Consider the following 115343-nt stretch of genomic DNA (forward strand, 5'->3'; position numbering starts at 1 on the left):
AATCCGCACTTACTGACTTCATAAATGCGGTGAGCTCGCGGTGATTGGCCTCGCCTAACAATGGCATAGGCCCACCACCGTGGGGGACAAACAGTACAGGCATGATTTTATCGCTCATAAACACCTCTTCAAGATTGGTATTCACAGGATAATTAATATCACAGAAGAAATGGTTCGTATTTGACGATGGATTAAAACGAAAAAACGAATCAATCCGTCAGGGTCATGGCTGACTTGTTGTGTTCGCGCAGGGATTCGTAGATAGCAGCAGTGACGATGATTGCGCCGCCGACAAAAGTGGAAACATCAGGAATGCTGTGTAAAAAAATCACCCCGTAGATAACACCATAAACCGGTTGCATACAGGCAACCAAGCCGACTGTTTTAGCTTTGAGGTAACGGAGCGCGTAACCAAACAATGTATGCGAGAAAGCGGTGAAAAATAAACCGAGAATTAAAATTAATCCCCAATCCATGCTGCTGGGAACGTGCTTTGAGGAAAAAATAACTGGCGTCATTAGCACTGCAACAATGAGCACTTGATAACTCATAGAGCGGGCAGAAGATTGGCCACTAAACCAGTAACTCAATAGCAAATTACGCAAAGCGAAGGTAAATGCAGAAACAATCCCCCAGAGAACCCCTTGGGTCATGCTGTTGGCAAAATCAAATTCGGGCACGAGAAAATAAATACCGACCAGCACAAACATGCCGCTGGCAACATCGCCCCAATCTATTTTGGTGCCCCTGAGTAGCGGCTCCATAAATACTGTCATTACCGGGTACGCGTAAAGCGACAGCATGCCTACGGCGATATTCGATACTTGCATGGAATGAAAAAAAGTAATCCAGTGCACACACAGCAACACGCCAAGCACTAACATACGGCGATAATCACGCGCAGATTCAAGAGCCACATGACCTTCGCGCCACCATACCCAGGCGAATAAAACGCCTGCCGCAATCCAGGTGCGGTAGCCGGTAATATCCCACGCGGGTAAGTTGATAATCTGCGAAAACAGCCCCGTAGCCGCCATTAAAAATGCGCCTACGTGGAGAGTTATTAACGCCGACTTAGTGGATGACATGAATTAAACCGAATCAATTTTTTACTACATCCGTGCGTGTTGTTCGCGCGGTTTTCCGTTTATTAATACATTTTTATTAAGCACGAGGGCGACCGCCGCTGCGATGCCCACCACTGCGACTACCACCTGAACCACGACTGCCACCGCTGCGGTTTGTACGCGCACCAGCACGGGGGCGATCCTCACGCGAGCTTCTGGGTGCCGGCGGCAAATCAGGCGGAGTTAGCAACAAATATTCTGGTGGTTGCTCACATTTAATTTCTTTGCCCAACAACTTCTCGATGGGCTCAAGACGGAATGCATCGTCTTCACACGCAAAACTAATTGAAGTACCGCTCTTGCCTGCACGACCCGTACGACCAATGCGATGCACATAATCTTCTGGTTCTTCGGGCAAGGTGAAATTCACAACGTGACTAATATCGCTAATATGAATGCCGCGCCCCGCTACATCGGTAGCGACCAACACTTTCATATCACCATTTTTAAACGCGTCTAAAGTTGATACGCGTTTGTTTTGCGTGATTTCGCCAGACAACAAACCTGCGTTAACGCCATGACGAACAAGTTTCTCTTGCAAATCACGACACTCGTCGCGGCGATTCGCAAACACAATCATGCTTTCGGCATGTTCTTGTTGAATCAAGTTGTAGAGCAAGGTGTATTTTTCTTCTGTCGAAACCAAATACACATGTTGTTCAACTGTAGAGTTGGCAACATTTTCCGGTTGGATATCGATAGTGACTGGCTTGTAGGTCCACTGCTCTACCAAATTGCGGACATCATCGGTAAAAGTTGCAGAGAAAAATAACGTTTGGCGATCTTCACGCTTGGGTGCTTGACGAACAATTTGACGCACTTGCGGGATAAAACCCATGTCCAACATGCGGTCTGCTTCGTCGATAACTAGCACTTCTAGCTGATCGAGATACACATCTTTGTTGCCACAAAAATCTAATAGACGGCCCGGTGTCGCCACCAAAATATCTACCAGATCTTCATGCAGATGACGCTGCTGTTTAACGTAATCCATACCGCCAACCAGCGTGTGGATTTTTAAATCAGTGTACTTGCACAGTAATTTTGCATCTTCAGCAATCTGGATCACCAATTCACGAGTGGGCGCAATAATGAGCGCACGCGCCTCACCTGCGTAACGTTTTTCAGCGATAGGATTTTTAAGCAAGTCATCGATAATTGCCGTTAAAAAAGCGGCTGTTTTACCCGTACCGGTTTGAGCCTTACCGACAACATCCTTACCCTGTAAGGCATGAGGTAATGACTGAGCTTGAATAGGTGAGCAGTAAGAAAATCCTAAGTCAGCAACGGCGTGCATAATTTCCGGTGCTAAATCCAAATCCTGAAAGCGGGTTTTACCTGCAACTTCTTCAACAACAAAAGACGCGGGGTCCCAAGGTTCGTGTTTGACTGGAGCGGCTTTGCGAGCTGGGCGTTGGTTAGTTTGGGCAGGACGATCAGACTTGTTACGGGGCTTCTTATCACGGCTTGGATTATCGCGGCCTTGGTTGTCACGACTTTGATGATCACGAGAAGAATTGTGTTCACGAGGCGCGTTGGTTTTCTCAGATGACGAGTGCGATGAATGTCGTGAAGGCCGGTTGGATTCAGGCTTTTTTGCGCCCGCTCCTGAGTGTGTATTGCCGGTAGAAGATTGTGCTGCCGGGGCTTCATTTGCACCCATTAGCTTTTTAAAAAATTTGCCGATCAAGGTTATTTACCTAGCTGTATGAAAATCTAAAGAACTCTTCCGAGTATACATGATTAGTATGATAAATTGTCCGCTAAATGACGCCAATCGACGCAAAAAGCGGCAAACCCCGGCATTAAGCAGGAAATTTTCAATAAAGCCAAGCTTGCGAAGGAATAAGTGCATTAGTTACTCTCGCCCTATTCCAACCTCTACCCAACTACACAGGAACCAAGATGAGAATCCATAGCCTGCAACACGTCCCTTTTGAAGATATCGGCAGCCTGATTCAGGACGTAAAAGCCAGCGGCCACTCGCTGACCACGACCCATTGGTATAAAGGCGACTCAGCTCCTGAGTTGGAGAGTTTCGATTTGCTGGTAGTTATGGGTGGCCCCATGGGTGTTTACGATGACGACATCTATCCCTGGCTTGCGCCGGAAAAAGAATTTATTGCCAAGGCAATTGCAGCGGGCAAAAAAGTGATGGGCATTTGCCTGGGTGCGCAATTAATTGCCTGCGTATTGGGGGCACAAGTAACTCGTAACGTATATCGCGAAATTGGCTGGTTCCCCTTAGAAATTTGTGCTGACGCTAGCAGCCACCCAGTGGCAAAAATATTAGCGGAATGCAAATACGTTTTTCATTGGCACGGCGATACTTTCGCAATACCGCCGCAAGCACAACTTTTGGCCTCCAGCAAAGCCTGCGCGAACCAGGCCTACGTGATTGACAATCAGGTTTATGGATTTCAATTTCATTTGGAAACGACTGAGCAATCAGCCGCGGCGCTTATTAAAAATTGCGCAGAAGATTTGGACAAATCTACTTACGTGCAGAGTGCTGAAGAAATTATGAAAGACAAAGAAAACTTCATCGCCATTAATAAAGCTATGAGTGCGGTATTTAATCAGCTGCTGAAATAAAACGATTTAACAACTCGGGCGATGGCATAGCACAAACAGTACTTCGCCCCATCAATTTATAACGATTACGCGCAACCCAAAGATAAAGATTATCACGCAAAAAACGTGGCAATATTTTTGCTACATAAATCCAGCTTAAGTACCACGATAAATAAGAAGCTATGTGCAAAACCGCATCGCTTTTTTCATAGACCTTGTCGCCATCCAACAACAACATACTTTCATGGGTATCTAACGGCAAGCCTAACCAAGCTAGAATTTTTTGTCCCGCAGGTGATTGCACACTGCAAAATTTTAACTTTTGGTGCGGATCATTGCGAATCAAAAATAGCATATTGCGATTACATAAATTGCAAACACCGTCAAATAGAACTAACCTCTCAATTCCATCCAAAATTTTCGGCTTATCATGCATTTACACTTGAACTCCAAACATGCTCCCAACCAATCCTGTTAAACCCATAGCTAACGCCCCCCAAATGCACACACGCAAAGCGCCTTTATATAAGTTAGCTCCACCCACTTTCGCTGCTAGACCACCTAGAATCGCAAGCGCAACAAGCGAACTCAGTGCAACGCCAGGGATTATAAATTTTTCACTCACCAGCAGCACAACCAATAAAGGAATTAACGCACCTACTGCAAAAGTAGCGGCTGATGTTAGTGCGGCTTGCAAAGGTTTAGCTTGTAAAAATTCCACAATACCCAGTTCGTCGCGAGCATGGGCAGCAAGTGCATCATGGGCAGTGAGTTGTACAGCAACTTGATGCGCCAGCTCTCGCTCCAATCCACGCGCTCTATAGATTTCTGTTAACTCGCGTAATTCTGCTTCAGGATGCGCAGCAAGTTCATCTGTTTCACGGGCGATATCTGCAGTTTCCGTATCAGCTTGCGAGCAAACAGAAACATATTCACCTGCAGCCATGGAAAGAGAACCGGCAACTAAACCCGCAACGCCGGTTAAAAGAACTGCATTCACTGATGTTTGCGCTGCCGCAATTCCCATCATTAAGCTGGCGGTGGAAATAATGCCATCATTCGCACCAAGAACAGCGGCGCGCAGCCAACCAAGATGTTGGATCTTATGGTTTTCCCCATGTCGCTTTACCATTTGAAAATTCCGAGAAATAAATACATTGAGAAATATAAAAAATAGCAACCGGAAACAACAATGCTCGCCGGAGCGAGCATTGTTGTATTTTTATTTGGTCTTAGGTGGTAGCGGTTTTACATCTCCGCAGTCGCTAGATAACCATTTTCCAGATTGCGTACCTTCAATGGTTTGAACTTTTTTGTTAACTTCTGTAGTTACTTTTGTAGTGCCGGTGTAAGCCTTGTTGCTCTGAAAAACAATTTGTCCTTCTCCGTTCACCGGGTGTTCACCTTTGCAAGCAAAGGTTGATTTAAATACATTTGCAGAAACCTGCGTGACTTTCTGTTCGCAGTTTTCAGCCTGCGGCAATTCACCACTGTCAATCTGAGCTTGAGTTACACAAACCTTTATGATGGTGCCGTCTTTTGAGATGTGTAAATTTTGCGAGGTCATATCAATTCCTTTATCAGAAATTTTTATGCCTTGCTTAGCCATCATATCTTCCATCATTTTGCGCTGTTCCGGCGACATATTAGCCATTTGCTTTTTCATTTCATCCATGGCCTGGCTAACTTGTTCTTGTTGAACGCCGGTTATGGCGCCAATGCTACCCTCATTCAATTTGAAGGTGTGTTCCCATAAGCCCGGTTTCATATCAACTTGCACTGCATATGCATTAAGACTTAAGCCTGCGGCCACAATGAATCCTGCCAATGTAACTAGTTTCATAATCATCTCCCGTTGGTTTGCCCGATAGTTCTGTCCTGCAATACTTATCACGCTATTCTCAAACCATTATACAAGCGATAGCAAGCAGTTTTTAACATGCATAAAAAAGCCGCTATTAAAGCGGCTTTTTAAGTGGATTGTTGTTTTACTTAAGTAATTTGAGCAAGGTAGGCTCCATGGCTTTAGCCCAAATCTCATATCCCTTTTCATTAGGATGTAATAAATCAGGCATTATTTCCTTAGGCAAATTACCCTTGTCGTCCAGGAAGGATTTATTAATATCGAGGAAATAGATTTTCTTGTTATCTGCAAACGTGGAAATAATGGCGTTCACACGATTATTAATTTGACGCAGCTCACCTTCAGGTTTTTCATCACGCGGGAAAATTGCCAACAATAATATTTTGGTATTTGGTAAGCGCTTCTGCAACTCTTCTATGTCGCGCTTAATACCCGCAGCAGTCAATTCAGGCTTCTCCTGACGATGACCGGTATTGTTAGTACCAAACATCAACACAGCAACTTTCGGGTTTAAGCCATCCACTTCGCCATGCAGCAAACGCCACAATACGTTTTCGGTACGATCTCCGCCAAAGCCTAAAGCAACTGCATTATATTTTTCGTAATTATGATTAAAAACGTTAAAGCCATCTTTTTCCCAACCCTGAGTAATGGAGTCACCGATAAAAATAACCTGCGCATTTTTACGTACTTTAATTTCTTCGAGCTTTTGCAAGTGACGCGGCAACCACCAACTAATAGACCACCATTCATTTAACATGGAGGGAGTAACGGCTACTGTTTTATAATCGGGACACGTAACATTTGTGTTACCGGTTTTCTGGATATTTACATTCGCGATAGCAAGCTTACCCTCTCCACCTGTTTCAAGCGCAAAAGGTAAACGGACGCCAGAAAAATTATCACCGTCCTGCGCGAAACATTTCAGCGGAACACTTAAATGTTGCCAGCCTTTTCCAGCCAATTCCCGACCATCCAAAACATAGGGGATCTTCCGCTCGCAACTACTACCAACGCATTTAGCTTTAAAAGCCAAACCACCTTTGGCTAGCTCAATCACATTAAGATGAAAATTAACAACACCAGCTTGCATGTAATCAGCAAGATCAAGCGGTGCGTTGGCTTCAAAATTTAGCGCAGCTCGCCAGGAATCTTTCCATGCAAATGTCAATGCGTCGGCACTTGCAGACTTATCGGTTTTCGTAACGCTCACATCTGAGTTAGGTGCGGATGAACCTGCAATTTTGCTCACTTTTGCTGAGCTGCCTTCAAGCACTTGCTGGGCCACCGGGCTTTCAATAACTACACGAATATTGGGATTTGTTTGCCCAGAATATAAATTCAAACCTTGCGTCGTTGCCGCTTGATTAACATTTGATGATTTTTTCTCTACCGTTTTTTGCCCGGTATGATTACAAGACACCAAAACCAAACTTAAACAGCTGATAATCGCCGAACGCATCGCATAAGATCGCTTTTGCATACTTGTCTCCAATTATTTTTATGAATGATTTAAAGGTGGTTGAAAGTAAAATTCCCGCAGAGCGGGAATTTTGAATCATTTTATTAAACTCTAATTAGGTTTTTGCCACGCTTAGGCTTTTACCACAGTTTGTTTTTGGGTACCCATACCTTCAATACCCAACTCCATCACATCGCCCACTTCCAAATAAAGCGGTGGCTTCTGGCCAAGGCCAACTCCGGGCGGTGTACCGGTACTGATAACATCTCCCGGTTGCAAACTCATAAACTGGCTGAGGTAATGTACCAAAAATGCGGGGCCAAATACCATGTGTTTAGTAGAACCATTTTGGAAAGTTTTACCGTTAACTTTTAACCACAAATTCAAATTTAATGGATCGGGTACTTCATCTTTAGTCACCACATAAGGACCTATGGGACCAAAACTGTCGCAGCCCTTACCCTTATCCCACTGGCCGCCGCGCTCAAGCTGAAAATTACGCTCAGATACATCATTGATAACACAGTAACCGGCAATGTGATCCATTGCATCGTCTAATTCAACATAACTACAATGTTTGCCTATAATTATGCCCAGCTCAACTTCCCAATCCAACTTGGTAGAATTGCGTGGCTTAATTACATTGTCATTAGGACCGGTGATTGCACTGGTGGCCTTCATAAAAACAACAGGTTCATCCGGCACTGCCAAACCTGATTCAGCAGCGTGATCAGCATAATTGAGTCCGATACAAATAAATTTTCCCACGTTATTTACACAAGGACCAAAACGTACAGGATCAGCAACCAGGGGCAATGAACTACTATCAATGGCCGCAATTTTTTTTAAGCTTTCATCGGAAAGTGTTGCACCGTGTATGTCGCTGATGACATTTGATAAATCGCGAACATTTCCGTCTTTATCTAAAATTCCAGGACGCTCTTGGCCGGGCAAACCGTATCTCAGTAATTTCATCTTAACTCTCACAATTGCTTTGTATTTAGGATACGCAGGTTAGCAACGAGAAACAAAGCCCAACCTGCACACAAATTTATTAATTAGTCCAACCGCCATCGATCACATTAATCGTGCCCGTGGTAAATGCAGATTCATCGCTCGCCAAATAAAGCGCGAGCTGCGCCATTTCCATCGCGCTACCCAAACGCCCCATAGGTTGGCGCGCAACAAAATTTTTGTAGGCCGTTTCATAATCGCCGGTTGAATGAAGACGCTGCTCCAGTGACGGTGTGTGTACCGTGCCAGGACAAATGGCATTGCAGCGAATACCTTGTGCAACGAAATCAGCAGCCACCGCTTTGGTTAAACCAATAACCGCGGCTTTAGTCGCGCCGTAGGCACACCGATTTTGCACTCCTTTAATCGAGCCCGCCACTGAGGACATATTAATAATAGAGCCCCTGCCACGTGCAATCATATCCGGGAGAAAAGCGCGAATCGTGCGATACATGGAAGTAACATTTAAATCCATGGAAAAATTCCAGTCTTTCTCATCACCATCCAAAATGGTTCCGCTGTGCACATAACCTACGCAGTTAAATAAAATGTCTATTGGGCCAATTTCTTTCGCAAGTGCGATCACTTCTTCTGAATTTAAAACATCCAGCTTGCGAACTTCGCAGCCCGCAATATCTTTTAATGCATCAAGATTAATATCAGTTGCGATTACACGCGCTCCTTGAGCGGCGAATAATTCTGCGCTTGCGCGGCCGATGCCTTGGGCGGCGGCGGTGATGAGTGCGGTCTTGCCTTGTAGACGGTTCATGGTTTTGTCTTCTACTATTTGTTTTAAAGTAATTAGCAAATAATTTAAAAAACTATGCTATCTGCCTAACCGGCAAACAACTTGGTCCAATCGGTTCAAAAGATTTGTAAGTCAAAATAAATTCTTGATGGCCCAATTCCTCTGAAACGCTGCGCTTACCTGACGCAACATCAATTACATTTTGTAAAATTTCTGCACCGACTTCATCGAGCGTAGCTTCGCCTTCCAAAATACGGCCAGCATTTACGTCCATATCTTCGCTTAAACGACGATAGGTTTCTGGATTGGCGCATACTTTGATGACGGGAGAAATAGCGGAACCTACTACTGAGCCGCGGCCAGTAGTAAATAAAATGACATGGGAACCGCATGCAATTAGTTCGATAATTTCGGCATTATCAGAAATATTCGGGAAACCAAAACGCGGTTCACCATCGGGCACAACATCCAACAAATATAAACCGCCGGTGGGTGGAATATCGCCGGGTTTTATTAAACCACTAATTGGCGACGAACCTGATTTTGAGTAGGCACCCATGGACTTTTCTTCCATGGTAGTTAAGCCGCCGTCTGCATTCCCAGGGGCAAAACTGCCGAAACCCATAACGCGATAATAGTGTTCGGCTTTAGCAACACAGGCTTCAATTTGTTCGCCGAGTTCCGGTGTAATGGCACGATCTGCCATAATAGTTTCGCAACCAATTAGCTCACCCGTCTCTTCAAAAATACAGGTAGCATTGGCCTCTACCAAGGCATCAAAACAACGACCCACAGCAGGGTTTGCGCTAATACCGCTGGTACCGTCTGAACCGCCACAAATAGTCCCTACAATTAATTCACTTAATGCCATAGGTACGCGTGGTGTTTTATCTGCTTCAACTTTTATGCGTGCAACTGCTGCGAGCCCCGCTTCAATCGTTGCCTTGGTTCCGCCCGCTTCCTGGATGACTAATAATTCTGCCGGGCGACCACTGGCTCGAATTTCTTTTAATAATTTATCGCGATTCATACTTTCACAACCGAGCGAAATTAATAATGCACCGCCGACATTGGGATGAGTGGAAACCGCACGCATCATTTCATAAGCATATTGGTTAGGGTAACAACCGGGAAAGCCAATTAAATGCACGTCCATATCATTTGCGAGGGTTACAATTTTGCGCGATACGTGATGCGCACACTCAACCAAATAAGCTACGACAAGGACATTGCGAATTCCTTTACGTCCATCCTGACGAGCGTACCCTTGAAAACTTACCGCGGTGTTCATTAAGACTCACTCCTGTCTTTATTTTGACGAGTACGTGTATGGCTTGGAATATAATCACTTTGCATATTGTGCATGTGCACGTGCTCGCCCTGCGCGGCCGCTTGTGTCATTGAACCAATAGGTGCACCGTAACGATAAACTTTTTCCCCCACATTTAATGGCTGGCGCGCAAGTTTATGCCCTACCTCTATAGTTTGATTTATATGCACAGATTCACCATCAATATGAACAACATCCCCCGCACTAATTTGTGTTACACACACCAAAATATTATCGTCAGGATGCAACAAAATGACGGGTGTGATTTTTTTTGAATTTGTCATCAATCTACTCGTTTAAAAAGGTGTTGGGGCATCAGGGTGAAGTAAATTGCGCTCACGTAAACGCTGCCAAAATTCTTGCGGAATGGAATAATTCATCCAAATAATTGCTTGCTCAACTTGCGCAGGTGATGCCAATCCAGCGATAACAGAACATACTTGCGGGTGCGCGCCAGGAAACTGCAGTGCAGCAGCAGGAAGTGGAACAGAAAATTCTGCGCAGATAATTTCTAATTGCTTGACGCGCTCAATAATGTGCAGCGGCGCTGGTTCGTAATTGTAATAAAAAGGCCCAGCTCCACTTACACCCGAAGCGAGTATTCCAGAATTAAAAGGCCCGCCTGAAATGATTGAGACTCCGCGTTTTTTGCACAGCGGAAAAAAAGAGTCGCATGGACTTTGTTCTAATAGCGAATAGCGCCCCGCCAATAAAAACCCATCAAAATCGCCGTGCGCTAATGCCTGCTCACACACTTCCCATTCGTTGGTTCCAAGACCAATTGCTTTCACAACGCCTGCCGCACGCAGTTCATTCATGGCGCGATAACCGCCCTCAAAAAATTCGCGGAAATGTTGTGCGTGCTGCTCGCCATGAGTGAGCGAACCTAAATCGTGGGCAAATAAAATATCGATGTAATTTGTTTTTAGCCGCTGCAAGCTGGACTCAAACGAACGCATAACCGCATCGTAGGAATAATCAAAAACAGGTTCCAACGCAGGCGTATCCACAAAGCCATGCCGAATGGAATCGCTAGATGTTGTAGGCACCAGCAGGCGCCCAACTTTTGAAGAAATAATTAATTGCTCCCGCTTGGCCGCTAGCTGGCTACCAAGACGAGACTCACTCAAACCAAAACCATAGTGGGGTGCCGTATCAAAATAATTAATACCGGCATTAAGTGCAGCGTCCAAGGTTGAGTCAGCTTCTGCATCCGTCATTGCCCGGTACAGATTTCCCAAGGTAGCAGCACCAAAGCCCAAGGTCGGCATAGGCAAAGAGGTGTTTCCAAAACGTTTGGAACTTTCGGAAGGACCCATGGGATCTAACATATTCAACTCTCACGCCTTGTTTTTATAATTAAAAAAAGCTTTGCCCATAAAATAAATTTTAACCCATTATAGTCAAAGTTAACATATCCCCCTATGGGAATTGATGTAAAAAACAGTCAATAAAAAAGGCGCCTTAGCGCCCTTCGTTACTCAGTGCATCCGCAATTTTGCGGGCCGATATTTTGAGCTTTTCGATCACCTGCTCGTGGGTAACAGCTTGCGCTTTAATCGTTATGAAAGGCACATTGAGTACCGCTGTAGCGCCATTCAAACCCAGGATGGGCACACAAAGATCTGTTACACCCTCCACGAAATCACTCGCCGATTGAACGAAACCACGCTCCACCGCAACTTTGGACCGCTGCAAAAAATGCTGGATAAGCTCTGAGTCTGCTGAGGCGCGCAATTGTGGCAACCAGCGAGCCTGGGTTTCCTCGGGCGCATAGCCATAGAGCATTAACCCGGAGTTGGTATCCACCAAGCGACGGCGATAACCCACACGCACAGAGAAACCCAAATCCATTGGGCTTTCAATACGCCCCACCACCACAATTTGATCTCCAGACGGCACCACCAAGTGACAGGATTGCCCCAACTCACGTGCCAAATCTTTCATAACAGGCAAAGCAGTTTCCAGCAAAGAGCGCGCTGAACCCTGGGCGATACCCAAAGTGAATAATTTATTCGTTAAGGTGTAACCATCACGGCCATCTGGTGATGATTCTATGTAGCCACGAAATTCCAGCGCCAACACCATGCGGAATAATTCGCTAACAGAACGACCCAAAGTCACGGCCATTTGTGACGTGGTCATGGGCGCGCCATTACGCGCTAGAAGTTCAAGAATATCCAAGCCTTTTTCAAGCGCTGGAGCACGGTATTTGCGATCGTTTTCATCTGCCGATGTGTCTATAGTAATATTATTATTCATAGTAAATTTTTAAATATAAATAGTTAACCTATATATGAAAGAAAATTCAAAGTATCAGATGCGTACTTTTTGAACAAGTAAAAATGCCCCGACCCCAAGTTAAAAACGGTAAAAATTTTTTGCTGTTGTTCCAAATATTTCATCCAGTTCGGTTGCTGATGCGACAGGTAAAATTTGTTTTGCCAAAGTGAGCCACTCATCATAATTTCCGTGGTTGGGTGCGAGATTTAACACCGGCCAATCGCTTCCCCACATCAAACGCTCTGCGCCAAACAAGTGATAGAGGTGAACAATATAGGGGCGCAAATGATCAACTCCCTGTTCCATGGATGCTTCCGTAAGCAAACCCGATAATTTGCAATAGACTTGCGGCAACTCCGCCAATGCTGCAATTGCTTTTGCCCATGATTCAAAACCCTTAGCTGCAATAGCAGGTTTAGCCGCATGATCTATCACAATCGCGAGTTTCGGATGACGCCGCGCAAAAATTCTCAAATATTGTAAATGACGCACATGCACCAACGCATCCAAACTTAAATTGCACTGCTGCATTTCTGCAATCGCAATTTCAATATCCGGGCTCAAAATCCAGCTATCTTCCGGCAAACTTTGCAACATAGGGCGCAGACCGCGCATTTTAGGATGCTGCGCCAAATTACGAATTCGCGGCACCGCTGTGATTGATTTCAAATCCACCCAACCGACAACAGCTTTAACTAAATCCGATTCATTAGCGAGGCGCAGCAAAAAATCTGTGTCAGCATCACTCTCTTGCGATTGCACAAGCACACTGCCCGTAATCCCCGCAGCCTTGGTTAATGGCTCTAAATCGACTGGATTAAAATCGCGGTAAATTGCCGTTAAATCTGCAGTGGGCCAGCGACAATCGTTTTCGCCAATTCGCCAAAAATGTTGATGCGCATCTATCACAACAAATCCCTGTGTTTAACCCTTTATTTCGCGCTGATAACATGAGCGCGCAAAAACTGCGATTACCGCAAAGGAAGCCAGGGGAATCACCACTGCAGTATGTATGCTGGAGATATCAGAAACAAAACCCATCACCGCCGCAAGAATGGCGCCGCCAATAATTGACATTACCAATAATGACGAGCCAGCTTTAGCCTGCTCGCCTAAATTTTTAATCGTTAAGGCAAAAATAGTAGGAAACATCAGCGACATAAAAAAGCTGGTAGCAACAAGCGCAAGCATACCTACAAGATTAGGGCTTACAACTGCAAGGGCACAGAGCACAACATTCGCAATCGCGTAGATAAACATTAATAAACTCGGCTTGATGCGCGCCATAAGTGCAGTGGCAAAGAAGCGTCCAATCATAAAAATGACTAAAGATGCGAGTAAATAATTGGCCAATATTTTTTCGCCTGTACCCGGCAGCGCTTGCTGACCGTAGCGAATCATATAACTCCACAAACACACTTGCGCGCCAACATAAAAAAACTGCGCAGTTACACCAAACATAAATTGGCCACTAGCCAGCAGATTTTTATAATCGTTCCAACTCACCGATTCGCCAGCTGAAGATTGTGTGGCAACTTTAGGAAACCTTACTAACAAAACCACAAATGCCCACAGAAACACCAGTGCACCTATCGCCAAATAGGGCCCTTGCACCGCATGGGATTCCGCTTGATAAAACTGCTCCAATGCCGCCGGAGCCATAGCGGCCAAATCTGCCGCACTCGGTTCATGGCCAGACAAAATAAATTCACGGCCAATAATAATTCCTGCAATACAACCAAAAGGATTAAAAGATTGCGCGAAGTTTAAACGACGCTCTGCAGTAGCAGGATCACCCATAGCGACAATTAAGGGATTGGCAGACGTTTCCAAAAAAGCCAAACCACTGGCGATTACAAAAAGCGCACCCAAAAATAAATTGTATTCGCGCTGCGCCGCCGCCGGGTAAAACAGAAACGCACCAAAAGCGTAAAGCAACAAGCCAGTGACTACCGCTGCTTTGTAACTGTAACGGCGCATAAAGAGAGAAGCGGGAATAGAGAATACAAAATAGCCGGTATAAAAAGCAGATTGCACTAAACCTGATTTCAAATCGCTTAAGGAAAAAATTTTTTTAAATTGAGCGATTAAAATATCGTTGAGGTTATTAGCCATTCCCCATAAAAAGAACAGGCTAATAATGAGGATCAACGGCAGTAAAACGGATGTAGCTTTCTCGTTATTATTCATAAGTTTTTACCCGCGAGCGGAAGCTCAAACACTTGTTATTGTCAGTTATAGCAGCGGACGCATGGCGTTGAGTATACAATACCGCCAATTTATATGTAAAAGATAAATTACATATAAAATCATGCTAACATAAGGTCATTTATACCATAACACAAATAATCCTTTAGATAACAAGCCTATGATCCTTGCAAATATCGATGACTATCGGGAACTTGCCCGCCGCCGCCTGCCCCATTTTCTATTTGAATACATAGATGGCGGCGCTTTTAGCGAAACCACCTTGCGCAGTAACGCCAATGACCTGCAAAAAATCCTCTTACGCCAGCGCGTCTTGCGCGACGTCTCCGAGGTATCCACAGCAACGACGCTCTTTGGCCAGAAGCTGGCAATGCCTATTGGCTTGGCACCCGTGGGCATTGCCGGTTTGAATGCCCGACGTGGTGAGGTACAGGCTGCGCAAGCCGCTGAAGCAGCAGGCGTGCCTTTCTGTCTTTCTACGGTTTCGGCTTGCTCGATTGACGAGGTTCGTGCGGGCGTAAATAACCCCGTCTGGTTTCAGCTGTACATGATTCGCGACCGCGGCTTTTTGCGTGAAATGCTTGCTCGCGCAAAAGCGGCCGGAACCAATACCTTATTGTTCACTGTGGATATGCCTGTGCCCGCTACGCGTTATCGCGATATGCGCTCCGGCCTTTCCTACGGCACCATGTTTCAACGCAAATTAACGCGATCACTACAAGTTTTACGCCGCCCTCAATGGGCATGGGATGTGGGTATATGTGGACGCCCGCATAGCCTCGGTAACATTGCGCCTGTATTGGGCGAGAACGCTGGTATAGATGAATTCTGGGCGTGGCTCGGTAAAAATTTTGACCCCACAGTAACCTGGGCAGATATAGACCGTATCCGCACCGAATGGGATGGCCATTTTATTATCAAAGGTATTTTGGACCCCGACGATGCAAAGCAAGCTGCCAACATAGGTGCAAACGGAATTATTGTTTCCAATCATGGTGGTCGTCAGCTGGATGGCGCCAGTTCGTCTATTCGCGCGCTTCCAAAAATCGCCGATGCAGTTGGTGATGATGTAACCCTGTTAATGGATAGCGGTATTCGCAGCGGTTTGGATGTGGTACGAGCATTGGCACTCGGCGCCAAAGCCGTAATGATTGGGCGACCCTGGGTTTACGCATTAGCTGCAAGACAAAAAACGGGCGCGAGTGAAATATTGCAACTATTTGCCAACGAAATGCGCGTTGCCATGGCTTTGTCAGGCTGCACAAAGATCTCCGATATTAATCGGGATATGATTGAATCTATAGATTAAATTTGAGCAATAAAAAAAGGGAACATAGTTCCCTTTTTTAAATTTTAATTGAACATCACTAAAGACTTTTTGGATCTATCCACAAGTCTGCGCGATCAATAGGTGTTTCCTTGGAATTGAATGGATTGTCCAACGGAATCACCAAACGATTTTTCAAATCACCTTTAGCAATGGCTTCCTGTACGCTAGGTGCGGTTAAAAAAACTTTTTCGAAAGAGCCATCCGCAATCGCGCGGTTTAAACCCAACTCCAAATCACGTGCCAGTGCCTTATTTTTTTTGCTTACAAATAAGTAGAAATCCATTTTGTAAACCAGCATTAAACGTTTTTCTACTGTCAGGTTTAACGCGGGGCGCTTTTCAACTTCACTAAATGGCTCGAATACAGCGCGAGGAAAAGCATCGAACCGACCACCATCTAACATATGAAACAAGTTTTGGTATTTTGTGGTTTTGACAACTTTCAAACCATTAGCTTCCAAAACTTTGGTATCAATCCAGGCAGTGCCCTGCCCCAACGGAATTTGGCGCAAATCATTGATGTCTTTTACCTTATCAAATTTAGCCTGGTCACCTTTGCGAATAATCAGGAACCTGTGGCCTAACAAACCTTTAAACATAGGGATTCTTACAGGCTCAACCGATTCTTCCAATTCCTTACTCGTTCCCGCCCACATAATATCCAGCTGCCCATTAAGCGTATCTTCCACAAGACGAGTCTGGGTCATATCCTCGGCAACTGGCTGAAATTCTACTTTGCGGCCCAAGTGTTCAAACGCCAATTTAATCATACTGGCCATATAAGGCCCGTTGGGGTCGGCATCTGACAAATTGATTTTATAAGTTTCTGCGGAAGCAGAAGAAAGGCTCACCATCATCAAGGCGACGATAGATAATAAGGTTGAAAACAATTTACCCATTTTTACGCTCATTACGAACAACCCCAAAGTTACATGCTTAAAGTATAGCCAGATTAAATCCATCTCGAGTTTAGTTTTGCTAAGAATCGGGTTACATATCTGAACAAAAAAAAACCCTCTGCGGCTGGCGACAGAGGGTCCTTATAGTCACGATGAACTTAATTACGTTGAATCTTATAGAAGCTTAGTACACTTTTTCCAAGCGCGTAATTATTTTACTTTATAGGTTGCCATTCGCACTTTTAACACATGTGGACGCTTCGCAAAGTTCAACCCCCAATCTGTCTGGTCGCCATTCCAAACTCGCTCCATCACCCATTTACCCTTTTCAAAATGACCTTCTTCAATACGGTCAATCATGTATTTTGAATCTTTAATTTCGGTAGAAGGCTTAAATTCAACACGAGCTTTAAATGCAGTAACCAAATATTCATTCTCACTCAATTGCGCGATTAAGGCGCCGCCGCTGGCTACATCATTTCCTACGGGTGGCGATGTAAAAAACATCGGGCGACCATAGGTCACTTCTGCATTCCACCTACCTAAATCTAAAGTCTGCGTTACAGCTTCTGCAATTTTTTTACTAGCGGCTTCTTTTTCCTCTTTGGTTGCATCAGGCTTCGCCGCCAATTTTTTAAGCGCATCAGTAGTAACAGGCTCTGACGCTCCCCATACATTATTTTCAAAACTTAATTTAGCCCACTCGCGAGCCATAGGTGCAAGTACGCGATAGTGTTGCGCAAAGTTTTCGATGGTTTCTTCATCATATTTATCTGCACCAAGGGGATAATTCACGTAATCAGTGTCGTCCATACCAAAAGGAGCAAAACCCACGGCGCCTTTACCAAGAGCATCAAAAAAGTAGCGCGCATAAGGTTGGCTGTTTCCAATTTCGGGAACAAAAAGTGGATTGTCGTTACGTGAATATTGTTCCAACCATTTCAACACTGTTTTGTGATCTGGATTATAAATATCCGGAGCTACTGCATCCAAACTTGGTGCTGCTGCTTTCCAAATGTGAATTACATTATCAGTTGCACCACCTTTCTCCCAAAAGGTTGGGTTGAAAGGATCGCGCAAAGCAACATTGGTATACATGGGTAAGGGTTTGATTGCTTTACCTGCAGAAGCTAATTCCTCGCAAAATTTGGCAATGTAATAGGCATGGAAAAATTCATCCGCATCTTTACCAAAAACTTCTGGCCAAGTGCCTGCCTTAACGCCAATTTTTTTAACGAGTTCTGCAGGAATTGGAGCGTTAAATACAGCATTTGCCATAGTGGAATAATCGCGGTCTGCACCCCAGGTGCCAGCTTCGTTTTGTACCTGTACCATGATGACTGTATTTTTTTCATCTACTTTTTTCAAATGCGTCATCAATTGTAGAAACGCCTTTTTATCAGCCGCAAGCGTATTTTTTCCCAAGGGCGATAACGAATTCAAGGTGTCGCCGGTTTTGGTAACTACGCGTGGAAAACGTTCGTTATTTAATTTAACCCATGCCGGAGTGTAGTGCGGTGCATTATTTTTCCAGCTACCGAACCACAATAAAACCAAACGTGCATTATGTTCACGCGCTTGCTGCAACAATGTATCAACATAAGAAAAATCAAACTTGCCCTCAGTCGGTTCAATTTGTTCCCAGGCAACAGGAATTTCCAAGGTGTTGGCGTGCATTTTTTCAAAACTTGGCCAAACATATTTTAAGGTGTCTGGATAATTGCTGGAGTTATTTGCCTGCATAGCCAACATTAAAAAAGGTTCGCCATCTACCATGAGCGCATGGCGACCATTTTTAGAGACAAATTCCGGAGTTGATGCTGCTTGCGCACCCATTGAATTCAGCATAAAACCGAATACCGCCACAGCAGAAATAAGGGTTCGACGGAGACTTAACAACTTAAACATAGAGACCTCGGTTGGATGTTTTTATTGTTGATGATTACGAATAGACAAGAATTCTATATTAGCAAATTCATCGCTTATGCCCAGCACAACAATCTTAAATAAATGTCAAAAATAAACCCTGTAGCGCTTTTCACGATACAGGGTTTATCGATGCATCAAAATAGCAAACTAAATTAGAACTTAGCTCTCAAACTAATTGAGTAACGAGCATCTTGCGCATAGGAATATGCAACATGATCGCCTGCTTTATTTTGATCCATAATACCGATGGTTTTTGCTTTCAACAGGTTACTGGCTTCCAGGGTAACTGTGTAGTTATCCATGAAGGTGTAGCCAATAGATGCATCCAATTGACCGTAATCATCGTTGTAAATCGGGATAGCGGCTTTACCAGATCCGTCAGGGAAATCAGGATTGAATCCGTTGCTGCCCCAGGCGATCAAGTATTTGCTACGCCATGAATAAGCCAAGCGCGCAGAGATGCCATCCTTTTCATACATTCCCACAACGTTGAATGCATTTTTAGACAACTGATCGATTGGCATTTGGCCATATCGAGTTTTATCGGTGTCTATAGGACCCGCACCAGTTCCAGTACCAGGTTCAGGCAGTGGAATATTAGCTTTGCTATCGATATAGGTGTAGTTTACATCTACGCCAAGGCCATCAAATGGAGCAGGCAAAGTGTCGAAAAATTTGCTTACGCCAAATTCAGCACCGTTGATATCACCTGAACCTACATTAGCTAACCAAGTGCCCTCTCCTACATATCCATTGACATTAAAGTTTGAGCTACCTCTTCTAAAGAAGTTATCCACTTTTTTGTTAAACAGTGCTAAGTGCGCCATGCCGCCTTTATCATCAAAATACCACTCAGCCGAAAGATCGAATTGATTTGCAGTCATTGGCTCCAAATATGGATTAGTATCATGAGTTAAAGTATAGACGTAATCACTAACGTTATTTGAAGAAGTCAAACCTTCTCTTAGATTAGCACCTAATGTAATTCGAGCTTGCATGTCTGAGAAACTTGGAGCCCAAATCGCTTTAGACGCGGCAAAACGAATGAACACATCATCTGTTGCTTTCATTCTCAAGTTAAAACTTGGTAACACGTGTGTATAATCATTCTTAGCATCAAAAGGAGCTGCGCTATCTGGAAGAACAACAGTCCCATTTGCTGTTTTAGTTAACTTCGTTATTAAATATCCATGAGCAACGTTATCAGTTTGGACAACACGCACACCGAAGTTACCGTCAACAGGCATAGACAAATCGTCGAAGCCGTAGTTAACCATCACGTAACCTGATGCTGTTTTTTCTTCCTGGGTATTTCTATAAGCCTCGTTTTTCAACGCGTTCTTATCATTACCGCAATACCAATCGTTACAGCCTGCGTTTACACCTTCAGTAGTTGCCCAGAAGTTTTTCACCGCATTTTCGGAATAAATGTAACCCGCTGCAGGAACTTGCACATCACCGCGTTGGAAATTATTGAACGAATACAGAGCCAGGTATTTATTGGCTTGATCCGCAGTAACTTTGGTAATTTGGTTTCTGTTACCACCGCCCGCAGTCCATGAATCATAACGGGTTTTCCAATCGTAACCAGTGTTGATATTGTCAGCGGTTTTCTCTGAATAACGCGCACCGGCTTTAACAGATTTAATGATGGAATCATCAAAACTATATTCAGCATCAAAGCGACCGGTTTTTGCATCTGCCTCGTTACGCTCGAAGTGAGTCATAGCCTGACCAAGCGTGTAGTTCGCGTAATTGGTCATGTACTTCGGATCAATATAAATAGATGCGTCTTCCGTACCTACACCTTCCAAGCGAGCAGTTGGCGGGAACAAAATAACGCCGAGCGTGTAGTCATCTTTGGTGGCTTCTGCTTTTACGTATTGCAAATCAGCAGAGAATTTCCAGTGATCATCTGGAGACCATTTAATGCCGGTAGAATAATCAGTGGTGGTGGAAGTTCCTGGTGTCCAACGTGTACTGGTACCAAAGTTCAAACCCCAATCCGCAGGATTAGCAACGGTAACATCACCCGAAATCATTTCGCCGTTTGCGCCGTATTGCCAATTTTTGGGGCTGGCAGGAACTATAGCGTTATCGCCGTTTGCGCTATTTAAAAAGAACGCGTTTTCATCGTATTCTGATTTAAGTTTGCTTTGGAAACCCGTCAAATAAATTTCGGTTTGATCGTTAGGTGCCCATTGGAACGCAGCATACTTACCATCGCGTTGACTGAAATAATCGTTGCGACGCCAATCCACACCTTTGGAAACCCACTCAGCTTTTCCGTCAATAGTTCTTGGCAAGAATGGACGTGAGTAAACCTGATCTGAGCGGCTAGCTAATTTAGATGTTGATAAATCGATTAAGAAACCGAATTCGCCTGCATCAGTAGACCAGCGATTGCTGTACAAGCCAGAGTATTCGCCGTTGGTTTCTTTAATTTGATCACCGTAGTTACCTTTGATGGTGAAACTTGCCAACTGGCCTGCCGAATCAAACGGCATACGAGTGCGCAAATTCACAGTACCGCCCAAGCCGCCTTCAATCATATCGGCAGATGGACTTTTGTAAGTATCTACGGCGTACATCAATTCCGCAGGAACATCTTCAAAGCTCAAGCCACGGCCACTTGCTGCAGAGAAAACATCGCGGCCATTTAATTCGGCGCGAACTTGCGTTAAACCACGAATCGCCACACCACTACCTTCAGCGGCAGGGTGTTCTGCATCGTTGTTGGTGTAGCGACCAACGGAAACGCCCGGTACACGTTGCAAGGCTTCGGTCACGCTGCGATCCGGTAATTTACCAATATCTTCTGCAACAATTGAGTCCACTATAACGTTAGACTTTTTCTTAACTTCTTGTGCACTTTGCACACTGGCACGCTGGCCAGTGATTACAATCTCTTCGGTTCCTTCAGCGGCTTCTGCGGCAAATGCCTGCATGGAGCCCATAGCACCGAACACCAGCGACATGCTTGACGCAAGCTTGATGTATACCGGCAACCTCTTTTTCAAAAATGTTTGTTGGTTTTTATTTATCATTGTCTTTCTCCAGTTAAAATAATTTGAAACTACCCCTAGATATTCACGTCACTTATTGTTGTGACTGCCTTGCAACTCCCACACTCCTTCTTAACCATCGCGCGATATTTAAAAAGCCACTACTCGCTTTTGGTTAAGATGTAAGTTTTTCCTGCTTCTGCTGCAAAAGTTCCTGAATCACCTTTCACGTCTATAGCAATTTTTTTGCCGCTGTTTTTTTCAATCAGCGCAAATGATTTTTCCAACAAGGAATTTTTCAGCGTGACCTGACCACTTAATCCTGAAGTTAATTGCGCCTCCTGCAGCAAACCCTTTTCCCAGCGCATGTCGATCACCCAATTACCACGAGCACGCAAACCTTTTACAGCACCAGTGGCCCATACTTTTGGTAGCGCAGGAAGTAATTGAATTTGATTGTTTTGACTTTGTAACAACATCTCGGCAACACCAGCAGTTGCGCCGAAATTGCCATCAATTTGGAATGGTGGATGGTTGTCCCACAAATTTGGCAAAGTGCTAATGGTGAGCTGCTCAGATAATACTTTGTGCGCGCGATCTCCATCGAGCAAACGCGCCCATAAATTAACTTTCCAGGCTTGCGACCAGCCGGTTCCGCCGTCACCGCGCGCATTTAATGTTGTGCGCGCCGCTTGTAATAATTCGGGCGTTTTTGAAGCATCAATTTGATGCCCGGGATGCAAAGCAAACAAATGTGAAACATGGCGATGCTGATTTTTTGGATCATCAATATCCTGCTTCCATTCCTGCAACTGCCCCCACTTGCCAACACGTAAACCAGAATCCAGATTTGCAAGAACGTCTGCCGTTTGTTGTGCGAATTTTTTATCCCCCAAAATCGCTGCGGCTTCGGATGTGTTGCGCAACACATCAAACACAATTTGTTGCGACATAGCAGCAGCAACTACGAAAGGCCCATGCTCTGGTGAAAAACTGGGCGACACTACCCATTTACCGTCGCGTGGATCTTTTACTAAAGTATCCAACCAAAATTGTGCTGCACCTTTCATTAAGGGATAGGCACGCTCGCGCAGAAATTTTTTATCGCCAGTGAATAAATAGTGCTCGTAATAATGTTGCGCCATCCAGGCTCCCGCTTCGGGTTGCCAAAAAGCAGTTGGCCATTCAATAACGCCAGCGAAACCCCAAACGTTGGTGTTGAGGAAAAGTGTCCAGCCATTTGCGCCCAGGATTTGTTTGGCAGCAATTTGGCCAGGAGCAACCAGTGAATCAACAAAATCAAAAAGTGGTGGTAATGTTTCTTGCAAGTTAGTGGTTTCAGCCAACCAGTAATTCATCTGCAAATTAATATTTACGTGATAATCATCGTTCCATGGCGGAGTGTTGGTCCGATTCCAAACACCTTGCAGGTTGGCAGGCAGAGAACCCTGGCGTGAAGACGAAATAATAAGATAGCGACCAAACTGAAAATAAGTTGCTTCCAACGTGCGATCTAAATTCGCGTTACCTTTGCGATAACCTGCTAACAACTCTGGTGTCGTTAATTGATTTTCAGTTTGACCAACATCCAGGGAGACGCGATTAAATAGCTTTTGATAATCGGTTTGATGATTTTTCAGAAGTTGCTCAAAAGATTTTTTTCCAGCTTTATCTAACTTGCTGGCAACCGCAGCGTGCGGATCTTTGCCGCGATAAACAGGATATTGCTGTGCGTAATTGGTACCGGCACTTAAAATGATTAGCGCTGAATCTGCAGCAGTAACTTCAACTACCTTGTCTTTATTAAGGACGTGGTTGTCTGCAATGACTTGTACAGCTGCTTCATACAGCAAACCATTATCATTCAATGCACCTTGCGCACTGATACGGCCATCTTTAACTTGAGTTTTCAGGCTACGGTTATCAGGGATCGTTAACGCAGCTGTAAAATTAATTTTTTTAGGTTGATCCGCACTGAGACGAACCGCAATCACACCATCGGGAAAGCTCGCAAAATATTCACGCAGATAATGAACGCCGTCCTGTGTATAGGTCACGCGAATCAAGCCATTATCTAAATCTAATTCACGACGATAATCTTTAACTGCTGAGGCTTGCGGAAAACCTAGCGTGAGTTCTCCAAAATTTTGATAGTCGCCATAACCTGTTGTTTTATGACCAAGTTCCTTCGCGACTGCCTCTGGGTCCATTTCACCCTTTTCAGCCAAGGCTTTACGCACCGCAGCTAATTTTGAAATTTGCGATTCCGCAGCAATACCAAAGTCGTAACCCTGCTTTGAGCCGGGGCCGCCAGTCCACAGTGTCTTTTCGTTAAATTGCAGATGCTCGACATCGACGCCACCCATTACCACCGCACCTAATGCGCCATTACCAATCGGTAGGCCTTCGCGCTCCCAGTCGGTAGCAGGTTTATCAAAGGTAATTTTCAAAGCAGGCGCAGAGATTTCGGCAGCAAAGGCTAGCGATTGGGCACTCAAAAGCACGAGCAGTAGACTCGGCCGGTGCAAGTAGAAACGATGAAATGCCGCTAATAATCTATCCCACATAGATGTACCTGTAATTTTTATGAAGTGTGGAATTAAAGAATTTGTCGTATATATGGTATTTATGACTATTTGCAGTATATTAAGATAACTTTTTTATAGATGCAATATTTATTACTTATAATAACTTCAAATAAACTTATTTTTGCAGATGAAATTTTAAGCAGAATTTAAGGTGTAAAACGAAGGGAGTAAGGTCACCTACTTACAGGTGACCTTCTTTCAATGGCGGAAGCAAAGCGCCTGTTACGCCATGGACTTGAGGAACTCATGATGAAGCGGTGCGTATCCCACTCCACCCGCAATAGCGGATTTCATTTTTTCCAGCATCCTGGCCAGGGAATCCCGCTCTGTACCGGACAGCGAAATGCTTGTTTGGTTGGGAATGATTTTGAAACCGTTGTACATACTCAGCCAGCTGGCATCCTGGAAGGTTTCCTGGTCATAAGTGATCAGGGTGCCGTCAGCCCGGAAACGTTTGATTTTTTCCGCTAGCATCTCGGGTATATCCATGGATTGAACATCCAACCAGAATTGCGTATCGCCTCTTTTATTAGCTTTGTAATGCAAAATCAGGAAATCCCGTAAGCGTGCATACTCCAGCAAATTGAGGCGGTTGGCCTCATCACGCAGCTCAGGGCTAAAATCCGCGTCGGGGAAGTGATTTAGCAATTTATCAATTCCCGTCTGAATCAAAGAAATACTCGTTGACTCGAGCGGCTCTAAAAATCCGCTCGCCAGCCCCAATGCGACACAGTTTTTGTTCCAGAATTGTTTTCGTACACCTGTAGTGAACTTGATAACACGGGGTTCGGTCAGGGCCCGGCCGCTTGCATGTTTTCGCAGAGTGTCGATGGCTTCTTGATCAGAAATATACTTATCGCAGTAAACGTAGCCATTGCCAGCGCGATGCTGCAAAGGAATTTTCCATTGCCAGCCAGCTTCCCGTGCGGTTGAGCATGTATAAGGAACCGGTGCCTCAGCATTCTCCGTTTGCATGGCGACAGCGCTGTTACAGGGAAGCCAATGGCTCCAATCCTCATAGCCCGTACGCAGCGCTCCCTCTATCAATAACGCCTTGAATCCAGAGCAATCGATAAAGAGCTCACCCGCTACAACCTGGCCACTTGCCAGCACTACGTCTTTGACGAAGCCCGAATGTTCGTCCAGCGTCACCGATGAAATCATGCCTTCAATGCGTTGCACGCCGCGAGCTTCGGCATACTCACGCAAAAATTTTGCGTATAAAAATGCATCAAAATGATAGGCGTAGTTGTATCTTGTGAGTGGTGATGCCGGCTCGGCATCAGGCAGGGAAAACCTGTTCTCAAGAGCCATTTGGGTAGAGAGGCAAAAGCTTTCCAAGGCACCTTCATAGCCGTTTTTGTGCAGCTGAAGCCAATGTTGATAAAAAGATTGCCCATTGATAGGCATACCGTAATCAGCAAACGGATGAAAAAAAGATGACCCCTTGGTATACCAATCTTTAAACTCTATGCCGAGCTTAAACGTCGCCTGGGTCGCGTTGATAAAGTCTCGCTCGCCAATTCCCAACTGGCGGTTGAAATACTTGATGCCGGGAACAGTCGCCTCGCCAACACCCACTGTACCAATCACATCAGATTCAACTAATTGAACGCTGACTGGCTTGTCTTTGAGATATTGGGACAAGGCTGAGGCAGCCATCCAGCCCGCCGTTCCGCCGCCCACAATGACAATCTTCTCAATTGGCTTCGCCATAAGAACCCTTGTTTATATTTAAAATTTATTTTACACACAAACACTACCTATGGGTCAAATTTAATCTTATCTATATGCTAATTTTGAGTCGTATGATGCTCTTTAAACGCATACAAAGTCGAAACAGCTGCATGTAAAGTTACCTAAACTAAACACATCCGGTTCTGGCATAAGTGTTGCTCTGCTCATTTACATCACCCTTAAGTCCTCAAGCCCAGCGGAATTTGGCGGTTACGACCTCATTTAGGACATAAAATGAAGAGCACTAGCACCACTATGAGACACCCGAACAAATCAATTGCACCAGCAACTACCGATAAGTCCCTGACAAAAGGCTTCACGGAGCTCTTTCACCAGCGATTGGATGCATTAAATTTGATCAAACAGCTCAACCATATGGTTAAAGCGGTACAACGCCACCGTGGTATGAGCATGGGCTTGCTGGGTGGAAACGCCCTCTTCCGTGAAGAATTTACCAAGCTGCAACGCCAGATTGCGGAGCGTCTTGAGCTATTCAGCGCCTTTACTGCCCGTAGCCACCAGCTTTTGCCGCAGCGGGATCAGGAAAACCTGCACAGCGCCTGGCTTACCATTAGCCACGATTGGCAGGAAGATTCGGTGATTGATAATTATGAACTGCACTGTCATTTGATCGAACAATTACTCGCTCTGCTTGCGTCTTTGGCCAAGCAAATGGAGCAACCTATTGCAGCGATTCTGGCGAGCAATAATGAGCCCACGCAAATTTATGCAACCTCCGCTGTTTATCCCAACCGATTTAAACAACTGGAGGTCTTGCACTTTTCTACTCGTTTAATGCCTTCTGTTGCCGAGCAAATTGGTCGCATTCGTGCGCTTGCAACTTACACCGCAGCACTGGGTTATTGCGATTCAGATTACGCCAGCAAATTGCGTTACGTTATCCAATGCACTCGCGTGAACAACGAAAAGCTTCGCCATCAATCCAAACGAATGGAAAGTATTTTAGAAAAAGATAGCCCACTATTGAGCCAATTAAAAAGCTATGAAATCAAGCTGACATTCTTATTGAATATGATTGAGCAGGATGTATTAAGGGAAGGAAAAATCGCGGCTGACAGTAATCGTTTATTTGAACTTGCGACCGATATTATTGATATGTATTTAAACAGTGTCGATGAAGGGACTGCGCTGATAGAACGCTGGCATAACGATGAAATTGAAAATTGGTTAATGGCGATAAATTAATTTGCAATCCAGTAGACGTGAACCCATGTGGAAGCAAGCTTAACGCTGTAAGCAGCTCAGCATTAAAATTGTCCCCAAGACTGAATTAGCTTATGAATTTCTTCCGCTGCGTGGGGTGTAGAATCAATAATACTAAAACCCGTCCAGTGCTTACCGTTTTGATCAGCGGCGCGGGTCCACAAACAATCCACGCCTATACGTAATACTTGCTTACCGTTTTCGTGCGGTATATGCATATCCAATTCATACAAGCGGTCCTCTTCCAAAGGGACATCGCCCACCAACATCAAACCTTGAGTGTGAATATTCACCAAGCGACCAATATAAATATCGCGCAAGCTGTCATAAACATCTACGTCACCACTAATAGGGTGACGATGCATGGCGCGATCATAATTCTGCGACGATAAATCACTCATAAGTTACTCACCTATACGGGTTACTTCAGCCGTTAAATTGCCGGCACGCTCATTGAGTGTTTGGTAAATATTTTCCAGCGCACGCTCGAAGAATGGTTTAGTGCTACCTGCAATCACACGCGCTTTACCTGAAATCATTTCACGCGCTAATTGTAAGCCCGCAATTAGCGACACTTTTCTACCTTGCTGATCCACTAACATATAGTGATTGGTTTTTTGATTGAACCAAGCCACTTTTAAACGTTTGCCGCCGTCGAATTCGAACCAGGTACCGAACTCAATCATTTTCAAACTATCGACAATTTTAGTTTCATCAGCAGTTTGAGGTTGCAATAGCTCGGTTGTTTGGCCGGCTTTTTCTGCCGCCATGCTTTCCAATTTGGTACGCATGGGTGCCGGTGCAGATTCGGCTTTTTTACTTTGCAATGCCAAGCGCTGCAATGCGACAACCGCATCAATTAATTTACGGCCTTTGGCTTGTTCGTAACCAATGGTTTCAAATCCATGTTCAAGCGCCGCAATCAGCGAATCTTGTTTTTCCATTTGCTTAACCTTGTCTGCCTGCAAGGTTTTAGGCTCAAGGCTCCACAATAAATCATCTACCACACTCACAGCACGCTGCCATGAATCGGAGTTTTCACCGTAACGCAACAACACGAACGACAGGTAATCAGACCAGGGCTGCAATAGCAGCAACAAAATTGCAGAAGGCATATCGCGGCCATCTGTACGGCTACGAACGGCGTTGTTAACTTGCACTTTTGCTTCGCGTAACTTTTCTTCGCCTTGCGCTTTTTCCAAAGCGCGACGCTCCATTAACTCCTGACGACGCGCAACGTTGTGGGTATATGCATTAAATTCAATCAACAATTCTGCAAACAAACGCACATCGTTTTTAAAATCTTCCAACAAGCGGAATACAGTGACTTTAATTTTGTTAAAAATTTCAAACTGGTCGCTGCCATCGTTACTTACCCAGCGCACACCGGCTTCTGCCAAACTATTTAATAACACACGCGCTGGATGCTCTGGTTGTTCAAAAAAATCTTTATCTATAAAAGCAATTTTAAGAAAGGGAGTGTGTAAATAACTTAGCAATGCTTTCACTGAATCAGGCAAATGTTCGTCAGACAGCATGTACTCAAACAACATACCCACCAAATCGATGGTTTGCATATCGCTTGCTTCAACAGCACCATTTTCATTTTCCCTGGCGATCTGCTGCATCATCAACTGACTGACTTCTTGCACACGCTGCGGTGCCAAGGTCGGAACGCCCGCGCTTACATTGTCAAAAACCTGTTGGGTTGTGACTAGCGTAGTGGTTTGCAAACCATCCAACACACCAACTAATTGATCAGTGCTGTACACACGCAAATTTTGCGCTGATATATGTTGCGGGTGCTGGTTATAAGAGGAATCTGCTACCGCAGAATATTCACCTGCAGGACGCGGTGCGAAACCTGTGGCGGCAACCGGTGCTTGTTGCACAGTTTGTTGGCCGCCATGCCCTTGATGAGTGATGTGCGCTTGCAATAATTTAATCGCATTTAATAAACTGCTTTGGTATTGCACATCTGAAGGATTAAGTGTGCCGCTAAGCAAACGATCACTTGCGCGGCGGTGCATAGGGTCTACAGAAGACTGACCCGGTAATTCGCCCAGCGGATTTATATCTAAGGGATCATCTGCAACTTGATCTTCAGAGGCAGAGCGCGTACTGGAAGCGCCATCAGAACTGGGCACAAAGCGTAAATTCGGCAATAGATTCTGGTGAATCAAATATTGGTTGATCTCGTCATAAAGACCTTCCAACTGCCCAATAACTTCTTGATCAAATATTTTGTAGCCAATAATTTTTGTTTTGGCATCCATATCCAAACTAGCTAAAACTTTACGCAAAGCCTCACAGAACTGCACAGGGCTAGCGGGATTGCTTCTTTCGTCTAATTTTTCACCATCATTCAATAACGCGAGGCGCTGTTGGAGCGACCAGAGTTGCTCAGCGTAAAAACCCTCAGCCCGGTGTGTAATTGAAGTGATTGCGATTGTTTCTTCAAGATCAGAGTGTTCAACCAAAGACAGCATATCGCCGGTAAAGCGTTCTTCACCGGTCAAGGTATTCAAAGTTTTATTTTTAAATTTTACAAAACCATTGCCTAAGTGTTGGCAAAATTCCTGCTCAGCAGGCTGCTGCACCGCAGCGATTAAATTTTGTACTTCAAATAAGGCAAGCTGTTCTTTGTTGGATTTGGCTTGCTCAGCGTGCTCTAAAATTTCTTTGCACCAATGCCGCCAAAAATTAGGGAATACGCGATAGGCAAAACCACGGGTAAGGTCGCGGCAGTGCTTGAGATGTTGAATCACAATTTGCTCTGACATAGGAGCAAGCGAAGGACTCGAACGCTTATTGGCATCGGCGCCAAACGACCCTAAATTCTGCATAAATTTTCCTGCATTTTTATCCATAACTCTCATATGTCCTAATCTTCCCACTAGAGTGTTGAAGTCCTTTTTTGGAGCCACAGCTTGTAAAGCGATCATCCGACCCGGGCTATTTCTATTGATTAAAGTTGCGCTTTCTAATTCTAGCAGTTTCTCACATCTTGGCTACAAAATGAGGATTGCGTCACCTAATTCAACAAAAATTAATATTTTCATCAAGCTTGATGGCGCAAATTTAGAAGTATCTTGAAGAACAAGACGCCATTTGCGCACCACAAAAGAACATAAAAACACCTGCTTGCACCACCTAAGCGCACCATAATCACCCATTTTCCGGCTTTTTAGGCTGTGGCTATAGGCTTTAACAGCTTGAATGCAAGTTGGTATCCATATTGCTAAATTCATACCGTTCACGAGATATACCTGATCCGCACTCTGAGTGGTTTGGAATATTCGACGTTTTACAATAGAAAGCTAGGGTTCCGGCTTCTTCCTAACTTAGGGAAGACAGTGACTGGTCCGAGAGCTTTCGACCCCAGCGGCGCAAGCCAATGAGGTTACACGGCGGGATAAAAGCCCGGGAGATAGTTGGCCGAGAAGCCTGTTAGCAAACCTGTGAGGATGTTGTCGTCGTCCGCCGTTTGTACAGATTTTAATCGCCAGAGTGCTCTCAGCTTTATAAAAAGGCTCAGTCTTGAGTCCCGATAACAGCCCTGTAATCTAAACCGCTGGAGGTTTACATGCTTTCTACTGCTCTCACCAAACGCCTGTTCGGCAAAACCCTCTTGGCTTCCGCCCTCCTTTTTACCTCTGCAGTTGCTTCAGCCAAACCCTTTAACGTTTGCTGGTCCATCTATGTTGGCTGGATGCCCTGGGGTTACGCCGCTGAGCAAAAGATTGTCGACAAGTGGGCCAAAAAATACGGGATAGAAATCAAAGTTACACAAATCAACGATTACGTTGAATCCATCAATCAATATACCGCTGGTCAATTTGATGCCTGCGCCATGACGAATATGGACGCACTGACTATTCCAGCCGCTGGCGGTGTGGATAGCACGGCTTTAATTGTTGGCGACTTCTCAAACGGAAACGATGCGGTCATCCTCAAAGGTGATAACAAAACCCTGAAAGATATCAAAGGCCAAAACGTAAATCTGGTTGAGTTGAGCGTGTCTCACTATTTGTTAGCACGAGCGCTGGAAAGCGTGAAGCTAAAAGAAGCCGATGTGAAAGTTGTTAACACATCTGATGCCGATATGGTTGCGGTATACGGTACCAAAAGCGTAACAGCGGTAACCACCTGGAATCCTTTAGTGGGTGAAATCCTGTCACAACCACACAGCAGTAAAGTGTTCGACTCCTCGCAAATTCCCGGTGAAATTATGGATTTGTTTGTGGTGAATACTGCCACTCTTAAAAAGAATCCTGCTTTAGGTAAAGCTCTTGTGGGCGCTTGGTACGAAATTATGAGCACTATGAGCGCTCAAGATGCCAAAGGAATTGCAGCGCGTACTGCAATGGCTAAAGCATCCAGCACTGACCTTGCCGGTTTTGATTCACAACTCAAAACCACCAAAATGTTTTATACCCCTGCATCAGCAGTCGAGTTTACAAAAAGCGATGCACTCCTAAGCACCATGAAAAAAGTTGCAGAATTTTCTTTCTCGCACGGCTTGCTGGGTGAGAAAGCAAAAGATGCAGCAACCATTGGTGTCGAAGGCCCTAAAGGTATTTACGGCGATAGCAAAAACGTGAAGCTGCGTTTTGATACGACCTACATGCAATTAGCAGCCGACAACAAACTTTAATTTACTCCGCGTATTTGAAACCTCCAAGGTGAGTGGAGCTCCACTCACCTACAAAACAAAATAAAAAATGTTCGGGATTTGCTTATGAAACGGCTTATTAACTTAACGCCCTCTAAATCAACACGATGGCTGCTGGGTATACTACCTTTCGCACTCATCATTCTTATTTATATTGTGGCCTCTGATGCACGTTTGGCAGAAAACGCCACAGATAAGTTACTTCCCAGCTTTGGCCAAATGGGCGAAACCTTAAATAGCTATGTGTTAGAACCCAGTAAACGCACTGGTGAATATTTATTTTGGACAGATACCTACAGCAGCCTAAAACGTTTATTGCTCGGCATTGTGATTGCAGCCGTTTTTGGTTTTACTTTTGGATTATTAACTGGCGCAATTCCGACATTCCATGCACCCGTGTCACCTTTGCTAACCGTTATCTCACTTGTACCGCCCATGGCGCTGCTACCGATTTTATTTATTGTGTTTGGGTTAGATGAATTATCCAAAGTCGCACTTATAGTTATTGGTGTTGCTCCATGCATTGCACGCGATATACAGCGCAGCACACTTGAAATCCCGCAAGAACAAATTATTAAAGCGCAAACATTAGGCGCATCATCGCTACAGGTTTTATTGCGCGTTTATATTCCACAGCTCATGCCGCGTTTAATTAGCTCAATTCGTTTAACGCTCGGTTCCGGCTGGTTATTTTTAATTGCAGCAGAAGCTATAGCATCAACTGATGGTCTTGGTTACCGCATATTCTTAGTGCGTCGTTATTTATCAATGGACGTAATTTTACCTTACGTCGCGTGGATTACTTTGCTCGCTTTTATTATCGATTGGCTCTTGCTTAAAACCAGCCAAAAATGTTTTAGATGGCATCACCAAGGAGCGCATTAATGTCTGTTACGCCCCAAGCAACGCCTTTAATCACCGCAAAAAATCTGTGGAAAAAGTACGGTAATAATACAGTGCTGGAACGCATCAACATCAGCGTATACGCAGGTGAATTTATTACTATGGTAGGAACCTCAGGTTGCGGAAAAAGCACCTTCCTAAAAATGTTATTAGGTATGGAAGAAGCTACATCTGGCGAATTACTATTAGATGGAAAACCAATTCCAAACGAACCCGATCAATCGCGCGGCATAGTATTCCAACAATACTCTGTATTTCCGCATTTAACAGTTTTAGAAAACGTTATCCTTGCACGTGAATTTGAACATTCGCCGTTAATAGGAAAATTATTTGGTGGTAAAAAACAAAAAGTTATTGATGAAGCAAAAGCATTATTAGAGTCTGTTGGCTTAACACCTTCATTAGCAAAATATCCGCATGAATTATCTGGCGGCATGAAGCAACGCCTAGCCATTGCACAGGCTTTAATTCGCCAACCCAGAATTTTATTGCTCGACGAACCTTTTGGCGCTCTCGACCCGGGCATTCGCGCCGACATGCACCAATTAATTTTAAAACTCTGGCGCGAACACAATCTCACTGTATTTATGGTGACCCACGATTTAAGTGAAGGTTTTTATTTAGGCACACGCTTGTGGGTATTCGACAAGTTACGCCGCGACCCACATTCACCGGAGGCCTACGGCGCAAATATTACTTACGACTTACCGGTAACCCGCAAAAAAACAGAAGTACCGCAAGAAATAAAAGCAGCAGAGATCGCACTATGAGTAAGATTTTTTATACCACAACAATTCTTGGTAACGGTCATTGGTCGCTCGAGGTGCGTCGTGGCACCCTTATGAAAATTACCGATTTAGAAGGCGGCGCAAATGTGGGCATGCTGTTTTACAACCCACGTAACTTATTAGAAAGATACAACGCGCCCGATACGCTTAAATGCCAACACACGTTTAAATTACAGCGCGGCAACTGCTTGTACTCTGACATGGGTAGGATTTTTGCTTCGATTATTGAAGATTATTCAGCCAACGGCGAAGGCAATTGGCACGATACGGTGTGCGGAAATAGCAACGCGCAACAAATAGAAAAGCAATTTGGCAAACGCGATTATCAAAAAGATCGTAACAGCTGGTTGCAAAATGGTAGCGATGCATTTTTAGTAGAACTTGCAAAATATGGTTTGGGCCGTGCGGATATGGCAGCCAACATTAACTGGTTCAGTAAAGTCATTGCAGATGATAGTGGCAACATAAAACTCGACACCAAAAATCAAGCTGCGGGGAATTCTGTAACCCTGCGCTTTGATATGGACACACTCCTGTTATTACATGCATGCCCTCATCCACTTAATCAAGAGAAAGCTTACCCATTCAAACCTGTACAAATTGAATTAGGTGAAGCAGACCCTGTGGGTGAAGATGATTACTGCAAAAATTTCCGCCCCGAAAACCAACGCGGATTCCAAAATAACGCACTTTATTATCTTGCGGCCAATTAAGGGTAAACCACATGTCTCTCATTGGAAATAAATTAATAGAAAGCAAATTAAATCCGGACAATGCCAACGCTCGTCATTACGTTGCAGCGGGTGATTATTTTTTAGGTGAAATCAAACAAGGCCAAACCTTTCGTATTGTTGACCTCGAAGGAAACCAGGCTGCGGATGTTTTGTTTTACAACGCAAAAGACCCAAGCGAGCGTTACAGCGCTATGGACACAATTCGCACTCAAGGAAATTTATATTTAACTGCTGGCACCAAGTTAATATCCAACACCAATCGCGAGCTTTTGGAAATCGTTGCCGATACTTGCGGTCGCCACGATACCCTCGGCGGTGCATGCGCAACCGAGAGCAATACCGTTCGCTACAGTTTGGAAAAACGCTGCATGCACGCCTGCCGCGATAGCTGGATGCTCGCCGTAGCAGAACACCCTGAATTCGGTATTAGCAAACGCGATATCACCCACAACATTAATTTTTTTATGAACGTACCCGTAACTAGCTCAGGCGGTTTGACCTTCGAAGATGGAATTTCCGCGCCCGGCAAATATGTAGAACTGACCGCGAAAATGGATATTGTGATGCTAATTTCAAACTGCCCACAATTGAATAATCCATGTAACGGATACAATCCAACGCCAATTGAAGTATTAGTTTGGAATTAAATTAATGAACTGCGATGGCACCGACTTCCCATGTGAATTTCCCGAGCATCGCAAGGCGGTAGAGCAAAATAGGCAGGACGCCTATTTTAGTTTTGACAATACAGGGAAGTATTGTCAAAACGGCTCGTTAGCGCCTGAGAAACGCAGGATCAGAAATTCGCTGGGTCGCCTTTCTTTTGCTTACTTTTCTTTGGTGAAGCAAAGAAAAGTGAGGCCAGCGGCAGGCAAACAATATAAATAAATCTTCAGTGGACGACCACTGTCGTAAAAAAACCAGCGGGACGACCTGCCGGAGCAAAGAATGTTTAGCAAAGTCTTAATCGCCAACCGCGGAGCAATCGCCACCCGCATCATTCGCACACTTAAAAAACTGAACATCAAATCTGTTGCTGTGTACGCCGAGTCAGATGCAGACAGTTTGCATGTTCGTCTTGCCGATGAATCTTTTTCATTAGGTGAAGGCGCAGCGGCACAAACCTATCTGGATCGCAAAAAAATAATTGAAATTGCAAAACAGACTGGTGCGCAAGCTATTCACCCCGGTTATGGATTTTTGAGCGAGAACTCTGGTTTTGTTGCAGAATGCGAAGCGGCAGGCTTGATTTTTATTGGCCCTACGGCCGAACAAATGATTACCTTTGGTTTAAAACATAAAGCGCGCGAACTTGCGCAAGCCGCTCATGTTCCGCTTTGCCCCGGCACAGATCTTTTAAAAAACCTTGAAGACGCAGTACAAGCAGCAGCAAGTATCGGCTACCCCGTTATGTTAAAAAGTACTGCCGGTGGCGGTGGTATTGGCATGCAATTGTGTAATAGCGAAGCCGAATTAACTGGCGCGTTTGAAAGCGTCAAACGCTTGGGTAAAAATAACTTTGCCGATGATGGTGTCTTTCTGGAAAAATTCATTGCCGCCGCACGCCACATAGAAGTGCAAGTTTTTGGCGATGGCAAGGGTACGGCTGTTGCTATTGGCGAACGCGATTGCTCCAGCCAACGTCGTAACCAAAAAGTGGTTGAGGAGTGCCCCGCGCCCAATTTGCCAGAAGCACAGCGCCACGCAATGCAATTGACCGCCGAAAAATTATTAGCCTCCGTCAATTATCGCAACGCCGGTACCGTTGAATTTATCTACGATTCAAAAGACGACAAGTTTTATTTTCTTGAAGTGAACACTCGCCTGCAAGTTGAACACGGCGTTACCGAAGAAGTTTATGGTGTTGATTTAGTAGAGTGGATGCTCCGCCAGGCTGCAGGTGAACTAGGCGATTTGAAAGGTCTTCGCGCACCACTAGTAGCAAAAGGGCATTCCATACAAGTGCGTGTTTACGCCGAAGACCCCGCGCGCGATTTTCAACCTTGCGCAGGCTTGTTAAGTAAAGTTGAATTTCCTGAAACCAACAATAGCTTGCGTATTGATTCCTGGATTGAAAGCGGCATTGAAGTACCGCCCTACTTCGATCCTATGCTCGCAAAAATTATTGTGCACGGTGAAAACCGGAATGATGCCTTGCGCAAACTTTCCCACGCGTTAAACGCAACCCAACTCTACGGTATTGAAACCAATCTGGGTTATTTACGCACATTGCTGAAAGATGAAACGCTGATTCAAGGTCTTATGACCACGCGTTATTTAAATCAATTTAGTTTTAAACCGGCACGTATCGATGTACTTCAAGGTGGAACGCAAACCACTATTCAGGATTACCCCGCTCGTACAGGTTATTGGCACGTAGGCGTTCCGCCCTCAGGTCCCTTCGATAATTATTCATTCCGATTGGGAAACCGTTTATTAAATAACGACGAACGCGCAGCAGGTTTAGAAATTACCCTGCAAGGTCCTATTCTGAAATTTGGGTGCGATACCCAAATCGTTTTAACTGGCGCCTCTATAGATGCAAAACTCGATGGCGAAACAATTTCCATAAACCAAGTCATTACCATTAAATCAGGCCAACAATTACATCTTGGCCGCATTACAGATCGCGGTGCGCGCACCTACCTTTGTATCGCTGGCGGCATTCAGTGTCCGGATTATTTAGGTGCGAAATCAACCTTTACCCTTGGACAATTCGGCGGTCACAACGGTCGCGCTTTACGCGCTGGCGATGTTCTCGCACTTGATGCAGAAACTTGCAACCCTTCGATAACATCAAGCGCTCTACCAGATTTATTAAAGCCTCTCATTAATAACAACTGGCAAATTCGCGTTATCTACGGCCCACATGGTGCGCCAGATTTTTTTACCGCTGATGACATAGATACTTTTTTTAATGCTGACTGGGAAGTTCACTACAACTCCAGCCGCACAGGTATTCGCTTGATTGGCCCCAAACCCAACTGGGCGCGCACTTCTGGCGGCGAAGCAGGTATGCACCCCTCCAATATTCACGACAATGCCTACGCATTTGGTACTGTAGATTTTACTGGCGATATGCCAGTGATTCTGGGACCAGACGGTCCATCGCTTGGTGGTTTTGTTTGCCCCGCCACTGTGATTTCTGCAGATCTTTGGAAGCTCGGTCAATTGCGGGCGGGCGATAAAATTCGCTTTGTCGCGGTGAGTATTGATGATGCTGTTAGCATCGAAAAAATCCAAAATGCGAATTTAAAAAATCTGGATACTGTTGAAGCACATTGGGTTACCGTTACACCTTATACTCCGATTGTTGCGCAACTTTCGAAAGCGACTTACGGTGACGATATTGTTTATCGCGCGGCAGGTGATCATTTCCTACTTGTTGAATATGGCGCGCTTGAACTCGATATTAAATTGCGTTTCCGTGCGCATGCATTGATGCAGTGGTTGCAGAAAAATCCCGTAACAGGTTTGCGCGAACTGACGCCGGGAATTCGCTCACTGCAAATTCATTACAATAGCCAGGAAATTTCACTTAGCGAATTGCTCGCGCATTTGCAGCACGGTGAAACGGAACTTATTACACAACTATCGGAACTGAGTGTTCCTTCACGCATTGTACACATCCCATTGAGTTGGGATGACGAAGCCTGCCAATTAGCCATTCAAAAATATATCCAATCTGTACGCGATAATGCACCTTGGTGCCCGAGTAACCTGGAATTTATTCGTCGCATAAATGGATTGGAATCTATCCAAGCCGTTAAAGATACAGTCTTCAATGCATCTTATTTGGTGATGGGACTTGGCGATGTTTATCTCGGCGCACCTGTCGCCACACCGATTGACCCACGTCACCGTTTGGTAACCACTAAATACAATCCGGCGCGCACATGGACTGCAGAAAACTCTGTAGGTATTGGCGGCTCCTACATGTGTATTTATGGCATGGAAGGCCCCGGCGGCTATCAATTTGTGGGGCGCACATTGCAAATGTGGAATCGCTACCGCAAAACCGCAGAATTTAAACAACCATGGTTATTAAATTTCTTCGATCAAATTCGCTTTTACGAAGTGAGTAGCGACGAGCTTAAGCAAATTCGCCGCGACTTTCCGCAAGGCCGTTACTCTATAAAAATTGAAGAAAGCCAATTCAGTTTGCACGAATACGAAAAATTCATTGCAGATAACGACGAATCTATCGTTAAATTTACGGCACAGCGCGAACAAGCGTTTGATGAAGAATTGGCACGCTGGCACGCCAACGGACAGTTCAATTACGAACAGAAAGAATTAGCGGAAGAAACCGATGAAATAGAAATTCCTGAAGATGCTATTCGCGTAGACAGTTCAGTTTCTGGCAGCGTGTGGCAATCTTCAGTGAGTGTTGGACAAGATGTTAAAGCCGGTGATGTGTTGCTGGTATTGGAATCTATGAAAATGGAAATCAATATCACAGCACCTTGCGCGGGTAAGGTAACACATCTTTTAAAAACAGAAGGGATGCGCGTGCAAGCAGGACAAACATTGGTTGTGCTGGAAAACTGATATATAAAAATCGGATGTGAGATTGAATTTTCACATCCGATTTTGCTACAAACCTTATTGTTAATCCAATAGATATTCCCTTACCATCATTCTCGCCCTATGTAGCCTTGCCTTAACAGCCTCACGCGTTAAATTGAGCAGCAATGCTATATCATTCACCGATAGCTCTTCTATATCACGCAATAAAACCACTTCGCGATAATGTTCTGGTAACGATTGGATAGCACGCGATAAATCCTGGCGTAACTCCAGTTGATGGCTATATGTAAGCCCAGGATCATCATTAAACTCAGAAATATCATCAGTCTTTATAAACACCTTACGCATAAGGCGCATGCACTCACGTCGTACAATTGCAAATAACCAACCTGCAAATGAAGTCACCGCCCTTAAGGTTCCAATACGGTTGTAAACCAGCCACAAGGACTCCTGTACCGCATCGTCCACATCTTGTAATTTGCAGCTGACTTTTGCGTAGCGACGAATATCAGGCTGTGCCACTTTCAGCAAAGCAATAATTGCCTCACGATCTCCTTTACAGGCGGCGTCCAACAAAGCTGCATCAAAACGCGAATCGTGCTGAGTCATTTATGGCTTCTCTTTACCCGGCTCACTATCCAACCTTCGCCCCACCATGGCGCACATAGGACAAAACCCTACAAATCCCGTTAATAAAGCCGTCAAACCTGTAGCAACAATCAGGTAAGCCAAGAGCGACGCTGACATTCCCAACAGACCAAAAGCAATGGTGCAAAAACCGACGATAACACGCAACGCGCGTTCCCAACCCGGAATATTTTTACGATAGAACATAGGCTTCTCCAATGTGATTAAACAAGCACAATGCTTGTACACACTATAAGAGGAGCTAAAATTGGATTTCGGTTCGCGGGTTTAAAAAAATATTAAGCTGGGATCGTCCTATCAGCAGCCCACAACCTTAAGCGCGCAATTTGTTCCGCCATCACCACCGAAAGTGGACTGGTATTAAGTATTTCTTGCAGCAAAATTTCTGTAGTTAATTTGGTTCCACTCGCTGCTGCCGTGTACATGGCAGCAACAATTGCCTGCTCAATCTCTGAACCTGAAAAGCCATTGGTTGCGTTGGCGAGTTTGTTTACGTCAAACTCGGTAGCGAGCATATTGCGTTTGTTGATATGGATAATAAAAATATCTTTGCGCACATCGGCATCGGGCAAATCGACAAAAAATATTTCATCCAAACGACCTTTTCGGATTAACTCTGGCGGCAACTTGGAGATATCGTTGCTGGTAGCAACAATAAACACTTTAGTTCTTCGCTCTGCCATCCAGGTCAATAAGGTTCCAAGCAAACGTTGTGAAGTACCATTGTCATTGCCATCTTGAGCCATGCCTTTTTCAATTTCGTCCAACCAAATGACGCAGGGAGACATTGCATCAGCAAGCTTTAATGCTTCGCGTAAATTGCGTTCGGTTTCGCCGTGAAATTTGTTGTAGAGCGCACCAATATCCAAACGTAGTAACGCCAAGCCCCACAAACCGGCCACGGCTTTTGCAGCTAAACTTTTACCGCCACCTTGTACGCCGAGTAATAAAATACCCTTGGGCATATCGAGTTTGCTGTCTTCAGAAATAAACGCATCGCGCCGTGTGATAAGCCAGCGTTTTAGATTGTGCAAGCCGCCCACTTGGGAAAAATCTTTTACGTTTGACTCAAAGCTCATTACGCCTTCCATATCTAACAAAGCAAATTTCGCTTTATTGATATCATGCACGTCAACTTCTGATAACTCGCCATCACTCCAGATTGCCATGCGTACCAAACGACGCACATCGCTCACACTCAAACCTTGTAAATTGTTCATCAATTTTTTGAGCGTGAGATTGTCCGTTTTTACACGCACACCACCGTGTTTATCGGACCAAACTTTAGCTTCTTCGCGAATGACTTCCATGATTTTATCATCGCTTGGTAAAGCAAGCGTGTAGGAACTGCTGTAGCGCGATAATTCTGGCGGCAAACGTAATTGGAAACTTAAAAAAACCAGGGTATGCGGCATCGCAAAATGATTGAGCGCTATATCTTTTAACAAACGTACAACATTGGGTTGGTTTTCTAAAAACGGATGAATATCGCAAAGCGCGTAAATGCCGGGTTGTGTTTGATTTTTGATGTGCTTGAGCGCCTCTTCCACCTGATTTAATTCGCTGCCTTTGGGAACCAGTTGCGGGCCAAAATTAATTCGGGTTAAACCATCGGTTACGGACCAACGATGCAAATCGCGCCCCTGGTTATTGGCAACCATGGAGAGTACATCCAACGCTTTCTTTTCTTCGAAGGTTTCGATTACGACCAAAGGAATACGCGAATCGAGCAGGAGTTTTAATTCGTTGACGTCTTGCACTTGTCCCTCGCAGAGTAATTATGTTTTTTCAATGATCTTAATAGTGCCAGAACTTTTAGCTTTCAGCAGCAAAACTGATCCCAAACAAAGCCTTGCTCGTAATTTTTAGTTACAATCTGTTTTATGTTTGAACCCCGAGGTAACCCAAATGCGCCAGCTCACCGCCATTGATCAATTTATCAGCCGCGCCGACCGCGCCTTGCGCACCCTTACAGCCGCCGAGCAACACGCTGCTCGCCCTTCCCCTGCTAAAAACCTAACCGAGCATGAATTAAGTGCTGAAGAGAGGCGTCATGCCGCGGGTTTAATGCGCGTTAATCATGCAGGAGAGGTTTGTGCGCAGGCGCTTTACCAAGGCCAGGCGTTGACAGCAAAATTGCCAAACGTGCGCGCGGAGATGGAACACGCCGCTGCGGAAGAAATTGATCATTTAGTTTGGTGCCAGGAGCGTTTGGATGCATTGGGCAGCCATACGAGTTATTTGAATCCGGTTTGGTATGGCTTATCTTTCGCGATTGGCGCGGGCGCAGGCTTGATAAGCGATAAAGTGAGCTTGGGATTTGTTGCCGCAACGGAAGACCAGGTTTGCCAACATCTGCAAAAGCATTTGGAAGAGTTGCCCGCACAGGATGAAAAAAGCCGCGCGGTAGTTTCACAAATGCTATCCGACGAGGCCCGTCACGCAGATATGGCGTTAAGCGCTGGAGGCTACCGATTCCCTGCACCGGTGAAAGGACTGATGACGCTGGTATCCAAAGCTATGACTACGACAAGCTACAAACTCTAAGAATTAATTTGCCGCTAATTGTTTTTGGTTTTTATAACGCTCCGCCAAAATTTTTACGCGTTTAACGTAAGTTTTGGTTTCCTCGTAAGGGGGAATTCCGCCGTGACGGGTTACTGCACCAGCACCCGCATTGTAAGCTGCAGCAGCAAGGGCTTCATTGCCATTGAAGGTTTGCAGCAGTCCAGCAAGATACTTCACTCCACCCCTGATATTTTGCTCAGGATTGGTCGTATCAAAAACGCCCATATCTTTTGCAGTCCCCGGCATCAATTGCATTAAACCCATTGCACCTTTACGTGAGCGAGCGAGCGGGTTGAATGCAGATTCTGCGTGGATGATAGCGCGGATAAATCCAGCATCGACCTTATAAGCTTGTGCGGCCACGGCAATGGTGTCGCTGAATTCGGTGAGGTGTAAGCGGGTTTTATACCAGTCAACATTCGAGACAATGCTACATGCGTAGCAGCTGTTGTAGACCACTACTTCATATTTGGTTTTGTAGGGAGCGCTATCAGAAAAAGCCGTAGCGCCATCTTTTTTGTATTTGAATACCCGGTAGGATTCCACGTTTGTGGTGTTACTGGCAGTTTTAGCACGTTCAAGACGTTCCTGTTCTCGTTTGGCTTTCGCTTCCGCAGCCGTTCGTTTGGCCACTTCACGAACTTGCTGTTCATAATCAGCCACAGAGCTGGCCTCACTACTTATGCTGGAATCAGCCGCTACACAGCGACCCGCCATCAAGCAAGCGAACAACAAACTGTATAAAAAATGTTTTGCCACGATCAATCTCAATGCAGTAGGTATTTTGGTGGTCAGTATCCATACCAAGCCATTAGTGTAGCTCAACGAAACCGAGAGACATCTACCAAGATTCAAATTCGTGATGGATACCCACCCTCTTCAGGTACAAATTCCAGTTGACAATCCAAGCCCTAATCTTTATTTTACCAAACAGTTAATTAACCAAATGGTTTTATATGTCAGCGGATAACATCAGTACCCTATTTGCGGCGCTCGCCGATCCTACTCGACGCGCAATTCTTGAACGCTTGAGCCAGGGTGACGCCACAGTTACCGAACTAGCCGAGCCTTTCAATATGTCGATGCCCGCGATCACCAAGCATCTGAAGGTACTGGAAGGCGCTGGCCTCATTAGCCGTGGGCGCGATGCCCAACGCCGGCCTTGCCATATGGAAGCTGCCCCGCTCGCAGAAATCTCCAATTGGGTTGAGCAATATCGCCAGCTTTGGGAAGGCCGTCTGGATCAACTGGAAACTTACCTTGCTGAATTACAAAAAACCAAATCGCTTTAAGTATTCACCATTATTTATTGAGGAAAAGCCATGACCACATCCAACACTTTTACCATTAAACGCACACTCAACGCACCGCGCCAATTGGTGTGGGATGCATGGACACAAGCCGAGCACCTCGGCAAATGGTTTAGCCCTACTGCATTTACCATTAAAGTCGTGACAATGGATTTAAAACCGAATGGAATTTTTCACTATTGCATGACTACTCCAGACGGTACTGAAATGTGGGGCAAATGGATGTTTCGCGATATTAACGCACCGGAAAAATTAGTATTAATACAATGTTTTTCAAATGCGGAAGGCGGATTGGGTAGTCATCCCATGGCACCAAGCTGGCCAAAGTACACCCACTCAACAATGACATTAAAAGAAATTGATGGCAAAACAGAATTATTATTGGAATGGCAAACTTATGAAGCAACCGCAGAAGAAGTTGCAACCTTTAATAGTGCCTTCGATAGTATGACCCAAGGCTGGGGCAGCACATTTGAAAACCTGGAAAGATATTTAGCGAAAATTACGCAATAATTTTTGAGAAAACCTGTCGCAGATTTTTTTTGCGGCAGGTTAATTTGAAATACAAAATGAAAAATTAAGCAAAGCCTGGGAATAAACCTTTTAAACCACCTGCAATAAATTCAATGGCAATTGCCGCAAGTAACAAACCCATAATACGCGTGGACATGGCAATAGATTTTGCGGTGATATGTTTTGACAACCAGGGCATGGCAACCAGAGTCAACCACAAACAAACACAAACGCTCGCGATGGCTGCAAAAATTAAAACAAAATGCGACCACTCGTGCGATTGATGTGCGTAAACAATTACGGTACTGATAGCACCCGGCCCTGCGAGCAACGGAATGGTTAAAGGAACTAAAGCAATTGTTTCATCTTCCTGCAGCTGATCTACTTCGCTCGGCGCCATTAAATGTGATTGCAACATAGACAGTGCCATTAACAACAACACCAAACCACCCGCACAGCGAAACGCATTAATGCTGATACCAAGCACACTTAAAATCCATTCGCCCAATAATAAAGACACTATAAGCACACTAAAAACAGAGAGCACTGTTAAACGTATGGTAGCGCGTTTTGTTTTCGCATTTTGGCGAGCGGTAAGAATCAAAAATACGGGTATGGCGCCCAGCGGATCTACAATAGCCAGAAGACCAACAAAAAATTGCGAGTACTCTGCAAATGACAGCATAAACGTTCTCGATAAAAAGAGGATTTATGATGATTGTAGCAGTTGATTTATAGATGTAAGTTGGATGGGATACAGAACCAAAGATTAGAGCAGTTTTAGCACGCCGTGGAGACCTTGTACGACGGCTTGTTGTTGAATTTCAGTGCGGTCACCAGCGAAATGAAAACATTGCGAGTGAATAACACCTGTCGCCAACCCCCAGGCAAACCAAACAGTGCCAACAGGTTTTTCAAGGTTGCCGCCGGAAGGCCCCGCAATGCCACTCACAGCCACAGAAATTTCCGCGCCGGATAATGCAAGAACGCCCTTCGCCATTTGCTCAACTACTGCTTGGCTGACGGCGCCTTCCTCTAAAAGAGTTTGTGGATTTACTTGAAGTAATTTTTCTTTGGCTTGGTTAGCGTAACTTACTACACCGTATTCAAACCATGAGGAACTACCGGCAACAGCGGTGATTGCAGCGGCAATGCCACCTCCGGTACAAGACTCTGCGGTGGCAAGGCGCCAATTGCGGGCCAACAATTTTTCACCCAGGAGTTGACTCAATTGCAACACAGAAGGCGCTGTTGGCGAAGACATAAAATTAATTTCGTTTACTTGTTTTTTTTCAGCGACAACACCGATCTTTCTGGTTTGTCTGAACGTTCGGCAAATTGTTTTGCCAAGGCTTCGCGCTCTTTAGTCGCTTCGCTTTTGAGCGATTCAATATCGGTAACGCCGCCGCTTGTGCTGCTGTAAGAAGTTGGGCTATTCGCTGCTGCTTTGGCTAAAAATTCCAAACCGCAACGCATCAAACGCGCTTGATCGACAAACGACAAATTGGCGGGAAAATTGGCAGGATTAATTGCCGAAGGATCACGCGGATTCCCTTCCACTTGCAATACAAAACCTGATTCGTGAGTTGCTGTTCCAGCAGCCAAGTTGGCTACCCATGCATCAAAATCCATAAAATACCTGTTGGCTGGTGGTTGATTTGCGTTGGCAATTTTATCACCACTAAAACTGCCTTAATACTTGTTCGGGAATTCAAACTCAAGCTTGCGACGAACGGCGTTGCTCTTCGCGCTTTTCAATTTTTTGCTGGCGACGCAATTGTCGCTCTGGCGGCAAAGCACCAATATGCGGTTCGTTGCGGTTCTTGGCCAACTGAATTTGTTTTTGACGCTCGGCAAAACGCATTTTTTGCTCGTCCGTCAGCTTGTCATAACAACGTGGGCAGCTTACACCCGGCATGTATTGATCGGAAAGCTTATCTTCCTCGGTGATGGGATGACGGCAGCCGTGACACTGATCATAAATACCTTTCTTTAAACTATGATTAACAGCTACACGATTGTCGAAAACAAAACACTCACCTTTCCACAAACTTTGCTCTTCGGGCACCTCTTCCAAATATTTAAGAATGCCACCTTCTAAATGATAAACCTCTTCAAAACCTAACTCTTTCATGTATGCGGTAGATTTCTCACAGCGAATACCACCGGTGCAAAACATGGCCACTTTTTTGTGTTTGGCAGGATCAAGATTCTCCGCTACGTATTGCGGGAATTCACGGAAGGTTTCCGTTTTAGGATCAATAGCGCGCTCGAAAGTGCCAATGTCGTATTCGTAAGAGTTACGGGTATCAATGACCGTAACTTCAGGGTCGCTGATCAACGCGTTCCAATCTTTAGGCTTTACATAAGTGCCTACAATTTTTTGTGGGTCTATGCCGTTCACACCCATGGTGACGATTTCTTTTTTCAGTTTTACCTTCATACGATAAAAAGGTGTGCCTTCAAAAAAAGACTCCTTATGTACCAAATCAACGAAGCGCTCATCACTTTTTAAAAAGTCGAGCAAGAGATTAATCGCGTCGCGGGTACCGGAAACCGTGCCATTAATGCCCTCTTCGGCCAATAGCAAAGTACCTTTTAATTCGAGCTGATCACAGCGTTCTTTGAGACGAGGGGCGAATTCCTGATAGTCGGGCAAGGAGACAAATTTGTAGAGAGCAGCAACAACAATTTGATTCATATCTTTTCACTTGGGGGGTCAACAATGGGTACATCAAGTAGCAGCGGGCGCGCATTATAAATGCTTGTTTTTTGAACAGCCAGCAAAAACTCCTGATCTATATCAAGAATGATCGTGTTTGGAGCCACCCATACAATTTGATGATGCAGGTACCGCACCAGATGATGCCCATTCGTCTGGACTAAACGTGTGTAAAGCTAAGGCATGCACACCGCTTTTCAATTCATCAGCCAGGCAAGCATATATTGCCTGATGACGCTGCACCTGACGCTTGCCCACAAAACTGTCTGCAGCCAAGACTACTTTAAAATGGGTTTCTGAACCCGGTGGCACCGAATGCATATAGCTCTCGTTAAGCACTTCCAAATGGGCAGGTTTAAAGGTATCTGAAAGTTTAGAGATTATGCGATTTTCGACGGGATTCATGCGACACCTCGCGTAAAGCGTTATAAAAACTGAGCGGCTAAGGCCAAAAAAAACTGCGGTATTCTACTGGATAAAGACTAGACTGTGGGAACCTGATTGCGCTCGGGAACAAATTCTTAAGCTTGTCAGTCTCAGATGCAATGCACCGGTTATAGCAAAACATTTAAAGCTAAAGGTTGCAGATAGACACCAAAGTGACTGACATTTTACCCGTATTAAAGCTGGCACCAATAAGTGACGAAGTTTTCCCCTTAGAACGTCACTGATACTTAGCAGTAAATTAGAGATAAACATGAGCTTACATAAAATTTTCGTAGACAGACGCCGAGGCGAGGACCGCAGGCTAGACAATGACCCATGCAGGAATATGCCGATTGATATTTACCACCGCAAGCGCCGTAAGTCGACTGATCGCAGACACCCCCAGCGCACCCTGGCAGATGACTACCAAGCCTATCTGGGCGATATGGAAAGCAAAGCAAGACATTAAGCTTTAAAAAAGCCCCGCAAAGTGACCCTTGCGGGGTAAGTCAAAGGAGGACCAATAAACTCCACAAAAAAACTGTAACAGTCAGAAACCTGCTTTAAGTTTTACTTTCGTAAAAACTCCAACCAATTCCTGAAACCTAGATAGCAAATGCGCCGTTGCTGGCTTTTGCCGGAATCAAAGTCGGTACGCAACCTGTATCAAGCTGATAAAGTTGCTCCACTGCTTGCATTAGTTTCGGGATAACCGCTGCTGGCGCAATGGACACCACACAACCGCCAAACCCGCCCCCGGTCATGCGAGCTCCCGCTTTACCTTCCCCGGCTGCTTGCAGTATTTCCACCAATCGATCAATTGCTGGCGTAGTCACGTTAAAGTCATCGCGCATGGAAATATGCGATTCAGCCATCACCCGCGCCAGGGTTGTCATATCGCCTGAACTCAAGGCTTCAGCCGCTAATAAGGTACGTTCATTTTCGGTGAGCACATGGCGTGCGCGACGAAAACTTAAATCGTCCAATTTACCTTCCGCAGCTACAAATTGCTCCAAACCAACCCCGCGCAAGCTTTGCTGTCCAAAAAAGGCTGCCGCTGCTTCACACTGGGCGCGGCGCTGATTGTATTCGCTATCAACCAAACCGCGTTTTACGCCGCTATGTACTATAAGAATTTCCCAGTCGCGCGGGATAGAAACACTGCGTGTTGATAAATCCTGGCAGTCAATTAAAAGCGCACTACTTTCCTGGCCGCGGGCTGAAATCAGTTGATCCATAATGCCGCAGTTACAGCCTACAAAGTTGTTCTCGGCAGCTTGGCCAACCAGCGCGGCATCTGTGGGGTCGATAGATTCATCGCTCAATTCAGTGAGCGCTCGCACGACCGCAACTTCCAACGAAGCCGAACTACTCAGACCTGCGCCCGCAGGTACGTTACCGGATATCAATAAATTGCCGCCCTTAAGGCGATAACCTTTTTTCTTCAATTCCTGAATCACACCGCGCACATAATCAGACCAGGACGCAGCAGGATCTTGTTGCATCGGTTCATCCAAATTAATGACGACGCCTTGCGACTCAAAATCGCGTGCGACAACATGCAATTCACGATCATTGCGAGCAGACGCGGCGATCCAGGTGCTGTAATTAATAGCTGCTGGCAAGACAAAACCATCGTTATAGTCTGTGTGCTCTCCAATCAGGTTTACTCTTCCGGGTGCCTGAACAATCAATTCAGGCGCTTGGCCAAAGGCGGCCGAATAAAATTCACTGAGCTGTTCTTTATTTAATACGCTCACTCGCAATTACCTCATACGAAAATGGACAGGACTTTGTTGACGCAAGCGTTCTGCGGCTTGCTCGGGTGATAAATCGCGTTGGGGTTCACCCAACATTTCATAACCCACCATAAATTTGCGCACACTCGCGCTGCGCAATAACGGAGGATAAAAATGTGCGTGGAGCTGCCAGGCGCTTGAATCCTGGGCATTGAAAGGAGCGCCATGCCATCCCATAGAATAAGGAAAGGAACACTCGAACAAATTGTCGTAACGCGCTGTTATATCACGCAAAATCTGCCCCAAACTCACTTGTTCGGTTTCAGTTAACTCGGTGATACGCGCTCGCGCATGCTTGGGAAGCAACAAGGTTTCAAACGGCCAGGCAGCCCAAAAAGGAACTACAACAAGCCAATCTTCGTTTTGCACTACTACCCGCTCCGCAGCGGCTATTTCTTTATGGGCATAATCCAGAAGCAGCGATTTGCCTTCTTTTGAGTGAAAGGCGCGCTGGTTGTCATCTTCTTTCTGTACCAGTGTAGGCAGTTGGGTTTGCGCCCAGATTTGACCATGCGGATGGGGATTGGAGCACCCCATCACTGCACCTTTGTTTTCAAAAATTTGTACCGATGGATAGTCTTTGCCTAGATCAGCCGACTCGTTCATCCAGGTTTTAATAACCGCCAAAATCTCTTCGTCATTTAAGAGAGGCAAGGTTTTGCTGTGATCGGGCAAAAAGCAGATCACGCGGCTGGTGCCGTGTTCAGCTTTAATCTGGAACAAAGGATCGACAGATTCAGGCGCAGCCGGTACTTCTGGCATAAGCGCGGCAAAATCATTGGTAAACACAAAAGTTGTTTTATAAACAGGGTTCAGCTCACCGCCCACGCGCGTATTGCCGGGGCACAAATAGCAGTTAGGATCATGAGCCGCACTTTCTGGCCACTGGTTAGGCTCTTGCTGGCCTTGCCATGGGCGCTTGGTTCTGTGTGGCGAAATAAGCAACCACTCACCCGTCAAAGGATTAAAGCGGCGATGGGTATGTTCGTTGACCGAAAACTCTTCTGGATTCATATACTACATTGTCCATATAAATATGATAAATAAACAATGGGCGTAATTTACCTGAAAAATTTGTGAAGTACAATCACATTCGAATTTAGGCGCTAACCCCCTTCATGGAAAGAAACACCCAGAAGCATCAACTTCTGAGTGTTTTACTTCGAACAACTTATTGTGGGGAAAGTTCGATTAGGGTGAGAAATGAGGGAGAAACTAGGGAAAGAAACGGTGTGCGGCGACAATACCCCAAACTACCGCTAACAATATGAGACTGGTAAACACTAAGGCAGAGCCAATATCTTTGGCGCGCCCTGAGAGTTCGTGACGTTCAGAGCCTGTCCGATCCACCACGGCTTCTACAGATGAATTCGCCAATTCCGCCATCCACACCCAGAAAATACTGGAAAGTAACAAGATCAATTCAATATGGGTGGTCGCCAACCAAAAAGCCACGGGGGTAAGGATTAAACCCAACACCACCTCCTGCCTGAACGCAGCCTCAAATTTCCAGGTAGCTGCAAAGCCCTTCATCGAATAACCAAACGCATCAATGATACGGGCGATTCCGGTTTTACCAGGTTTACTCATTCCAATTCTCCACACTTTTTTTGATAAGCCTTTGTTAGGCCAATTTTTAAGTTAGCGACCCTAGAATCAGGCGATGACACTAGTTTGTCACGGTTAATTCATCTGTTCTTCATCGAAAAGTAATAGGCCGGTGATATTTCTGGCGGTGTAACAGCTCAAGGGCGTGAATGATGAATGCTTTTAACCAAGACGTCTATCACTCAAAACCACAACCTGCCCGGGAAATGTTACTGCCGTGAATTATTACAGCGAGATATGACAAGCGCCTTTCAGCGCAAACATATTTTTATAAACATTTATGACAGGTAGCCCTATGAAAATACTTTATGGTGTTCAAGGAACAGGAAACGGTCACGTTACGCGCGCGCGCATTATGGCCAAAGCGTTTGCTGCAAAAGGCGTACAGGTTGATTGGGTGTTTTCTGGTCGTCCCCGTGAAGATTTTTTTGATATGCAAGCCTTTGGTGATTTTCAATCCTACCGTGGTTTAACCTTCGCAGTTAAAAGCGGACGTATTCTCTATTTAAAAACAGCCTTGCAAGCTAATTTAATGCAGCTTAACGATGATATTAAAAAAGTGAATGTTGAAGGTTACGATCTCATCATTAATGATTTCGAACCTGTGTCTGCCCATGCCGCAAAACGCGCAGGCAAAAAAGTGATTGGAATCTCGCACCAAAATGCTTTCCTGCACAAAATTCCCAAGAAAAATAACAACCTGGTCACCGATTGGTTTATGCAAAATTTTGCACCTGTGACCCAAGCTATTGGCTTGCATTGGCACCACTTCAACCAACCCATTTTGCCACCCTTAATTGAACCTTCGCACTATCCTAACGAATCACTGCACAAACATTATTTGGTTTATTTACCTTTTGCTGGGCTCGACGATATTTTGCCGCAGTTGCGTAAATTTCCCGATTACGAATTTTTTGTTTACCAGAATGTTCCCCAGGCAACGGATGATGGACACATTCATATTCGCCCCTTTTCACGCGAAGGCTTTCAAAAAGATTTGCACCGCTGTGAGGGAGTTATATGCAGCGCAGGTTTTGAATTACCGAGCGAAGCAATTCAACTCGGAAAAAAACTTCTTGTACAACCTGTAGCAGGACAAATGGAACAAGCTTCTAACGCCCTCGCACTTACGCAACTGGGTTATGGTTCTTCCACCAATTTATTAAACGAAGCTGCGATTGGTCGTTGGTTGCCGCTCATGAAACCTAATCCAATTATTTATCCGGATGTTGCAAATAAATTAGTGGATTGGTTACTAAAGACCGGCGGAGAAAATTTTGAAGAATTGCAGCAATCGTTATGGCGCGACATGCCTGCCCCCAACGAAATATTTTCAAAGACGGCGCACGCAAAATAAAACAGAGTAAGCAAAATAAACAGAGTAAATTGACGTCTCAGCGATCTTTAAAATCGTGGATGTAAAAAAGCGTAAGTTGGTGAGCTAGCGCACTTACTAAAAATCGCTGTCACGGCATTCTGAGCCTGCACAACCGGGGCGACCCAAAAAGTGAAGCAAAAGGATTAGCTTCACATTCGATTACACGCAAACAACAGGGAAAATAATAAATTCTTAGTTGAACTTATTCGACATTCACTTTTGCTCGTGCTGATTTGATTGTTGAACGAATCGTTTTACCGTCCATACGTTTTTGTTTTGAACTGTAAGTAGGTTTAGTGGCACGCCGGTCTTTTACAATTTTAATTGCGTCCACCACGATTTCCCGTAAACGCTCCAAAGCATCGGCACGATTCATTTCCTGAGTGCGATGACGCTGGGCCTTGATAATTAAAACGCCATCACCTGAAATACGCTTGTCATCCAACGCGAGTAATCTCGATTTACAAAATTCACTGAGTGAAGACTTATGAATATCAAAACGCAAATGTATCGCACTCGACACCTTGTTGACATTTTGCCCGCCAGCACCTTGCGCTCGCATAGCCGTGAGCTCAATTTCGTGCAGGGGAATATGAACATGGGAATTGATGATGAGCACTACGCAACTACTCCAGTGCACAGGTTTGAATGGCCTGCGTCTTCGTCTTTTCGTCAATCAAAATTGGCTGCAAGCGACTATCGAAGCGAATCTGGTAGGAACACCAGCGTACAATAATTGCCCCCAGGATTAAGCCCGCAAAAGCACAGAGCGCGGTTAATCCATCACCCAAATTTTGTTGGTGGGCAATGAATGTAGACGCAATCATTGCCAGCAAAGGCACCATGTAAACAAACAGCGAACCATTTGCAATTACCTCATCGGGGACACCAATTTGCACTTGGTCACCCAATTGATATTGCGCTGAATCACGCCCGTCCAACAGCACCCACAAACGCGAAGCGCTAGCTCCCCATTTCGCCAGCATGCTATGACCACAACCTTTTTGCGCCTGGCATGAACCGCAAGCGGAACGCTGAATGGTTTCCACCCAGAGTCCTTCAGGTTCGATAGCGACAATTCGGCCAGTTTCAAGAAGCATGTGAAGCACCTGGATGCGGAAGAGAAAATTTACAGACGATCTGAAAATGAAAACGGGGCTAAAGCCCCGTGATATTTTGCGCGATTTTTGCGGCGGCGGCGACCGGTATTTCACCGACCACACTGACCCTGTAGGTTACATCCTTCACAACCAGTCGCGACATATAAGCCAAGGTTGCTCCACGCTTGCCTGTGCCTTCAGGTACAAAACTCGTGGTTGCTTCAATAAAAATACTAAAGGTAGTTAATCCATCAGTGTACATAAGCATGGATTGACCATTTGCCAGTTTACGCTGGCCGGCGAACACAAACCCCGGTGGCGCCCAACCGACATTCCACGCAGATGGCTTGGTAAATTCGGTGGGGTTACAAGGCGTTACGTCAGCCACAGCTTTGTGTTCACGCAATAAACTTTTGGATTTGAATTGGTTGAAGTCAGGATCCAACTCAATTGAAATAAATTGATAGCGTTCAAGTGGGCGCGCAGTTTCATCTATCAACCAGGACTTAAGTACCAGCCCAGTCTCTTCATCAATATTCAGGAGATATCCGTAACGATAGGGATCTTTAGGGATCACCTGCAAACCGCGCGACCACCGCCCGGCAACACGTTCGCGCCCACGGATTTCAAATTGGTAGAGCTGATCCATTTTTATCAGGGTTTTACCAAGCGAAGCAAAACTACCTTGAAGCAATTCGTCACCCATAGCCTTGCAATCGACTCGCTGCCCATCGCGCACGATCACACGCTCAGGGCCATTCAAAAACAGGAAGCGATCATGCTCAATACCGTTTTCAATCCAATGCTCTACACGAAAGCTTTGCAGCTCACTGGTTTGATTTTGATAAGTGAAAGAACCACGGTAATTAATGCGGGCAGCATCTTGTGACATCTTGCTTAAGAGCAACTGCACGGTAGGTAAACTGTTGAGCGAGGGATTTTGCGTAGCGACTGTTTGAGCTTGGACTGATGTAGTTATCGCCAATACGAAAGACGATAACCACAAGGACATTTTGGGCATAACTTATTCTTCATCAGTAATGATTACACGCGCATAAGGTAATACACCTTGGCCAGAGTTCATAGCCGCATTATCAGAATGCGCATTAATCATTTGGTTTACATAACGCGATACTTCTTCATCAGACACCACGGAATTAGCCTGACGCGGTTGGAAAGTCACACGGCGATTTTCTTGTGGACGTGTTTCGTAGCCAGTTTGTACCGCAACAGTGCGGGTGTTCAACATAGGGCTGTTAATACCAGATGGTAAAGACACTGTGTTATCCACCGGCGCCTGCGCAGGTGTTACTACCGTATTGCTTGCAATTTGAGGTGCAACAGTGGCGACATTTAATTCACCTACGCCCAAAATCATACCGCCAGCCACAGACGCAACCAAAGCAACACGACCTAATTGGTAGCGCCAACCTTGTTGGGGCTTGGTTGCAATCACTGGAGCTGGCTGTTCGACTAACGCATCTTCTTCATCAATTGCCGCACTAATACGTGCCGCAAAATCAGACATGACAATGGGAGCTTGTTCCCCACGTAAGACCGCACTAGCAATTTGGTAGCGTGACCAAGTCGCTTTAACTTCAGCATCCTGCTCGCTGGCTTTTAATATTCGCTGCAACTCAAGCTCGGAGGCCTGATTATCCATCAGTGCCGAGATTGATTCTGCAAGGACTTGCGGCCGGTTTTGCTCACTCATTGAGATTTACCTGTTAACTGAAAAAGGTTTTCAAACATTAAAGACAGCAAATTTCTACTTATAAACTGCAAATTTCCAACGACAAACTAGATGTTTCCCAGCAATTTTCTTTGCGCTGCCTTTATGACCGAAGTTCACTATAAAGGTTCAGCTAAGATCCACAATTTTTGCATATTTACACGAAAACACCTTTAAGGCGATTTTGAGTTACTTATCTACACAAAAATCAGATAGTTACCGCCAAAAACTCTAGTTTGTACAGATCGCACACTACTCCACCAACGGCTGGATCTTTTTATCAATCGCCTCACGCGCGCGGAAAATCCGTGATCGCACAGTGCCAATCGGGCAATCCATGGCTTCAGCAATCTCTTCATAACTTAAACCGTCAATCTCGCGCAGGGTGACCGCCATACGCAAATCATCAGGTAAATCGCGAAACGCCTGGTCGATTACCGACTGCAACTCGTCCCGCAGTAAATTGCGTTCCGGAGTATTCATCTCGTGCATGGCATCGTTGCCGGCGAAAAATTCGGCATCATCAACATCTACGTCACTGGCAGGCGGACGGCGGTTGCGAGCGACCAAATAGTTTTTAGCGGTATTGATCGCAATGCGGTACATCCAGGTATAAAACGCACTTTCGCCACGGAAGTTAGGCAGCGCGCGGTAAGCCTTAATGAAAGCATCCTGGGCGACATCTTGCACTTCGGCATGGTCGCGAATGAAACGGCTGATTACGGCAAAAATTTTATGTTGATATTTAAGTACCAACAAATCGAAAGCGCGTTTATCTCCCTTTTGCACACGCTCTACAAGTTGTTGATCGACATCGACTTCGGGCGCTACTTGCGCTGTCATTCTAAAACCCCCAAAGCGTCCTGGCGCCTAAAAATTGGCCAAGACCAGAAAATCAGTACAGTGTGAATGTACCAACAGTATATTCGTTACGAGCAATTTCTGGTTGTGATTGCTGCTTTGTACGCCATTGACTCAGTGGCGATACAAAAGTTCCACGTTTTCACAGTTGTGATTGATAGTTGCGATTATTAGTTTCACGAGCTGCCATTAGGAGTTTAGCTGACCATTGGCGCTTGGCTTGTATATACTGGCGTCAGTTTACGACTTTGTTCTTCTTATTGCTGTAGAAATAACTCATGACCCAAACCTTCTCCCACGATGTTCTTGTTATTGGCTCAGGTGCTGCTGGCTTAACGCTTGCGTTAAGTTTGGCGCGTCACGCCAAGGTCGCTGTGCTCAGTAAAAATGCCTTGAACCAGGGTTCCACATGGTTTGCCCAAGGCGGTATTGCAGCCGTTTTAGATGATCAAGACTCCATTCAGGCTCACGTTGCCGATACCTTAATCGCCGGTGCAGGTTTATGCCATGAAGATGCGGTGCGCTTTACTGTAGAAAACAGCAAAGGCGCTATCGAATGGTTAATTAACCAAGGCGTTAGCTTCACCAAAGAGAACGGCAAAGAGGACTACCACCTCACTAAAGAAGGTGGTCACAGCCATAGACGCATCATTCACAGTGCAGATGCTACGGGTCGCGCAGTACACAGCACGCTTATCGATCAGGTTAAACAGCAAGAGAATATTGACCTGTTTGAAGATCACATTGCCGTAAACCTTATCACCCAGGCTGATGCCGACTCGCGCAAGCTGCGCTGCACGGGTGCCTATGTGTTGAACAACAACACGGAGCAAGTCCACGTATTCCAAGCAAAAGTGGTCGTACTTGCCACTGGTGGTGCGAGTAAAGTTTACCTCTATACCACCAATCTGGATGGAGCGAGTGGCGATGGTATTGCGATGGCGTGGCGCGCAGGCTGCCGCATTGCGAACATGGAATTTAACCAATTCCACCCGACTTGTTTGTATCACGCATCTACCAAGAATTTTTTAATTAGCGAAGCCTTGCGAGGTGAAGGTGCTGTGTTGCGTTTGCCAAATGGCGAGCGTTTTATGCATCGCTTTGATGATCGCCTGGAATTAGCACCGCGCGATATAGTTGCACGCGCTATCGACTATGAAATGAAACGTTTGGGCTGTGATTGTTTATATCTTGATATCAGCCACAAAACGCCAGAATTTATTAAAGAACATTTCCCCACTATTTACGCGCGCTGTTTGGAGTTGGGGATTGATATCACCAAAGAACCTATTCCCGTTGTACCTGCAGCCCACTTCACTTGCGGTGGAATTGTGGTTGATCAAAACGGTTTAACGGATTTGCAAAATCTCTACGCAATTGGTGAAACCTCCTTCACCGGTTTGCATGGCGCAAATCGTCTAGCGAGTAATTCCCTTCTGGAATGTGTTGTGTACGCGCAATCTGCCGGGCAACAAATTATTGACTCGCTTGCGAAGATCAACGCTCCAGAGCAATCCAAACCCTGGGACTCAACTCGCGTAACTGATTCCGACGAAGACGTTGTGATTTCGCACAACTGGGATGAGTTGCGCCGTTTTATGTGGGACTACGTAGGCATTGTGCGCACACACAAACGTTTGCAACGTGCATCACATCGCATCAAATTATTGAAAAAAGAAATTGCGGAGTATTACAGCAATTATCGTGTGAGTAGCGATTTGATTGAGTTGCGCAACTTGGCAACCGTGGCGGAATTAATTATTCGCTCCGCATTAGATCGCAAAGAAAGCCGTGGCCTCCACTACTCGCTCGATTACCCCGACAAATCCAATATTGCTCGCGATACTATTTTGGTTCCTACCAACTTTGCTGCGCAGGATGTGGTGGTGAGTAAAGAGGTTTAAACGCGATAATCATCTTTGACTCCCCCGTATGAGCTCCCCGAGCACTGGAAGAAAATTGTTGGCAAACGCACAGGATGTGCGTTTGAGTGACTACGCGACAGGGATGTCGCGTCGGAACGACAGCCATTTTCTGAAGCGCGCACGACTGCATGGATGCAGTGGTCCGGCATTCCGGAGGTAGAGCAACGCAGGAGCAGTTGCCGAGGAAACAGGAGCGATTCGGGTCGCCTTTCTTTGGGTTACTTTTGTTCATGAAAGCCGTCCTTGGCTTTCACCCCGTTGGGTCAGCTACGCTGTGCAAAATTGCTCCTGCATTTTGTGGACAAGCAACGAAAAGTAACTCGCCAGCAGGCGAAATAAATACCGACTATTTGCACGCACTACCGATACTTAAAACCTGTCCGCAACCAAACCCGCAAACATCTCCAGTCATCTGGCTTCACCGAATCCTGCAAAATAACAATGCGATGTATTCTTCCGCTTATAGTTTCGCGCAGCGGTAAAATAATAACTCCAGACCACAATAAAATTTCACCAAAAGGTTCGAAGATAGATTCACCCGCAGAACTTTTTAATCGCCACACATTTTTTTGAACTTCCAAAGATATTGGCAATGAATTTTTAGCGCGCCATCGCTGACGCAACACAAAAGCAACCAAGATCAAAAACATCAGCCATAAAAGTGGCCAATAAAATGCGGTTAAGAAAAAAGGGAAAAGAGCAATCGCAGCTGCGCATAGAATACTGCTGTAAACAGCGAGCTCAAGGCGCCATAAGATGATTGAGGGAACAATAACAATCGGTGCCAAATCGACACCGGCTGTAGTTGTAGATGAAGTTGCTAAATGAGAATCAGCTGCGCTGTTCGGGCTGGAGGCCGGTATTATCTCTGACAATGTTTACAATCCTTTTTAATTCATTATCGTCCGGGTCTTCACGGCGTAAAAACCAGGCAAACATATCCTGGTCTTCACACTCCAATAGTTTCCAATACAATTCTTTGTCCGCTTGCTCAAGCGTGGGATATACGTTTTCCAAAAAGGGCATAAGAACCAAATCTAACTCAAGCATGCCGCGGCGGCTGCCCCAAAATAAACGATTTCTTTCCACCTATTACACCTTCACAAGAACCAAGAGGCGCGATTATACCCGAAAAGCCTTTAACGGCGGAAAGCTTTGGCAATTAGGCTACCGGCAGCTTGGTTTATTTTTAATATGAAAGATGGGATACACTAAGCCCATTCACGTTCATCGACTTTACAGAGTTTTAATCATGTCCAATTGGAATCCATTTTTAATCAGCAAAGGCGCTATCGAAACTTCGGATGGGCGCGTTGATTTCCCCATCGCCGAAATATCATCGGAAAAAACCTATTTGATGCCGCTTACCCAAGGCTTGATTGAAATAAAAGGACCAGACAGCGCCAAATTTTTACAGGGACAAGTCACCTGCGATGTGCGCGAGCTGGCCGAAAAAACAACTCGTTTGGGCGCGCAATGTAATATCAAAGGCCGCATGCTTTTGTGTTTCCGTGCCTTGCAATCGGATAGCGAACGTATCCTGCTGCGCATTCATGCAGGTTTAGTCGCCAATGGACTGGCGAGCCTCGGCAAATATATTGTGTTTTCCAAAGCCAAGTTGGCTGATATCAGCCCAAGCTATCGATATTTAGGTATTTCCGGCCCACAGGCTGCGCAGATTGTTAAAGATGTCTTCGCGGTAGAGTTAATCAAAGATGATGATTGGCAGGCCGCTGGTGAACATCTGATTATCCGCATTACAGAGAACCGTTATGAGTGTTGGCTAGCCGCACAAGATGCCGAAAACCTGTGGAATCAAATGAGCGCCAAGGCAACTCCCGCAGGGCAAAATTTATGGGATCTGCTGAATATTCAGGCCGGTATAGGTGACATCACGCCCGAAACCTTTGAAGCCTTTACGCCCCAAGCGATAAATTTCCAGTTAGTGAACGGTATTAACTTTCGCAAAGGCTGCTATACCGGGCAGGAGATTGTGGCGCGCTTGCATTACCGCGGTACACTCAAGCGTCACATGTATAGATTCGGGTTTACCGGCGCGCAGCAGATACCTGCTCCCGGCTCAGAGCTCATAAACGCCGATGGTAAAACCGTGGGGGAAGTTATTTTGGCAGCCTACACCGGCAGCTCTTCCGGTGAGCTGCTAGCCAGCGTAGTGGACGATGAGCGAGTCGCCATCTACCTCGCAAATAACCCGCAAAAACTCAGTCTCCTTGCTTTACCTTATGCTATACCTACTCCAAATGAGGCGGATTAACCCGCCCGACCAACACCATTCCTACAAGGTTCTGGTGATTAATTAATCTAATACAAGTAGGTAGCCCATGAGTCAAATTGCCGAGCGTGTCCGCCAGGACATTATCACCGCCATCAAAACTGACCAATTAGTATTGCCCACCCTGCCCGAAGTCGCGCTCAAAGTACGTGAGGTTGCAGATGACCCTAATTCCGATATTGAAAAGCTTGCCGGTGTGATTGGCGGTGACGCTGCGCTAAGTGCTCGTATTATTCGCGTTGCTAACAGTCCATTGCTGCGCGCCTCTCGTGCAATTGAAGATTTAAAAACGGCACTTATGCGTTTGGGCATTTCTTACACCTGCAACATAGCCACCGGTTTAGCGATGGAACAAATGTTCCAGGCTACCTCCGATTTGATCGATATGCGTATGCGCGAAGTGTGGAGTCGTTCGAGCGAAGTTGCCGGTATCAGCCATGTGCTATGCCGTCACTACACCAAATTGCGCCCCGACCAGGCGACCCTGGCCGGTTTAGTTCACAAGATTGGCGTTCTGCCGATTTTGACTTACGCTGAAGATCACCCCTTTTTGCTAAACGACAGTTTGACGCTCGATAAAGTCATCGATGAATTGCATGCGCCTATTGGCGATTTGATTTTACGGACGTGGGGATTCCCGGAAGAACTCGCTCATATTCCCTCACAGCACGTAGACTTCCAACGCAAAATTCCCAAAGCAGATTATGCCGATGTGGTGACTGTCGCCATGCTGCAAAGTTACGCTGGCTCCAACTCTCCTTTAGCGCAAATTGATTGCACGCAAGTCACCGCGTTTGAACGTTTGGGTCTTGATCCAGATATTCAAATTTCTGAATCGGAAGATTTGTCAGCCGATATGGAAGCGGCTATGTCCTTGCTGCTTTAATTTAAACCTTCTTTAATTCAAGCCTTCTTTTACTCAAGCCTTCTCGGGCAAACGCCAGTCAATTGGTGTTTGTCCGTGCTGCTCCAAATATTGATTTACCTTCGAGAAATGCCCGCAACCGATAAATCCACGATGAGCCGACAAAGGTGATGGATGAGGCGCGCGTAAAATTAAATGTTTACGGCCATCAATAAATTGTCCTTTTTTCTGCGCATAACTTCCCCACAATAAAAACACTACGCCTTCACGCTGTTCATTCACGATTTGAATTGCACGATCTGTAAACTGCTCCCACCCCTGCCCTTGGTGTGCGCCAGCTCGCCCTTGTTCAACAGTCAAAGTGGCATTCAACAAAAATACACCCTGATCAGCCCAACTCTGCAAAAAACCGTGCTTGGGAATGGGATAATGTAAATCGCGCTGAATTTCTTTATACATATTTTGTAATGAGGGCGGCGTTGCTACACCAGGCAATACTGAGAAACATAAACCGTGGGCCTGATGCGGACCGTGGTAAGGGTCTTGCCCAAGAATCACCACTTTTACATTATCGAGCGGCGTTGAATTGAAGGCGTTAAAAATATTTTTGGATTCAGGATAAATAACTTTTCCCGCTTGCTTTTGCTCCAACAAAAATTGCTTGAGATGCTTCATGTAGGGCAACTCAAACTCGGGCGCTAAATGCGCAAGCCAGCTGGGATGTAAATCGATTGGTTTTTTAGTGGAACTCATAAAAGCCTACCCAATAAAATTTTGTCGATTTTACACAGATAAGACCTCAGAACCATATTTTTCATCGCTAAATCCAGCTCATCATGCACTGCAGGACGCCGCTCCTGCGCGTCCATGCGCTCGCGGCATACCGTTCATCCTGAACATAAAAAAACCCGGTATCACTACCGGGTTCTCTTTTATGCTTCGCTAAATTTCAGCTTACGAAATTAAAGCTTGTCGCCGTGCTCAGCCAGGTATTTAGCAACGCCTGCTGGAGAAGCGTCCATACCTGCATCACCTTCTTTCCAACCTGCTGGGCACACTTCACCGTGCTCTTGGTGGAAAATCAACGCATCAACGGTGCGAATGGTATCGTCGATGTTACGGCCGATTGGCAAGTCGTTTACGATTTGTGAACGCACAACGCCTTCTTCATCGATTACGAAAGTACCGCGGAAAGCAACACCATCTGCAGATTCTACGTCGTATGCTTTTGCAATTGAGTGAGTGATGTCAGCAACCAAAGTGTATTTAACCGGGCCAATACCACCTTCGTTTACTGGAGTGTTACGCCATGCGTTGTGAGTGAATTGTGAATCGATAGAAACACCAATCACTTCTACATTGCGCTTTTTGAACTCTTCTACGCGGTGATCAAACGCCAACAACTCTGATGGACATACAAAGGTGAAGTCCAATGGGTAGAAGAACACAACTGCTTTCTTGCCCTTGGTTGCTGCTGAAAATGAGTAACCGTCAACGATTTCGCCATTAGCCAATACAGCTGATGCGGTGAAATCCGGTGCTTTTTTACCTACTAATACGCCCATGTCATATCTCCTGTGAGTTCATCTGAAAGTTATGATCGCCTCCCAAGCAATTGGCACATAAAAATGTGCGAAATTTGATTGCTTGAGATTCATCAATAGTGCCCAGCTATCATACACAGGCATTTCCAGCTGTCCCATTGATTTTTTATATAGTGCGTCTATACCTATGGCTATAAGATTAAAGAGTGGCCAATCGCCTGCTCTCCGCCACAGGTTATTAATGAAATCTCACAATTCCCTCGCTCACTCTATCGGCATATGTTGGCTCCTCGTGGCGGCAGATGCGCTTTCCGCTACGCCTACCGTTTTTACTCACCGTGTGCGCGATGCTTACGTGAATTCGTCACCCACTTACGAAACAGCGCTGTTAAAACTCGCACTCGACAAAACCGTTGCAGAATATGGGCCTTATGAACTGAAGCCGGCACCGCAAATTAACGTGAGCCGCAGCCTGCAAAGTATTAAAGCCAATACTTTTCCTAACTATTTCGCCAGCCTTGGCTACAACGAGAGTTATGGCAGCCCGGATGAAATCAGCTACATCCGCTTTCCCATCGATCTCGGTCTTTTAAGCTATAGAACCTGCTTTGCTCCCCAATCCAGCCTTGAGCAGCTGGCCAAGATCAACACCCTGGATGAGCTTCGCAAACTCACCATCGGGCAAGGGCGCGGCTGGGTTGATGGTTCCATCCTCAAACATAATGGATTCAATGTGGTAGAAGTGGAACCTTACTCGGTTCTGTTTAAAATGGTTGCAGCCCACAGACTTGATCTCTTTTGTCGTGGTGCTAACGAGATCAAAGAAGAGTTTGAGCAATGGGGTACAACCGAAGGCTTGGGTTACGACCGCCACCTGCTGATTTATTACCCCATGCCGATCTTTTTCTATACCAATAGCCAAAACAAAGAGGCTATAGCGCGGGTCACTAAAGGCTTGAAAAAAGCCTATAAAGACGGTTCCCTTCTGGCACTTTGGCGCACCCAACACCAGGCCAGCGTAGACTTTGCCGAGCTTGATAAACGTAAAGTCTTCAGGCTGGATAACCCCTTGGTCAAATCCGTTGACTTTGACTACTCCAAATATTTTTATCACGTAAACATCAATCGCAAAGCGTCTCACCAATGATTCCAGTCGCCTGTTGATTGCCCAGACTGCCCCAAAATTGATACCATAGCGGCCTTTTTAAGCAGGCCAGATATTTTGCCGGTTTACCCCCGCCTCACCTTTATTTCCATATACAGAGAACATCTATGTCAGTTGATTTTCGCTCAGCTTCGCTTACTCATTTGGCTTACAACGACGAGTTTGTTGCTCGCCACATAGGCCCAAATGCCCAGCAAACCGCCGCTATGCTCGAGACCTTGGGCGTAAGCTCAGTGAAGGAACTGATTGATAAAACTGTGCCGGACAATATTCGCCTGAAAGGCGAACTCAACCTGGGCACTGCAGTGAGCGAGGCGAATGCCCTCGCCCAATTGAAAGCTATCGCCAGCAAAAACAAAGTCTTCAAAAGCTATATCGGCATGGGCTACCACGACACGCTTGTACCCTTAGTCGTTCTGCGCAACGTATTGGAAAACCCGGGCTGGTACACGGCTTATACACCCTACCAACCAGAAATCGCCCAAGGTCGTTTGGAAGCGTTGCTCAATTACCAACAAATGATTATCGACCTCACCGGCATGGAAATGGCGAACGCCTCGGTGTTGGATGAAGGCACGGCGGCGGCGGAAGCCATGGCCATGTGCAAACGCCAAAATAAAAAGAGCAAATCCGATGTGTTTTTTGTGGATGCCGATACACACCCGCAAACTATCGCGGTAGTAAAAACCCGTGCAGAACATTTCGGCTTTGAAATTCATGTTGCCGCTGTTGATGAAGTTGCCAATGGCGATTACTTTGGCGCGTTGCTGCAATACCCAGGCTCAACTGGCGTTGTGCGTGATTTAACTTCTCTCATCGAAGCTGCACACAAAAATAACGCGCTAGTCACCGTGGCTACAGACCCAATGGCATTGTTGTTATTGAAGTCACCCGGCGCTATGGGTGCGGATGTTGTAGTAGGCACCAGCCAACGCTTTGGCGTACCTATGGGCTTTGGTGGCCCACACGCTGGCTTCTTCGCCTTCCGCGATGCCTACAAACGCTCTGCCCCTGGCCGCATTATTGGTGTGTCCATTGATGCACGCGGCAAGCAAGCATTGCGTATGGCGATGCAAACGCGCGAACAACATATTCGCCGCGAAAAAGCCAACTCCAATATTTGTACATCGCAAGTGTTGTTAGCTGTCATGAGTGTGTTCTACGCGATTTATCACGGCCCCGATGGATTAAAACGCATCGCCAATCGCATTCATCGTTTAACGTCTATTGCCGCAACCGCATTGCAGCAAAAAGGTTTTGTACTCGCGAGCAATAATTTCTTTGACACCATTACTGTAAACGTTGGCGGCAAGCAAAACGAAATTAATCAAGCTGCACACGCGGCAGAACTTAACGTGCGTCTAGTCGGTAGCGATTCAATCGGCATCAGCTTTAACGAAACCACTAGCTTGCAGGACATTGCAAACCTGTTGGCAGCATTCGGCATTGTCGATGCAGAACTTGAAAGCATTGACGATATTCTTTCTGTTACCAACAAAGCAATTCCCGCAGAATTGCTGCGCACCGATGCGGTACTAACGCACCCGGTATTCAACAGTTTCCACAGCGAAACTGAAATGCTGCGTTATTTAAAACGTTTGGAATCAAAAGATATCGCACTCAACAATGCGATGATTCCACTCGGCTCTTGCACCATGAAATTAAATGCAACCGCTGAAATGATTCCCGTGACCTGGCCAGAATTTGGCAAATTGCATCCGTTTGCACCAATCGACCAAGCGCAAGGCTACAGCGAATTATTTGAAGAACTGCAAGAGATGTTAAAAGCCTGCACGGGTTACGACGCAATTAGCTTGCAACCCAACGCAGGTTCACAAGGCGAATACGCAGGCCTCGTCGCCATCAAAAAATATTTTGAAAGCAAAGGCGAGCAGCGCGATATTTGTTTAATTCCCTCATCCGCACACGGCACCAATCCCGCGTCTGCACAAATGGTGAGTTACAAAGTTGTTGTGGTTGCCTGCGATAACAACGGCAACGTAGACCTCAATGATCTCGCACAAAAAATTGAAACTTACGGCGAACAAATCGCGTGCATCATGTGTACTTACCCTTCAACACACGGCGTGTTTGAAGAAGGCATTACACAGCTCTGCGATATGGTTCATGCCGTAGGTGCGCAAGTTTATATAGACGGTGCCAACATGAACGCACTCGTCGGCGTAGCAGCGCCAGGAAAATTCGGCGGCGATGTTTCGCATTTAAACTTGCACAAAACTTTCTGCATTCCGCACGGCGGCGGCGGCCCGGGTATGGGGCCCATAGGCGTAGGCAAACATTTGGCTCCGTTCCTCGCGGGGCACAATGTGCAATCAGTTCCGGGAACAGATCCCGCGAACGGAACAATCTCTGCTGCACCTTGGGGCTCAGCAAGTATTCTCCCTATTAGTTGGATGTACATCAAAATGATGGGCGCCGTCGGCATGCGTCAAGCAACTGAATACGCGATGTTAAACGCAAACTACGTTGCGAAAAAACTCGAAGATGCTTATCCAATTTTGTACAAAGGCACTAACGGATTTGTTGCGCACGAATGCTTGCTGGATTTGCGTCCACTAAAAGAAGCTAGTGGAATTAGCGAAGAAGATATTGCAAAACGCTTAATGGATTTCGGCTTCCACGCGCCAACAATGTCATTCCCGGTTGCTGGAACTTTGATGATTGAGCCAACCGAATCTGAATCAAAAGTTGAGTTGGATAAGTTTATCGAAGCTATGCAAATCATCCGTAAAGAAATCGCGCAAGTTATCGCTGGCGAAATCTCTGCCGATGCTAGCGCATTGCACAACGCACCACATACGCAAGACGACATACTCGAAGAAAACTGGACCCGCGCTTATTCACGCGAAACCGCAAGCCGCCCTGCCGCTTGGTTGAAAAACCACAAAGTTTGGCCGAGTGTAAATCGTATTGATAACGTTTATGGAGATCGTAATCTCGTATGCTCATGTCCGAGCATTGAGAATTACATAGATTAAATACATACGGGCCGCAAGGCCCGTTTTGTTATTTACTCAGAATATTAAACAAAATTTTTAAAAATGTTTTTAAGCGCAAAAGGGAAACAACAAGCACAACGCGGTTACGGAGATGAAATAAACATGAAACTTGCTCCCCTTCTTTGTGTTCATGATGTGCAATCAAGTAGTCTTTGGTATCAACAACTATTGGGCTGCACGAGCGGTCATGGTGGAGATGAATACGAGCGACTGAATGTAAATGGGGAACTCATATTACAATTGCACAAATGGGATACAAAACATAATCACGGCCCGCTTGGTGACGCGCAGCTGCGTCCATACGGAAATGGTGTGCTTCTGTGGTTTGAACTAAATGATTTTCACGCTGCAGTGACTCGTGCTTCTGCAATGGAGGTAAAAGTTCTTAAGCAACCTCATTTGAGCGAGAATGAAAATTGGGAATATTGGTTATGTGACCCCGATGGCTACACAATTGTGCTTACAAGCCCACTTCCGCAACACACCTCATAAACCCCGCATTTAAAAATATAGACAAAACTTCGGTTTATCTAAGTTTTGAGCAATTGAAAATCCTTCGTGAAACTGGCCTTAATGACCAAGCCTTTAAGCAAACTGCTGCCTAAATCTCAAATTCAATTGAAACGTCGCCAAAATCTCTCAGAAAAAATATTAGCTTCTATACTTAAGCGACAAGGTAGGCAGCAAGCTTTTAGGCTGCTTGAGTCCAGTCAAGGAGCGTTACATGTTTTTCAGCCCAACAATCAGGAATAGGCTTTTTTGTGCAAGCTTGAGCTGCACATGCTGTGCCGTGAGTGCAGCTCCAAATGAAGCTGACCAATTGTTGGAGCTTGCCCTTGAAGACTTGATGAAAATCAAAGTCGTATCCACTACCCGCACCGCGTTAAACGTGTGGAAAGCTCCCGCTACGGTTAATCTTTATAACGCACAAGATATCCGCGAAATGGGTTTTAAAACCCTCTACGACCTGCTCAACACAGTGGCGGGAGTACAAACCTACAATGCATCCGTCGGCCGTCAAAGAGCCTGGTTCAGGGGTGCGCAAAGCGAGTTCAACAGCAAAATCGCTCTATTTATTGATGGTGTGCCCTTCCGAAATTTGCGTGGTGGCTTTCCCATGGATATGGCATTGCCGATTGATACCGTAAAAAGTGTTGAGATAGTCCGCGGCCCAGGATCGACCTTGTACGGTACCAATGCCCTTTCGGGCTCTATCCATATTCGCACCTTTAGCCCAAGTGAGCTGGGCGATCGCACTCAAGTAAAGGCGGAGGCCGGTAATCAAGAGAGCTATGGAGCGCTGGTTCAGCATTCGCAAGTGATGGACACTGGTGGATTTACCCTTGAAGCGAGAGACTGGAAAAGTAACGGTTACACTAGCGAGCGAGATCGCTCTGGCCTGAACTTATCAGGGCAATCAACACCGCAGGAACTTCAGTCTGCGCGCGCTAAAGCATCTTTCCTCAACGACAAATTAATAGTGTCTGCATCAGCCAGCCGTTTTGAGTTTCACACACCTTACAAGGGCGTATTCCGCCCTAAAGATATAGCAGACTACGACACGCAGCTTAGCCTTAATTACAGAGACAGCTTGAGTGAAAATGTTGACCTGGATTTTCTAACTTACTACAAGCGCATCAAAGCTAACGAAAGTGAAACTAATACACTCTTTTTTGCGAGCGGAAATGTTCGATCATTTACTGAAGAGTTTTCTCAGGAAGAAACTGAACTTTTTGGTACACAGCCCTACATCACCTGGAACCTGGACGAAAAAAACCAGTTGTTAATAGGTGCCGATTTGCAACATGAGCGAGTGCTGGCCAATGTCATTTCGCCCCTGACAACCACTTACAGCGAAGATGGCACTCATGGTGCCCCTACTCCTGCCGTCATTGACTGGAGTGGCCGCAAGATATCTACACAACGCGTCGCGCTCTACGCGCAACATACTTTAAATTTTAACGAGGGCCGTACAAGCCTGACAACCGGATGGCGGCATGATGCGGTAGAACGTTTAGATGCTGAAAACAGTATTCGTATCGGCCTAACGCAAGATTTCAATCCAAATTGGTTTGGCAAACTTTTATACGGAAGCGCATTTCGCGAGCCAAGTTTTGTCGAATACCTGCGCATTGATGCAGGCGAAATAGCACCCGAATCTGAAGACATGAAAACAGCAGAGCTACAGTTAGGTTATCGCACAGATAAACAATTAAGTACGCTCACGTTTTTTTCGAATCGTTACGATAACTATATTGAAAGAGATAATACCGGCGCCATAGGAACCGAAAATTTTCGTAACACTGGCCGTCGCCAAATGAAAGGAATTGAATTCGAAAGTCGCATCAGCATTAGCAATCAATTAAAGGTATTTTTTAACGCAGATTATTTGCACACACATGATGATGAGTTAAATATTTCCCTACCCTTTCTTGCAGATTATCACGTCTCTACCGGTGTAAATTACTGGTTTCCATTACTGCAAGGAAAACTCAATAGCAACCTTTATGTACGCAATAGCAGCGACCGTGAAGATTTTGACTCCTCCATTACGGTGCAACCGGGAGGTCACCTGCGACCCAACACTTACAGCGATGGTTATTACATCCTGAACGCAAACATGCAATATCACGCGCAGTACGCTGCGGGCCAAGAGTTCACACTTGAGCTCAACATCAAAAACTTATTGAACGAGCAATACTACGACCGCAACTTACCTTTAACAGGTTTCCGTGGTGTTTATAAAGACAAACGCTACACACTTTGGGACGCCCAAGCACCAAGCCGAACAATAACACTGGCGTTAGAATATCGTTGGAAATAAATTCATCACTATTATTCTTTTTAATCTCCCTGTCGGCGGATATTTAATCCCCTCCCACACCAATTAAGGATCTTTAAGGATCTTTAAGAATCCCGGCTCGCCTGATAAACCAGTGTATAAACACATTTCGCTCTAGCGATTCCATTATCTAAAAATGTGTTTGTTTTATAGTGCTTTTATCAGCTCGTTAAAACCTGGAGAATCATAATGAAAGAGTTTGCGCTAATCGGTCAGCTTTTTATTGCACTTGCTTTATTTGTCTTTGGAATTCAGCACTTTGCTTACCTGAATTTTGTAACACGTGCCTTCCCGCCCTTACCCTTGTGGATTCCTGCATCTGGCGTTTTTGCCTGTATTTTTGGCGCTCTCTTATGCTTAACCAGTCTCGCAATTGTATCCAGGTATAAAACGCGCGTGTTTACGTTGTTACTTGCAAGTGCAATTTTTATTATGTTCGCCATATTTTTGCTTCCATCCTTATTGGTAAATCTTAAAAATGGCTTTTTATGGACAAACTCCGGTAAAGCTTTGGTGCTAGTAGGCGCTAATTTATTGGTCGCGGGAAGTGTCGCCGGGGAAACCTCAAATAGCCTCTTGAAATTTCTGGAACGATTTATCCCCCTTGGCAAATATCTACTGGCCGGATTTTTTATTCTAGCCGCCATACTGCATTTTATTTATGCGGAGTTTGTAGCCACCCTCATCCCCGCCTGGATTCCTGCACATTTGTTTTGGACCTACTTTGCGGCAATTGCCCTTATCGCCGGAGCGATTGGCATGCTTGTTCCAAAAACCGCAAAATTAGCAGCGGCATTGTCGGCACTGATGGTTTTCTTGTGGGTAATTCTGCTACACATCCCACGCGCGTGGACTATCCACGACGCAAACGAAACAACCTCATTATTTGAAGCGCTGGCCATGTGTGGCATGGCACTGTTAATTATGGTGAAGGCAGCAGAAAGCAGGAACACACCGCAGTAATGTTAAGGCTACAAACGGTACGGTGATTTTTAAGCAGAGCACATCTTTTTGCGACCATAACAGCCCTAAAGTTGGTTAAAAATCCAACAGGAGTGGCTGAGTAATAATCCTATGGTAATATGTAGAAAGATGGGAATTTGGTTTATTCTTATCCAAGCACCTAGCTATTTTTGATCTATAAGAAAAACCTTTGTGCCCGGCTTTAAAAGGCTAGGCACATCACTAACGCTTAAAAATGGGAGTCACCTAAATGTTAGATTTATTAAAAGTCGATTTAGAAAGCCAATACAAAGGTTTCAACATTTGCTTCTGGGTTATGTTGATAATAGCCACTATAGCCTCTTTATTAGGTAGCCCCAATTTGGCTATCGCTTTGGGCACATTAGGTTTGGTAAGCGGCGCGATTGGTCAACTAAAATTAATATTAATGAACCAACAACGCTTTTTAGCAAACCAGGAAACATTTCTTACCAACCAGGAAAAGTTTCTGGCAAACCAAAAATTGTTCCTTGAACAACTTGAAGCCATAAAAACAAAATCTTAATCATTTCTATTAGCCTCCCGACAACAATATCGCAGTCGGGAGGCTAAATATCTTGTTATATCCCGACACCCTCACAAGATACCTGGCAATTTTCATTGCTTACCCGCAACAATCTGTACCTCAATATAATTTAATACACCAACGATTTATCCAAACATAACAGGAATTATTTCATGCTATATAGTAAGCACTTTTTCGGTTACGCCCTATGCCTCGCACTTAGCTTAGGCATTTCTTCAATCGCTCACGCCTCAAACGTCAAACTCATTACGGGTGGCTATACCGACAAAGGTGGCGAAGGTGTTTACGGCTTAAGTTTTGATACAAATACAAACCAATTCGGCGCGCCGCAATTATTAGCAAAAAATAATAATCCATCCTTCGGGCTCAAAAATAATAATCTCTGGTACTTTGTTGACGAAACCAATGAAGGCCAGTTATTGACATACAGTAAGAACGAAAAAAATGAATTAACCCTTTTACAAAAGCTATCCGTTGCAGGTGCATCGCCCTGTTACATCGCCAAGCGCAAAGATGGAAAATATATTGCAGTCGCTAACTACAGTTCTGGCAGTTTGTCCGTCTTTGAATTAGATAAAAATGGTGTACCCAATGGACAACCACAAGTTAAACAACAACAAGGCACTGGTCCAAATAGCCAACGTCAGGAAGCAGCGCATGCACATTGGGCCGGCTGGTCACAATTAAATGATGCGAAAAAAACGACAGGTATTTACGTTGTAGATTTGGGTGTAGATAAAATATTTTGGTATCCACAAAATGCCAAAGGTATTTTAGAAGAAGGCCAAGTAGCGTTCAGTGCAGCACCTGGCGATGGCCCTCGTCACTTGGCGATTTATCCAAACAAACCTTGGGTATATGTACTCAATGAATTAAGCAATACCTTGTCGTTTACACAACAAGACAACAATGGTCGCTTAACGGAAATTCAAAAAATATCTACCCTGCCCTCAAACTTCAAAGGCAAAAATACCGCAGCTCACATTGTCATTAGCGCCAATGGAAAACACATCTACACATCAAATCGCGGCGATGAAAATAGTATTTCCGTATTTGATATTGCCGCCGACGGAAAACTAACCTTAACGCAAACTATTAGCAGCCAAGGCAAAGTCCCACGTTTCTTCCTGATATTAGAAGACACGAAAAAAATTCTAGTCGCCAATCAGGAATCAAATAACCTGGTTGTTATGAATATACTTGCCAACGGACAGCTCGAATATACAGGCGCACAAACAAAGGTGCCTAAACCAACTTTCATCGGTCTGGAATAAATTGATAAGTTATAAGTACGGGCCTTCGGGCCCGTTTTTATTTGGTTTGGTTTGCTACCAATATCTAATTAGTGCTCGCTCTATAATCCGAAATTATTGGGGGAGCTCTTCAAGCCTTTGATTAAACTGATTTTTATTTTTTCCGAAACAGCAATTAGGCGGGATTATACAGTGATTCCACAAATTAATTTGCATTATATTATGTGGGTTATATAGTTGGCGCTATCTAATAAACTGTTATGCATGAGAGGAAGTCGTGAGCGTAAAATATAAATGTAGTTGCTGCGATGAAATTATTGAGGGTATACCAACTTTTGCTTGGCAAAAGCCATTGGCATATTTTGAAGTTCCACAAGAAGAGCGTGAAAAAATATTTTTAACTGAAGATTTATGTGTTATTGAAGACAAATGGTTCTTTGTTCGTGGTTGCATTGAAATACCTGTCATAGGTTCAGAAGAGCCTTTCATATGGGGCGTCTGGGTTTCGTTAAGTGAAGCCAACTTCATGGAGTTTCAAAAGCTCTTGGAAATGAAAGAGCGTGAAAATTTTGGTCCTTATTTTGGTTGGCTGAACGCTTCTATTCCGGTTTATCCTGAAACTGAAAACCTAAAAACTATGCTCCATATTCGTAATAACGGAATCAGGCCGTTTATTGAGTTGGAAGAAACAGATCATCCACTTTCAATAGAGCAAAAAAATGGCATTTCTATAGAACGGGTATCCGAACTATACGCTGCAATTGCACACAGAAAGTAAATGCATAACAAGTCGCTCAAGCACCGCACACTTCGTGTGCTGGACAGTTTTTAAGTCGCAGCTTTGTGGTTTTGCTGCGCAAAAGTATTCCACAAAACTACAACTTAAAAACTGCCGCTTAGCTCGGCGTTAGGAAATAACAGAATGGAAAGCATGAGAAACTGTAAAAATTATTTATGTGCTCTATTTTTAGCTATTTTGTGTTCATGTGCAGCAGCGGAAGATAAGCCAAACCAAATTATCGGATACTCGAAAAACAATATTTCGTTTTCTATGCCAAGCAATTGGAAAGTAACAGAAGACGTTGGAGAAAATAGCTCAAGGCATATATTTGTTGAATCACCTGGTACAGCTATGGTCATGGTAAATACATATGCAAAAGAAAACGCACCTTCCTTTAAGGAATACGTTGTCACCATAACCGACAGAGCAAATAAAAAATTCTGGCTGGGTTTAGGCTCAATTTCAAACGGTAAGATATCTGAATTTAAAAGCTCACTTAATGGTCGTGAAGTTACCGTATTCAAAAATGAATATGTTGCAAAAATATTTGGCTTAAGTGTTCCACACGTTAGTGAATTTTATTGCTTTGAGTCAGAGTCATATATAGCATACGTTTCAAGTCAGGCCGCCACAGAAGACTTACCAATGGTTTCTAGTGGTTTTAATCTTGTTCTATCTACATTTTCTTGGAACCAGCCACATTAGCACGTAGGTACGATTAGCACAGCGTAATCGTACGCATGAAAAACCAACCCATTAGTAGAGAGAGAAGGAATGCCACATTTTCATCGAGTACAATTACGTATTTAAAATTTTGCATCACAAATTGATCGCACATAACTGAAGCACAGATATAGCTATAGACATTGAATTTGGATATTGGCATTCGTACGATTACGCTACGCTAATCGTACCTACGAGATCGCGTTAAACTAAAAAGGAAAAAGGAGATCATCGTGAATACAAAATTAAGCAGTATTTTTATTGGTGCCATATTGGGCGGAATTGTTTTTCTGCTTGCTATTAATTTAATTGGTTATACCGCTGCAATTGTTCTTCCTTCATCTATTTCAACTTGGGCCAAAGAGCATTCAGTTACCGCTATAGTCCTATTCGTTTGGGACATGCTTATAATTCAGCTATTAGGTATTGGTATATTGGCCGCACTTTCTACTTATATTCTGTTAAAAATTTCATCTTTCAATTGGCTGTACGTGGCAATTGGTTTTGTTTTAACTGAAACTACCTTTTCGTACTCATGGTTGTTTTCGTCATCTTTTCCTGAAAATCTACCAAGTTTTAGTTATATACAATTTACACCACACTTTATTGTTGTAAGTTTTTGTGTTTTTTTAGCAGCTAGCTTTGGTGCTAAAAGCCAGAAAAGTTTAACGAGTTGCTGAAGCAGCGCATCTTAGGAGCTGTGGTTAAACTTAACCTCAAGAGATTCAGCTCAGGTTTATTGGCCGGGTAGGATGTGGCATTACAAGAAGTCACTTCAATAACACCAACTTCAATCGGATATTATTTTTAATGCGTAATCAATATTTAGCTATTTTATCCCTGTTATTGCTTTGCATCAGCAGTCAGGTCGTGGCAGTTGATGCTACACAACAACCCACGCTTGCTAACTATAAAGAAGGTGAAAAATGGGTTTGGAAATATAAGGGGGTAACAACGAAAGGAGAAGTGCGTGCAGATGGTAAAGACACAAAGGAAATAACAAGTAAGAACGGCGAATTGTTTATGGTAACTGCATCTGAAACGATTCCATTGGCCGAGATTGTCAAACCAGTTAAAAGCAATACTTCTAGATACAATTGGCCTTTGCAAGCTGGAAAAAAATGGACATTTGAAGAGCACTGGACTAGTGAAGATGGCACTAAAGGCTCAACTATTCAGGATGCCGAAATTGTGTCATTCAAACCTGAAAAAGTAGAGGCAGGAACATTTATGGCTTATACCATAGAATATAAAGGTAAAATTTCAAATTCTCGCGGTTACAGCGCAGCCACGGAAGATATACATGTATATGCGCCCGAATTGAAAACGTTTATCAAACTTACTCAGAAACAAGACGACTATTTCTATACTGAAGAGTTAATTAAATATTCTAAATAAGAGAAGTTAACAAGCGACGGTAGTGTCAACAAGTCGCTCAAGTACCGCGTGAAAAAGTCGCGCAATTAAAAATTAGTTTATTAATCACGCCCAAAATAAAACCGTCGAAATTTAATAAACCGAAAAAATAGGTTGGAATAAATATCCAACCTATTTTTTGCCTGGATATTTAAACTTTCGCCCCTATGGGTAAACGCTTAATAGGTTTTCCGGTTGCAGCAAATAATGCATTTGCAACTGCGCCTGCAATAGGTGGTAAACCTGGTTCGCCTACACCGGAAGGAACTTCAGCAGAAGGAACTATATGCACATCTACTTTGGGCATTGAATTGATACGCATTACGTTATAAGTATGGTAATTGGTTTGTTCTACCACGCCTTTATTTAGTGTAATAGCTTCACCTAATGCCGCGCTTAAACCCATTCCTATACCGCCCTCCATTTGAGCGCGAACCACATCGGGGTTTACAGCAACACCGCAATCTACAGCGCAGGTAACGCGATCTACATGGAAGCTACCATCGTCTTTAACACTTACCTCCGCCACTTGCGCAACCCAGGTGCCAAAAGATTTATGCACAGCGACACCGCGACCAACACCTTTTGGTAAAGGTTTGCCCCAATCACTTTTTTCAACGGCGAGATTTAAAGCACCTAAAGCGCGCGGCTCTTTAGCGAGCAATTCACGACGTAAAGCTACCGGATCTTTTTTTGCAGCTTTGGCAAGTTGATCAATAAAAGTTTCTACCACAAATGCGTTGCCAGAATTTCCAACCGAGCGCCACCACAGCCCCGAAACCTTAACAGGAAACTCTGTTGCCTGAACTTGCAGATTTGGAATTGCGTAATGCATATCGCTAATGCCTTCTGCAATTGTGCCATCTACCGGTCCCTGGATACCGCCTTCAAAAGGAGTGCCACGCAAAATCGGTTGTGCTACGGCGTGATGTTGCCACGCAATTAATTTTCCATCGGCAACTGCACCGCGAATGTGGTGAACTGACATAGGGCGATAGCGAGCGTTAAGAATTTCGTCTTCACGCGTCCACACCATTTTCACAGCACGGCCCGGCACTTGTTTGGCGATATTGGCTGCATCAACCACATAATCATTTGCACAAGCACGACGCCCAAAACTGCCGCCTGCATAAAGCGTATTGATTTTTACTTGCGCGGGTTTAAGCCCAACCACTCCGGCAACTTCCTGTTGATCTACCGTAGGCATTTGGCAGGCATACCATAACTCGCAATTGTCTTTCTCCAATTTAGCGACGCAATTTAGCGGTTCTATAGGGGTGTGCGCGAGATAAGGTAATTCAATTTCAGCTTCAACAACATTGGTGGATTTAGCAAGCGTTGCCGGAGCATCGCCAGAATTTTTCATGATGTGGCCAGTCTTGCGGGCTGTATCGTGGCAGGCTTTAAAAAGTTCGTCGCTGCTGCGAGTTTCACACGCAGATAAATCCCAATCAATTTGCAATAATTTTCGCGCCTTTTGTGCACTCCAAAAATTGTCGGCAACCACGGCAATACCGCGCGGAATTTCAACCACGGCAACAACACCTGGCGATGCCTTTGCTTTTGCAGCATCGAATTTTTTAACTTTACCGAATACTTGTGGCGGATAAGCGACAAGCGCGGTCAACATGCCGGGCAATTGAATATCTTGCGTGTATTTAGCGGTGCCGTTGGTTTTTTCTGCGCTGTCTTTACGAGGTAATGGCTTGCCGATAAATTGAAATTGTTTTGGATCTTTCACTGCGGGTTGTTGCGGTGCCGGTAAGGTAGCTGCCTTAGCCGCGAGAACACCAAAACTACTGGTACGATCACCGTGGGAAATTATCCCTTTGCTAACACGAATTTCTTCAGCGGGCACTTTCCACTCGGCTGCTGCCGCACTCACTAGCATGGCGCGCGCAGCGGCACCCGCTTGACGCATTTGCATCCATGAATTGGCGATGGATGATGAACCACCTGTACCTTGCGCGTTACCCCAAAATAAATTGTTGTAGCGGCTCGCATCCGCAGGGGCAGATTCCCAGCTAATTTGCTCCCAATTTGCATCCAACTCTTCCGCAACCAGCGAGGTTAACCCTGTACTCACGCCCTGCCCCATGTCCAAATGCTTTACAACAATAATGACTTTGCTATCGGGCGTTATTTTTAAAAACGCGTTAAATTGCGGTGCGTTATTTGTTGCGCTTGATGATTTGCTTGCAGTTGCAGCCGCCGCGCCCTCTGCAACAAAACCAGCACCTACAAGCAGCCCGCCACCGACGCCCGCCGCTTGTAAAAAATGGCGGCGCGACAGGGCCAATGTATCTTCATTATGGTTGCGCGAAGCTAATTGTTTTAAAAAGTTCATTAGGCTTTACTCCCCAAATTATCAGCTGCTTGGTGAATAGCATTGCGGATGCGATGGTAGGTTGCGCAGCGGCAAAGGTTACCCATCATGGCAGCATCAATTTGTGAATCTGTCGGTTTGCTGTTGGTTTGCAACAGCGCCGTGGCCGACATGATTTGTCCTGACTGGCAATAACCACATTGCACCACATCAAGATTGCGCCACGCTTGTTGCACTGCCTGAAACGCTGGTGAATTCATTCCTTCTATGGTTTGAATATTGGCGCCCTGCGCCGCCGATAAGGGCACACTACACGAGCGCACTGCACTGCCGTTCATGTGTACAGTACAGGCGCCGCACATAGCCATGCCGCAACCTAATTTAGTACCGGTCATTTTTAATTCGTCGCGCAGCACCCAGAGCAAAGGAGTATCCGGGTCTACATTAATTTGTTGGGCCTTGCCATTAATCGTGAGGGAAATCATGGAGTAACTCCTTTGAAATATTTAATGACCGAACATAATAGTTAGCACTGTTAAACACGGCTTTCGCCTATTTATTTTTACGACAAATCAGACAGCAACTTTTAACAATTCCTGGAGAGCAACCGGCGTATCTACATCAAACTCTGCAGCAGGCATAGGCACAAGTTTGAGGCCCTGGATATGATTAGCTAATACAACTTTTGCGCCGCGATCACCCGTGCAAGCACGCAACCAGGTTTTAAATTGCGGTGGAAAAATCGCGGGCACCCCAAAAGTATTTGCAAAACTGGCACAGGTAATTTGCTCAGGGTTTTCGCGCCATGTGTTATATAAATTTTGTAAATCCTGCCCGCTTATTAGTGGTTGATCGCCCAGTAAAATCAGTACTGCATTCTCAGCAGGAAAATGTTCGATTCCAAATGCGAGCGAGTGCCCCATGCCCAAATGCCAATCTCGATATTCCAACAACTCGATGTGCGGATTGATCGACTTTAATGTAAGTTGCGCCTGTAACAATTGCGGATAGTACGCTCCACTTACAATCTTTATTCGATCAAATTTCAACGCACTTGCAGCATCGAGCGTTGCAGAAATTAAAGGTTGCCCCTTCCAATCAGCCAATAGTTTACAGCTGCCAAAACGGCTTGCGCTCCCAGCGGCTAGGACAAGGCAATCAAGCTTCATCGCTCAGCTACTGCGCATAAAGAATACACGGCTTCATCGTTTACATTTATTGCAACGAGTTGATTTTCGCCCGATGCTAAAAGATGCAAAGGCAAGGCGCTGCTACCAAATATTTTTGCATGGCATTCTGCCAGGACTGACAAAGCGATGCTTTCCGGTAAATCTCCACCAAGTGCCAAACCCATAGGCCCGGCAACTGGATATTTTAATTGTTCCTCACTTAAACCCGCGCATGCGAGAACGTCTGCTTTACGATGTGCAGGACCAAGCAAACCTATATAGGGATTTAACATTGTTCGTGTTTGCAAAGCCGCGATTGCCGCTGCATCTAATCGGATGTTGTGGTGCGCAATAACAATGCCATCGACTTGCTGCAAAAATTCATCATCCAATTCATCCGCAGAAATACTCAAGGCATTGATTTGTGTGGGGAAGTGAGCGCGTTTATTTGCATTTAATCGTTGGTCTGCAAGTGTGACGCGCCAACCGAGAGTTACCGCTAATTGACACAACGGAATTACATCTACCCCATTACCCAAGACTAATAAATGCGGCAAAGGATTGATTAAGGTCGATAAAATTTGCTCGTTATTTTTTTGCTCAAGCTTTCCATGTTGACGCTGAGCTAACTTGCGCATGCAGGGGGTAAAACTTGCGTGCGCCTTTGCAATAGTTAACTCAAAATTACAGGCCTGATCTTGTAGACATGAAAATATTTCTGGTAGCTGTAAAAAATCATTTTGCGCATTGCAGGGATGCAACAAAATTTCTGCAGCACCACCGCAACCTATTCCAAGACGCCAGGCAATATTGCTATCGTCAGACGCGTCATAAACAACCTGGCGAGATTTCCCAAGCGCGATGACTTTACGAGCCTGCAATAACAAATCTGATTCAAGGCAACCACCGCTTAACAACCCTAATTGGTGACCGGCGTCACTCAGCAACATTAGCGCACCGGTTTTACGGTAAACAGAACCGCGCGTGTTAATTACTGCGCCCAGCACCCAATTGGCCTCTTCTTTGAGTGGCAACCAGGAGGAAAGCAAATGGTAAAAATGATTGGACATGGGTGGTCTTCCATGTAACTTGCTAGCTTGAGAAAATCACCTGGCCGCAAGATTTAGAACTATTGAGGAACAAAATAATCCCACAGACTTTCATGGAAAGAAAGTGGGATTAACAAAACTAAATAGTTAGATGACAGGTGTCACAGATAAGCTAAAGATGCTTATGCGGTAACAGAATAAATAGGGATTTTACCTTAGCAACATCTATCCTTCCGCCAGGTTTTATTTGGTTAACAGTATTCGCCGCACTTATTATTTACCCGCTGAATTTGGTTAGCCCTCCTTGAACCAAGCCAAATTAATGAACGATATATTTCAGAACTTTACTTTGCCATTTGCTCACGCAACTTGTCCTCTTGCTCACGGAGCTCCGGTGTGAATTCCTCACCAAAATCTTCTGCTTCAAAAATCGGACGAATATCTATGTCTGATCCTTCCATCATTGGGTTGGGGCAACGCTTAACCCATTCAACGGCCTCTTCCATGGATTTAACTTGCCACAACCAAAAGCCTGCAATAATTTCTTTGGTTTCTGTAAAGGGCCCGTCAGTTACTATACGATCTTTACCAGAAAAATGTACGCGCTTGGCTTTTGATGTTGGATGTAATCCCTCACCCGCAAGCATGATGCCGGCGTTTACCAATTCTTCATTGTAAATGCCCATTGCAGTGAGTAGCTCAGTGCTTGGCATAATGCCCTCTTCAGAACTTTTTGTAGCTTTTACCATGACCATGACTTTCATGAGGCATCCTCCAGTTGTAATGATTTTGAACGAATATTCGGTAGATTTTGTTGTACTTCAAGAGATAGTCGTTAGGAAAGAAACAAAATCGACAAGGAAGATAAAATTTTTTATCTTCCAGCAATTAAAAGAGTGGTGGTAAGCGCAGCAGGAATATACCTTATCCCTTAGGCCGCCATTTGACTACAGCTTTGTGCGCACTTTCTGCAGGCGGCTACACAATCATCCATATCGCCTATTGCTTGGCAACTATTCGCGCATGCTTCACAGACTTGTGCACATAGCCTGCACACTTGGGAAACAAAGGACGAATTACTTATCTGCAAATCTGCCGAAAGCGCGCAAACTCTTGCGCAGTCCAGCATCAATTTAAAATGTTCCGCTTCAACATGCTTGCCTCCTACAGACAGGCAATGGGTGGTCGCCATACGCAAACAGATTTGATGGCATTGAGTACAATTTTCTATACATTTGGAATCAAACATAATAGCTCCTCCAATTGATAAAATTATTTAGGCCTTGGATGCTTCAGCGCTGCACGCGGATCTACCAAGGCACCGTCGCGTAATTTGTTTACCGAGTTGACCACTGCTCTTGCAACATTGCGCACTTCCTCTTGTACAGCCAAATCGCGGTCCAGTGCTTCATGGCTTTCCGCATAGGATTCGTAATAGCCAATGTATCGATCCAGGCGTGCATAAGCTCCTGCATCAATCAATCCCATCCAATCCAGCCAGTCAGATAAGCCGCGGCGCACACCTTCTATACCAGCAACATCACCGTGAACTACCAAACCGTAGATGCGGCCCGCAAGATGTTTTGGGTAATTCCACCCTGAAAGCTCAATGGCTTTTGCTTTCTCCGGATCTTTTCCATCTGTTGTAGTTGGATCTGGATTGCCGCCATCAGCACATACAAGCCGATCAATCATGAGCTTCAAAACGCTCGGGGTTTGATACCAATAAACCGGCGTTAAAATAATCACGCCATGAGCTGCAACCCACTTTTCATAAATTTCTGCCATCCAGTCGTTGGTTTGACGTAAAGCGTGATTGGGATAACAAGAACATGGCCAGTGGCACAAGGGCATCGCGGTAGACACGCAGCCCTTACACGGATGGATGTGCTTGTCATAGGCAGATGTAAGCAAGCTTAAATCCAGAATATCAACTTCAATATTCGCTTTGACTAATTCCTCTTGTGCAAGCAGCGTAAGTCGCCAGGTTTTAGATACTTCGCTTGGGCAAGTGCCATCATTTCGCGCTGAGCCACAAATCAACAATACTCGCGATTGCGTTGCAGGATTTTTTTGTTTGGCTTCAGCAAATATTAAACGCTCGCGGGTTTCTTTCCACTCAACAGAAAGGTCATACTCGGGATTATAAAATTCTGCCCCGGCCTTTTCTGTTATAGGTGCCTTGTGTCCTTTTTCATGATAATTATTCCAAGCCACCCCCTCTACTTCTTCCAGTGATTTTTGAATCGCAATGAAACGTGGATCTATAAACGATTTTTGAAATTCCTCGTGGAATTCATCCCGTGTCAATTTAGCAGGTGCTTGTCCGGTACGTGGAGAAAGTTCCATGTTGCCTCCTATTATCAAATCCCATCATTTTAAAAAATTATTATGTGCTTTTATGTTCGATAGAGCGCTTAGGCATTTATTGATTTAAATAAGGGAAGCTTATAAATAAGATAAGGAGCGCACAGATAATTTGAACGACACGTTATAACCTAGGTAATCATTGAATTCGGTGGAGCACTGCAAATGCATGTACAACTTAAACATTTGATATTTGTTATTTGCATACTTGGCATAACGGCATGCGGTGGCGGCGGCGGCGGAGGTGGCAGTGATAATAATACGCCTCCTGTTACATCGACCAGTTCAAGTAGCATTGCCAGCTCGCTAGCCTCCTCGATTAGCTCTACAACCAGCTCCTCACCCAGTACGAGCCTGACTGCACCACAAAACCTCGCTGCGATAGCAAGCAATACATCTATAAATTTAAGCTGGAACCCTGTAGCTGGTGCAACTTCATACCACATCTATTACGCGACCGAAGCCAATATCACTGCAAAAAACATTAGCGCATTCCAGAACGGAACCTGGGTTAAAAATGTTAATTCGCCTTATGTAGTAACAGGGCTGCAAAACAATAAAACTTATTATTTTGTGGTAACGGCGGTAAAAGGTTCGGAAGAAAGTACTCAAAGCGTAGAAGTTAACGCAACACCCACTGCAGATGAATTTTCACGCCAACCAACGGCACAAGAAGTGTTGGTTGTAGAACTTATAAATCGCGCACGCTTTGATCCTGCCGCTGAGGCGGCTCGTTATGGAATAGGTTTAAATGATGGCATTACCGGTGCTCAATTAACTGCCGACAGAAAGCCTCCACTCGCTCACAATTTATTCTTGATTGATTCTGCAAGAACACATTCACAGTGGATGCTGGACAATGATATTTTTTCACACACTGGCGCTGCTGATAGCACACCTACCGAGCGCATGATGGCCGCCGGTTATGTTTTTGCTGGCGCGTGGAGTAGCGGAGAAAATATTGCGTGGGCGGGCACTACGGCACCCACTATTAATTTAACCCAGTATGCACTCGTGCATCATGAAGGTTTATTTAAATCACCGGGACATAGAGTCAATATATTGGGAACCAGTTTTCGTGAAATTGGTGTCGGACAAAATCAGGGAATGTTTTTGAATAATGGAACAAATTATTTATCTTCCATGTTGACCGAGAATTTTGCGCGCTCTGGTAATAGCTATTATTTATCCGGCGTAGTTTATGACGATACAAACAATAATAAATTTTACGACGTGGGCGAAGGTTTAGAGCGCGTTACCATCTCTACTAATGGAAAGTCTTACCCCGTTTACGCGAGTGGTGCCTACTCTATTCCACTCTCAAATGGCACCTATGATTTGGTGATTACTGGCGGCCCCTTGGGCAGCATTATGAATTATCGTGTGCAGATTAATAATGCGAACGTAAAACTGGATGTGATAAAAACAGGTGCCACTGCGGAGGTTGTGACCTGGTAATTACCGAGCGTTATTATTAGCGAAGCTTTTGAACTTTCGCGAACCGTGCGGTTAAACCTTCGCGAACCTTGCGGTTTAAACCTTAGCGAACTTTGCGGTACAACCCTTGTTTTGATGACAAGGCGGTAAAGCGGGAAATAAGCGGAGTTAAATCAGAATAGTCTGCGTCTGCGACACTTAGTATGCCAAACGCCGGAAGGCTATCATAAAATACTTGCAGTGCACGGCGTCGCAATCGTGACGCGTAATCATTCAAGCTGCCGCGACAGACAATTAATTCAAATTCGTTAAAAGAAGAATCTGTTCCTAAATTATATTGCGCCCAGGTAATATTTCGATTCAGTTCATTGCGAAACACCGCCATATCATCCACTTGGGTGTAATAATCTGATAAAGATTCTGTGCCACCCGCGCGTAAATAATTTTCCTCGTACTGCGGTAGTTTTGATAAGGAAAATTTTGCTTCGCGCGCTTCGCTTAATAACATGGGATTAGCGCCCGTCGCAAAGATTTGGGTTTTATGATAAACCCCCTCTTCCATTAACATAATCGCAATGGCATAAACATCTTCTGCAGCTGAGCATTCTGCAATCCAGATTTTTGGTGCAGGGCAAGATCGCAGCCAGGGAATAAGTGCTTTGCGCAATTCACGCATATGCTTGGGATGATCAAACAAACCCGCCGGGTGCGCGTCCAGCGCGCACAGCAGCGGATCTATATAAGTTGGATCGTGTAACACACAATCCTGCAAGGTGGAAATTGTAGATATATCGTGCACCAGCATAAATGCATGCAATTTCCGTCGAATAGCTTCCTTTTGATAACCTCGAAAATCATCACCAAAGCGTTGGTATATCGCTTCAAGCAAAAGTGAAATTTCCAAATCTTCGAGCGTTTTAGAAATACTCATTATCCTTCCCGTTGCACTCAACCAATACTCCCCTTGCGCTTACTGCTAATGCAACCAAACCCGCATTAACGACAACAACTGCGCAACGTCCACCGGTTTGGTAATGTAATCCGATGCACCTGCAGCAATACATTTATCTTTATCACCTTTCATCGCTTTTGCAGTAAGCGTAATGATCGGCAGCGATTTGAAGCGCGGAATTTTTCGAATCGCACGCATGGTGTCGTAACCATCCATCTCTGGCATCATGATATCCATTAGCACAATTTCTATGGATGGATCTTTTTGTAATACCTCAATACCGTCGCGCCCGTTTTCTGCAAAAGATACCTTCATATTTTGGCGTTCCAATACTGAACTCAAGGCGAAAATATTGCGCAAGTCGTCATCCACAATCAACACACTGCGTCCACTTAAGCCACCGTCAGCTTCCTGAATTGCATCAATCATTTTGCGTTGTTGCTCTGGCATACTTGCGTGTGCACGGTGCAGAAATAAAGAGGTTTCATTCAGCAAACGCTCGGGTGAACGCGCATCTTTTACCACCACGGTTTTTGCAATGCGCTTCAACTTGGTAATTTCTTTACGGTTTAAATCCTTCGCGGTGTAAACCACTACGGGTACATCGCGCATAACCTCATCTTCACTCATGGCTTCCAGCACATCGAAGCCATTCATATCGGGCAAGGTTAAATCGAGCACCACGCAATCAAAATGACTTTCACCTAGAGCTTTAAGCGCTTCTTTACCGCTACCGACAGCATAAATATGCACATCTTCGGTACCAATTAATTCCATAATACTGTTGCGTTGAATTTCATCGTCCTCAACAACAAGCAAACTGCGCTTGTCGCGAATTAAATAACGTTGAATACGCTGAAATTCTGCTTGCAATGATTCCTGTGTAATTGGTTCGGCCAAATGTGAAATAGCGCCGAGTGTCAAACTCCGCTCACGTTCCTGATCTTGCGAATTTACTTCTTCAGCAGCAAGGCGAGAAATAATATGCACCGGAATATGACGAGTTGCAGGGTCGCGTTTTAAACGTTCCAAAATCGCGTAACCATTAGCTTCATCCATTTGCGAACCTAGCATCACCGCTGAAGGTAAGTAGTCACGCGCTAAAGTAAGAACAGCATCACCAGATGACGTAACAATTCCTTTAAAGTTTTGTTCACGCGCAGCGTTCAACAACATTTTTGCGCGCTCGGAATTATCTTCCACAATTAACACGGCCGGGTCACCTTCCGCTATGAGCGCACGGTCATCAAAATTTTGTTCCGCATCTGGACTTAACGGAACAATCGCACTTTTTTGCACGCTGGTATATTCCGCATCAATCACGGTTTCTGAATTTGATGAACGCGTATAAATTACGTTAGGCGGTAAGGCCGGCATGTAAAGCGCATTGGATTGCGAAAGCACATCGCTTTTACCGCTTGCACGATGATAGGGTAAAAACAAGGTAAATGTACTACCGGCATCCACCTCACTTTCCACTTTAATTTCCCCACCGAGCAAGCGCGCTAATTCACGGCTAATTGACAAGCCCAAACCTGTACCACCATAACGACGCGCGGTACTTCCGTCAGCTTGTTGGAATGCTTCGAAAATTAATTGCAACTTATCACTGGGAATACCCACGCCCGAATCGCTTACCGCAAACGCAAGCACAGCATCTGCTTGCGATAAGGTTGGGTGATCCACCGTCCAACCAGAGCGAATTAAACCAATGTGCAAGGTAACTCTTCCGCGCGATGTAAATTTAAACGCGTTGGACAATAGGTTTTTCAAAATTTGTTGTAACCGAGTTGTGTCCGTCATCATTGCTGGTGGCAAGGAATTCGCGAGATCAATTTGGAATTCAAGCTGCTTGGCTTCTGCCATGTGGCGGAAAGTACGTTCCACATAACTGCGAATAGCTTGGAAGCGATACTCGCTGATTTCCAGCGTAACTGTACCCGATTCGATTTTTGACAAATCGAGAATATCGTTAATCAGGGTCAACAAATCGCTACCGGAACCGTGAATGGTTTTGGCGAATTCCACTTGTTTATCGGAGAGGTTTCCACTCGGGTTATCACTTAATTGCTGCGCAAGAATTAGCAAGCTATTGAGCGGTGTACGCAACTCATGCGACATGTTTGCAAGGAATTCTGATTTATATTTTGATGAAAGCGCGAGCTGGCTGGCTTTTTCTTCCAGCGCCATTTTGGCTTGCTCCACCTCGCTATTTTTGCGTTCCACCTCAATATTTTGTTCAGACAACAAGCGTGCTTTTTCTGCAAGCTCCTGGTTGGTTTGTTGCAATTCTTGTGCGAGTGATTGAGATTGCGTCAACAAACTTTCGGTACGGCTGTTTGCTTCGATGGTATTCAAAACCGCACCGATGGATTCCATCAATTGGTCGAGGAATGACAAGTGGGTTTCGGTAAAACGATCGAGCGATGCAATTTCAATAACCGCTTTTACTTCGCTCTCAAACAAAATCGGTATAACAACAATATTATTGGGTGCTGACGAACCGAGCCCCGATGAAACCTGAATGTAGTCAACAGGAACATCTGTCAACCAGATACGATTTTTTTCTATCGCACATTGCCCAACAAGACCTTCGCCAGGTAAAAACGATGTTGGCAGCTTACGGCTGGATCTATAACCGTAACTCGCAATCATGCGCAGGCGTGAATCTTTATTGCGGCCATCCATCATGTAAAACACACCGTGGTGCGCGCTTACCAGTGGAGCGAGTTCAGAAAGAATAAGCGAAGTTACGGTTTCCAAATCGCGCTGACCTTGCAGCATACGCGTGAAACGCGCGAGGTTGGTTTTAAGCCAGTCTTGTTGCGCGTTTTTCTGCGTGGTTTCTTTTAGGTTACGGATCATCTCGTTGATGTTGTCTTTCAGATCCGATACTTCACCGCGCGCTTCTACCTGAATAGACCGCGACAAGTCACCGCGCGTTACCGCGGTTGCCACTTCTGCAATCGCACGTACTTGCGTTGATAAGTTTGCCGCAAGTTGGTTTACGTTTTCAGTCAAATCTTTCCAGGTACCGGCAGCACCTGGCACCGATGCCTGTCCACCGAGCTTACCTTCCACACCCACTTCACGGGCTACCGTAGTCGCCTGATCCGCGAATACCGCTAGGGTGTCCGTCATTTCGTTGATTGTGTTAGCGAGCGCCGCAATTTCACCTTGCGCTGCTACGGTCAGTTTTTTCTTAAGGTCGCCGTTTGCTACGGCGGTTACTACCCCGGCGATACCGCGCACCTGTGCGGTCAAGTTCGCCGCCATGAAGTTCACGTTATCGGTCAAATCTTTCCAGGTACCCGCAGCACCTTCTACCTGGGCCTGTCCGCCGAGCTTACCTTCGGTACCTACCTCACGCGCCACACGGGTTACTTCCGACGCAAACGAGGAGAGCTGATCCACCATCACGTTGATGGTGTTTTTGAGTTCGAGAATTTCGCCTTTTACGTCCACCGTAATTTTCTTGGACAAGTCACCACGCGCTACCGCCGTGGTTACTGCAGCGATGTTACGCACCTGGCCCGTCAGGTTGGATGCCATGAAGTTCACGTTATCGGTCAAATCCTTCCAAGTACCCGATGCACCGGGAACGTTTGCTTGTCCGCCCAAGCGCCCTTCTGTACCTACCTCTCTTGCCACACGGGTTACTTCCGATGCGAATGAACGCAACTGATCCACCATGGTGTTAATCGTGTCTTTGAGCTGGAGAATTTCGCCTTTCGCGTCAGCCGAAATTTTCTTGGAAAGGTCACCGTTAGCCACCGCCGTGGTTACGTCCGCAATGTTACGCACTTGCGAGGTGAGGTTACCGGCCATGGAGTTCACCGAGTCGGTCAAATCCTTCCAGGTTCCCGCCACACCCGATACGTTTGCTTGGCCGCCGAGCTTACCTTCGGTACCTACCTCTCTTGCCACACGGGTTACTTCCGATGCGAACGAGGAAAGCTGATCCACCATCACGTTGATGGTGTCTTTGAGTTCGAGAATTTCGCCTTTAGCATCCGCCGTAATCTTTCTGGACAAATCGCCCTTGGCCACCGCGGTAGTTACGTCCGCGATGTTACGCACCTGACCGGTCAGGTTCGAAGCCATGAAGTTCACGTTATCGGTCAAATCTTTCCAGGTTCCGCCCACGCCTTTTACTTGCGCCTGGCCGCCGAGCTTACCTTCCGTTCCCACCTCACGCGCCACACGGGTTACTTCCGAAGCGAAGGAGTTGAGCTGGTCCACCATGATATTAATGGTGTTTTTCAGTTCGAGAATTTCGCCTTTTACGTCCACGGTGATTTTTTTGGAGAGGTCACCGTTCGCCACCGCCGTGGTTACATCCGCAATGTTCCGCACCTGACCCGTCAAGTTACCGGCCATGGAGTTCACCGAGTCGGTGAGGTCTTTCCACGTCCCCGCAACACCGAGTACGTTTGCTTGCCCGCCGAGCTTACCTTCTGTACCCACCTCCCTCGCCACACGGGTTACTTCCGATGCAAACGACGAGAGCTGATCCACCATCACGTTGATAGTGTCTTTCAGCTCCAAAATTTCGCCTTTAGCGTCCGCCGTGATTTTCTTGGAGAGGTCGCCTTTCGCTACCGCTGTTGTAACGTCAGCAATGTTCCGCACCTGACCAGTCAGGTTAGATGCCATGAAGTTCACGTTATCGGTCAAGTCCTTCCAGGTACCACCCACGCCGCGCACCTGCGCTTGGCCGCCGAGCTTACCTTCAGTACCTACCTCACGCGCCACACGGGTTACTTCCGATGCGAAAGAGTTGAGCTGGTCCACCATGATGTTGATGGTGTTTTTGAGCTCGAGAATCTCGCCTTTTACGTCCACCGTGATTTTTTTGGAAAGGTCGCCATTCGCCACCGCAGTCGTTACCTCGGCGATGTTACGCACCTGACCCGTCAAGTTACCCGCCATGGAGTTCACCGAGTCGGTGAGGTCTTTCCAGGTGCCCGCAACGCCAAGTACGTTTGCCTGGCCGCCGAGCTTACCTTCGGTACCCACTTCCCTTGCCACACGGGTTACTTCCGATGCGAAGGAGTTGAGCTGGTCCACCATCACGTTGATGGTGTTTTTGAGTTCGAAAATCTCGCCCTTTACGTCCACGGTGATCTTCTTCGACAAGTCACCATTCGCTACCGCTGTAGTTACTTCAGCGATGTTCCGCACCTGACCCGTCAAGTTACCAGCCATGGAGTTCACCGAGTCGGTCAAATCTTTCCAGGTACCGGCCACGCCCGATACGTTAGCTTGGCCGCCGAGCTTACCTTCGGTACCCACCTCTCTCGCTACCCGCGTTACCTCTGACGCGAACGAAGACAGCTGATCCACCATCACGTTGATGGTGTCTTTCAATTCAAGGATTTCGCCTTTTACGTCTACCGTAATTTTCTTGGACAAATCGCCCCGCGCCACCGCCGTGGTTACCTCAGCGATGTTCCGCACCTGACCCGTCAGGTTTGATGCCATAAAGTTCACGTTATCGGTCAAGTCTTTCCAGGTTCCACCCACGCCTTTTACTTGAGCCTGGCCACCGAGCTTACCTTCCGTACCCACCTCACGCGCCACACGAGTTACTTCCGACGCGAATGACGAGAGCTGATCCACCATCACGTTGATGGTGTTTTTCAATTCGAGGATTTCCCCTTTTACGTCCACCGTGATTTTTTTGGAGAGATCGCCCGTCGCCACCGCTGTGGTTACGTCAGCAATGTTCCGCACCTGCGATGTGAGGTTACCGGCCATGGAGTTCACCGAGTCGGTCAAATCCTTCCAGGTTCCCGCGACACCTTTTACCTGCGCCTGACCGCCCAACTTACCTTCGGTACCTACCTCTCTCGCCACACGAGTTACTTCCGATGCAAACGAGGAAAGCTGATCCACCATCACGTTGATGGTGTCTTTGAGCTGGAGAATTTCACCTTTTACATCCACCGTAATTTTCTTGGACAAGTCGCCGTTCGCCACCGCCGTGGTTACCTCGGCAATGTTCCGCACCTGCCCCGTAAGGTTAGATGCCATGAAGTTCACGTTATCGGTCAAGTCCTTCCAGGTACCACCCACGCCCGGTACATAGGCTTGCCCGCCGAGCTTACCTTCCGTACCTACCTCACGCGCCACACGGGTTACTTCGGATGCGAATGAACGCAGCTGGTCCACCATGGTATTGATGGTGTCTTTCAATTGGAGAATTTCGCCGCGCACGTCCACGGTGATTTTTTTAGAGAGGTCGCCGTTCGCCACCGCTGTGGTTACGTCAGCAATATTACGTACTTGCGATGTGAGGTTACCGGCCATGGAGTTTACGGAGTCAGTCAAATCCTTCCAGGTACCCGCTACGCCGGGCACGTTTGCCTGGCCGCCAAGCTTACCTTCTGTACCTACTTCCCTTGCCACACGGGTTACTTCCGAGGCAAATGAAGAAAGCTGTTCCACCATGGTGTTAGCGGTAGATGCCGCGCGTAAGAATTGCCCCTTCAATGGGCGACCATCTACATCCAACTCCATGGTTTGCGACAAATCACCTTTTGCCACTGCACCAATTACCCGCGCCATTTCAGTGGTCGGGCGCACAAGGTCATCAATCAAGGTATTTACAGATTTAACGATAGTCGCCCAACCGCCAACCATGGACGGTATAACCGCACGCTGCGTAAGGCGACCTTCACGGCCCACCACGCGGCTTACATCGGTAATACCACGGGACAGGAGCTCGTTAGATTCGATAATCTCATTCAAGGTGTCAGCAATCTTGCCTGCCATGCCGGTCAAATCAGCAGGCATACGCGCCGAAAAATCACCTCTTTTTAGAGCCGTGAGCACGTGCAACAAGACTTTGCTATCAAGCTCGTTGTCAAACTCTACAGTCGTATCCATAAAATATCTCCGAGCTCGATGGAGCTACCGAAAGTTATACATTATTAAAAATTTAGGCCGAACAACTCAGCGCAGTGGTGAGTTGCAACCGTTGTAGCAGATCATCTGCAGGTAAGGGTTGGCTAAAAAAGCCGCCCTGATATTCATCGCAACCCAGGGCTTTTAACGCATCGAATTGTTCTTGTGTTTCCACACCATTAACAAGCACATGCAAATTAAACGCACGCGCCATAGCCATAAGTGCATACACAATTGAGGTATCACCGGGAAATGCAGTTTGCGCCGGCAAAAAATTATATTGTTTGCCGGAGCTGTGCATTAAGCGTGGATCAATCTTTACTTCCGCGATAGGCAAAGCTTTTAATGCGGCAAGCGAACAAAAACCTGCACCGAATCCATCTAAAATAATACTCACGCCGCCATCGCTCAATTCACGAAAAATAGCTGCCGCTCTGGCCAAATCATTCACCACGGCAGATTCACAAATTTCAAACTGGAAGCTGGAAGGTTCCACCTCGCACTCTTGCATAGCGAGTGCAATGTTTCCAAAAAAATCCGGTTGTAAATGCGCAATATCTAAATTGATAGCAATAGGCAAATTAAAGCCTGGAATTAATTTTTTCCACGCCTGCATTTGCTTACAAGCGGCGTTGATGACCCAATCACTCACACGTGAAGCCTGGGTACTTTGCGCAACACGCCCAAGAAAATAATCAGGTGCTAACAAGCCATCGCGCGGATGATGCCAATACAAAAGCGCTTCAATACCCGTAGGCCTGCCAGATTCAATTTCAATTTTTGGTTGATAATAAAGCTCGAATTGATTGTCTTTTATGGCGAGCAAAACTTCCTGCTCAAACTGGGTACGTAAACGCTCTGTCGCATTTAGTTCTTCGTGAAAAAATTGTATGGAACCACGTTGCTGTTGTTTGGCGTGGTACATGGCAAGGTCTGCGTTTTTTAATAATTCTTCTGCCGAGCTACCGTCTTCCGGGTAAAAACTAATGCCTATAGTGGTAGATGTTTTCACCTTTTGCGAACCAATCACCATAGGCTCAAGATGCGCATTAACAATTTTTCTGGCGACTTTAACTACGTCAGACGTGTCAGAAAATCCTTCCAGCAAAATTACAAACTCATCACCACCCAAACGCGCCACCAAATCTGATTCGCGCACAGCGGTGGTTAAATGATTCGCAACCCGCTTTAAAAGTTCATCCCCAGCTTCATGGCCATGGGTATCGTTAATTTCTTTGAATTTATCCAAATCCAAAAACATTAATGCAAGGCCTTCGCCGCGCCGCGCCGCCTGAACGATAGAATGTTTTAAACGCTCCAACAGCGAACGGCGATTAAACAATCCTGTAAGCGTATCGCGCGTTGCTAATTCGGTAGCACGCTGCTCTGCAATACGGCGCTCATGCACTTCTGTTTTAAGGGCGATGTTAACGCGTTCAAGATCCTGCATGCGCTGGATGCGCAAATCAGTATTAATGGCTTCTAGCTCAATAGTCTTACGCTCGAGCTCGATATTTTTTTGATTGAGCTCAACAAATACGGCAACTTTAGATTGCACAATTTTTGGAATGAGCGGCGCAAATAAATAATCGGCTGCGCCTTTTTGATAGCCTTTCAGGCGGTTGAATTCATCGCCGTAATAGGCGGTGACAAAAATAATAGGAACAGATGCCGAACGTGGGTGTGCGTGAATAGCTTCCGCTGTTTCAAAACCATCCATTGTCGGCATGCTGATATCGAGCAAAATCACGGCAAAATTGTGTTTCAAAACCTTGCGCAGCGCTTCCTCACCCGACTGTACGGTGAAGACTTCGTATTTCGGGTTCTCGGGGTCCTCCAACATACCGGCCAGCGCCAGCAAGGTTGAGGCGTCATCGTTGACTATTAAAACCTTGGGAAGTGACTCTTCAGATTGCATGCAATATGGACCTTCCAAAAAATGATGATTAATCCCTTTTACCCATAACACTAAGGGTACATTTGGAGCTCGTTGGTAATGGGTATTTATAAGGCTTTTTTTTGGCGCATTTTCTATTTAAAAGAGTGTCGGCCGATATGAAGTCTAGCTCACAAAAGTGTCCGCCAATCTACTATTGTATTTCTATTGCATTGCATTCCAATGAACCAGGTTAACACCTGCTGGGCAGTAAAACCTGATTGGGATTTTTAATAATTAAGGCGCCACATATAGTGCGCATGGAGCCAATTTCACCTCTGTTCGCTAGCGCACATAACTACCAAAAATAAACCCCTTATACTGTCGCTCTAGGCGCCAAATCCATTTACATATCTGGCCGGTGCCACATAATGATTAGGCTAATCTTAGCTCTTGTACCTTGTGAAAACTTCACGATTATAAAAACACTGTGACAGTATTCGCGATAAATATTCACCGGCAATCGTCGGTAAAACCAAACTTGATAAAGTTAATTGCACTTTTGATATTCATTAAAATATTTTCATAAGCTGGTAATAAGAACTTGCCCAGAATATCCAATGAGCTTCGTCGCTTCATTCATTCAATTGCTTCGATCCCGCATCTTGAGGCAATGCTTTTACTGCACCAATCTCCTGCGCAACCGTGGGATGGCGATGCTATTGCAAAACGTCTTTACCTAAACCAGCAAGACGCAACTCAAATGTTAAAAGACCTGCACGCTAGTGGAATTTGTGCGGCCCTCCCCGACAAAGAAGGATATTTCGTTTATGCTCCAGCAACGAATGAACTCACAGGATTAATTGATCAGCTTGCTATTTTTTACGCCAGCAACTTAATTGAAGTGACAAATATGATTCATTCAAGGGCTAACGCAGGTCGGATGCATTTATTTGCCGACGCATTCAAATTTAACAAGGATAAATAATGGCTGCTGTAATTTACGCATTGTGTGCCGGAACCTCTCTCTTGTGTGCGATTTTGCTGCTACGCGGCTATTTTAAAAGCCGCTACCGCTTATTAATGTGGGCGGGGTGGTGTTTTATTTTCGTCACCATCAATAATTTATTGGTGATTGCAGACAAGTTTTTAGTTCCCGATTACAACCTGTTAAACCTGCGACTTTCGATGGCGCTCGCGGGTCTTATTTTATTATTGTATGGATTGATATTTGATGAGTAATGACATGAGCGAATTACTACTGGGCGCCATAGCAACTTGCTGTTTTATTGCAGGCTTGTTTTTTTTGCGATTTTGGAAAACCACCCATGACAGGTTCTTCCTGTTCTTCGCACTATCTTTTTTGATTGAAGCGGTAAACCGCGTTTCCCTGGTTATCTTTTTTGACTTGCGGGAGGGTTCGCCCGTTTACTATTTAGTAAGATTCGTGGCTTACAGCTTTATTGTGATTGCGATATTGGACAAAAACCGACAGAACAAACAAAAAAATAACGAATGACTATAGGAAAGAACTTAAGGTAAAAGAAAAAACACGAACTAAAAAAATGCGGGGCATAACCCCGCATTTTTTATAAACGCACAACCAGCCTCTTAGCGCATTTGTGTAAAGTTTACGGGAACCCACTGGTAAGACTTGCCAGATTTTTTCAAGTGACCAAGCCCTGGAAACTGAATGTGAGACGCCCCCACCAATGCGCCCTGCTGGGCAGCCTCTGTAAAAACTTTTTCACGCATTTTTGCAGCTTCTTTTTGGTCGGTATCAAATGCAATAGTTACTTCTGGATTATCCAGTTGCACAGCGGCTACGTGAATCAAGTCGCCAATCAATAATAATTTTTGACCTTCACTTTCCACCACATAAACGGTATGGCCCTCGGTATGTCCATAAGTTGAATAGGATTTCACACCGGGCACCAACTCGGAACTACCTTTAAACAAATCAACTTTCTTGGCTGCAAGATAAGGATTCAAAGAATCCATTGCGCCTTGGTACATTCCTTTTTTATCTGCTGGCGCTTTTTCCATATTGGCCGCGCTTAACCAATAAACTGATTCGCGTTGATCGGCGTGAACGGTAGCTTTAGGAAAATTTATGGCACCCTTGGTTGCCAAACCGCCAACGTGATCGCCATGCATATGCGTAATAAAAATATCGTCAATTTGCTCTGGTTGATAACCGGATGCTTTCAGGTTTGCGATAAGTTTGCCCAAGGTAGGACCAAACAAACCGCCAGCGCCCGTATCAATCAATACCAACTTGCTACCGGTATTAATCAGGTAGGCATTCACAGAGGTTTCCACGGGTGTTTTAAGGAAGGCTTTTGCCAAAGCTTCTGTCGTTTTTGCTTCGGGCTCCACCAATAACTTTTCCATGGGCAAATCAACGGTGCCATCGCTAAGCGCGGTGACTTCATATGTGCCCAGCATAAGGCGGAAATAACCCGGTGCCGGGGTTTTGGCCAAGGGCGCTGCCGCCATTGCAGCCGTGCTACCTAAGGTCATCAAAGCGGCAGAAGATAATAGCGATGCAGCGAGCGCCAGGTTTTTAAATTTGCTGATAAACATAGACTTTCCTTTGGCTTGCTAGCCACTTGTGGGTTTAGAAATGTGTGTTGCGAGATAAATATAGTAAAAGCTGTCGACGGGAAAATTGTATTTCGTTGCCATAAACAGCACAATAAACAAAAATGCAAACCATCTTTGCGAATTATGCAATACAGGATTTATCAATGCTCGACGCTATTCGTGTTTTCCTTGCCGTAGTTAATACCCGCAGCCTTTCCAAAGTCGCCAAAGACGAAGGCATAGCCGTTTCATCGGTATCGCGAAAAATAGATGCCCTGGAAACTGAACTGGGTTTTAAATTATTTCACCGCACATCCCGGTTGGTCATGCTTACAGATTCTGGCGAACAATTTTTACCACGCGCAAAAAATATTCTGTTGGAACTGGAAGAAGCCAAAAATGCCATGTCGGCGTTAAGTGCAGACCCAAAAGGTTTGCTTACGGTTACTGCACCCGCTTCGTTTGGCAGGCTCTATGTTGCGCCTGCTGTAACGACATTTTTAAAACGTTATCCGCTAATGGAAATTGAATTAAATATTAGCGACGAAATTATTGATTTATCTGCACACCGAATTGATGTAGCCGTTCGCATTGGCACGCTACCCGATAGCGATTTGGTGGCGACGCGCCTCGCGCCATTCAAACGACTGGTTTGCGCAAGCCCCGATTATATTGCGCGCCATGGCCGCCCTCAAACGCCAGAGGATTTGCTGCAACACAACTGTCTCTCTGCCGCAACAAATCGCACTGTCGCTGGCCTGTGGTGCTTCCCCAATGTTAACAAAGGTGCACCTCTGGCGGTGCATGGAAATTTCCGCTCCAACGATACTCACTCGCTGTTGCTCGCGGCGGTAAACGGCATTGGCGTAGTTCATCTTGCAGATTGGCTGCTAAGCGATATGATCGTTTCAGGACAATTAATTTCGCTTTTTCCAGAAACCGCAACCGAATTCTCCAAAAACAACGCAGCAAAAAGCTCAGCTAAAATTGAACCCGGAATTTACGCTGTGCGTATGCCCGGGCGCTCACACGCCGCTAAAGCACAATTATTTATTGATCATTTGCGTAGCGAATTTGGTGAGCCCGCGTTTTGGGAAAAAGCCATAAGCGCAATTTCAACCTAAAAAATTATTTTAGGAGTGCATTACATTTTTGCTTTGATTCCTTTGCGGTCCGCTAACAGCAATCACTTTTATAAGATTGGCGGCATCCACCGGTTTTACGAAATAATGATGAAAACCCGCTGCCAATGATTTTTTTTTATTAGTCTCCTGGCTATAACCTGTAACAGCAATATAAGTTGCACTTGCTGTTTCGGGCATGGCACGCAATTGGGCGGTTAGCTCGTTGCCATCCATATCAGGTAACCCTATATCCAGAATACAAATGTGTGGGCAAACTGAGCGCGCGCGTTTAATAGCATCAAACGCCGTGTATTCGATAAACACATCATGTCCTGCTGCTTCTAAAAAAACTGCCAGAGAATCAGCAGCATCTTTATTGTCATCCACTATCATCAAACGCAATGGTTGAAATAACGCAGGTGAATATTCATTTTTTTGTTGCGGCATAAAATCTTCGGGAAAATTAGCTTCGGAGAAACGCGGCAAGCTAACCGAAAAAACACTGCCCTCGCCTAAACCCTTGCTCAATACCTTCACACTTCCGCCATGAGACACTACTAAATTTTTAACTAACGCCAAACCCAATCCCAAGCCGCCTTGAGAACGGTCAGATGTACGTTTGGCCTGCGCAAATAAATCGAATACCTGGGGAACCATTTCCGGCGAAATACCAATTCCATCGTCAGCAAATTCCAACACCACTTCGTTAGGCGATAAAAGAAATTGTACAGAAATATGGCCGTGCTCCTGCGTATATTTAGAGGCGTTGTTTAATAGGTTGGCGAAGACTTGTATCAACCGATTAACGTCACCCAATACGGTCACTGGCTCATCGGGTAAATCAACAGATAATTTTTGTTGTTTGAGATTAATTTGCGGACTAACTTGTTCAACCGCATGAGATACCAACACGGCTAGATCCAAAGGCTCTTTTTGTAACCGGATAAGCCCTCTTGTCACCCGCGCAACGTCTAATAAATCATCAATTAAGTTGGTGAGGTGCACAACCTGACGGTCAATCATTCCAACAGTATTTTTTACGCGATCCGGATCAGCAGCCACAAATTTTAAAATTTGCGCCGCAGAACTTATGGGTGCGAGTGGGTTGCGAAGCTCGTGGGCAAGCATGGCTAAAAACTCATCCTTGCGTTGGTCTGAGAGCCTGATTTCATATTGGCGCAAACGCGCACGCAATGCAGAACGCGCAGCACTCACCAAGGTAGGTGCACGTACCGGTCGCTCCAATAAGGTGAGGTTACCAAAACGTTCGTAAGCTCCTTGTAACCAAACCGGGCTGCCGCCACTTTTGGTTAATACCAACACAGGTAGGTCAGACCAGGTGCCTTGGGATGCAAGAAAACTTGAGAAAGAAACTGCAGCTTCCGGCGTTAAGACTTCCTCTACAGTAAGAATTAACCCGGCTCCTTTTTTTAATTCGGCCGTCAACTCCAACCAATTCTTGCAAATGCAACACGCAAGTTCAGCGCCTCTCAAAACTTGGCTAGCCAGCTCACCATCTCTACCCATTGGCGCACAGATTAAAACCCGACGCTCTTCCAACTCAATCATGTGCCATGCGATCCTTACTGTGAGATGGATCTGCCAATTTTGGAACACCCGTGAGTATGCCGTGGAATTCTCGCAATACAGGACCAATTTGAATTCCATTACTTCCAATTTCCATGCGACGAATAGTTCGCTCATGCGAACTACCACGTTTTTTAACGACGGAAATAGCCTGCTGTACTTCACCAAATGCTTCGTAGTAGCGAAGCAAAATTACGTTGTCTGCTAAATAACTTGCGTCTATGCCCGACGACATACCGCCCAACATTCCTTGCTGCACCCCAACAAGTAAAGTAATAACACTTCGTTGACCCAAATAGGTTAGTAACTCATGCATGTGAGTACCCAGCAATTTTTCACTCGGCATGGCCTGTAAGAAACCGTTCAAACTATCGATCACTATAACTTTGGCCCCTGCATCTGCAGCGCGGCAGACACAGGCCATAAATTCGCCAGGTGTTAATTGGGCGGGATCGATTTGATGAAGGGACAGCTTTCCGCTCGTCATGCCTGATCGCAACCCGATATCCAGGTTATCCGCCCTGTTCAACATATTGGAAATGGATTCTTCAAAAATAAACATCGCTGCTTTCTTATCCTGATTTAAGCAAGACAAGACAAACTGAGACGCTAAGGTAGATTTGCCAGTACCTGGTGGCCCAATAATGAGGGTACTACTACCCTCTTCAAGCCCACCACCTAATAAGCTATCCAGCTCTTCGATTCCGCTGGCAAATTGGTTCTGCAAAAAAAATTCACGGGATTCAGCCGCTACCAAACGTGGGAAGATCGCGAGCCCACCGTACTGAATTTTGTAATCATGTAGGCCTTCACGAAAAGCAACGCCACGATATTTAATAACTTCAAGTCTACGCCTGATTCCACCGTAGTCAGTCGTCATGCGTTTTAACGAAATAACACCGTGAGCAATACTACGCACTTGCAAGTCACCATCGCTGGACGTGCGATCATCTAAAAATAAGGTAGTGCACGACCGGCTGGTAATAAATTGTTTGAAAGCCAATACTTGTCGACGATAAATGAGTGGATTAGATGCTAACAACCGTAATTCAGATAATGAATCCAATACGAGCCGGGTTGGTTTTATCTCATCAACCATATCAAGAATAGCTTTTGTAGTAGTTCCCATTTCAACATCACTGGGGTGAAAAATGCTGTACTGCTCGTCAGGATCAAGCACCCTTTCTGAAGGTAAAACTTCATGAATATGAATACCCTCAAGGGACCAACCGTGAGCCATTGCAATTGAACGTAACTCCACTGCGGTTTCAGACAAAGTGATGTATAACAGCGATTCGCCTTGCTTAACTCCAGCTAATAAAAATTGTAATGCCAAAGTTGTTTTACCGGAGCCCGGCGAGCCTTCAATTAAGTAAAGTCGATCGCGGGTAAATCCACCGCGCAATATTTCATCGAGCGAGGTAATGCCGCTCCTTAAAAATGCATTGGTCAAATGTTCCTGTGTAGTCAAATTAATATCCCTCGATCTGGGCCCACAATCGCAATTTCGCGATCCAGAGCTTTTTGCCTGATTTTTGCAGAGTTGTTAACAATGATGAGTGAATGAAATAAAATTTTGGACGACAGCCCATGGTGGCACATGAAACTTTGCCGCTTCTGTTCGCTATCTCACATTGAATTTTTTATATAGCTTTGCCGCACCGGTGCCTCCGGCGGGCTTTTTACGTGTATTAAAGTTCTAAACCAATAGACTTTAATTTGCTTGCATGCATAGGTTTGGAAAAGTACTCGTCAAAGCCTGCACTGCGAAAAACCTCAGGGTCTGCAGGCTGACCATAACCGGTAACAGCCACTAAAACAAAATTGGGAACACCCGTTAATGCTCGCAACTTGCGGGCAACTTCATAACCATTGATATCGGGTAACCCAATATCTAACAAAATAATATCTGGTTTAATTTCCGGTACTTTTTCCACAGCCTCTGCACCTGTATAGAGCGTGTGTACCTCATGCCCGGCTAGTGCTAGCCATTGCGAAAGGGAATCAGCTACGTCATGGTTGTCATCGACAATGAGAACACGTTTTATCGCTTTGGTATTCGTCACGGGTTGCGTAGATTGCATATTTATTCCTTTGGAGCGACTGGTAGCGCTCCTATAAAGTGTTTGCATCTTGGATGCTAGTTCTGCACAAGCTCTAGAATTCCTTTTATTAAAAACGCTATGCGGACTTATTTAGTTTTTCAATAACTTCCTGGATACGATAAGGTTTTGACACAAATTGAAAATCGTTAAAATGTGGATTTTTTGCTAAAAGCGCTGGTTCTGCATAACCGGAAGCCAACACCACTTTAATAGATGGATTTAAGAGCTTGGCTTGCTGTGCCAATTCCATTCCATTCATTTCTGGCATAACTAGATCACTAAATAGCACTTGAATATCCGGTGTATCTTGTAAAATTTGCAAGGCGGTTTCACCGTCATTGGCAGCCAGAACTTCAAAACCCAACGATTGAAACAGCCCTACTGCCATATCTAAAACATCAACTTGATCATCTACCACAAGAACTTTTTTGAACTTGAATGATTTGCTATCCACGCTCTCAGGTTTTTCCGCAAGCGCTGGTAAATACATAGCAATTGTTGTACCCGAGCCAACGACCGATTCAATGGTTAAATCGCCTTTGGAAAGATGCACAAAGCCATACACTTGGCTCAGCCCTAAACCTGTGCCTTTTCCTACAGGTTTAGTGGTATAAAAAGGTTCTAGAGCTCGATCAATAACTTCTTGCGTCATTCCCTGCCCTTTATCTGTCGTTGATACTTTGACATAAGTCCCGGCAGGGAGTTGGTTCACCTCATGCTCATGCAAATTTACAGTTTCAGTTGTGATTTGAAGCTTCCCGCTTTTTTCTGTCATCGCATCGCGCGCGTTTATTACTAAATTAAGTAATGCCGATTCAAATTGCGCAGGATCAATAAGCACATCTGGCAAAGAATCTTTTAAACCTAACTCTATATCTTCAACATCCTGATTAGTTCTGCGCAACATAGCTGCAAATGAAACAATAATTTTATTTAAATCCTGACGCTCTGGTTTAACTGTTTGTTGACGAGCAAAGGTTAATAGTTGTTTGGTTAATGCCGAACCGCGATTAACAGAGCGCTCAATACTATCGAGCACCTTAAGTGTATTAGCGCTACTATTCTCCATGCGCAAAATACCTACACCGTTCATCACCACGCCTAACAAATTATTAAAATCGTGCGCAATACCTCCGGTTAGCTTTCCTATCGCCTCCAACTTTTGCGATTGAAATAATGCTTGTTGGGTTTTTTCCAACAAAAGTTCAGCATTTCTACGCTCGGTAGTGTCGCGAGTTACTTTTGCAAAACCAATCAGTTCACCCATGTCATTTCGAATAGGATCTATAACAACATGGGCCCAAAACCTTGAACCATCTTTACGAACGCGCCAACCTTCACTTTCAAAACGCCCTTGGGAGGCCGCTTGACCCAAGGCATACATGGGCAGGCCCTTGGCTCTATCTTCCTCACTATAAAAGCGTGAAAAATGGCTCCCGATAACTTCTTCACTGTCATAGCCTTTAATACGCTTACCACCGAGGTTCCAATTGGTAATTATCCCTTCAGGCGATAACATATAAATCGCGTAGTCAGTTACACCTTGAACAAGCAAACGAAAACGTTCTTCGCTTGCGTGTAATTGTTCTGCCGTTTTTTTGCGATCAGTGATATCACGTGTAATTTTGGCAAAACCTAGCAAATTACCATCGTCATCGCGAATTGCATCTATAACAACACTCGCCCAAAACCGGCTGCCGTCTTTACGTACTCGCCAGCCTTCGTCTTCAAACCTTCCACTGTCCCTGGCGGTTTGCAAGGCTTTTGCAGGAAAGTTAATAGCCTTGTCTTCGGGCGTATAAAATTGCGAAAAATGTTTACCGATGATTTCTTCAGCGGTATAGCCTTTAAAACGTTGCGCTCCAGCATTCCAACTGCAAACAATACCCTCCGGTGAGAGCATATAAATGGCGTAATCAATTACTCCGGCAACTAATAAACGAAAACGCTCTGATTCAGCAAAGTCTGAAATCTCAGAATTTCCGGGGGAAAATGACAACGTCATGCAGACAACTCAACAATGTTAGACAGAAAAATATGGCGCCAACCACAAACCGCCTCCTTGAAATACCTAGCGATTAACTCATCCATGTCGCTTAAATATCAAAAAGTCGTTATCTTGCTCGGCGTAGATTTCGGCGCTAATCGTATAACACACTAGCTTGTTGTCCGCAAACGGAACAGAACAATAAACCTAAATCTATATAATAGCCACACATAAAAGCTTCTAAGCTTATATCTCCTTTACAACTAATAAGTCAGCGCTTATTGACAGATCAATTTTTCTTTCTCCAAAATTTTCATTAGCAATTTTTCTTCAGTCGTCAAATCGTAAGGCTTGATGTCTTTTTCTTTTTTAACATCGGATTTGAAATAGGCCTCCAATTGATTTTGCTCGTAAAGATTAATTATTGCCGGATGAATATAATATTTTTTGCAAACAGTTCTGGTGTTGCCCAAATGAGCAGACACTGCATCCAACATAGCAATAATGTTTTGTTTAATGTGAGAAAGACTTTCGCCTCTCTCCATTTCCTTAAAGGCCTTTATAGCTTGTAAGGTTCCAGCCCAGGTTCGAAAATCTTTTGCAGTAAAATCCTGCTCAACAATTGATTTCAAATAGTTATTGACCATACCTGAATCAATGGATTTGTGATTTCCTTCTTCATCGTAATACTGAAATAGTTCTTTACCGGGAATTTCTCGGCACTGTTTTACAATTTTTGCTAGCCGCCGGTCACTAATACTGATGTTGTGGTCCATGCCTTTTTTCCCTTTAAATACAAATTGCAGCTGGCTACCTGAAATTTTTACGTGTTTGTTTTTGAGCGTAGTTAACCCAAAAGAGCCGTATAGTTTTTCGTAAATATTGTTACCAATGCGAATGCTGGTTTGCTCCATTAAGCAGACAACAGCCGCCAATACTTTTTCAACGGGCATTCCAGGTAAAGCTAAATCTTGCTGCAATTTTTGCCTAATCACAGGAATTGCTTTGCCAAATTCATATAAACGGTAAAACTTGGTGTGATTTCGCAAGCTATTCCAGAGCGCATGATACTTGTACTGTTTGCGCTTTTTTACATCAAGTCCTGTTGCCTGTAGGTGACCATTGTCTAATGAACAAATCCACACTTGGGTCCAGGCCGGTGGAATAACTAATTTTTTAATTCGTTCAAGAGTAACTTCATCAACGACTCGTTTATTGTCCAGAAAATACTGAAAATTATTTTTTACTTTTTTACGGCTTATTCCCGGTTGACTGTCCTGAACATAAACCAGCTTAACGGCTTTCGCCGCTTTTTCCGCATCATTTAAAATAGTGTGGATTTTTTTGGCAGGAATATGAATGTCTTCTGTGAGGCTCAGCATCGCCTATCCTTTTAACAAAAATTGCTGAATATCCTTAGGTTGATCTCCGAATTTCTGCGCCCCAATAAAAAAAGCCAAAAGCCCAAACTAACCTGGACTTTTGGCAACTAGGGGTTCGCTAATAATCTTGCTCGAAACTATAAACGCGAGTTTCATAAAAAGTGTGTACTTCATTAATCCAGTTTTTTTCAGCCATATTCGGCCAGCAGTCTTTATCGAAGCCGGGGGCAGACTCCAAACGTTCTTTACATTCGTTAAGGATGAGCGTTTGGTTATTGGAATCTAATGTTAAGGCTTTCCAGGGCACCGCAAATAATTTTTCGCCTAGGCCCAAAATTCCCCCAAAAGATAAGACAACATAAGCTATCTCGCCCGTGGCGCTATTCAGCATAATTTCCTTTACGTCGCCTATGTGTTCATCATCATAGTTATATACATCTTTACCAATCAGGGCATCTGCACCAACCAGGCATCTGCCGTAATTACTGCGATAATTGTTTGTAGCTGTAGCGTGGCTACCGCGATGCATGTAACTCATCTTTGCTCTCCTGCTATATTAAATACCTAAAGTTGAAGCTGTGGGGCTCAGTGTAGTTAGACTGGCGCTTATCGCTCTGTACGTCGGCGCACGCAAGCTGGCGAAGCTTTAGCACAAATAATTCTTAGCTTATAAAACGGAGGGTGCGATTTAGCGGAGTTGATGCTGTAGACGTTGTGCGTTTTGCAGGGCTGATCCAATCGTATTATTGAAATAGACATAAATAAGCTTGCCTTGCGACCGCCACTTTTTTATGAATTCGGCGTACTCATCAACAAATTGATTTGAATAACTGCCTGTATATTGACCACTGGGACCATGAAATCTTAAATAAAGACAGGTAGGATCGAAGTATTCCAACAGCTCAACAGGTGGCGTTGAATTTGGCATATCATGCATCACCAGAGTAGATTTGATTGTGGAGAGGAGATCATAGACTTTGGTAAAGTACCAATCGATATGGCGAAACTCCACTGCCAACTGCCATTGATTATTGGCATTAAGATCTGCGATGCGCCTTAGTAAGGCGGCAACCTCCTCATATGATTCGATACGAATGCTGGCGGGAAATTGCACAAGCAAGCACCCTTTCTTTGTTCCTAGACCTTCAGCTGCATCCATAAAGCGTGTGAGATCATCTAGTGAATAGGCGAGCTTTTTTGCATGAGTTATGCCGCGCCACAATTTCACGCTAAATTTAAAATCATCCGGCACTTCGCTCGCCCATTTTTCAAAGGTTGCGAATTTGGGAATCTTATAGAAAGAGGAATTAACTTCGAGTGAATTAAATAAGGTGGCAAAATAATGCAGGCGTGTTTGTGATTGGAATTCGAGCGGGAATGTAGATTTATTACCGGGTAAAACAATCCCGCTTGTACCAATTTTCACCAAGTGCTGTTGAGTGTGGCTCTGTGATGATTTCATTTCCTTTCGCCAGAGTAAACATAAGTAGATCCCATCTTCTACAAGATTTTTTAGGGTGAATAGGCGCTAGCGAACATAAAGTTAAATGACTATTGTCGTGCAAGCCAAGCTCGCGCTGCTGTTAAAGTGGCAGTTAGTTCGCGCTCTACTGCAGAGAATAAAATATCCAGTTCTTTTATATCTCCACTTTTGATGGCGGATTCAAGTTCTTTGGCCGCAGCTGCGAAACGGTTTGCACCTAAAGTGCCTATAGAACCCCGCATGGTGTGTAATGAGCGGGCCACTTCTTCCAGATTATGTTGCTGCCTGGCCTGCTGAACTTTTTTCATGGAATGACTGGTGTTTTCTACCAATGAGCGAATCAAGCCGATAGTTTTTTCCCTATGTGCAGGATTATTCGCCACCATTGATAATAGTTGGGTTACATCAAAAATATCTTTAGTGTCGTCTTCGGGAAAAGATTCAACACTTGTAGCCGACGCACGTACCAACCCGGAACTCTCTGGAAGAAAACGATTTATGGTAGCTAGCATTTGCTCTACATCAATGGGCTTTGCAATCAAGTCATTCATGCCAGATGAAATGCATTGCTCACGCTCAAATTCTGTAACGCCAGCAGTCATGGCTAAAACGGGCAAAGTCAATTTCAATTGATCACGCAGCAAACGCGTTGCAGTAAATCCATCCATAATTGGCATTTGAACATCCATTAAAATCAAATCATAAGCATGTGGAGACTTACGCAGCAAATTCAACGCCTTCTGCCCGTCATCCGCAATATCAACGCTAGCACCAGCTTGCTCTAGCAAACCTTTGGCGACAATTTGATTAAATGAATTATCTTCCACAATTAATAAACGCGCGTTAATACGCGTGGATTTTGCAAGCTTATCCAAACTCGAAGTGGGACTATCCTTAGAATCTTGCGCCAAGGCTTCACCCAAGGTCTCATACAAACTTGTTGTGGTTACAGGTTTTAAAATATATGCGTCTGGCTGGGTGGATAAATTAGTTTGGATGAGTTTGCCGCGCCCATAGGCATTGACCATTACAATAACAGGCAGAGGTTTTGTTGTGCCCTGCTGAATTGCACTTATATTTTTATCATCATCTGTTAATAACATTTTCCAGTCGATCAAGACTGCATCATAGACATTGCCAGTGCCGTTTAGGTTATTGATAGATTTCAGCGCTTCTGAAGTTGAAGCAACACTATCGACATCGCACCCCAAACTTTTAATTGTTTTACTGATATAGCTGCGACAAGTTTTATTTTCATCGACCACCAGAAGCTTGAGCGATTGCACAGATGGATATGGAGAATTTTCTTTTTCAGTTTGCACTACAAGTTTGAACGGCAAGGTCACCGAAAATTCGCTACCATTACCATAGCTACTGCGCATATCTATGCTGCCGCCCATAAGCTCAACAAAGCGGCGAGAAATTGTTAGCCCTAAGCCAGTACCGCCAAATTTTCGTGTGACTGAAGAATCCGCTTGAGTGAAGGGAGAAAATAAACGCTCTTGCTGCGCCAGAGTCATACCTATGCCGGTATCTTTTACACAAAAGCGAACCTTCGCAACGCCCGCATGTTGTTCCAGGCATTCAACCAAAACAGAAACCTCACCCTGCTCAGTAAATTTAATAGCATTACCAATCAGGTTTACGAGAACTTGTTGCAAGCGATGTGGATCGCCAATCACCACATTTGGAATGCCTGATTCTACACCGATGATCAGTTCTAAATTTTTATCGCCAGCATTCACACTCATAATGGTTGAAAGTGAATGTAATACATCGTTTATTCGAAACTGTGTTGGCGACAGTTCCATGCGCCCTGCTTCGATTTTAGAGAAATCCAGAATGTCATTCAAAATACCCAACAATGATTTGCCCGATGAATGAATCATATCCAGATATTTTTTCTGGTCACTGGAGAGTGTAGTTCCCGCCAATAGCTGCGCCATGCCCAATACGGCATTCAGCGGTGTGCGGATTTCATGACTCATGTTCGCAACAAAATCGCTTTTTGCCTGATTGGCCAGCTCAGCTTGTTTCATCGCTGTGCGCAATTCCATTTCATTTTTTTTGCGTTCGCTGATGTCACGCACAATACCTACAAACAAATGCCGCCCATCAATTTCCAAAGCATTGACGGCTAACTCCAAATGAAACTGTCTACCGCTTTTATGCAGGCCAGGTAATTCCACGCTTTTACGTCCAACAACCGTTGGTTTACCGCCCGATAAAAAACGTTTCATTCCTGCATCGTGTGCGGAGCGCATTTCTTCTGGCATTAGGCTTTTAATGTTGGAGCCAATCGCCTCCTCAGCAGAGTAACCAAAAATAACCGTCGCAGCGTCGTTAAAGGATTCAATAATACCTTCTTCATTAAGCGTAATTATTCCCTCGCCCACATTGTCCATAACAGTTCGAATACGCAGCTCTTTAACCTTTGCATCTCGTTCAGATTGCAATAATTTTGTAGCCAGTGGAATTATTTGTGCGCGTAATAAAAGTGCCCCGGCACCTGCCAGAAAAAATAATATCGGAATACTCCATTTAAATTGTTCACGAATAGGTGAAAGCAATTCTTCCGTATCTTTTTTAACAACGATACCCAACCCTGTTGTTGTTAAAGGACCATAAGCAGCCACTACATTAATATCGCGATAATCCAATCCTTTAAAGGTTCCGTTCTTTCCACGGACCGCAAGACTCATTGGAGTTTCTTTGCCATTAATATTGATACGACTAGTTTCATAAACTTCGTGATGAACTCGATCAGGAAAACAAAGGACTTTATCGCCTTTAGGAATACAGATGCGTGTATCACTGGTTTCACCCAAGCCCTCACTTGGCGTCATGTGATTCAAGGGCTCTTCAACTTCCAACCGCCCTACAATATTGTCTTTGTCTAAAATAGCCATGCTAGCTTTTACGTAAAAGCCCTGGTTCCACAACAATATTGCGGAGACATTGAAACCTAAATCCACGGAAATAGCAGGCTGTTGTGAAAAAGCGCCCAAGCGGACCAATTCACGGTTGGTATTGTCGTAAATAACTATGCCTGTAGTTCCGGTGACCAGAACACTTTGCGCAATTATGGTTAATTCATTGCGAAGCTTTTCGTTATCGGGTTCAGCACCAAGCTCGCGTGTGAGCCGAATGAGGTTGGGACGCCCCGCTGTGCCTATAGCTTTTTCAACAGTTTGGTCCACTTCCACATGGAACAATGTACTTTGGTTTTTTATGGCAAAACTCAAGTTTTCGCCCAAGACTCTTTCAAAAGTTGCCTGTTGTGCTGCAAAACCGGATATGCCCGCAGTAAGTGAAACAATAATCAGCAAGGCTGTACCAACAAAAACTATTTTGTCTCCATCGGTGAAATATTTTTTTGATCTGTACCAATCTGCAAAAAACCAGCTATCCCATAAACCTAATGCCAGGAACACCATGCCCGTAGCCGCGTGCGCTGCCATGCGTGTTGCTTTAAAACCGTAAAGCAAATCTAACTGAAGCAAGTAACCGACTAAACCCGCAAGGCCGATAAATAAAATAGTAAATGTGGCTAGTTGAATAATTAAACCAGTGACACGCTTGCAGACATCGCGCGATAAAACCAGAACAATACCAGCCAGCAAAAAACCAATGGTTGTGTTCAATGCCATGCGGCCAGGATTGGGATTGTTATCTTTTAACCAGGAATGAAATTTTGGAAAATCGATTCCCACATTAATCGCGAAGATATTTTCAATAAAACTTAAGGAGGAAATTAAGATTAACAACCAACCAATTGCAACGCGCAACCGCATACCATTGGGATAACGGCGTGTTGGAGTTAATAAGGCAAGTCCCGAGATAGTGAAACAGATCGCCGTATTCAAAACCATACCAACGAATTCTGGTTTCATTTGAATATAGCTGGGTTGATGGGTGAGCCAACCGAGAATAACGACTGAACCAAGACACAGGATTAAAAGACCTGTCCAAGCTTGCGCGGAGATAATTCGTTTCATTTAAGACCTGGAAGGCTCGTTGCCACTTGGCAAATTCAAACCTGGTTGTTATTAGGCGCTGCTACATAGGCTGAGCCAAAAGTTAGTGCTGCGCAATAACAACACCTATCCAGTCAGGATAGGCCTAAATCCATGTCTTCGCCATTTTGATGGCGTAAAAAATAACATATTGTTACGGTGATTACTTAACAGGCAACCACCGCAACATATTTCTCCAGCGACTGGAGATTTTACTGATGCATCTCCTTCAAATCTTTGGCTGACATTAAGGACTCATAATATTCCTTGCCGTGCAAGTCTTGTTCAACCTTATAAGTGCGCTTGCCTTCAAGTTTACGTAGTAAAACATAGAACATTGGGGTAAAAAATAACCCGAAGAAAGTTACACCGAGCATGCCGGAAAATACCGCTATACCCATAACGCTACGCATTTCTGAACCTGCGCCTGTTGAAAACACCATAGGTAATACACCCATAATAAAAGCAAAGGATGTCATTAAGATTGGACGTAAACGCATACGGCTTGCAGTGATCGCAGCTTGATAGGTTGCCATGCCGCGCAACTCTAATTCGCGTGCGAACTCCACAATCAAAATCGCATTTTTACTGGCCAGACCGGCGAGTACAAACAAGCTTACCTGCGTGAAAATATTGTTATCCCCTTTAGTAATCCACACCCCAAAAAGCGCAGACAATATTGATAAAGGAACAATGGTAACCACCACCAGCGGCAAAGCCAAACTTTCATACTGTGCCGCAAGCACAAGGAACACCAACAACAAACACAGCGGCAAAATATAAATGGCAGTGTTGCCGGCCAACACTTCTTGATAAGTTAAATCAGTCCACTCAAATACAATTCCGCTTGGCAAGGTTTCATTTAAGATTTCGGTAATAGCATCTTGCGCCTGGCCGCTTGAATAACCAGGTGCAGCATTACCGTTTAAATCTGCCGCGAGGTATCCGTTATAGTGCGCCGCACTCTCAGGACCGTAGCTTTCTTTCATACTCAGAACTGCACCTAACGGCACCATATCGCCTTGGTTATTGCGCACCTTTAGATTCAATGCGTTGGCGGGTGTGCTGCGATAACTTGCATCTGCCTGCGCAATAACTTTGTAGGTGCGGCCAAATTGATTGAAATCATTCACGTATAGCGAGCCCAAATAGATTTGCATGGTGTCAAAAATTTCTTTTACATTTAGTCCCAGTTGTTTGGCTTTTGTACGGTCAACATCTGCATACAATTGCGGCACATTAATTTTGTAATTTGAAAACACGCTAGCAAGCTCGGGACGTTTCGCAGCTTTTTCTTGCACTTGCTTTAAAACATCAGCGAGTGCTTCATAACCTAAACCAGCACGATCTTCAATTTGCAATTTAAATCCACCGGTTGTACCCAAACCACGTACTGGCGGTGGTGGGAAGACTGCAATAAAAGCCTCCTCAACGCCGGCAAATTTCATCTGCAGTTTTTGCGAAATGGCGGCCGCTGACAGCTCTTTGCCTTTACGCTCCTCAAAAGGTTTTAAGGTTAAAAACACAATTCCCGCGCTTGAACTATTAGTAAAACCGTTAATGCTCAAACCAGGAAATTGCACCGCGCTTTCTACCCCGGCTTCTGCTAAACCAATAGTACCCATTTCGCGAATGACTTTTTGTGTTCGTTCCAAAGTTGCACCATCGGGCAATTGCGCGAAGGCAATTAGATATTGTTTATCCTGCGCAGGCACAAAACCCTTGGGAATAATATTAAAACCAATGGCTGCTATTGCGAGCAAACCTGCATATACACCTACCGCTAGCGTTTTACGCCCTAATATTTGCCCAACTTTTGTAGAGTAATTTCCTGATGCACGTGCAAAAGTGCGATTAAACCAAGCGAAGAAGCGACCAAATATTTTATCCATACCGCGCGTTAAACGATCTTTTGGATCATCGCGACCCTTCAATAAAAGCGCAGCCAACGCAGGGCTCAAGGTCAAAGAATTTATCGCTGAAATAACGGTAGAAATAGCAATAGTCAATGCAAACTGCTTGTAAAATTGACCAGTCAACCCGCTCACAAAAGCTATAGGAACAAAAACCGCAATCAGTGTTAAAGAAATGGCAATAATGGGTCCACTTACTTCTTGCATGGCCTTGTAAGTTGCAGCAACAGGGGATAGGCCTTCGTGAATATTTCGCTCAACGTTTTCCACCACTACGATTGCGTCGTCCACCACTATTCCAATCGACAATACCAAACCGAACAGCGACAAGGTATTAATTGAAAAGCCGAAGGCCCACATCAAAGAAAAGGTACCAATAATAGAAACTGGTACTGCCAACAAAGGAATGATAGAAGCGCGCCAGGTTTGCAAAAATAAAATCACTACCACTACAACCAAGGCCAAAGCTTCAAGCAAGGTTTTGATTACCGCTTTAATCGAACTTTTTACAAAGATGGTAGGATCATATACAACGTGATAATCAACACCTACGGGAAAACGTTTTTTTAATTCCGCCATAGTTGCGCGCACGCCATCTGAAATTTCAATAGCGTTGGCGCCGGGTGATTGGAAAATAGGAATAGCGACGGCATTTTGATTGTCGAGCATGGAATTCAAACTAAACTCCGAGGCTCCCATTTCAATGCGCGCAACATCTTTTAAACGCGTAATTTCACCTGTACTGCCTGCACGGATAATTATTTCGCCAAATTCTTCGGGGTTATCCAAACGGCCTTTTGCGTTTACAGGTAATTGCACATCTACAATATCAGGCACAGGTGCACCACCGATGATACCGGCTGCCACCTGAACATTTTGCTCGCGGATTGCATTGACAACTTCACTGGCACTGAGATTTTTTTCTGCAATTTTTTCCGGATTCAACCAAATGCGCATAGCGTAATCACCGGAGCCAAACAAACGCACTACACCCACTCCAGACACTTTTGCGAGTTCGTCTTTCACATTCATGAGAGCGTAGTTGCGCAAATATAATTCATCGTAGCTTTTATCCGGTGATATCAAGTGCACCACCATGGTTAAATCTGGTGAACTTTTTACTACAGTCACGCCCGCCTGACGTGTTACTTCAGGCAACTTCGCCAGAGCTTGCGACACCCGGTTTTGCACCATTTGTTGTGCTAAATCCGCATTGGTACCAATTTTAAATGTGACGGTTAAGGTTAAGCGACCATCCGTGGTTGCTTGCGAAAACATGTACAACATATTTTCAGTGCCGCTCAATTGCTCTTCCAAAGGGGTTGCAAGAGTTTCGGCAATTACTTTCGGATTCGCCCCGGGATAAGACGCATTAACCACTACAGACGGCGGCGACACCTCGGGATATTCGGAAATAGGTAGTTGAAACATGGAGAGAAAACCGCCGATAAAAATCAGCAGCGATATGACTCCGGCGAAGATAGGACGATCCACAAAAAATTTGGATATATTCATGATTTGCCTTCCTATAGATGGCGTTATAAAGAGACGGCTTTACAAAGACGTTTCAAAAAAAAGAGGTAACAATCCCGCGCTGAGTAAAAACAACCAGCAACTAAAGATAATGTTTAGGTTTTAGCAATTAAGGATTTAACGCAACTTGCGCAGCGGGTTTTTCCACGCTCGGATTTACAACAGTATTCGGGCGCACGTGGGACAAACCATTAACGATAACTTTATCGCCGGCATTAATTCCATTAAGAACAATACGCTGCCCCTGATAATGATCGCCCAAAGTAATTTCGTGGTAAGTCGCTAGATTTTTTTCGTCGACAACCAACACGAATTTTTTGCTTTGGTTAGTGCCTATTGCACGTTCTGGCACCAAGAGTGTTGTTAATTTTTCAGCTGAACCTAAACGCACATTAGCAAACATTCCCGCGGTTAGAGCACCATCATTGTTGTCAAACACAGCACGCGCACGAATGGTACCGCTAGTGGTATCTAAGCGATTATCAAATGCGGTGATGTAACCCTGATAAGTAACATTTGCAGCACTGGCAAGTGTTAGCTCAACTGGCATTTTTTCTGCACTTTTGGTGTTGCGCACAAATTGGATGTAGGTCGCTTCGTCTACATTAAATTCTGCGTAAAGTTTATCGCTCGCTATAATTTGCGCGAGCTGTGGTGCATTGGGGCCAGCTTCAACCACATTGCCTACCGTTAATTCTGCGCGGCTAATACGCCCTGAAATAGGAGCGCTTATATGTGCATACTCTAAATTTAACTTGGCCTGATTTAACGCAGCATCAGCCTCGTTTACTGCAGCTTGTGCAACTTGATCATTGCTCACCGCAGAATCATAAATACTTTGTGAAACCAGCTTGGCCGTAATTAATTGTTGCGCTCGATTCAATTCATCGCGCGCTAATTTTGCGCGTGATTGTGCGGTCGCCAATTGCGCCTGGGCACGTTGTACCGATGCTTGATGTGGACGAGGATCAATGACAAAGAGTTGATGCCCTTTCTTAACCTGTTCGCCATCTTTAAAAAGGACTTGCTGGATAGTACCGCTCACCAAGGGTTTAATAGCAGCGCTTTCTACGGGTGACAGACGCCCTGAAAAGTTTGCCCAAGTACGAATTTGTTGCGGTTGAACCACAACAACATCCACCGTTGGCGCAGGTGGCGCGGCTGCCGGTGCTGCCGCGTTGGCACCAATAACATAATAAAAACCGGCAATACCGCTGAGTATGGCCGCGATGGAAATTTGGTAGGTTTTGCGGGAAAAGCTGCGGGAATATGCGGAACTCATAGCGATCTCCTAATGCCAGGGGTAAACGAAAAGCTACTTGTGCATCCTTAACAAACGTGGGGATAAAAATCGGAAGCAAAGCGTCATTGCAAGAACTATACATACCGGTTGGTATGTAGGTCAATTGGATTTTTGCTGCCCAAGCGAGAAGACTCGTTAAGACAATTACTTTAAAACAGCCAAATGCTTGTAAATACAAGGCATTAACGGAAATCTAAGGTTTTAAAGTCCTGACAAAAGTAATCAGCTGGTCGGTATGTTTTTATAATCTTTGATTGAAAAACATACCAAACGGTATCTATAATGATGATATCAACCCTACCAAAGAGATTTTCATGTCTGATACCCGCTCGTTACTCCTGCAAACTGCGCTCGATTTAATTTGGCAAAGCAATTATGCCTCTGTGGGCGTGAACGAAATTTGCAAACAAGCGGGCGTGACCAAAGGCAGCTTCTATCACCACTTTGAATCCAAAGCGGAGCTGTTTTGTGAGGCAACCAATTACCATTGGGAGCACATCCGCCATGATTTGGATGCTCTTCTATCACCAGTAAATAGTCCCTTAGAGCAATTGGAAAATTGGATTCAATTTATTTTTATCAACAAGATTGGTGAAGATGAGATGAATATTCCAGGCTGTGCTTTTTTTAGCGCTGGAATGCAAAGCGGTTGTTGTGAAAACAAGATGATTCAATCTCTGCAACTTATGTCAGAGCGCGGTGCAAAATACAATACTGCATTGATACGCACGCTCCAGAATGGAAATTTTTTAGAAGATAATGTGAATCCCGAACAAGCAGCGCGCCTGATGCAACAGTATGTGCAAGGCGCGATTATGCATGCGCGTGTACAACAAAATATTGTGAATCTTAAACGTGATTTACCCGAAGGGATTTATCGAATTATTGGTTTAAAACCGGAATTTTGGTTTAGTGTAAAAGCAACCTGGGTGGGCGAGAAAATAAAAGGTGAGAAAAAATAAACGTGAGAAAAATAATAAGTGCGTAAAAATACAAAAAATTATTAGCGTAACTGGCTATCTTTACTACCACGCCGATTGATTCCCGTGGAAAATACATCTTCTTTATCGCGCTCTTCCTGACATTTTACGCACAGGTGAACTCCAGGCACTGCTTTCTGGCGCGCTAGCGGAATTTTTTCACCGCACTCCTCACAATGGCTTAAACTTTTGCCGCTGGGCAATCTGCTCCGGGCTAAATTAACCGCATCATCCAAGCTTGCATCTATTTGATCTTGCACTGCGCCATCGCGCGACCATCCACCAGCC

99 protein-coding genes and 1 riboswitch (2 of these 100 cut by a window edge) are annotated in these 115343 nt (G+C 45.0%); of the genes, 33 read left to right on the plus strand and 66 right to left on the minus strand.

Features of this window, described 5'->3' with window-relative positions; all coding sequences use genetic code 11:
* The 3 genes from IE104_RS09220 to rhlB form a co-directional block, all read right to left on the minus strand.
* A protein-coding gene (locus IE104_RS09220) for a DODA-type extradiol aromatic ring-opening family dioxygenase (protein ID WP_189417704.1) crosses the window boundary here: on the minus strand, positions 1-118 show its 5' end (the start). 692 nt of this gene lie to the left of the window's left edge; the window shows 118 of its 810 coding nt (coding positions 1-118); it begins with the start codon at positions 116-118; its stop codon lies off the left edge, out of view.
* A 91-nt stretch (positions 119-209) separates the two neighbouring features.
* Complete coding sequence (locus IE104_RS09225; protein ID WP_189417705.1) at positions 210-1088, minus strand: DMT family transporter; 879 nt, start codon at positions 1086-1088, stop codon at positions 210-212.
* A gap of 76 nt (positions 1089-1164) precedes the next feature.
* On the minus strand, positions 1165-2817 hold the full coding sequence (rhlB, locus tag IE104_RS09230) for an ATP-dependent RNA helicase RhlB (protein ID WP_229837753.1): 1653 nt from the start codon (positions 2815-2817) through the stop codon (positions 1165-1167).
* Between the two features lie 215 nt (positions 2818-3032).
* On the opposite strand from rhlB, the gene IE104_RS09235 reads away from it, so the two are divergent.
* Positions 3033-3722: a type 1 glutamine amidotransferase gene (locus IE104_RS09235; RefSeq protein ID WP_189417707.1), complete on the plus strand. Its 690-nt coding sequence runs from the start codon at positions 3033-3035 to the stop codon at positions 3720-3722.
* On the opposite strand, the gene IE104_RS09240 is transcribed toward IE104_RS09235, so the two are convergent.
* From IE104_RS09240 to fucP, 12 genes are all read right to left on the minus strand, one after another.
* Entirely contained in the window at positions 3703-4137 is a 435-nt protein-coding gene (locus tag IE104_RS09240; RefSeq protein WP_189417708.1) for a thiol-disulfide oxidoreductase DCC family protein, read from the minus strand. The two genes, IE104_RS09235 and IE104_RS09240, sit on opposite strands and share 20 nt — an antisense overlap.
* Positions 4138-4833, minus strand: a complete 696-nt coding sequence (locus IE104_RS09245) for a VIT1/CCC1 transporter family protein (RefSeq protein ID WP_189417710.1) — start codon at positions 4831-4833, stop codon at positions 4138-4140.
* Between the two features lie 90 nt (positions 4834-4923).
* Positions 4924-5595 (minus strand): DUF3617 domain-containing protein, encoded by a 672-nt coding sequence (locus IE104_RS09250; RefSeq protein ID WP_189417712.1) that lies wholly within the window; start codon positions 5593-5595, stop codon positions 4924-4926.
* A 94-nt stretch (positions 5596-5689) separates the two neighbouring features.
* Positions 5690-7048 (minus strand): putative glycoside hydrolase, encoded by a 1359-nt coding sequence (locus IE104_RS09255; protein ID WP_189417714.1) that lies wholly within the window; start codon positions 7046-7048, stop codon positions 5690-5692.
* Between the two features lie 111 nt (positions 7049-7159).
* Entirely contained in the window at positions 7160-8002 is an 843-nt protein-coding gene (locus IE104_RS09260; protein WP_189417716.1) for a fumarylacetoacetate hydrolase family protein, read from the minus strand.
* Between the two features lie 79 nt (positions 8003-8081).
* Positions 8082-8810 (minus strand): SDR family oxidoreductase, encoded by a 729-nt coding sequence (locus IE104_RS09265; RefSeq protein ID WP_189417717.1) that lies wholly within the window; start codon positions 8808-8810, stop codon positions 8082-8084.
* A 52-nt stretch (positions 8811-8862) separates the two neighbouring features.
* Positions 8863-10080, minus strand: a complete 1218-nt coding sequence (locus IE104_RS09270) for a UxaA family hydrolase (RefSeq protein ID WP_189417719.1) — start codon at positions 10078-10080, stop codon at positions 8863-8865.
* Entirely contained in the window at positions 10080-10403 is a 324-nt protein-coding gene (locus IE104_RS09275) for a UxaA family hydrolase (RefSeq protein ID WP_189417721.1), read from the minus strand. Before IE104_RS09275 ends, IE104_RS09270 begins: the two co-directional genes overlap by 1 nt.
* Before the next feature lie 12 nt (positions 10404-10415).
* Positions 10416-11450, minus strand: coding sequence for an aldo/keto reductase (locus IE104_RS09280; protein ID WP_229837754.1), 1035 nt, complete (start codon positions 11448-11450; stop codon positions 10416-10418).
* Between the two features lie 133 nt (positions 11451-11583).
* Complete coding sequence (locus IE104_RS09285; RefSeq protein WP_189417723.1) at positions 11584-12381, minus strand: IclR family transcriptional regulator; 798 nt, start codon at positions 12379-12381, stop codon at positions 11584-11586.
* Positions 12382-12480: 99 nt separating this feature from the next.
* Positions 12481-13311, minus strand: coding sequence for an amidohydrolase family protein (locus tag IE104_RS09290; RefSeq protein WP_189417725.1), 831 nt, complete (start codon positions 13309-13311; stop codon positions 12481-12483).
* Between the two features lie 15 nt (positions 13312-13326).
* The gene (gene fucP, locus IE104_RS09295) at positions 13327-14592 is read right to left on the minus strand and encodes an L-fucose:H+ symporter permease (RefSeq protein ID WP_189417727.1); all 1266 of its coding nucleotides are present in this window, start codon (positions 14590-14592) and stop codon (positions 13327-13329) included.
* A gap of 178 nt (positions 14593-14770) precedes the next feature.
* On the opposite strand from fucP, the gene IE104_RS09300 reads away from it, so the two are divergent.
* Positions 14771-15919, plus strand: coding sequence for an L-lactate dehydrogenase (locus IE104_RS09300; protein WP_189417728.1), 1149 nt, complete (start codon positions 14771-14773; stop codon positions 15917-15919).
* 58 nt (positions 15920-15977) lie between these two features.
* Here the strand turns inward: IE104_RS09300 and IE104_RS09305 are convergent, their stop codons facing one another.
* From IE104_RS09305 to IE104_RS09325, 5 genes are all read right to left on the minus strand, one after another.
* A complete protein-coding gene (locus IE104_RS09305) occupies positions 15978-16850 on the minus strand; it encodes a substrate-binding periplasmic protein (protein WP_229837755.1) in 873 nt (290 codons plus the stop codon).
* Between the two features lie 198 nt (positions 16851-17048).
* Positions 17049-18746 carry a DUF5597 domain-containing protein gene (locus tag IE104_RS09310; RefSeq protein WP_229837756.1) on the minus strand — a complete coding sequence of 566 codons (1698 nt, stop codon included), beginning with the start codon at positions 18744-18746 and terminating at the stop codon, positions 17049-17051.
* Between the two features lie 173 nt (positions 18747-18919).
* Complete coding sequence (locus tag IE104_RS09315) at positions 18920-21814, minus strand: TonB-dependent receptor (protein ID WP_189417730.1); 2895 nt, start codon at positions 21812-21814, stop codon at positions 18920-18922.
* A gap of 119 nt (positions 21815-21933) precedes the next feature.
* Positions 21934-24339 carry a glycosyl hydrolase family 95 catalytic domain-containing protein gene (locus IE104_RS09320; RefSeq protein ID WP_189417731.1) on the minus strand — a complete coding sequence of 802 codons (2406 nt, stop codon included), beginning with the start codon at positions 24337-24339 and terminating at the stop codon, positions 21934-21936.
* Positions 24340-24582: 243 nt separating this feature from the next.
* Complete coding sequence (locus tag IE104_RS09325; RefSeq protein ID WP_189417733.1) at positions 24583-26076, minus strand: tryptophan halogenase family protein; 1494 nt, start codon at positions 26074-26076, stop codon at positions 24583-24585.
* A gap of 255 nt (positions 26077-26331) precedes the next feature.
* Between IE104_RS09325 and IE104_RS09330 the strand changes: the two genes are divergently transcribed.
* Positions 26332-27303, plus strand: a complete 972-nt coding sequence (locus IE104_RS09330) for a hypothetical protein (RefSeq protein ID WP_189417735.1) — start codon at positions 26332-26334, stop codon at positions 27301-27303.
* Positions 27304-27365: 62 nt separating this feature from the next.
* On the opposite strand, the gene IE104_RS09335 is transcribed toward IE104_RS09330, so the two are convergent.
* The 3 genes from IE104_RS09335 to IE104_RS09345 all read right to left on the minus strand — a co-directional run bounded on the left by IE104_RS09335 (position 27366) and on the right by IE104_RS09345 (position 30581).
* Positions 27366-27722 carry a PilZ domain-containing protein gene (locus IE104_RS09335; protein WP_189417737.1) on the minus strand — a complete coding sequence of 119 codons (357 nt, stop codon included), beginning with the start codon at positions 27720-27722 and terminating at the stop codon, positions 27366-27368.
* 3 nt (positions 27723-27725) lie between these two features.
* On the minus strand, positions 27726-30167 hold the full coding sequence (locus tag IE104_RS09340) for a DUF1631 family protein (RefSeq protein ID WP_229837757.1): 2442 nt from the start codon (positions 30165-30167) through the stop codon (positions 27726-27728).
* A gap of 165 nt (positions 30168-30332) precedes the next feature.
* Complete coding sequence (locus IE104_RS09345; RefSeq protein ID WP_189417740.1) at positions 30333-30581, minus strand: hypothetical protein; 249 nt, start codon at positions 30579-30581, stop codon at positions 30333-30335.
* A gap of 49 nt (positions 30582-30630) precedes the next feature.
* Positions 30631-30753: riboswitch (guanidine-I (ykkC/yxkD leader) on the plus strand.
* Between the two features lie 154 nt (positions 30754-30907).
* On the opposite strand from IE104_RS09345, the gene IE104_RS09350 reads away from it, so the two are divergent.
* The 6 genes from IE104_RS09350 to uca all read left to right on the plus strand — a co-directional run bounded on the left by IE104_RS09350 (position 30908) and on the right by uca (position 38972).
* A complete protein-coding gene (locus IE104_RS09350; protein ID WP_189417741.1) occupies positions 30908-31978 on the plus strand; it encodes a putative urea ABC transporter substrate-binding protein in 1071 nt (356 codons plus the stop codon).
* An 84-nt stretch (positions 31979-32062) separates the two neighbouring features.
* Positions 32063-32881, plus strand: a complete 819-nt coding sequence (locus IE104_RS09355; protein WP_189417743.1) for an ABC transporter permease — start codon at positions 32063-32065, stop codon at positions 32879-32881.
* On the plus strand, positions 32881-33669 hold the full coding sequence (locus tag IE104_RS09360; protein WP_189417745.1) for an ABC transporter ATP-binding protein: 789 nt from the start codon (positions 32881-32883) through the stop codon (positions 33667-33669). The genes IE104_RS09355 and IE104_RS09360 overlap by 1 nt, the downstream gene beginning before the upstream one ends.
* Positions 33666-34400 (plus strand): urea amidolyase associated protein UAAP1, encoded by a 735-nt coding sequence (locus IE104_RS09365; RefSeq protein ID WP_189417746.1) that lies wholly within the window; start codon positions 33666-33668, stop codon positions 34398-34400. The genes IE104_RS09360 and IE104_RS09365 overlap by 4 nt, the downstream gene beginning before the upstream one ends.
* Positions 34401-34411: 11 nt before the next feature.
* Positions 34412-35068, plus strand: a complete 657-nt coding sequence (locus IE104_RS09370) for an urea amidolyase associated protein UAAP2 (RefSeq protein WP_189417748.1) — start codon at positions 34412-34414, stop codon at positions 35066-35068.
* 301 nt (positions 35069-35369) lie between these two features.
* Positions 35370-38972 carry an urea carboxylase gene (gene uca, locus IE104_RS09375; protein ID WP_189417750.1) on the plus strand — a complete coding sequence of 1201 codons (3603 nt, stop codon included), beginning with the start codon at positions 35370-35372 and terminating at the stop codon, positions 38970-38972.
* A gap of 60 nt (positions 38973-39032) precedes the next feature.
* On the opposite strand, the gene IE104_RS09380 is transcribed toward uca, so the two are convergent.
* The 3 genes from IE104_RS09380 to IE104_RS09390 form a co-directional block, all read right to left on the minus strand.
* The gene (locus IE104_RS09380; protein ID WP_189417751.1) at positions 39033-39560 is read right to left on the minus strand and encodes an RNA polymerase sigma factor; all 528 of its coding nucleotides are present in this window, start codon (positions 39558-39560) and stop codon (positions 39033-39035) included.
* Positions 39561-39785, minus strand: coding sequence for a YgaP family membrane protein (locus tag IE104_RS09385; RefSeq protein WP_189417753.1), 225 nt, complete (start codon positions 39783-39785; stop codon positions 39561-39563).
* Positions 39786-39877: 92 nt separating this feature from the next.
* Positions 39878-41359: a Ycf46 family AAA ATPase gene (locus tag IE104_RS09390; protein ID WP_189417755.1), complete on the minus strand. Its 1482-nt coding sequence runs from the start codon at positions 41357-41359 to the stop codon at positions 39878-39880.
* Between the two features lie 148 nt (positions 41360-41507).
* Between IE104_RS09390 and coq7 the strand changes: the two genes are divergently transcribed.
* Positions 41508-42146, plus strand: coding sequence for a 2-polyprenyl-3-methyl-6-methoxy-1,4-benzoquinone monooxygenase (gene coq7 / locus IE104_RS09395; RefSeq protein ID WP_189417756.1), 639 nt, complete (start codon positions 41508-41510; stop codon positions 42144-42146).
* 3 nt (positions 42147-42149) lie between these two features.
* Here the strand turns inward: coq7 and IE104_RS09400 are convergent, their stop codons facing one another.
* Positions 42150-42926: a lytic transglycosylase domain-containing protein gene (locus IE104_RS09400; RefSeq protein WP_229837758.1), complete on the minus strand. Its 777-nt coding sequence runs from the start codon at positions 42924-42926 to the stop codon at positions 42150-42152.
* A 197-nt stretch (positions 42927-43123) separates the two neighbouring features.
* Between IE104_RS09400 and IE104_RS09405 the strand changes: the two genes are divergently transcribed.
* Entirely contained in the window at positions 43124-43459 is a 336-nt protein-coding gene (locus IE104_RS09405; protein ID WP_189417758.1) for an ArsR/SmtB family transcription factor, read from the plus strand.
* Positions 43460-43489: 30 nt separating this feature from the next.
* Positions 43490-43990, plus strand: coding sequence for an SRPBCC family protein (locus IE104_RS09410; RefSeq protein WP_189417759.1), 501 nt, complete (start codon positions 43490-43492; stop codon positions 43988-43990).
* A gap of 64 nt (positions 43991-44054) precedes the next feature.
* Here IE104_RS09410 and IE104_RS09415 read toward each other — a convergent pair whose 3' ends face one another.
* From IE104_RS09415 to IE104_RS09450, 8 genes are all read right to left on the minus strand, one after another.
* On the minus strand, positions 44055-44675 hold the full coding sequence (locus tag IE104_RS09415) for a MarC family protein (protein ID WP_189417761.1): 621 nt from the start codon (positions 44673-44675) through the stop codon (positions 44055-44057).
* 84 nt (positions 44676-44759) lie between these two features.
* Positions 44760-45254: a CinA family protein gene (locus IE104_RS09420; protein WP_189417762.1), complete on the minus strand. Its 495-nt coding sequence runs from the start codon at positions 45252-45254 to the stop codon at positions 44760-44762.
* 14 nt (positions 45255-45268) lie between these two features.
* Complete coding sequence (locus IE104_RS09425) at positions 45269-45622, minus strand: hypothetical protein (RefSeq protein WP_189417764.1); 354 nt, start codon at positions 45620-45622, stop codon at positions 45269-45271.
* Between the two features lie 85 nt (positions 45623-45707).
* A complete protein-coding gene (trhO, locus tag IE104_RS09430; RefSeq protein ID WP_189417766.1) occupies positions 45708-46691 on the minus strand; it encodes an oxygen-dependent tRNA uridine(34) hydroxylase TrhO in 984 nt (327 codons plus the stop codon).
* 102 nt (positions 46692-46793) lie between these two features.
* Entirely contained in the window at positions 46794-47117 is a 324-nt protein-coding gene (locus IE104_RS09435) for a BolA family protein (RefSeq protein ID WP_189417768.1), read from the minus strand.
* A 626-nt stretch (positions 47118-47743) separates the two neighbouring features.
* Entirely contained in the window at positions 47744-48898 is a 1155-nt protein-coding gene (gene galK / locus IE104_RS09440; protein ID WP_189417769.1) for a galactokinase, read from the minus strand.
* 6 nt (positions 48899-48904) lie between these two features.
* Positions 48905-49951, minus strand: coding sequence for a UDP-glucose--hexose-1-phosphate uridylyltransferase (locus IE104_RS09445; RefSeq protein WP_189417771.1), 1047 nt, complete (start codon positions 49949-49951; stop codon positions 48905-48907).
* A 201-nt stretch (positions 49952-50152) separates the two neighbouring features.
* The gene (locus IE104_RS09450) at positions 50153-50527 is read right to left on the minus strand and encodes a diacylglycerol kinase (RefSeq protein ID WP_189417772.1); all 375 of its coding nucleotides are present in this window, start codon (positions 50525-50527) and stop codon (positions 50153-50155) included.
* 313 nt (positions 50528-50840) lie between these two features.
* On the opposite strand from IE104_RS09450, the gene IE104_RS09455 reads away from it, so the two are divergent.
* Positions 50841-51902: an MJ1255/VC2487 family glycosyltransferase gene (locus IE104_RS09455; protein ID WP_189417773.1), complete on the plus strand. Its 1062-nt coding sequence runs from the start codon at positions 50841-50843 to the stop codon at positions 51900-51902.
* Positions 51903-52125: 223 nt separating this feature from the next.
* On the opposite strand, the gene arfB is transcribed toward IE104_RS09455, so the two are convergent.
* From arfB to rpoE, 5 genes are all read right to left on the minus strand, one after another.
* The gene (gene arfB / locus IE104_RS09460) at positions 52126-52542 is read right to left on the minus strand and encodes an alternative ribosome rescue aminoacyl-tRNA hydrolase ArfB (protein ID WP_189417774.1); all 417 of its coding nucleotides are present in this window, start codon (positions 52540-52542) and stop codon (positions 52126-52128) included.
* A gap of 7 nt (positions 52543-52549) precedes the next feature.
* Positions 52550-53023 carry a SoxR reducing system RseC family protein gene (locus tag IE104_RS09465; protein ID WP_189417775.1) on the minus strand — a complete coding sequence of 158 codons (474 nt, stop codon included), beginning with the start codon at positions 53021-53023 and terminating at the stop codon, positions 52550-52552.
* Positions 53024-53081: 58 nt separating this feature from the next.
* The gene (locus IE104_RS09470; protein ID WP_189417776.1) at positions 53082-54044 is read right to left on the minus strand and encodes a MucB/RseB C-terminal domain-containing protein; all 963 of its coding nucleotides are present in this window, start codon (positions 54042-54044) and stop codon (positions 53082-53084) included.
* A 3-nt stretch (positions 54045-54047) separates the two neighbouring features.
* Positions 54048-54737 carry a sigma-E factor negative regulatory protein gene (locus IE104_RS09475; protein ID WP_189417777.1) on the minus strand — a complete coding sequence of 230 codons (690 nt, stop codon included), beginning with the start codon at positions 54735-54737 and terminating at the stop codon, positions 54048-54050.
* 270 nt (positions 54738-55007) lie between these two features.
* Complete coding sequence (rpoE, locus tag IE104_RS09480; protein ID WP_189417778.1) at positions 55008-55598, minus strand: RNA polymerase sigma factor RpoE; 591 nt, start codon at positions 55596-55598, stop codon at positions 55008-55010.
* 296 nt (positions 55599-55894) lie between these two features.
* Here rpoE and nadB point away from each other — a divergent pair, with 296 nt between their 5' ends.
* On the plus strand, positions 55895-57520 hold the full coding sequence (gene nadB, locus IE104_RS09485; protein WP_189417779.1) for an L-aspartate oxidase: 1626 nt from the start codon (positions 55895-55897) through the stop codon (positions 57518-57520).
* A 380-nt stretch (positions 57521-57900) separates the two neighbouring features.
* Here nadB and IE104_RS09490 read toward each other — a convergent pair whose 3' ends face one another.
* Together IE104_RS09490 and IE104_RS09495 are read right to left on the minus strand one after the other, a co-directional pair.
* Positions 57901-58416, minus strand: a complete 516-nt coding sequence (locus tag IE104_RS09490; protein ID WP_189417780.1) for a protein YgfX — start codon at positions 58414-58416, stop codon at positions 57901-57903.
* A complete protein-coding gene (locus IE104_RS09495; RefSeq protein WP_189417782.1) occupies positions 58373-58630 on the minus strand; it encodes an FAD assembly factor SdhE in 258 nt (85 codons plus the stop codon). The genes IE104_RS09490 and IE104_RS09495 overlap by 44 nt, the downstream gene beginning before the upstream one ends.
* A 163-nt stretch (positions 58631-58793) precedes the next feature.
* Between IE104_RS09495 and ygfZ the strand changes: the two genes are divergently transcribed.
* Together ygfZ and IE104_RS09505 are read left to right on the plus strand one after the other, a co-directional pair.
* Positions 58794-59816, plus strand: a complete 1023-nt coding sequence (gene ygfZ / locus IE104_RS09500) for a CAF17-like 4Fe-4S cluster assembly/insertion protein YgfZ (protein ID WP_189417783.1) — start codon at positions 58794-58796, stop codon at positions 59814-59816.
* A 67-nt stretch (positions 59817-59883) separates the two neighbouring features.
* Positions 59884-60720, plus strand: a complete 837-nt coding sequence (locus IE104_RS09505) for an HDOD domain-containing protein (RefSeq protein ID WP_189417785.1) — start codon at positions 59884-59886, stop codon at positions 60718-60720.
* A 33-nt stretch (positions 60721-60753) separates the two neighbouring features.
* Here IE104_RS09505 and ung read toward each other — a convergent pair whose 3' ends face one another.
* Both ung and IE104_RS09515 read right to left on the minus strand, forming a co-directional pair.
* Positions 60754-61452 (minus strand): uracil-DNA glycosylase, encoded by a 699-nt coding sequence (ung, locus tag IE104_RS09510; protein ID WP_189417786.1) that lies wholly within the window; start codon positions 61450-61452, stop codon positions 60754-60756.
* Between the two features lie 209 nt (positions 61453-61661).
* Positions 61662-62264, minus strand: coding sequence for a peroxiredoxin (locus tag IE104_RS09515; protein WP_189417788.1), 603 nt, complete (start codon positions 62262-62264; stop codon positions 61662-61664).
* 220 nt (positions 62265-62484) lie between these two features.
* Here IE104_RS09515 and IE104_RS09520 point away from each other — a divergent pair, with 220 nt between their 5' ends.
* The 11 genes from IE104_RS09520 (at position 62485) to IE104_RS09570 (ending at position 74953) form a co-directional block, all read left to right on the plus strand.
* Entirely contained in the window at positions 62485-63390 is a 906-nt protein-coding gene (locus IE104_RS09520; protein ID WP_189417790.1) for a transporter substrate-binding domain-containing protein, read from the plus strand.
* Positions 63391-63515: 125 nt separating this feature from the next.
* Positions 63516-66407: an aminomethyl-transferring glycine dehydrogenase gene (gene gcvP / locus IE104_RS09525; protein WP_189417791.1), complete on the plus strand. Its 2892-nt coding sequence runs from the start codon at positions 63516-63518 to the stop codon at positions 66405-66407.
* A 123-nt stretch (positions 66408-66530) separates the two neighbouring features.
* The gene (locus IE104_RS09530; RefSeq protein WP_189417792.1) at positions 66531-66920 is read left to right on the plus strand and encodes a VOC family protein; all 390 of its coding nucleotides are present in this window, start codon (positions 66531-66533) and stop codon (positions 66918-66920) included.
* A gap of 298 nt (positions 66921-67218) precedes the next feature.
* Positions 67219-69252: a TonB-dependent receptor plug domain-containing protein gene (locus IE104_RS09535; RefSeq protein ID WP_189417794.1), complete on the plus strand. Its 2034-nt coding sequence runs from the start codon at positions 67219-67221 to the stop codon at positions 69250-69252.
* A gap of 207 nt (positions 69253-69459) precedes the next feature.
* Positions 69460-70233, plus strand: coding sequence for a DoxX-related protein (locus IE104_RS09540; protein ID WP_189417795.1), 774 nt, complete (start codon positions 69460-69462; stop codon positions 70231-70233).
* Positions 70234-70483: 250 nt separating this feature from the next.
* A complete protein-coding gene (locus IE104_RS09545) occupies positions 70484-70777 on the plus strand; it encodes a hypothetical protein (protein ID WP_189417797.1) in 294 nt (97 codons plus the stop codon).
* Positions 70778-70950: 173 nt separating this feature from the next.
* Positions 70951-72072: a lactonase family protein gene (locus IE104_RS09550; protein WP_189417799.1), complete on the plus strand. Its 1122-nt coding sequence runs from the start codon at positions 70951-70953 to the stop codon at positions 72070-72072.
* 256 nt (positions 72073-72328) lie between these two features.
* A complete protein-coding gene (locus tag IE104_RS09555; protein ID WP_189417800.1) occupies positions 72329-72829 on the plus strand; it encodes a DUF2199 domain-containing protein in 501 nt (166 codons plus the stop codon).
* 144 nt (positions 72830-72973) lie between these two features.
* Positions 72974-73537, plus strand: coding sequence for a hypothetical protein (locus IE104_RS09560; RefSeq protein ID WP_189417802.1), 564 nt, complete (start codon positions 72974-72976; stop codon positions 73535-73537).
* Between the two features lie 251 nt (positions 73538-73788).
* Positions 73789-74235 carry a hypothetical protein gene (locus IE104_RS09565; protein ID WP_189417803.1) on the plus strand — a complete coding sequence of 149 codons (447 nt, stop codon included), beginning with the start codon at positions 73789-73791 and terminating at the stop codon, positions 74233-74235.
* 130 nt (positions 74236-74365) lie between these two features.
* Positions 74366-74953, plus strand: coding sequence for a hypothetical protein (locus tag IE104_RS09570; RefSeq protein WP_189417804.1), 588 nt, complete (start codon positions 74366-74368; stop codon positions 74951-74953).
* 169 nt (positions 74954-75122) lie between these two features.
* Here IE104_RS09570 and IE104_RS09575 read toward each other — a convergent pair whose 3' ends face one another.
* The 7 genes from IE104_RS09575 to IE104_RS09600 all read right to left on the minus strand — a co-directional run bounded on the left by IE104_RS09575 (position 75123) and on the right by IE104_RS09600 (position 81864).
* On the minus strand, positions 75123-77318 hold the full coding sequence (locus IE104_RS09575) for a xanthine dehydrogenase family protein molybdopterin-binding subunit (RefSeq protein ID WP_189417805.1): 2196 nt from the start codon (positions 77316-77318) through the stop codon (positions 75123-75125).
* Complete coding sequence (locus IE104_RS09580) at positions 77318-77782, minus strand: (2Fe-2S)-binding protein (protein WP_189417807.1); 465 nt, start codon at positions 77780-77782, stop codon at positions 77318-77320. Before IE104_RS09580 ends, IE104_RS09575 begins: the two co-directional genes overlap by 1 nt.
* An 87-nt stretch (positions 77783-77869) precedes the next feature.
* Positions 77870-78466, minus strand: coding sequence for a nucleotidyltransferase family protein (locus IE104_RS09585; RefSeq protein WP_189417808.1), 597 nt, complete (start codon positions 78464-78466; stop codon positions 77870-77872).
* Positions 78463-79536 carry an XdhC family protein gene (locus tag IE104_RS09590; RefSeq protein ID WP_189417810.1) on the minus strand — a complete coding sequence of 358 codons (1074 nt, stop codon included), beginning with the start codon at positions 79534-79536 and terminating at the stop codon, positions 78463-78465. Before IE104_RS09590 ends, IE104_RS09585 begins: the two co-directional genes overlap by 4 nt.
* A gap of 323 nt (positions 79537-79859) precedes the next feature.
* A complete protein-coding gene (locus IE104_RS09595) occupies positions 79860-80279 on the minus strand; it encodes a YciI family protein (RefSeq protein WP_189417811.1) in 420 nt (139 codons plus the stop codon).
* Positions 80280-80446: 167 nt separating this feature from the next.
* Entirely contained in the window at positions 80447-80764 is a 318-nt protein-coding gene (locus tag IE104_RS19230) for a four-helix bundle copper-binding protein (RefSeq protein ID WP_505661109.1), read from the minus strand.
* A gap of 23 nt (positions 80765-80787) precedes the next feature.
* The gene (locus IE104_RS09600) at positions 80788-81864 is read right to left on the minus strand and encodes a flavodoxin family protein (RefSeq protein WP_189417813.1); all 1077 of its coding nucleotides are present in this window, start codon (positions 81862-81864) and stop codon (positions 80788-80790) included.
* A 183-nt stretch (positions 81865-82047) separates the two neighbouring features.
* Here IE104_RS09600 and IE104_RS09605 point away from each other — a divergent pair, with 183 nt between their 5' ends.
* Positions 82048-83340 (plus strand): fibronectin type III domain-containing protein, encoded by a 1293-nt coding sequence (locus tag IE104_RS09605; protein WP_189417814.1) that lies wholly within the window; start codon positions 82048-82050, stop codon positions 83338-83340.
* 82 nt (positions 83341-83422) lie between these two features.
* On the opposite strand, the gene IE104_RS09610 is transcribed toward IE104_RS09605, so the two are convergent.
* Genes IE104_RS09610 through IE104_RS09620 form a run of 3 tightly spaced genes read right to left on the minus strand, consistent with a single transcriptional unit; the run spans position 83423 to position 93098 of the window.
* Positions 83423-84250: a CheR family methyltransferase gene (locus IE104_RS09610; protein ID WP_189417816.1), complete on the minus strand. Its 828-nt coding sequence runs from the start codon at positions 84248-84250 to the stop codon at positions 83423-83425.
* A 45-nt stretch (positions 84251-84295) separates the two neighbouring features.
* Positions 84296-91162, minus strand: coding sequence for a HAMP domain-containing protein (locus IE104_RS09615; protein ID WP_189417818.1), 6867 nt, complete (start codon positions 91160-91162; stop codon positions 84296-84298).
* 52 nt (positions 91163-91214) lie between these two features.
* Positions 91215-93098, minus strand: a complete 1884-nt coding sequence (locus IE104_RS09620; protein ID WP_189417819.1) for a two-component system response regulator — start codon at positions 93096-93098, stop codon at positions 91215-91217.
* Positions 93099-93660: 562 nt separating this feature from the next.
* Between IE104_RS09620 and IE104_RS09625 the strand changes: the two genes are divergently transcribed.
* Genes IE104_RS09625 through IE104_RS09635 form a run of 3 tightly spaced genes read left to right on the plus strand, consistent with a single transcriptional unit; the run spans position 93661 to position 94575 of the window.
* Positions 93661-94044: a hypothetical protein gene (locus tag IE104_RS09625; RefSeq protein ID WP_189417821.1), complete on the plus strand. Its 384-nt coding sequence runs from the start codon at positions 93661-93663 to the stop codon at positions 94042-94044.
* Positions 94044-94298, plus strand: coding sequence for a DUF5985 family protein (locus IE104_RS09630; RefSeq protein WP_189417822.1), 255 nt, complete (start codon positions 94044-94046; stop codon positions 94296-94298). The genes IE104_RS09625 and IE104_RS09630 overlap by 1 nt, the downstream gene beginning before the upstream one ends.
* A gap of 4 nt (positions 94299-94302) precedes the next feature.
* Positions 94303-94575, plus strand: a complete 273-nt coding sequence (locus IE104_RS09635) for a DUF5985 family protein (RefSeq protein ID WP_189417824.1) — start codon at positions 94303-94305, stop codon at positions 94573-94575.
* A gap of 92 nt (positions 94576-94667) precedes the next feature.
* Here the strand turns inward: IE104_RS09635 and IE104_RS09640 are convergent, their stop codons facing one another.
* Positions 94668-95642, minus strand: coding sequence for an MBL fold metallo-hydrolase (locus IE104_RS09640; RefSeq protein WP_189417826.1), 975 nt, complete (start codon positions 95640-95642; stop codon positions 94668-94670).
* A gap of 164 nt (positions 95643-95806) precedes the next feature.
* Here IE104_RS09640 and IE104_RS09645 point away from each other — a divergent pair, with 164 nt between their 5' ends.
* Positions 95807-96766: a LysR family transcriptional regulator gene (locus IE104_RS09645; RefSeq protein WP_189417828.1), complete on the plus strand. Its 960-nt coding sequence runs from the start codon at positions 95807-95809 to the stop codon at positions 96764-96766.
* 9 nt (positions 96767-96775) lie between these two features.
* On the opposite strand, the gene IE104_RS09650 is transcribed toward IE104_RS09645, so the two are convergent.
* The 10 genes from IE104_RS09650 to IE104_RS09695 all read right to left on the minus strand — a co-directional run bounded on the left by IE104_RS09650 (position 96776) and on the right by IE104_RS09695 (position 114054).
* The gene (locus IE104_RS09650; RefSeq protein ID WP_189417830.1) at positions 96776-98335 is read right to left on the minus strand and encodes a hybrid sensor histidine kinase/response regulator; all 1560 of its coding nucleotides are present in this window, start codon (positions 98333-98335) and stop codon (positions 96776-96778) included.
* The gene (locus IE104_RS09655) at positions 98328-99824 is read right to left on the minus strand and encodes an ATPase domain-containing protein (RefSeq protein WP_229837760.1); all 1497 of its coding nucleotides are present in this window, start codon (positions 99822-99824) and stop codon (positions 98328-98330) included. The genes IE104_RS09650 and IE104_RS09655 overlap by 8 nt, the downstream gene beginning before the upstream one ends.
* A 220-nt stretch (positions 99825-100044) precedes the next feature.
* A complete protein-coding gene (locus IE104_RS09660) occupies positions 100045-100437 on the minus strand; it encodes a response regulator (protein WP_189417831.1) in 393 nt (130 codons plus the stop codon).
* Between the two features lie 97 nt (positions 100438-100534).
* The gene (locus tag IE104_RS09665; protein ID WP_189417833.1) at positions 100535-102463 is read right to left on the minus strand and encodes a hybrid sensor histidine kinase/response regulator; all 1929 of its coding nucleotides are present in this window, start codon (positions 102461-102463) and stop codon (positions 100535-100537) included.
* A 260-nt stretch (positions 102464-102723) separates the two neighbouring features.
* Positions 102724-103827: a DNA topoisomerase IB gene (locus IE104_RS09670; RefSeq protein WP_189417835.1), complete on the minus strand. Its 1104-nt coding sequence runs from the start codon at positions 103825-103827 to the stop codon at positions 102724-102726.
* A gap of 118 nt (positions 103828-103945) precedes the next feature.
* Complete coding sequence (locus IE104_RS09675; RefSeq protein WP_189417837.1) at positions 103946-104365, minus strand: PRC-barrel domain-containing protein; 420 nt, start codon at positions 104363-104365, stop codon at positions 103946-103948.
* A 150-nt stretch (positions 104366-104515) separates the two neighbouring features.
* Positions 104516-105253 carry a DUF72 domain-containing protein gene (locus IE104_RS09680; protein WP_229837761.1) on the minus strand — a complete coding sequence of 246 codons (738 nt, stop codon included), beginning with the start codon at positions 105251-105253 and terminating at the stop codon, positions 104516-104518.
* A gap of 125 nt (positions 105254-105378) precedes the next feature.
* A complete protein-coding gene (locus IE104_RS09685) occupies positions 105379-109308 on the minus strand; it encodes a response regulator (protein ID WP_189417840.1) in 3930 nt (1309 codons plus the stop codon).
* 230 nt (positions 109309-109538) lie between these two features.
* Positions 109539-112754, minus strand: a complete 3216-nt coding sequence (locus tag IE104_RS09690) for an efflux RND transporter permease subunit (protein WP_189417842.1) — start codon at positions 112752-112754, stop codon at positions 109539-109541.
* Positions 112755-112881: 127 nt separating this feature from the next.
* Positions 112882-114054 (minus strand): efflux RND transporter periplasmic adaptor subunit, encoded by a 1173-nt coding sequence (locus IE104_RS09695; RefSeq protein ID WP_189417844.1) that lies wholly within the window; start codon positions 114052-114054, stop codon positions 112882-112884.
* Between the two features lie 335 nt (positions 114055-114389).
* Between IE104_RS09695 and IE104_RS09700 the strand changes: the two genes are divergently transcribed.
* Positions 114390-115037: a TetR/AcrR family transcriptional regulator gene (locus tag IE104_RS09700; protein WP_229837762.1), complete on the plus strand. Its 648-nt coding sequence runs from the start codon at positions 114390-114392 to the stop codon at positions 115035-115037.
* Between the two features lie 41 nt (positions 115038-115078).
* On the opposite strand, the gene IE104_RS09705 is transcribed toward IE104_RS09700, so the two are convergent.
* On the minus strand, positions 115079-115343 hold the 3' portion of the coding sequence (locus IE104_RS09705) for a DksA/TraR family C4-type zinc finger protein (RefSeq protein WP_189417845.1). It continues 2 nt past the right edge of the window; only the last 265 of its 267 coding nucleotides appear in the window; its start codon straddles the right edge of the window (only 1 of its three bases is visible, at position 115343); it ends in the stop codon at positions 115079-115081.

It is taken from the genome of Cellvibrio zantedeschiae, from assembly GCF_014652535.1.
Taxonomy (GTDB): domain Bacteria; phylum Pseudomonadota; class Gammaproteobacteria; order Pseudomonadales; family Cellvibrionaceae; genus Cellvibrio; species Cellvibrio zantedeschiae.

Excerpts from the sequence above, each read along its gene's own strand:
- IE104_RS09225 (WP_189417705.1), bottom strand. The coding sequence starts at position 1,088 with ATGTCATCCACTAAGTCGGCGTTAATAACTCTCCACGTAGGCGCATTT.
- IE104_RS09235 (WP_189417707.1), top strand. The coding sequence starts at position 3,033 with ATGAGAATCCATAGCCTGCAACACGTCCCTTTTGAAGATATCGGCAGC.
- IE104_RS09240 (WP_189417708.1), bottom strand. The coding sequence starts at position 4,137 with ATGCATGATAAGCCGAAAATTTTGGATGGAATTGAGAGGTTAGTTCTA.
- IE104_RS09245 (WP_189417710.1), bottom strand. The coding sequence starts at position 4,833 with ATGGTAAAGCGACATGGGGAAAACCATAAGATCCAACATCTTGGTTGG.
- IE104_RS09255 (WP_189417714.1), bottom strand. The coding sequence starts at position 7,048 with ATGCAAAAGCGATCTTATGCGATGCGTTCGGCGATTATCAGCTGTTTA.
- IE104_RS09260 (WP_189417716.1), bottom strand. The coding sequence starts at position 8,002 with ATGAAATTACTGAGATACGGTTTGCCCGGCCAAGAGCGTCCTGGAATT.
- IE104_RS09265 (WP_189417717.1), bottom strand. The coding sequence starts at position 8,810 with ATGAACCGTCTACAAGGCAAGACCGCACTCATCACCGCCGCCGCCCAA.
- IE104_RS09270 (WP_189417719.1), bottom strand. The coding sequence starts at position 10,080 with ATGAACACCGCGGTAAGTTTTCAAGGGTACGCTCGTCAGGATGGACGT.
- IE104_RS09275 (WP_189417721.1), bottom strand. The coding sequence starts at position 10,403 with ATGACAAATTCAAAAAAAATCACACCCGTCATTTTGTTGCATCCTGAC.
- IE104_RS09280 (WP_229837754.1), bottom strand. The coding sequence starts at position 11,450 with ATGTTAGATCCCATGGGTCCTTCCGAAAGTTCCAAACGTTTTGGAAAC.
- IE104_RS09285 (WP_189417723.1), bottom strand. The coding sequence starts at position 12,381 with ATGAATAATAATATTACTATAGACACATCGGCAGATGAAAACGATCGC.
- fucP (WP_189417727.1), bottom strand. The coding sequence starts at position 14,592 with ATGAATAATAACGAGAAAGCTACATCCGTTTTACTGCCGTTGATCCTC.
- IE104_RS09300 (WP_189417728.1), top strand. The coding sequence starts at position 14,771 with ATGATCCTTGCAAATATCGATGACTATCGGGAACTTGCCCGCCGCCGC.
- IE104_RS09305 (WP_229837755.1), bottom strand. The coding sequence starts at position 16,850 with ATGAGCGTAAAAATGGGTAAATTGTTTTCAACCTTATTATCTATCGTC.
- IE104_RS09310 (WP_229837756.1), bottom strand. The coding sequence starts at position 18,746 with ATGTTTAAGTTGTTAAGTCTCCGTCGAACCCTTATTTCTGCTGTGGCG.
- IE104_RS09315 (WP_189417730.1), bottom strand. The coding sequence starts at position 21,814 with ATGATAAATAAAAACCAACAAACATTTTTGAAAAAGAGGTTGCCGGTA.
- IE104_RS09320 (WP_189417731.1), bottom strand. The coding sequence starts at position 24,339 with ATGTGGGATAGATTATTAGCGGCATTTCATCGTTTCTACTTGCACCGG.
- IE104_RS09325 (WP_189417733.1), bottom strand. The coding sequence starts at position 26,076 with ATGGCGAAGCCAATTGAGAAGATTGTCATTGTGGGCGGCGGAACGGCG.
- IE104_RS09330 (WP_189417735.1), top strand. The coding sequence starts at position 26,332 with ATGAAGAGCACTAGCACCACTATGAGACACCCGAACAAATCAATTGCA.
- IE104_RS09335 (WP_189417737.1), bottom strand. The coding sequence starts at position 27,722 with ATGAGTGATTTATCGTCGCAGAATTATGATCGCGCCATGCATCGTCAC.
- IE104_RS09340 (WP_229837757.1), bottom strand. The coding sequence starts at position 30,167 with ATGCAGAATTTAGGGTCGTTTGGCGCCGATGCCAATAAGCGTTCGAGT.
- IE104_RS09350 (WP_189417741.1), top strand. The coding sequence starts at position 30,908 with ATGCTTTCTACTGCTCTCACCAAACGCCTGTTCGGCAAAACCCTCTTG.
- IE104_RS09355 (WP_189417743.1), top strand. The coding sequence starts at position 32,063 with ATGAAACGGCTTATTAACTTAACGCCCTCTAAATCAACACGATGGCTG.
- IE104_RS09360 (WP_189417745.1), top strand. The coding sequence starts at position 32,881 with ATGTCTGTTACGCCCCAAGCAACGCCTTTAATCACCGCAAAAAATCTG.
- IE104_RS09365 (WP_189417746.1), top strand. The coding sequence starts at position 33,666 with ATGAGTAAGATTTTTTATACCACAACAATTCTTGGTAACGGTCATTGG.
- IE104_RS09370 (WP_189417748.1), top strand. The coding sequence starts at position 34,412 with ATGTCTCTCATTGGAAATAAATTAATAGAAAGCAAATTAAATCCGGAC.
- uca (WP_189417750.1), top strand. The coding sequence starts at position 35,370 with ATGTTTAGCAAAGTCTTAATCGCCAACCGCGGAGCAATCGCCACCCGC.
- IE104_RS09380 (WP_189417751.1), bottom strand. The coding sequence starts at position 39,560 with ATGACTCAGCACGATTCGCGTTTTGATGCAGCTTTGTTGGACGCCGCC.
- IE104_RS09385 (WP_189417753.1), bottom strand. The coding sequence starts at position 39,785 with ATGTTCTATCGTAAAAATATTCCGGGTTGGGAACGCGCGTTGCGTGTT.
- coq7 (WP_189417756.1), top strand. The coding sequence starts at position 41,508 with ATGCGCCAGCTCACCGCCATTGATCAATTTATCAGCCGCGCCGACCGC.
- IE104_RS09405 (WP_189417758.1), top strand. The coding sequence starts at position 43,124 with ATGTCAGCGGATAACATCAGTACCCTATTTGCGGCGCTCGCCGATCCT.
- IE104_RS09410 (WP_189417759.1), top strand. The coding sequence starts at position 43,490 with ATGACCACATCCAACACTTTTACCATTAAACGCACACTCAACGCACCG.
- IE104_RS09415 (WP_189417761.1), bottom strand. The coding sequence starts at position 44,675 with ATGCTGTCATTTGCAGAGTACTCGCAATTTTTTGTTGGTCTTCTGGCT.
- IE104_RS09420 (WP_189417762.1), bottom strand. The coding sequence starts at position 45,254 with ATGTCTTCGCCAACAGCGCCTTCTGTGTTGCAATTGAGTCAACTCCTG.
- IE104_RS09425 (WP_189417764.1), bottom strand. The coding sequence starts at position 45,622 with ATGGATTTTGATGCATGGGTAGCCAACTTGGCTGCTGGAACAGCAACT.
- trhO (WP_189417766.1), bottom strand. The coding sequence starts at position 46,691 with ATGAATCAAATTGTTGTTGCTGCTCTCTACAAATTTGTCTCCTTGCCC.
- IE104_RS09435 (WP_189417768.1), bottom strand. The coding sequence starts at position 47,117 with ATGAATCCCGTCGAAAATCGCATAATCTCTAAACTTTCAGATACCTTT.
- IE104_RS09445 (WP_189417771.1), bottom strand. The coding sequence starts at position 49,951 with ATGAATCCAGAAGAGTTTTCGGTCAACGAACATACCCATCGCCGCTTT.
- IE104_RS09450 (WP_189417772.1), bottom strand. The coding sequence starts at position 50,527 with ATGAGTAAACCTGGTAAAACCGGAATCGCCCGTATCATTGATGCGTTT.
- IE104_RS09455 (WP_189417773.1), top strand. The coding sequence starts at position 50,841 with ATGAAAATACTTTATGGTGTTCAAGGAACAGGAAACGGTCACGTTACG.
- IE104_RS09465 (WP_189417775.1), bottom strand. The coding sequence starts at position 53,023 with ATGCTTCTTGAAACTGGCCGAATTGTCGCTATCGAACCTGAAGGACTC.
- IE104_RS09470 (WP_189417776.1), bottom strand. The coding sequence starts at position 54,044 with ATGCCCAAAATGTCCTTGTGGTTATCGTCTTTCGTATTGGCGATAACT.
- IE104_RS09475 (WP_189417777.1), bottom strand. The coding sequence starts at position 54,737 with ATGAGTGAGCAAAACCGGCCGCAAGTCCTTGCAGAATCAATCTCGGCA.
- rpoE (WP_189417778.1), bottom strand. The coding sequence starts at position 55,598 with ATGACAGCGCAAGTAGCGCCCGAAGTCGATGTCGATCAACAACTTGTA.
- nadB (WP_189417779.1), top strand. The coding sequence starts at position 55,895 with ATGACCCAAACCTTCTCCCACGATGTTCTTGTTATTGGCTCAGGTGCT.
- ygfZ (WP_189417783.1), top strand. The coding sequence starts at position 58,794 with ATGTCCAATTGGAATCCATTTTTAATCAGCAAAGGCGCTATCGAAACT.
- IE104_RS09505 (WP_189417785.1), top strand. The coding sequence starts at position 59,884 with ATGAGTCAAATTGCCGAGCGTGTCCGCCAGGACATTATCACCGCCATC.
- ung (WP_189417786.1), bottom strand. The coding sequence starts at position 61,452 with ATGAGTTCCACTAAAAAACCAATCGATTTACATCCCAGCTGGCTTGCG.
- IE104_RS09515 (WP_189417788.1), bottom strand. The coding sequence starts at position 62,264 with ATGGGCGTATTAGTAGGTAAAAAAGCACCGGATTTCACCGCATCAGCT.
- IE104_RS09520 (WP_189417790.1), top strand. The coding sequence starts at position 62,485 with ATGAAATCTCACAATTCCCTCGCTCACTCTATCGGCATATGTTGGCTC.
- gcvP (WP_189417791.1), top strand. The coding sequence starts at position 63,516 with ATGTCAGTTGATTTTCGCTCAGCTTCGCTTACTCATTTGGCTTACAAC.
- IE104_RS09530 (WP_189417792.1), top strand. The coding sequence starts at position 66,531 with ATGAAACTTGCTCCCCTTCTTTGTGTTCATGATGTGCAATCAAGTAGT.
- IE104_RS09540 (WP_189417795.1), top strand. The coding sequence starts at position 69,460 with ATGAAAGAGTTTGCGCTAATCGGTCAGCTTTTTATTGCACTTGCTTTA.
- IE104_RS09545 (WP_189417797.1), top strand. The coding sequence starts at position 70,484 with ATGTTAGATTTATTAAAAGTCGATTTAGAAAGCCAATACAAAGGTTTC.
- IE104_RS09550 (WP_189417799.1), top strand. The coding sequence starts at position 70,951 with ATGCTATATAGTAAGCACTTTTTCGGTTACGCCCTATGCCTCGCACTT.
- IE104_RS09560 (WP_189417802.1), top strand. The coding sequence starts at position 72,974 with ATGGAAAGCATGAGAAACTGTAAAAATTATTTATGTGCTCTATTTTTA.
- IE104_RS09570 (WP_189417804.1), top strand. The coding sequence starts at position 74,366 with ATGCGTAATCAATATTTAGCTATTTTATCCCTGTTATTGCTTTGCATC.
- IE104_RS09575 (WP_189417805.1), bottom strand. The coding sequence starts at position 77,318 with ATGAACTTTTTAAAACAATTAGCTTCGCGCAACCATAATGAAGATACA.
- IE104_RS09580 (WP_189417807.1), bottom strand. The coding sequence starts at position 77,782 with ATGATTTCCCTCACGATTAATGGCAAGGCCCAACAAATTAATGTAGAC.
- IE104_RS09585 (WP_189417808.1), bottom strand. The coding sequence starts at position 78,466 with ATGAAGCTTGATTGCCTTGTCCTAGCCGCTGGGAGCGCAAGCCGTTTT.
- IE104_RS09590 (WP_189417810.1), bottom strand. The coding sequence starts at position 79,536 with ATGTCCAATCATTTTTACCATTTGCTTTCCTCCTGGTTGCCACTCAAA.
- IE104_RS09595 (WP_189417811.1), bottom strand. The coding sequence starts at position 80,279 with ATGAAAGTCATGGTCATGGTAAAAGCTACAAAAAGTTCTGAAGAGGGC.
- IE104_RS19230 (WP_505661109.1), bottom strand. The coding sequence starts at position 80,764 with ATGTTTGATTCCAAATGTATAGAAAATTGTACTCAATGCCATCAAATC.
- IE104_RS09600 (WP_189417813.1), bottom strand. The coding sequence starts at position 81,864 with ATGGAACTTTCTCCACGTACCGGACAAGCACCTGCTAAATTGACACGG.
- IE104_RS09605 (WP_189417814.1), top strand. The coding sequence starts at position 82,048 with ATGCATGTACAACTTAAACATTTGATATTTGTTATTTGCATACTTGGC.
- IE104_RS09610 (WP_189417816.1), bottom strand. The coding sequence starts at position 84,250 with ATGAGTATTTCTAAAACGCTCGAAGATTTGGAAATTTCACTTTTGCTT.
- IE104_RS09615 (WP_189417818.1), bottom strand. The coding sequence starts at position 91,162 with ATGGATACGACTGTAGAGTTTGACAACGAGCTTGATAGCAAAGTCTTG.
- IE104_RS09620 (WP_189417819.1), bottom strand. The coding sequence starts at position 93,098 with ATGCAATCTGAAGAGTCACTTCCCAAGGTTTTAATAGTCAACGATGAC.
- IE104_RS09630 (WP_189417822.1), top strand. The coding sequence starts at position 94,044 with ATGGCTGCTGTAATTTACGCATTGTGTGCCGGAACCTCTCTCTTGTGT.
- IE104_RS09635 (WP_189417824.1), top strand. The coding sequence starts at position 94,303 with ATGAGCGAATTACTACTGGGCGCCATAGCAACTTGCTGTTTTATTGCA.
- IE104_RS09640 (WP_189417826.1), bottom strand. The coding sequence starts at position 95,642 with ATGTTTATCAGCAAATTTAAAAACCTGGCGCTCGCTGCATCGCTATTA.
- IE104_RS09645 (WP_189417828.1), top strand. The coding sequence starts at position 95,807 with ATGCTCGACGCTATTCGTGTTTTCCTTGCCGTAGTTAATACCCGCAGC.
- IE104_RS09650 (WP_189417830.1), bottom strand. The coding sequence starts at position 98,335 with ATGATTGAGTTGGAAGAGCGTCGGGTTTTAATCTGTGCGCCAATGGGT.
- IE104_RS09660 (WP_189417831.1), bottom strand. The coding sequence starts at position 100,437 with ATGCAATCTACGCAACCCGTGACGAATACCAAAGCGATAAAACGTGTT.
- IE104_RS09665 (WP_189417833.1), bottom strand. The coding sequence starts at position 102,463 with ATGACGTTGTCATTTTCCCCCGGAAATTCTGAGATTTCAGACTTTGCT.
- IE104_RS09670 (WP_189417835.1), bottom strand. The coding sequence starts at position 103,827 with ATGCTGAGCCTCACAGAAGACATTCATATTCCTGCCAAAAAAATCCAC.
- IE104_RS09675 (WP_189417837.1), bottom strand. The coding sequence starts at position 104,365 with ATGAGTTACATGCATCGCGGTAGCCACGCTACAGCTACAAACAATTAT.
- IE104_RS09685 (WP_189417840.1), bottom strand. The coding sequence starts at position 109,308 with ATGAAACGAATTATCTCCGCGCAAGCTTGGACAGGTCTTTTAATCCTG.
- IE104_RS09690 (WP_189417842.1), bottom strand. The coding sequence starts at position 112,754 with ATGAATATATCCAAATTTTTTGTGGATCGTCCTATCTTCGCCGGAGTC.
- IE104_RS09695 (WP_189417844.1), bottom strand. The coding sequence starts at position 114,054 with ATGAGTTCCGCATATTCCCGCAGCTTTTCCCGCAAAACCTACCAAATT.
- IE104_RS09700 (WP_229837762.1), top strand. The coding sequence starts at position 114,390 with ATGTCTGATACCCGCTCGTTACTCCTGCAAACTGCGCTCGATTTAATT.